Genomic DNA, 95,371 nt, shown 5'->3' with positions numbered 1-95,371 from the left:
CGTCGTCCCAGTCATGGTGCGAATCCTATCAGAAAAAAGCAGTTTATCTATAATAGTCAAACCGATACTTATACTTGCCCAAACGGGCAATCATTAATATATAAAACTACCAGCAGAGAAGGTTATTGTCATTATCACTGTCCGTTATTGTCACAGTGTACACAGAGTAAAAATAAGTAGAAAGTCATCACACGCCATATCTGGGAAGCAGATAAAGAGAAAGCCAATGAGATTCGTTTAAGTCAGTGGGGTAAAAAAGTCTATGCTCGGAGAAAAGAGACCGTAGAGCGCAGTTTTGCTGATGCTAAACAACACCACGGACATCGCTATGCAAGATTTAGGGGAAGAGCACAGGTTCAAATGCAGTGTTTATTGGCCGCAACGGCTCAAAATATCAAGAAAATAGCGATAAAGCTATTTTTGTTATTTTTTTAGGCCATTTTTTAATTTATTTAATAAAATCCAAATTAAAAATCCTGTTTATGGTTTAAATAAAAAAATAAACCCCGAATTATATCGAGGTTTGTCATCAATCTGACCTCGCTAAATAGCGAGGTTTTAATATTACGATAGAACTAATATTAATTAGTCTTTGTTACCACTTCTAAATGCACGCTTTCGGTCATTTTCAGTCAAATGACGTTTACGAAGACGGATAGATAACGGTGTTACTTCCACTAATTCATCATCGTCAATAAACTCTAAAGCTTGTTCCAATGACATTTTAATTGGTGGTGAAAGTGTAGTTGCTTCGTCGGTACCTGATGCTCGCATATTAGTTAATTTTTTACCCGTTAAGCAGTTAACAGTTAAATCGTTCGAACGAGTATGTATACCAATGATTTGCCCTTCATATACTTCAGCACCATGACCTAGGAATAACTTACCACGGTCTTGTAAACCATATAACGCATAAGCCAATGCTTTACCTGTACCGTTAGAAATCATTACGCCATTATTACGCTGACCAATTTCGCCTGGGCGAACATCATCATAATGACTAAATGTAGAATAAAGTAAACCTGTACCTGAAGTCATAGTCATAAATTCAGTTCTGAAACCGATAAGTCCACGGCTTGGAATTACATAATCTAAACGTACGCGACCTTTACCATCTGGTAACATGTTTGTTAGATCACCTTTACGTAAACCAAGGGCTTCCATTACTGAACCTTGATGCTGTTCTTCAATATCAAGCGTAACTTGTTCAAATGGTTCTTGTTTTTTACCGTCAATTTCTCTAAAAATAACCTTAGGGCGAGAAACACCTAACTCATAACCTTCACGGCGCATATTTTCAATTAGTACTGATAAATGCAATTCACCACGACCCGATACTCTAAAAGCATCTGGATCTGGAGTTTCTTCAACGCGCAACGCAACATTATGTACAAGCTCTTTATTTAAACGCTCAAGAATTTGTCGAGATGTTACATATTTACCTTCTTTACCAGCAAATGGTGAGCTATTAACATTAAAGAACATAGTTACTGTTGGTTCATCAACAGTTAATGCCGGCAGAGCTTCAACGCAACTGTTATCACAAATCGTGTCAGAGATACCGAGTTCACCAAGACCAGTTAATGCAATAATATCACCAGCTTCGGCAACTTCAGCTTCATAACGTTGCAGCCCTAAATGACCTAGCACTTGCCCTACTTTACCTGTACGTTTGTTACCTTCACTATCAACTATAGTCACTTGTTGATTTGGTTTAACACGACCACGTTTAATACGACCAATACCAATAACGCCAACATAATTATTATAATCAAGTTGAGAAATTTGCATTTGGAATGGACCATCTAAATCCACTTTTGGTGGTTCAACATGTTTAACAATCGCTTCAAATAGTGGCGTCATATCTTCAGCCATATTTTCATGATCTAAGCCCGCAATACCCATTAATGCAGAAGCATAAACAATAGGGAAATCTAGCTGTTCATCAGTTGCCCCTAAATTAACGAATAGATCAAATACTTGGTCAACTACCCAATCAGGGCGAGCACCTGGGCGGTCAACTTTATTGATAACCACAATCGGTTTTAAACCATAAGCAAATGCTTTTTGCGTTACAAAACGTGTTTGAGGCATTGGTCCATCCATTGCATCAACGAGCAATAATACAGAATCAACCATAGACATAACACGTTCAACTTCACCACCAAAATCAGCATGTCCTGGGGTATCAACGATATTAATTCGGTAACCATTCCAATCAATAGCGGTATTTTTAGCTAAAATGGTAATACCACGCTCTTTTTCGAGAGCATTAGAGTCCATGATGCGTTCGTTATCGTCACCCCGTAGATTATCTAGCGTACCTGACTGTTTTAATAACTTATCAACCAATGTTGTTTTACCATGGTCAACGTGAGCAATAATGGCAATATTTCTTAAATTTTCAATCACAATTAAAATTCCAATTAGGAGACAGATTCTATAGGCGCAGTATTGTACACCTTTTTAGCCGAAATGTTGATCTATATCACAAAGTTTCTTTAAAAGAAGTTGAACACTTGATATCTTTAGAAAAATATCAAGTTATTTGTAAAAAAGTTTCCGGTAACTATACGTTTAAGTATAAAACTGTTCAGCAAATTCATCTACCTTTGCCCAATCTGTATATTCAATAACCGGTTTTGTTACATCAGTGTCACCTTTCCCTAACCACATAATAAAGCGGATCATATTGCGATCAAACCAATTATATTGAGGATAATAAAGCGCGCCAGCAAAAACAGCAATAAAAGCTGGTTTCCATGCTATTTTAGCTAAAAACTTTTTGGTATATAAATTTGTTTCTGGTGTATTTTTATTGGGTTTCCTCGCAACCATATTTACCCCAAAAAATCCAGACTTCATACTATTTAACTGCTGATAATTCTTATCGATAAATACTTTCATCACTTTGCTATAAAATCCATAACGAATCGAACTTCCCAATAAGGCTGCTTGGTATTGCGTCAAATCGATTTTAGTATCAGGTAACAGTTCAATAACATCACAATCACATCGACCATTAAGTCGTGTTTTTATACGTTGCATAATCTTAAATGTCTGTTTTTCATGTGTGGTATAGAGTAATAAAACTTTTATAGCGGAATTCATAACTTGCTGCCTCTTTTGTTAAACTCTTGGGTAAATATCAATTTTACTTTTTTTATGATAAAAATTAAAAGATTGGGGATGATTTCATTAAAAATTTTGATTATAGTGTTACACTAATTCAATCAAATCGGAACCAATTATGGCAATTTCACCACCAAAGCTAAGTGCAATTATTTTGGCGGCAGGAAAAGGCACACGGATGCATTCCAACCTACCTAAAGTTTTACATAAAATTGGCGCCAAGCCGATGTTACAACATGTGATTGATACAGTTCAACAACTTAATACAAATCGCATCAATATTGTTTATGGACATGGCAAACAACAGCTTAAAGATGCGCTTAAAGAGCAACATGTGCAACTGGTATATCAAGCTGAACAACTAGGTACTGGTCATGCTGTGCAACAAGCTATCCCTTACATTCAAGATGACGAAGATATCTTAATTTTATATGGCGACACGCCCCTTATATCGGTTCAAACACTACAAACTTTAATTGCCAGTAAACCCCAGCAAGGCATCGCTTTATTAACTGTTATTCTTGAAGATCCAACAGGTTATGGTCGAATAGAACGCAAAAATGGCAAAGTTGTTGCTATTATTGAACAAAAAGATGCTACACCAGAACAACAAAAAATCAATGAAATTAACACTGGCATAATGTTAGTTAACGGAAAATTATTGAAAAGTTGGTTACTACGTTTAACCAATAATAATGCGCAAAAAGAGTTCTACTTAACCGATATTATTGCTTTTGCTTACCAAGATGGTTATAAAATCTTAACCTCGCACCCAGTTCAACAATTTGAAGTTGAAGGTGTTAATAATCGCCTACAATTGGCAATGTTAGAAAGACAATATCAACATCTGCAAGCTCAAAATTTATTACTAGCTGGTGTAACACTGCTTGATCCAAATCGCTTTGACTTACGAGGCACACTATCGCATGGTAAAGATGTTACGATTGATTGTAATGTAATTATTGAAGGAAATGTCAAACTAGGCAATAACGTATTTATTGGTGCAGGCTGTGTCTTAAGAAATTGCTCAATTGATGACAATTCAACAATCAGTCCGTATAGCATTATTGAAGATTCAACTATCGCTAAACAGTGCACTATCGGACCTTTCGCCCGTCTACGACCTGGTTCACAGCTTGATGAACAAGCCCATGTTGGCAACTTTGTTGAATTAAAAAAAGCACATCTAGGCCAAGCAAGCAAAGCCGGACACTTAAGCTATCTTGGCGATAGCGAAATTGGTAGTAACGTCAACATAGGTGCAGGCACCATCACTTGTAATTATGACGGTGCAAATAAATTTAAAACTATTATTGAAGATGATGTGTTTGTCGGTTCTGATACGCAATTAATTGCACCTGTAAAAGTGGGTAAAGGGGCAACTATTGCAGCAGGGACAACGGTTACCAATAATGTGAATGAGAACGAATTGGTCGTAAGCCGAGTAAAACAAAAACAACTTGCTGGTTGGAAACGACCAACAAAGCTAACTAACGAGGAATAAGATATGTGTGGAATTGTAGGTGCTATCGCCAAACGTGATGTTGCTGAAATATTATTAGAAGGTTTAAAACGATTAGAATATCGTGGTTATGACTCAGCAGGACTGGCAATTATTTCACCACAAGGTGAATTACAACGCGTTCGTCGTGTTGGCAAAGTACAAGCACTTAAAGATGCCATTGAACAGCATCCACTAGAAGGATCTACAGGAATTGCTCATACTCGCTGGGCAACTCATGGTGAACCAGCTGAACACAATGCTCATCCACATGTATCTGGTTTTATTGCCGTTGTGCATAATGGAATTATCGAAAATTTTGAACCACTACGTGAAAAGCTGATCGCCAAAGGTTATCAATTTCGTTCAGAAACGGATACTGAAGTTATTGCCCACTTAATTCATAACATTATATCAACAGAAGATTGTTCCTTATTTGACGCTGTACAAAAAGCTATTCCACAACTACGAGGGGCTTACGGTACAGTCATTATAGACACTCGCAATCCAGATATACTGGTTGCGGCACGTTCAGGCAGTCCTTTAGTTATAGGTTGTGGCGTAGGAGAGAACTTTATCGCATCCGATCAATTAGCACTATTACCCGTCACTCGCCAATTCATCTATTTGGAAGAAGGTGATATCGCACTTATCACTCACCGAAAAGTAACAATCTTAGACAAAAATCATCAAAAAGTAGCAAGACCATGTTTAGAATCTGATGCAAAGTATGATGCGGGTAGTAAAGCAGGCTACAGCCATTACATGCAAAAAGAGATCTACGAACAACCTAATGCAATAAAAAATACGCTTGAAGGTCGCATGGTACATGGTAAAGTTGATTTGTCCGAACTTGGTGATGAAGCCAAAGCCATCCTTAAACAGGTTGAGCATGTTCAAATTGTTGCCTGTGGTACTGCTTATAATGCAGGTATGGTTGCACGTTATTGGTTTGAAGCTTTAGCAGGAATTCCTTGTGATGTCGAGATTGCATCAGAATTCCGTTATCGAAATCCAGCTCGTCGCAAAAATAGCTTATTTATCACCCTTTCACAATCTGGTGAAACGGCTGACACACTCGCTGCATTGCGATTAGCCAAAGAAAATAATTACCTAAGCACCCTTGCTATCTGTAATGTGGCTGCCTCAACACTAGTGCGCGAAGCAGATTTAGTTCTATTAACCAAGGCGGGGGTTGAAATCGGTGTTGCGTCAACTAAAGCCTTTACCACACAATTAACGGTTTTATTGCTACTAGTTGCTAAATTAGGACGCATAAATAATATGGCTGAAAGTACTGAGCAAGCTATTGTGCATGCACTACAAGTCCTACCAAACCGCATTGAACAGGTGCTCACAGCAGAACCTCAAATAAAAAAACTAGCTAGTCATTTTGTGGATAAACATCATGCGCTATTCTTAGGTCGAGGTGATGAGTATCCAATCGCTATGGAAGCTTCGCTAAAGCTCAAAGAAATATCTTATATTCACGCTGAAGCCTATGCTGCTGGTGAACTCAAACATGGTCCACTTGCATTAATTGATGCTGATATGCCAGTGATTGTTATGGCACCAACCAACGAAATGCTAGAAAAATTAAAATCTAATATAGAAGAAGTTCGAGCGCGTGGCGGTCAACTGTATGTTTTTGCCCAAGAAGATTCGGAATTTGTTAGTGATGACACCATGCACATTATAAACCTACCCCATATTGAAGAACTTACTGCACCAATATATTACACAGTACCTACACAACTACTTGCGTATCATGTTGCTTTGATCAAAGGAACCGATGTCGATCAGCCTCGTAATTTAGCAAAATCAGTAACGGTAGAATAGATACGCAAACAACTTACTATTTTTATTTAACTGTGTTGTTATACTTATAGTGTGTAAATATTTTATTTGAATTATAACTATTTAAGGAGAGATTCATGGGAATAGAATATAGTATCATTGCAATGGATGACAGTGTTACACAAGATATTGTTTTAAATGCGTTCAGCCCGTATTGTACTAAAAAAGATGACGAAGAATATTTATTAGATTATGGTGATGAAGTTTATGAAGATATGATTATATGCAATCATTGTACCTTATATCTATCCTTCAAAGAGAGCAGCAAGGAAATAATAGAGTCGATTGAAATTATTAAACCTTCTGATCATCCAGCGTTAGAAAAAGCCATCTTTTTACTTATTCATGAACATCCAATGTTTATTGCAGGTCCAGATTTTCCATTGATGACAGCAAATAAAAAATGTATGGATTTATTAAAAGTAGAAGATATTGAAACCTATGAAGATACCGAATTAGTTTCGTCATTTGATGAATTCTCTAAACCTTTTAACTGGTTACGAATAGATATAAATGACCTAAAAGCCGTCTGATTTTTATAAATTAAAGTAGTGGTATGACCATTTGTTTTTTGAACTCGTTAGTAAAGCTACGTTTTGCTCTTCGTGATGAATCGACTGCCATTGTTGTTACCTTCTCTTATTTTTTAGTTTATCATAACAATGACCTTATAAAACTGGTACTACTTAGTGTAGCCGATCCAGCTGCCGATATGCTCAATGATAAAGTCCTTCCTTTCTTTGACAGCGAACAAGTGCCACTTTTACGCATTCTTACCGACCGAGGTACGGAATATAATGGCCATAAGGAGAGCCATGCTTATGAGCTTTATCTTAATCTAGAAGATATTGAACACACCAAGACCAAAGCCTACATCCCACAAACAAACGGTATTTGTGAGCGATTCCATAAGACGATGAAAACAGAATGTTATGATATTTTATTTCGGCGTAAGATTTACACGCAATTGAGTGAAATACAAAACGATATTGAGCAATGGCTTGAATTTTACAATCGAGAAAGAGCGCATTCAGGAAAATATTGTTATGGGAAGACACCATGGCAAACATGGAATGATGCAAAGGGGTTGGTTAAGGAAACGCAATTGGAGAATTTATTTTGCTCATCGGGCACGCATTTTGTTAAAATGAAAGCCGATGAGTAATATGTGTCTGTCAGATTAAGTTTGAGCTACTACATATTAAAGTAATAGGACAATTCGAAAATTTAAATTAGCAGGATAATGTGAAATGAAAAAAATTTTTTTAACTTTTATTGTATTTTTTATTTTTTCTGTAGGAAATGTACATTCAAATGAATCACCGGATATTTGGGATTATTATAAAGTTTCCAAAAATTCTGTTTTTGGTAATGAATTAGATTATGACAGACAATTTTTAACAGAAAATTATTCGCGAATTAAACTAATATTAATTGATGGAGATCTTATAGTTGATAAAATTTGTCTTATCCACTATGAAACATCAGCAAGTCTTACTACACCTTTATCTTATTGGAAAACTCCAGAAAAAGTAGAAAAATATAAAAAAATTTTCTCAGAAGAAGGGATCCTTTTAGGAGATCAATTTGCGGCAATAAACTTTCCTAATAATCATGACGATAATTTATGCTTGAAAGCGGGTTTAACTGATTTAATAGAGATCGATAATTATTTTGTTTTTCTAACTAAGTCAGATCACTTAATAATATTTTCGAAGCAATTGAAAAAAAATAATGAATCGCCCATAACTTATTGAGGATTTAATTATAAGATACCAAATCGGGAATTTAGTTGGTTTGGTCATCCCATGTTGACAAATAAAAAAATTGTAGAGGATATGAATAAGAAGTGTGATTTTCCCGATGATGGATCTTATTATAATTCTTACTTTGCCAATGAGTGTGATTTAAACGAATTAGGTCAATACTTTGGTAAAGTTAGTGACACTTTATTTAACAAAAAGAAAGAGATATATCAAAGAGGAGAATATTGATACAATTTAACTAAAAAGCAGCATGGAGAGTTTGATTTCGAAATATTTTTGAATATTGATAAAAATTTTAAGAATGTTTGGTTATTAAATAATGTTGGTAGTGACGAAACACAACGTATTGAAAAATGGAGACATTATAAAATTGATGATAGTGGGCACTTCAAGTTATTGGAATCGATTTCATGTAAAAATCGTGATAGACAAGGAGTCGTAAAATGTCACAATAATTAAGAATTGTAGTGGATCAAACTTAATCTGACAGACACATATTACTCATCGGCTTTTATTTTAACAAAATGCGTGTCTGATGAGCAAAATAAATTCTCCAATTGCTTTTCCTTAACCAACCTCTTTGCATCATTCCATGTTTGCCATGGTGTCTTCCCATAAAAATATTTTCCTGAATGCGCTCTTTCTCGATTGTAAAATTCAAGCCATTGCTCAATATCGTTTTGTATTTCACTCAATTGCGTGTAAATCTTACGCCGAAATAAAATATCATAACATTCTGTTTTCATCGTCTTATGGAATCGCTCACAAATACCGTTTGTTTGTGGGCTGTAGGCTTTGGTCTTGGTGTGTTCAATATCTTCTAGATTAAGATAAAGCTCATAAGCATGGCTCTCCTTATGGACATTATATTCCGTACCTCGGTCTGTAAGAATGCGTAACAGCGGCACTTGTTCGCTGTCAAAGAAAGGAAGGACTTTATCATTGAGCATATCGGCAGCAATCAGACTGTTTTTCTCGGTATAGACTTTAGCAAAAGCGAGTCTGGAATAGGTATCAATAAATGTTTGTTGGTATATTTTCCCTATGCCTTTAATATGCCCTACGTAATAGGTATCTTGTGCACATAAATAACCCGACGGAGTTGATTGGTAACTTTATGCTGTCCATAAGCTAGATATTCATAGGCCATATTGACAACGGCTTGTTCTATATGTGGCTCTACCCGATTTTTTTCGATAGGCTTTTTACGACTGATTTCTTGAAGTGCAAACTCACCCCCTTGCTCATACAGTTTTTTAAAGCGATAATAACTATCTCGACTGTATCCCATGACTTTGCAAGCTTATTGAACGTTACCGAGTTGCTTAGCTAATTCTAAAAGTCCTAATTTAGGTTTAATGATTTTGGCGGTTTGATTCATTTCTGACTCACCTTATTACGTTATGAAATAACTTAAATGTCAGGTTAAGTAAAGACTATTAACTATTAAACCACCTTTAAATTAAAAATTTGATGATACTAATCTTTTATAATCAAAGTTAATATCGATCAATCAAATGTTGATTAATTTACCAATTCGATCGATACTACTAGTAGTATAATTCTTACTGTTATCACGAATTATATTTAGGTTTAACAATAGAAAAGGGAAAATTTTTAATGAATAAAATTTATGGAGTTATAAAAAATCAGCAAGGAGAATGTCTAGCTGTATCTGAACTAGCTAAAGGTAAAGGGAAAAAAGCAAAATCTTTACTAATTAAAACAGCTGTAGCAGGAGCTATATCAACATTTATTGCAGGTGGTGCTTTAGCGGCAATAATACCGATAGAATCAAATGAAACAATAAAAGGTGACGGCTCTGGAACCATTCAAGGCGGGGTTAGCACTGATGAATATTTTGTAGGTATGGATGGTACAGGAAGCTTGACTATTAGTGATCAAGGTTCACTTACAACAAAGAGAATCATGGTAGGAAAAAATGAAGGTAGTTCAGGTCAGTTAATACTTGATAATGGGCATCTTACCAGTGCTGTGGGTAGTATTTATTTAGGGGGGGGGGGTGATGCTGATATTTTAATCACAAACGGCGGCACTTTTACAAATACAGGATGGGCTTCAACGAGTATTGCGTATGATAGTAGCTCTAATGCAAAAGTAACTGTATCTGGTAACGGTAGTGTATTAAGTCAACGTCATGATATAAGTATAGCTAATGATGGTAATGCTGTAGTTAATATACTTGATGGAGGTGTCGTTAATTCTTCTAGAGGTACATTTATAGGTAATGAAGATGGAAATGCAATTATAAATATTGATGGCCAAGGCTCGGCTTTCAATTCTACAGGTCTGAGGCTTGGAACTCAAAATACAAATAAGAAAGGTTATGGTGAAATCAATATTACTAACGGCGGAAGTCTGAATGTTGAAGATGGAGACGCTTATAAAGAATTAATTGTTAGACATGGTAAAATTTTAGTTGATGGTGAAGGTTCACAATTAAATGCCACGAAAAAAGTAAAAGTGTTTAATCACACCAAAACTGATTTAACAAGTGAGATAACTGTCTCTAATAATGCAACCATGAAAGTCAAAGCCGATGCAAATGGTGATAATGAAGGTATACTTATCGGAAAAAATGGTGCAGTAAATATCGGTGGAGCTATTGGTAAAGAAGCGGAAAAAGCCGGTACGATTGATACTCCTATCATCAATTTAGAGGATGACGGTCAGTTAAATTTCAATCATACTGATGGCGATTACCAAGTATCATGGGATATAAGCGGTGAGGGTCAAGTTAACGTTGTTTCAGGTGATAACTTTGTTAATGGTAAACATACTTATAAAGGCAAAACCAATATAACCGGTGGTTCTTGGAATGCAAATGGTGAAAATGTCTTTAGCCCTGATTCTGATTATAATATTGGTAAAGATGGTTCACTAAATTTAAATGATTATAATCAAACAGTGGGCAATGTAGTTAATGGTGGTACTATTGATTTAGGTAAAAACTCGGCAGATACAGTATTAACCGTTGATGGTGATTACCATGGTGATAATGGCAAACTAAATATTTATACTGATCTTGAAAAAGAAACATCAGACAAAATGGTGGTAAAAGGTAATGCAAGTGGTAAAACAGATATCAATATTGTAGAAATCAATAGTAAAAATATCGATAAAGGTGAAATTACCGATTTTATTGATGTTAATGGAAATGACGAAGCTGAATGGAACGTTATTGAAAAACCAGATAGCGCCTTTGATTACATAGTTGGTAAGGATGAGAATGGCCATTTAGTAATAAAATACACCAATGCATTTTCAAATGTCCGTAAATCACCAGTGGCAGGTTCTGTATTTGCCAATCAGATGGCGGCATTAAATATGTTCCGTCACAGTGCACATGATAGAGATACATCAATTTATGTACCAGAATCGAATGTTTGGATGAGTTACAAATATAATCGCACACAAAGTGATTTATTTGGAGGCAAACAATCTGTAAACATTCGAACCTCAGTACTAGAAATGGGTGTTGATTTATTATCAGAACAACAATACAAAGTTGGTGTTTATGGTGGTTATGGTCATAGTTCAACTGACACCAACCAAAAACACAGTGTACGTAAAGGGGATGGAAGCGTTACAGGCTACAACTTAGGAATTTATGGTAACTGGAATGAGCAAGAAAATGGTGCAGGTTTATATGTTGACACATGGGCTCAATACAGTTGGTTTAAAAACAAAACCTCAACGCATTTATCGGCATTAAGACACTTCTCAAACGATTATAATGGTAAGGCAATTACCGTATCATCTGAAGCCGGTTATGGTTTAGTTCTTCACGAAGGTGTAGATAAAAATTGGTTACTTGAGCCACATGCACAGTTAGGCTATACTTGGTCAGACAGCCATAACTTTAAGTTAGGTAAACAAGGTGTGGTAAGTAATATTAATGGTGATGGTATGCAAATGCGCCTTGGTGCAAGATTTTATGGTCAAAGTACTAAAGAAGGTTATGGTGTATTACCATTTATAGAAGCTAACTGGTTGTATGATTCTTCTTCACCGGAAGTAAAAATCAACGGTAAACATGTTGAATCAGACGTAAATAAAAACTATATGGAATTAAAAGTGGGTGTGAACGGTAATTTAACTAAATCACTCAGTAGTTATGCTCAATTAAATAACCGATTTGGTAGCAATAACTATCATCAACTTGGTGCACAAATTGGTTTGAACTACTCATTCTAATAATTCTAAAAAATTCAATAAAAGAAAAAGCAGTACTTAATTGGTGCTGCTTTTTTTATATCTATATTAAATAATTTATCTAATCCAAATAATAGTTAATATTATTTATGATCTTATCATGACTAATAAAGACAGTACCATTTTTGTCAAAAAGTTTCAGGAAAGCACCATATTTAAGTAAAAAATCATGGTTAATGCTGACAAATAAAGATTTTCTAATTTACTGTTTGTTTTTAAGTAAAAACATAATAGTCTTTATTTTATCTGACATTTAAGTTATTTTATAACGTAAAAAGGAGAGTCAGAAATGAATCAAACAGCAAAATCATTAAAACTAAATCTTGATACGCTCAAGCCAGTAAATGGCTAGATTAAAAATGCTAATAAATATTTACATTGACCCTATATAAAACATTATCAGCTAAAAAACTAGATTTGACTCTATGCTCAAAATTATTCATGCATTAGGGGTGGATCTTCAAATTACAGCAACACGAAAAGCTTGAAGAACACAATAAACACTTGAATGTTTAAATAGTCAAGTGTCTAAGATGCAGTTTTTAGCGCATAGAATTTAAGCTCACTGAAATAGTTGGGCTTTTTGCTTTCATATGTGAGTAATTTTATGGAATTTAAAGACCCATTAACTAAATTTTAGTGTATACTTCGCATACATCTCATTTTAATTATTCATATATTTGCTATGCATACTCAACCTAGAATTGCCATTGTAATGGGTTCCAAAAGCGATTGGACTACTATGCAACACGCAGCTGATATTCTTGATGCGTTAACAATTCCTTATCATGTTGAAATCGTTTCTGCTCATCGTACCCCCGATAAATTATTTCGTTTTGCTGAAAATGCTTCTCAGCAAGGATTTAATGTGATTATTGCAGGTGCTGGAGGTGCCGCTCATTTACCTGGCATGTTAGCCGCTAAAACGCTTGTTCCTGTGTTGGGTGTTCCGGTGCAAAGTGCCGCATTAAGTGGTGTTGATAGTCTTTATTCTATTGTTCAAATGCCTAAGGGTATTCCTGTTGGCACTTTAGCTATAGGTAAAGCTGGTGCGGCTAATGCAGCATTACTTGCTGCGCAAATTCTTGCTTTACACGATCAAGATATTTATCAACGTTTATCAATATGGCGATTAACTCAAACTGATGAAGTGTTGAATCACCCAGATCCAAGAGTGGATGCATAATATGAAAACTCAATCTGTTTGTGTATTAGGTAATGGTCAACTAGGGCGAATGCTTAAACAAGCAGGAGAACCGCTAGGTATTAAAGTCTATCCTGTTGGGTTAGATGCTGATCCTGTTACTATTCCATATCAACAGTCAGTAATAACTGCCGAAATTGAACGATGGTCAGATACTACGTTTACACAGATTTTAGCTAAACATCCGCATTTTGTTAATCGAGATGTCTTTCCGATTATTGCCGACCGTTTAACGCAAAAACAGCTACTTGACGAACTTGGTTTACCGACAGCGAAATGGTTTTCGCTTGATCACCCTCAAGATTGGTCAAGGTTATTTACTGAACTTGGCGATCGATTAATTGTTAAACGTCGAACTGGTGGTTATGATGGGCGAGGTCAATGGCGTATAGCTATTAATGACCTAATTACGGTGCCAGACGATATTTATCAGAATGCAATTGTTGAGCAAGCTATCTTATTTGAAAAAGAGATGTCATTAGTGGGAGCACGTAATGCAAAAGGTGAAACGGTATTTTACCCACTTACCAACAATTTGCACCAAGATGGCATTTTAAAAATGAGTGTTGCGCTACCAAACCAATCTCCTTTATTGCAAACACAAGCCGAAAAAATGCTAGCCTCTATTATGCACAAATTAAATTATATTGGTGTAATGGCGATGGAATGCTTTATTGTGGGGGATAAATTACTAATTAACGAACTGGCTCCGCGAGTACATAATAGCGGTCACTGGACACAAAATGGTGCTTCTATAAGTCAATTTGAGCTACATCTTCGTGCAATACTTGGTTTGCCACTTCCTAAGCCCGATGTATTTGCACCATCGGTTATGGTTAACCTGATTGGAACAGAATTAAATCTTAGTTGGTTATCTATTGATTTGGTGCATCTACATTGGTATCAAAAAGAAGTAAGAATAGGGCGTAAAGTTGGGCATTTAAACTTGACTCATAACCAACCTAGTAAATTATTAAAAGCGTTAGAGGATCTAAAACCGCTATTACCTAGCAATTATCAAAATAGCATTGAGTGGGCGCAAACAAAAATTACAACAATTTAGCAATTTAAACCAATTAAGAGCGATAAAATTAGAGATAGAACTATGATCAACTTTAACCAAAAAATCAATTATCAACGCTATGCTAGCAAACAGCGTGAAGCACTATCTGATGAGTATTCAATAGTGCGTTGTTTTGAAAGTGATCGTGGGCGTATTATAAATTCAGCTGCTATTCGTCGTCTTCAACAAAAAACGCAAGTCTTTCCATTAGAACGTAACTCAGTGGTCAGAACACGGCTTACTCATTCTATGGAAGTTCAACAAGTAGGTCGTTACATTGTTAAAGAAATTATCAACCGCCTTGGTAAAATAGGAAAATTAAAAAAATACGGGCTTGATAATTGCGTAATGGCGATTGAAAGTCTTGTTGAAATGGCTTGCTTAATGCACGATATAGGCAATCCACCGTTTGGTCATTTTGGTGAAGCAGCTATTAATCAATGGTTTAATTTACGATTAGGGCTTGAAAACGACACCATTTATCCTGCGTTAAAAATACACATTAATGATGATGATGAAATTAAAAAACTTAAAACTAAAATCCGTCAAGATTTAGCAAATTTTGAAGGTAATGCTCAAGCAATTCGTTTAGTTCATTCCATATTACGCCTTAATTTAACTTATTCACAAATTGCCTCAATTCTTAAATATTCTAAACCTGCTTATTGGTCTAAACTGATACCACCTGAATTTTCTTATTTAATGAAAAAACCAGGTTATTATTTATCAGAAGAGCCATTTGTAAAAGCGTTATCTAAACAACTTGATATCAAACAGTTTCATCGTTACCCGTTAACCTATATTATGGAGGCCGCTGATGATATCTCATATTGTATTGCTGATCTTGAAGATGCCGTTGAGAAGAAGATTTTAACTGTAAAACAGCTTTACACCTATCTAGCCGATGCATGGGGACCTTTTAAAAAAGGTGATTTGTTTGATCTTGTTGTCAACCGCCCTTACGAAAATTTAAAACAGAATGAATTTAATGCTATTGGTATTGACCAATTTTTTATGTATTTACGAGTCAACGCTATTAGCAAACTGGTGCCACATGCCGCTGAACGTTTTATTGAAAATATAGAAGCAATTTATCATGGTTCGTTTAACCATGCCTTACTTGAAGATCATAGTACAGAATATAAATTGCTTAATATTTTTAAAACAGTTGGCTTTGAACATGTGTTTAATCATGAATCGGTCGAAAATATTGAACTGCAAGGATATCGAATTATTAGTGGATTGCTTGATATTTATAGTCCGTTGCTTGCTATGCCGACAGATGATTTTTTAAAATTAGTTGATAACGAATATCACAAGCACTATCCCATTGAAACACGCTTATATCATAAATTATCTTCAAAACATTGTGCAGCTTATAAGCAAGCAATTAGTAAATTAAATTCAAACGAAGCGAATTTTGCTTGTATGGAATTTTACTATCGATGTCGCTTATTACAAGATTATATTAGTGGTATGACAGACCATTTTGCTTACGATGAATATCGTAAGTTAATGGTAACGTTCTAATCCTTACTATGTATTAAGTTATCATAATTACTCGGCACCAATAATACACACACGGCACCATATGAGTGCATAGTGCAATAAAAATATATCAAAGTATATTTTTGCTTGTTTATGCATTTAATAGCTTAAGCTAAGTCACTAAGCACTAGGCCTAAGCTATTAAACCTGCGTTTTATAACGGCTACCTTTTCTATTTGTTAGTAATTCTACTTAAATTACTCAATTTTATTCAATTCCTCAATTTTGGCACGCTCTTTGCATAATTGATTTTGTATCTCATATTTATTAGGAGTAATTAATGAAATTAGTCACTGTAGTTATAAAACCTTTCAAATTAGAAGAAGTTCGAGAAGCATTATCTAATATAGGCATCACAGGATTAACTGTTACTGAAGTCAAAGGTTTTGGTCGACAAAAAGGTCATGCTGAGTTATATCGAGGTGCTGAATATAATGTTAATTTTTTGCCTAAAGTTAAAATAGATTTAGCTATTAGTGATGAGCAGATTGATGAAGTCATTAACATCATAACCAAAGCTGCATACACAGGTAAAATTGGTGATGGCAAAATTTTTGTTACTTCACTTGAGCATGTCGTGCGTATACGCACAGGTGAAACTGACGAATCGGCGTTATAAATTATTGTTAAGGATATCATTATGTTGAAAAAAATCATTTTTTCTTTAATTATTTTATTCTCAAGTTCCGTTTTTGCAGATGAAAGCGCCATCGTTGATAAAGCTGATAACGGATTTATGATGATCTGTACCGCCTTAGTTCTTTTTATGTCTGTTCCTGGAATTGCTTTATTTTATGGTGGATTATTACGTTCTAAAAACGTGTTATCGATGTTATCTCAAGTGCTTGTTATCTTTTCGCTTATTGCTGTATTGTGGATTACTTATGGTTATTCACTCTCTTTTGGTGAAGGGAATTGGTTTTATGGCAATTTTAACCATTTTTTATTAACGGGTATTGGTATTACAGATGTTTCGGGATCAATTTATGAATTTATTTGGGTCGCATTTCAAGGATCATTTGCTTGCATTACCTGTTGTTTAATTCCAGGCGCTTTTGCTGAACGAATTCGATTTTCAGCTGTATTAATCTTTATGGTGTTATGGTTTACATTTTCATATATTCCTATGGCTCACATGGTATGGGGTGGCGGTATCTTAGCTGATGAAGGTGCGCTTGACTTTGCTGGCGGTACGGTTGTGCATATTAACGCTGCGATTGCAGGAATAATAGGTGCATATTTAATTAAAAACCGTATTGGTTATAACCGCGAACCTCTCAAACCATTTAACTTACCTTATGTTTATCTTGGTGCGGCAATCCTTTATATTGGTTGGTTTGGTTTTAATGCAGGCTCATCAACTCATGCTGACGAAATTGCAGGTTTAGCTTTTATTAACACAGTTGCTGCAACAGCCGCTGCAGTTCTGGCATGGACCTTAACCGAATGGCTTTTACGAGGCAAGCCATCATGCCTTGGTTCAGTATCTGGAGTGATAGCAGGATTAGTTGGCGTAACACCCGCAGCGGGCCTTGTTGGTGTTGGTGGTGCTATGTTAATTGGTCTTATTTGTGGTTTTGCTGGGGTATGGGGAGTATCAACACTTAAGAGAATTCTAAAAGTTGATGATACCTGTGATGTATTTGGAGTACATGGCGTATGTGGTATTGTCGGCTGTATATTAACAGGTATCTTCGCGTCAGAATCTTTTGGTGGAGTTGGTTATGCAGAAGGTATCACAATGATAAGCCAAGTTGGAATTCAAGTAATGAGTGTCATTACTTGCGTAATTTGGACAGCTGTAGTGGCCTTTATTGCTTATAAAATTGCAGATATCTGTGTTGGATTAAGGGTGTCTGAAGAGCATGAACGAGAAGGGCTAGACATCAATAGTCATGGTGAAAGCGCTTTTAATAGTTAACTATAATGTTTGGTAAAAATAATTTACAGGGACTAATCCCTGTAAATTATGGCTTTTATTAATTATTGTTCTTCCATTAATTATTGTTAAAAATGCCTTTTTAATCATCCCAAAGCATAATGGCATTATCTTCAGTTAAGATTAAAGGGGGAGCAAACAGGTGCTCTTTTACTCTAGTTGGTAAAACTTGCATATCATTAAAATTAAATTGTAATTCAGGATAAACATTAGCAATTTCTTTTATCCGACTATTTAATAATTCCTTTACTTTGTTTGACTCTTTAGCAATGGCGATATCATCTTTTAGCATGCCAATTTGTTTTTTATGATGCTCTGATTCAAATATTTCACTAAAAATAAAAGAAAATCCTTTTTTATTGGCTTTGTTAATATCGTGATATTCCCTGTATTCTGAATGATGTAATTTAAGCTCTTTAACGCGTAAGGCAATAATCTCATCGATATGATCTGTATAATAATTTAATGTAGGATCTAAATAAGCCAGTGTTCTGTGTTCAGGTATTGCATCATTGCTATGTACTAAAGTAAATAACGGTTTTTTATATGTCTTCATTCTGCAATTTCCTTTTTAATTAGAATAAAAAGATAATAAAATCCTAAATAATGAAAAATAAATATCACTTTTTATATAAAATGTTTTAAGTTAACATAATGTTTAAATATAAAAATAAACAATAACTTAAATGTTTAATGATTTATCTATTAGATATTTAAAGTAATGAATTTAAATTTCAAAGTACGAAAACTTAAAAAATAAAACATTAAAAGAACAGCTACTATCGCTACGATCAGGAAAAACGGTTTAGGTTTTAATATAAATAATATTATTTATACACAAACCTGCTTTAAAAGTTAACTACGGAATATTATTAATACTGTTTTACAATAACTACTTCTATAAGACATATTTAATTTTAAAAAGTTCAATAATATTGCTAAATTTAACCTTTTATTAAAAATTTTTTCTTAAAATTTTACAGATAAATATGTAATAAAGAAAGTGAACAAATCTACCATAATAATGTTTAATATATTTGACAATTAAAGCTATTAAATTAAAAAGCCGGGCTTTTTTCCGGCTTAATAATTTAAAATCAATCAATTTTTTTGATATGCTTTAAGTTGGGTAAAGCAATAGCCAATAAAATAATACCTACCCCAATCCATTGATTAAAACGGACTGACTCTTGCAAATAAAAATAGGAACAAGTGACCGCAACAGGCAGTTCAGCAGCAGATAAAATCGCACTTAATGAAATACCAATTCTTGGAATTCCTACTGAAAATAAAAAAGGTGGTAATACAGTTCCAAGTAGCGCTAATAAAAAACCTAATTGATATAACTTATCGCTAATATTAAGTTTGAAAAAAAATAAAGGTGGAAAAATTAAAAACGTAATAATACATGCCCCAGTAATCATTAACGCACTTTTTTCAAGTTTAGATAACTCATTACCAATATTGCTGCTAGTGCTAATAAAAAGTGAATACATTAATGCTGCTAAAAAACCAAAAAAGCAACCAGTCAAATTTAAGCTAATATCTTGATTAAAAATACCTGCTGCTAAACTACTACCTACAATAATGACAATAATCGCTATTAGTTGAATTATACTTGGCTTGTTTTTAAAAATAACAAAATCGATAATCACGCTGATCCATAAATATTGCATTAATAAAATAATGGCAATTGAGGCAGGAACTAGTTGCACACATTGGTAATAACAGATACCAACCAATCCAGGAAAAATACCAACAGCACAAACTTTCCATTTTTTGGCGGATTGCTTTTTTATTGTGGTTGAAGTCACCATTGATGTGTCAACTGATGTTGATGATTTTCGATTGTGTATTTTTTTTACAATAAAGTAAATGCTCCATAACATTAACATCCCTAAAAAACATTGTACACCGGTAACTTCACCAAGCGAATAGCCTGCCTTATAGGCTGTTTTCACAATAGAAGAGAGCACACCAAAGCTACATGCCCCTAAAAAAACCAGAAAACCGCCTAAAAATTTATATTGCATATTTAAATCTCATCAAACCAAAAACATTGTCCAAAATTATGGAAATAAAAAACAATAAAAGCCCTTAGGGGGGAACCCCCATTATGGCTTTTTATAAATTAAATTTAAATACTTATACATCAGATCGATCTTTAGTATGTTCATAATTAAATGAACAATAAAAAACGATACCAAGTACAAGCGCATAAGATGCAAAAATTAGCCAAATTGTTTGCCAATCTTTAATGCCATTATGTGTACACATGTCAACGATAAAACCGCTTAAAATCGAGCCAAAATAAGCACCAATACCATTTACCATTGTCATAAATAGTCCTTGGGCACTAGCTCGAATATTTGAGCTAACTTCTTTTTCAATAAAAATAGAGCCAGAAATATTAAAAAAGTCAAACGCACAGCCATAGACGATCATTGAAAGCATTAACAATACAAAGCCAAAAGGAGTTGGATCGCCAAACGCAAATAAACCAAATCTAAGCGTCCAAGCAATTATGCTTATCATTATGACTTTTTTGATGCCAAATTTTTTGAGAAAAAATGGGATAGTCAAAATAAATGCGACTTCAGCTATTTGTGAAAATGACAATAAAATAGCTGGGTACTGAACAACTAGGCTTTCTTTAAATTCAGGTATTTTATCAAAGTCATGTAAAAATGCCCCACCAAAGGTGTTGGTGATTTGTAATATCGCCCCAAGTAACATTGCAAAAAGGAAAAATACCGCCATTACGGGGTTTTTGAATAACACAAAAGCATCTAACCCTAAATGAGAAACCCAAGACTGTTTTTTACTTTTTGATACAGTAATATTAGGCAATGTTGTGCTATAAATTACAAGTACAACCGATGCAGCACTAGCAATATAGAGTTGAGTATTGCTCAATTCGAATTTACATAAACTAACAGTCCACATTGCAATGATAAAACCGACAGTGCCAAATACGCGTATTTGAGGAAATAGAGTGACGGTATCTAAATTATCTTTGTCTAAACAGTGATAACTAATTGAGTTTGATAATGCAATAGTTGGCATAAATGCTAACGCATTGACTAACATAACCCAGAATAAAATAGCTGAATTATTAATTGATGCAGCATAAAAAAGTGCAATGGCACAAACTGAGTGACAAAACATATAAAGATATTTAGCTTGCAAAAATTTATCAGCAATGATACCAATAATAAATGGTGTAATTAAAGAGGCTAAACCTTTAGTACTGAAAATCATAGATACTTCAACACCAGAAAAGTGTAATGTATTAAATAGATAAGCTCCAAATGTGGTTAGCCAACTTCCCCAAATAAAATATTGGAGAAACATCATTAATTCTAATCTATTTTTTATGCCCATTATTTGTTCCTAAAATAAAATGAACTTTTTATAGAACCACAAATAAAAAGTATTGGTTAAAAACGCTCAATCGTTTTAGTAATAAGTTGTAAAAAAGTTGATTTAACTCGTTCGGCTGTTTCAATCACTTCTTCGTGTCCTAGAGGTTGATCTAAAATTCCACAAGCCATATTAGTTAGACATGAAATTCCGATAGTTTTAATACCAGAGTGATGTGCGATAATTGCTTCAGGCACGGTTGACATACCAACAGCATCAGCACCTAAAACGCGGATCATTCTAATTTCAGCAGGAGTTTCATATGTAGGGCCAGTCCACCACGCATAGACACCTTGTTGTAAAGTTACATTTAGTTCTTTTGCTACATCTACAACAATTGAGCGTAATTGTTTATTGTAAACTTCACTTACGTCTAAAAAACGGACTCCCAATTCTGGATTATTTGGTCCCATTAATGGATTGTTGGCGGTTAAATTGATGTGATCGGTGATAAGCATTAAATCACCTGGTTTGAATCCAGTATTTACTGCACCACAAGCATTGGTAATAATCAGTTTTTCAACGCCAAGCATTTTCATGACACGCACAGGAAAGGTAACTTGATCTAAAGTAAATCCTTCGTAGTAGTGAAAACGTCCTTTCATCGCAACAATGGTTTTATTGCTACTTTTTCCTATTACTAATTCATTAGCATGACCAACAGCCGCTGATTTGGCAAAATGAGGGATATTGTCGTAACTGATATGCACAGCATCTTCAAGAGTGTCGGCAAAAGGACCTAAACCTGAACCCAAAATAATCCCAATTGTTGGTTTTTTGTCTGTTTGTTGTTGAATACAGTTAACGGCTTGTTGAATGTCTGATATTTGATGCATGATAGTACCCTTTTAAAAATTAGATGCTAAGATGAAACTAGATAATAAAAAATAATAACCAGTTACTTAATTTTATTGAGCAATGGTTTATAAAATAATTAAAAAACAAAGCAATTGCTGTTTTTCGCATATATTATGATGATATTTGTCCAATAATGAAAGGTGTGAATTGCGATATCTTAGAGTGAACTAAATAAAAATTTGTTTTTTATTTATTATTCAATTGGTTATCTTTAAAATTAATTTGTTTAGCAAAATTATTCAAAACTAGAATAGTGATTAAACTAAACGATCATCACCAGAATAAATAACGCCGTTACCTCCTCTAAAGAATCCAACCAAAGTTAAATTACACTGTTTAGCCAAATCAACCGCCATTGAAGTTGCGGCCGAAACAGCTAATAAAAATTCCACGCCACAATTAGCTGTTTTTTGCACCATCTCGTAGCTAGCGCGGCTTGATACTAACACTACACCATGTTGATAATTGGGATGATTAGATAATTGTATGGCTCTAAACCCAAGTAATTTATCTAAAGCTACATGTCGACCGATATCTTCAAATCCAGCGATAAATTTTCCTTGTAAATCGAGCCATACCGCTGCGTGAGTGCATCCAGTTTTATTACCAACATGTTGAACTTGCGATAAATCATTTAGGCTATTGCTAAAATCAGCTAAATTAATTTGGTTCATTAGTGGCAAAGCAGGAATGGTTTGGCAGACTTGGTCTATCTGCTCACTACCACAAATACCGCAGCCTGTGCGTCCAGTTAAATTACGACGCTTTTCTTTTAGCTCACTAAAACGCCGTGATGAAAGTTCAATTTGTACTTCTATTCCTTTTGGATTTTCAATAATATCAATACCATAAATATCAGTAACTGACTGAATAATATTTTCAGTTAACGAAAACCCAACTGCAAAATAATGCAAATCTTTTGGTGTTGCCATCATCACAACATGCGAAATCCCGTTATAAATTAAAGCAACAGGCTTTTCAATAGCTAGTTTATCAAACTGAGGAACTTTAAATTCGCCGTTTTTAAATTTCCGTACTAGGATTGATTCAATGCCAACTGTCATGATTTGTCTCTTATTAATTGGAGTATTTTTATTAGGACTACGATAAACATAATCTTAAACGTTAATAAAACTAAAAAAATGTTAACGCCTTGTAATGTTCTATCAATAAGTACCGTGCTGAGTCCTAAACGATTAGTATTATGGTAAAATAGCACGCTATAATCAATTAATAATTTACACACATAAACTTATGTCGCTACACGAAATCACAATAGCAATTATGCAATTTATTGAGCATCATCAAGTTTGGGCATTACCAATTATATTTCTATTGGCATTTGGCGAATCTTTGGCTGTTATTTCACTTTTAGTTCCGGCAACGGCGATTTTATTCGGTGTGGGAGCTTTGATAGGTAGCGGAGCGATATCATTTGTACCAGTGCTAATTACTGCTTCAGTGGGGGCTATTTTGGGGGATTTAGTCTCTTACTGGTTGGGTAAACACTATCACCAACAAGTTATTGCATCATGGCCACTTAATAAACACCCTAAATTAGTTTACCGTGCTGAGCAGTTTTTTCAGCGTTATGGAACGTTTGGCGTATTTATTGGGCGATTTTTTGGGCCATTACGAGCAATAGTGCCATTAATTGCAGGCACAATGCATATGCCTGCTACCAAATTTAATGTGGTCAATATTGCTTCGGCACCTGTTTGGGCATTTGTATTGCTTGCTCCTGGTGCTTTTGGCGTGCCATGGTTAGAAACACTTTTGGGTTAAATGGTTCCAACTGTATAGCCACGACGCCCACTCTTACGACCTAAAGCTTCTAAATTGGTTTGCAATGGTGGGAATGGTAGTGTTAAATGATTCTTGCGATAAGCTTCAAGTATCAGCTTATGTATAGCGCTTCGTAGCAACATTCGGTGTCCCATTTCAGCAGCAAAAACACGTAACTCAAATAATTGAATTCCTTCTTGAATATCCACTAAAAATACTTGCGGTTCAGGATCATTAAGCACATATTCGCATTCATCTGATGCTTGTTGTAAAAGCTTGATAACTAGATCACTATCAGCATCAATAGTTGCAGGAATGGTTAATACAATTCGCGTGATAGAATCAGATAACGACCAATTCACCAATTGTTCAGTAATAAAAGCTTTATTGGGCATTACAATTTCTTTACGATCCCAATCAACAATGGTAATAGCTCGAGTATTAATTTTGGTGATGTTGCCAGTTAAATCACGAATTGTCACGGTATCACCAATGCGCACTGGTCTTTCAAATAAAATTATTAAACCAGAAATAAAATTTGCAAAAATTTCTTGTAAGCCAAATCCTAATCCCACACCTAGTGCAGCAATTAGCCATTGAATTTTTGACCAATCGATACCAATAAATGAAAATGCAATCATACAACCAATCATCAAAATAATGTATTTTGAAACCGTTGAAATTGCATAACCTGTTCCAGGGGCTAAATCTAAATGTTGTAAAATGCCTAGTTCTAATAAAGCAGGTAGATTTTTAACCAACTGGACGGTAATTGTCATCACTAAAATAGCAATACATACCGCACCAAGAGTAATATATTGCTCAATTTCAGTACCATTGACAATGACACTGGTTCCCCACAGTTTAATATTATTCATAAATGCAAAAGCTGAATGCAACTCGGACCAGAGTAAAATCATACTGATGAGTGCAATCATCATAATTATTGATCTGACTAAATGTAAAGATTGAGCGCTGATAGCATCTAAATCAATAACAGGTTCATCGACATTTTCATTGAGTGAATTAGAATCGTCTTCATGCGATTTAGCACGTTGCATACGCTCTAGACGGCGTTGTTTTGTGCGTTCAAATTCAATACGACGTTTTTGGATCCACATCCAACGGCGAATCATAAAATAAACGACTAACAGGGCAAACCAAATGATAACTGATGCCTCAAGGCGTCCTAATAATACTTGGGCTGTTGATAAATAACCTAAACAAGCAGCAATAATGGCTAGCCATGGCGCACTTAATAAAATAAACCACAAGATGTGACTTAATAAATTATCACCCGATCCTTTTTTATCGATATAAAGCGGAACGCCAGCACGATGGATCGAATTAGTCATAAATACAAGTGCAAAGCAAAGAAAAATAAACGCAGTACGACCAATGGTCGCTGCAAATTGACGATTATTATATTCGTCAAAACTCATCACAATCATTGCCAAAGGAATTACAAGCCAAATTGAAAGACGATAATATTTCATTGCTGATCGCACACTACCTTCTGACCAACCAAAATGGGTAATAAAAAGCCCATTAGATGATGCAAAATGAGCTGAAATAATAAATACCCATAAAATTGGCGCGGCTGCATTCACACCATAACCTAAAGCAAATGCGACAGGATAATCGGAATTAATCTGTAAAGCATAACCAAACACAGCCCACAAAATTGGTATAGGTAATGCCATAATTAATGAAAATATAATTACTTTTAAAGTTAAAGAATAACTATCTTGCGTTACTTTACCCACACGGCTAGCTGATTTAATTAAAAAGGTATTATATTTAGTGCGCATCTTAAAATGTGCAAAAACAAACATTAACGATAAAATGATTAAAAACAGCGGTTTGGGTGCGCTTAATACTTCAATGCTAGCATTATAAAGCTGTGAAAGAGTATCGATCGAAAAAATCACATAAACAACATCTTTAGTTAAATCGATCGGATAACTCAATGATATAGGATTTACATTTGCTACCCAAAAAAAGTATCTATGAGCCGCATCGTTTACTTCGTCAATTGCATTGGTTAATTGTTTATTGGCAATTTTTAGTTTGGTCAATTCTAAAATAGTGGTATCTGTTCCTGAAATAAGCGTTTTAAGCAATTCAGTTTGTTCACGCAACAAGCGACGATATTGCGTTGCATCTTTAACACTATTAAGTGGGCTTGTTAATGTTGGGTAATCATCTAAAGAAGTTAAAATATTACTATAATTAAGTTGCTGAGCTTTTGCTTCGGCAATTTCGGCATCAAGTGCTTGTGATTTTGGTTTTTCGGGTAAGCGCAATAATTGCTGACGTAGGGTTTCGCCCAATGAGGTCGAAAAGCTCAACCACTCGCCTTGCTCAGAAAGCGTTGCCAATGTATTTTGTACATGAGAAATCTGAGTGGTGATATTGTTTTGTTCATTAACAATATTAGTTAAATGATTCTTTTGCAGCTCCATATTTTGGCGAAGCTCATCATTTTTATCACTTAACTGATGAACAACTTGCGAAAGATCATCTTCATTATTAATGATTGGTGCAGACTCTTCGGCAAAAGCTAATGAAGAAAACAACACAGCGACAAAACAAAAAACACCACGCATCCACATAACGTTATATCCTATCTGCTAATTTTTGACCTACGCGAGCAATATTACCCACTTTAAGGTGGCGATCAAACACAATTGCATTTGATGCAAATAAAGTAATTACGGTTGAACCCAATTTAAAGCAGCCCATATCTTGCCCTTTAGTTAATTTTATTTCGTTGCCATAAGTCCAGCGTTTCATAATACCTTCTCGTGGTGGGGTGATGATACCTTCCCATGGCACTTCAATACTTCCCACAATGGTTGCGCCCACTAAAATTTGAGCCATTGGGCCAAATTCAGTTTCAAATAAACAAATTACACGCTCATTACGAGCAAAGATATTCGGTATGCTTTCGGTTGTGGCTTTATTGACTGAAAATAACGAGCCGGGAACATAAATCATCTCGCGCAAAACACCATCACAAGGCATATGAAAACGGTGATAGTTTTTAGGTGACAAATAAGTGGTTACATAAGAGCCATTTTTAAAAAACTTAATCATCTCAGGATGACAAGCAAGCAATGATTCTAAAGAATAAAAATGTCCTTTAGCTTGTAACAGCTGCGTATATTGAATAGTACCAAACTGACTGATGATTCCATCGGCAGGCATTACAACAACATTATCGGCAACATCAACAGGGCGCGCATCCTCATTTAATTCGCGAGCAAAAAAATCATTAAATGTTTTAAATTTGTTAACATCGCTAATTTTTGCTTCGCTTAAATCCACTTTATACACTTTACAAAAAAGCATAATCATCCATGTTGTAACTTTACCTAACTGTTTTTTTGCCAGCCAACCAAAAATAACGGTTAATGCCTGTTTAGGTAGAAGATACTGAATAATTGCTTTTAATTGATTTAACATATATCACTCTCAAAATTATGGTATAAACGTTGCATTATACCAAGTTTTATATACAAAGTGTAAAATCAACACAAATCTATCATTGGTGCGTTTAATTACATATGCTTTTAAAATTCTGCTAATTTTACTCAATAACGACAATCGCTTAAGCCATGCTTACCCTAGCCGTTGGTGACAATTACAATTTCTTTAAAGTTATAATATTTGTATCATGGCGAACCTTACTTTTTTTAAGCCACTTCGTTTAAAAAATCATTGATATTTAAATAAACACTAAACAACTTAATTTTTACAAAATAAAAATCCCAAAATTTTATCTTGTTGTAAAGTGTTATTTATGATATTTTTTTATTTGCTTTAATTGATTTATATCAAAAAAATAAGGTGCTTATATGGAATTTTTACTTATTATTTTGCTACTTTGTGTGTCATTACTTATGCGATATAATAGAGAAGTTTTGCTTCTCATTAAAATTTTAAGACACAAACCTTTTTCTCAAAATTTGAAAAAAGACGAACAACTGACAATTGAACAGCAAAATGCATTATCAGCCGGACTCATTATTGCTGAACAACATATGTTTTGTTGGGATAGCTTAGAAAGCGATGCTAGAAACTCCGGTAAAAGAGAACAGAAGTATCGCTTGCGCACCGCTTGGGGTGTTTTTTCTTCACAAAGTGCTACTGAATGTTTATCCTCTTTTGGAGAACTTCACAAACTTATTGATGTGGCAATTGACATTTACCTTAAGGTTCCTAAAGAGCAGTGGCAAAGTTGTATTAATGAGCAAGTTCCAGAAGATTACCGTGAGATTATTATGAGCTATTGCGCAAGCTTAGATCAAGCATCTTCAATATTAATTGAAAACAAAGTAGCCGAAAACCAAGACGAATTGCATCAAATCTTACTTCGCGGCTCTATCGCATGGGATTTAGGTCGTCTTGTTTATATAGCCAGAGCAAGTTATGTGGCGGGCTATATCGATAAAGATCAAGCATGGCAATCGATTAACTCAGTTTTACCAACAGTAAAACAATATTTTGCCAACTGGAAAGAGTTCGGTCAAAGTTATATGGTAGGTCGTGCAGTGAGTCAGCCTGATGATGCCAATTATGGGTTATTTGATATTTACACACAATGTACCACTTCTGAAGAAAGTCCGTGGCTGAAATACCCGTTAAATAATTAATTTAATGCTTGTGACAGTGTCAACTGTTACAAGCATTTAAATACAAACATCTAATCATTTTTAATATTACACCATATTAAAAGCTAATTAAATTTACGCTTTTGTGATGATATGATTTTAAAATTCTTTTTATACAATGTAGTCAATATTTTATTGTTTTTGTTGTTGTTTTTATATGTTTTCCAACAAAAAATGACAAACAAAAAACTATAAATTGATTATTTTAAATGCTATAATTTTAGCGCTTACTTAGTAAGGAGTTGCTCATTAATTGAGCTGGCAATTATAAATATAACTAAAAAATTGATTGACAGGCGGATGTTATGCTATACCAAGATAAGAGCCAATACTGGCAGCTCTATATTCTGAATTTTCATCATTTTCATCATAGCCACAAACAGAGATAATCCTCATTTTTATCATTGAACTTAGCAAAATCGGCATTAGCTGTTGTGCAATTGTTATTATTGTCGTATTCCTTCACTGCACAGGCATTATCGGCACAAACATCAAAGGTTATTGAGGGGACTGCGCCGTATTTTACGTTCGATAATGGTCTAAATAAAGTGACAACAACAAATGACCTGTTGGGTATTACGTTATCAGACGGTACCAAAATCACGCCACAAACCAATAATTCAGCGATAACCCCAATCGTGTTACCTAAAACTGGTGAAACACTAGCCGATCCATGGATTCCTTATGTTGATAAGAAAAAAATCGTAACACGAGTAACGTTAACAGGCCCTAAAGCAAGTAGCGTTTAAATACAAACAAGCAATCCTAGTTTGCTAAGCGTGCCATCTTTACGCAAGGTATTCGAATTAGAGGGTAAAGATAGTCTAGGTAGTGTGGTAGTCAGGTATGGTTTCGAGTTGAAGCAGTGGCTTGTTCACCGTGGAAATAAAAAAGATACAGATCTTAATCAATCAACATGGTGTAGTAGTTTGGGGTATCATGTGCCATTGGTAAGTGATTTAACTAACTCAAATTGCACTTCAGTAGATAGTCTTTGTCAAGGTGCTACGCCATTGTCGTCTGTTAATTATTACCAGCGTCAAATAGGTTCAGTTTTTTTTACGGAGTGGGGTAGAATGAATTATTACACCAATGCCGGATTCGTTAGCAACTACTATTTAGCTACTGATGCAACAGGTAGTAAACAGTTTATGATTTCTTCAAACACCGGTAAAACATATAGCAGTAGAGTTTATAGTCAAAAATATGCTCTTTGTATTGTACCTTAATTTTAGTGTTGAATCTTAATTCCTAGGTTGCGGTAGCTTATACGACTTTAATGGAATGGTAATGTAACGGCGTGACAGCCAAATATTCTCTTTTCTGTAAAACAAAACCAATTCGCCTTGTACTATAAGACTGATAGCTATGATTAAATAGCGTCACGATTTTATCGGCATAAAGCGCTAATGATTTTTGTTTGATACGCTAGTTATTATGCAGTTTATCTAAATAAACATTTTTCCTAAACAAATAAAGGCAGCGCTATTTTTGTCAAAAAGTTTCAGGAGTGTACTACGTTTATGTATAAACGCGTTAAAAATCAACATAATACAAAAAGCTAAATATTCTCTAATTTGCAGTTTAGTTTGATTTTTAAGTAAAAGTAAACCTTTGGTATCAACCTGTCGTATTTTGCTTAGATAGGTTTTGTTATCACCTTGCCTTGCTTTAAGCTTATTATTTTAATGACTAGGTTAATTATGTATTTTTCCGCTTATGCCAATTCATTAAAAAATAATAAATGATTAATAATAAACAGTGGTATTAAGATAGTGACAGACCATTTCATATAACCAAAAAAGCCTGGCATGTTGATTTTGTGTTGCGTTGCAATACTTTTAACCATAAAGTTAGGAGCGTTACCAATATAACTTAATGCTCCCATAAACACTGATCCCATTGATATGGCGAGTAATGTTTTTGTCATTGTTGTCATTAATATATTGGCATCACCTGAAGCTAAATTAAAAAATACCAAATAAGTCGGTGCATTATCTAAAAATCCTGATAATAATCCCGATAACCAAAAATATCGGCCATTAATGGGATTACCTTGTTCAGAAGTCACAAAAGATACCAAAGGTGCTAAGGCACCATTGCTACCTGCTCGTAATATCGCGATAACTGGGACTATCGTAATGAAAATACCAATAAATAGCTTAGCAACTTCGATTATGGCATCCCAATTAAATTCGTTACCTGCTCGCACTTGTTTTGGGGTGATTACTATTGATATCAGGCTGATTAGCATAAACATTCCATCGCGAACTAAATTTTGTAACGCAATATTTACCCCTAAAAAGCTAAAACTCACCGATGATTGCCAAATACCCGACAGCAACACACCTATGACAATGGCGATCAATAAAATAATATTAAACTTGCCATAAACCTTAACTGGGTGTGGTTTTGACATTAGAATGTTGGCCTGTATTTTTCCATATTGTTGGCGGAAATAATAGTTATCAATCACATAATAAATGGCTAATAACAATATAGCGTTTAGTAATACGGGTAATAGCATATGCCTTACTGTCCAAGTAAAATTAACTCCTTTTAAAAAGCCAATAAAGAGCGGTGGATCGCCTAATGGTGTTAATCCGCCACCTATGTTAGCCACTAAAAAAATGAAAAAGATAATAGTGTGCGTGGCGTGTTGGCGTTGGCGATTGGCCCTAATTAAAGGACGAATCATCAACATTGCTGCACCCGTTGTACCCATAATTGAGGCCAGTAAGGTGCCTATAGCTAATAAACCAACGTTTAATTTAGGTGTACTAATAACTTCACTTTTAATCAAAATTCCACCCGAAACGGTAAAAAGCGCCAGCAATAATAAAATAAAAGGAATATATTCAACAATAATGGCATGTACGGTTAAGTCGATAGTCGGTTGTAGACCAAAGAAGTAAAACGTAAAAAATAAAAACAGTAAGGTCCAAATAGCAATGATTTTTCCGTAGTGATAATGCCAAAGTCGCGATAAAAAAAGCGGCATTAATGCAATGGATAATAAAATTCCGATGAATGGAATTGAAAAATAAAGCGATAAATCATGGCCATTTAAACCAGTAGCAAAAGTCCCAGATGAAAAGAGAGATAAGGTAATAAAAGTAAAAAATGTTTTCATATCAGATTAAAGACTTTATGGTGATAATATTTTTATATAAGGAACAATTATAGCAAAGAGTTTAAAAAATTACTTTAAAATCAATTAATAAAGAAGAGTAAAATTAATTGTTTATCTGAAATATTTTACAAAATCAATGGTGAGTGTGATGATGACTAAAAATACCGGCCAATTCAACACAATATTGCTATAGCATAGGCAATGGTTTTTTCGCATATTACAGATAAAAGCGTTATAATAGCGTGCTATTTGATTATAGAGAGTTTTTCATGCCGACACCGTCATCCATAAAAAAAAGTCCCAATTACATTGCCGAAACAAACATCAAGACGGTTATGATTTTGCAAAGCTTATCAATATACTACCCGAGCTATCTCACTATGTAAATCGAAATCCCTATGGCAATTTATCGATCGATTTTGCTGATCCGATGGTGGTTAAAATGTTAAACAAAGCTTTGTTGTTTAGCTATTATCAGATGAGTTATTGGGATATTCCAGACGGTTATTTATGCCCGCCTATTCCTGGTCGAGCGGATTATATTCACTATTTAGCTGACTTATTAGCACAAGACAATCAAAACCATGTCCCAACAGGTAGACAAATTCATGTATTGGATATCGGCGTTGGGGCTAATGTGATTTACCCTATTATTGGTTGTGCCGAATATGGTTGGTCATTTGTAGGGAGTGATATTAATCCAGTTGCGATCAAAGTTGCTTTGCTTATTACACAAGCCAATACGTTATTAAAAAACACGTTGCAGTGTCGATTACAAAAAGACAGTGGATCGATTTTTAAACACATCATTAAACCTAATGAATTTTATACTTTAACGGTGTGCAATCCTCCTTTTCATGCTTCAGCAGAAGATGCGTTGGTAAGTACGCAAACCAAATTGAATAAGTTAGGTAAGCTAACAAATTCCACTCAAAAAACTGTGCTTAATTTTGGTGGACAACATGCCGAGCTTTGGTGTGAAGGTGGTGAAAGTGCTTTTATTAGTAATATGATTAATGAAAGTACTCAATATAAAACTCAATGCCTGTGGTTTACTTCATTAGTTTCAAAAAAAGAGACTTTATCTATTATTAACAAAAAATTAAAACAAGTTGCTGTTGTTGAAAGCCGTATTATTCCCATGGCGCAAGGGCAAAAAGTGAGTAGGTTTGTAGCGTGGACTTTTTTTAATCAAACTGAACGCCAACAACTTTTATCAAAAAGTCATAGAAAAACAAAACGTTAAACATTATAAATAAATTACCTTTATAGACCTTTTTGTTGTAAAAGGTCGTTTAAGTGTGTTTTGTTCATCTGCAATAAAAATTCCGATAGCTTATTGTTTCGCTTTTGGTTAAGATGGTGATTATTTAATCGCCGCTATTAACCCATCTCAATTTTCAATAAGCATAGGAAATACCAATATGAAAAGTAATCAAACAGCTAAGCTCATTGAGCAGCTACAAGGTATTGTTGGACATAAATATACTCTAACCAATCCAGCACGCACATTACCTTATCGTCAAGGTATTCGCTTTGGCGAAGGTGATGCATTGGCCGTTGTTTTGCCGGGAACGTTAGTTGAACAGTGGCAGGTGTTAAAGGCGTGTGTTGAAGCGGATGTGATTGTTATCACACAATCCGCAAATACTGGATTAACTGGTGGTTCAACGCCTGATGGTAATGGCTATGATCGTCCTGTTGTTATTGTTAGTACTCGTCGCTTAGATAGTATTAAAGTGATAGAAAATGGTGAACAAGTTGTCTGCTTGCCAGGTAGCACACTTTTTCGTCTAGAAAAGGAATTAAAAAAATATCATCGAGGTCCGCATTCGGTTATAGGTTCATCTTGCATTGGCGCTTCTGTGATGGGGGGTGTATGTAATAATTCGGGTGGAGCACTGATTCAGCGTGGACCTGCGTATACTCAAATGGCGGTGTTTGCTCAATTAGATGCGCAAGGGCAATTGCGTTTAGTTAATCATTTAGGTATAGAATTGGGTGATGAACCAGAAACAATTTTACAGAATCTTCAAAATCATACTTATACTGATAAGGATATTAAACATGATGCTGGTTTAGGCCATGATCACCATTATTGTGAGCATGTTCGTGAAGTAGATGCCGATACTCCTGCTAGATTTAATGCTGATCCTGCTCGTCATTATGAAGCATCAGGTAGTGCTGGTAGATTAATGGTATTTGCTGTGCGCCTTGATACATTTCCGTTAGAGAAAAAATCAGCCGTATTTTATATTGGTACAAATGATATTAATGAATTAAATGGTATTCGTCGCCACATTTTAAGCCAATTTAAAACCTTGCCTGTGTCGGGCGAATATATACATCGCGTGGCTTTTGATATTGCTGCAGTTTATGGGAAACCGACCTTTTTAGCCATTAAAAAGTTAGGTACAGATATGATGCCACGCATGTTTGTGTTTAAGAACTTTGTTGATCGTGTTACCGCTAAAATTCCATTTTTTCCAAAGAATTTTTCGGATCGGTTTTCTATCTTTGCTTGCAAATTTTTGCCAAATCATTTACCAAAATCAATGCGTGATTATCGTGATCGTTATGAACATCACCTTATTTTAAAAATGGCAGATGATGGGATTGCAGAAGCTGAGTCTTTTTTAAAAGACTATTTTCAAAATAAAAATGGTAATTATTTTTTATGTAACGAAAAAGAAGCCGAAGCCGCAATGTTACACCGTTTTGCGGCTGCGGGGGCTGCAACGGCATATCGCAATGTACATAGTAAAACAGTGGAAAACATTGTTGCATTAGATATTGCATTACGACGCAATGATACCGATTGGTTTGAGACGCTACCAGATAATATTGATCAGAAATTTATTTATAAAATGTATTATGGGCATTTTTTCTGTTATGTATTTCATCAAGATTATATAGCTAAAAAAGGGGTGGATTGCGATAAAGTTAAAGAAGAGATTTTAGCATTGCTTGATCAGCGTGGTGCGCAATATCCAGCCGAGCACAATGTGGGGCATTTGTATCATGCCAATGAGGATTTGAAAAAATTCTATCAAGAGCTTGATCCTACAAACAGCCTTAATCCGGGCATCGGTAAAACATCTAAGAAGAAAAATTGGGCTTAATTTTTTTAAATTCTAGATACTTAAAACCAACCGCTCGAAATCACATCTAGCGGTTTTTTCAGCATAACATCATAATAGAACAATTAGTAGCTATTTGATCACACCAACTTTTTTAATTGATATAAAATTTCTAATGCTTGTTTTGGTGTTAAAGCATCAGGATCAATCTGTTTTAACGCTTCTTCAACTTCCGAAGGTTCAGGTTCGTTGATAAAAGAAAGTTGAGATTGAGCAACGCCACTGTTAGCCGTTTGTTTTGAAATAATCTCGAGCTCTTTCAATTTTTGTTTAGCTCGCTTTAATACTGTCTTAGGCACACCGGCAAGTCCAGCAACAGCAATACCAAAACTTTTACTCGCTGCGCCTTCAGATACTTCGTGGATAAAAGCAACGGTATTATCGTGTTCAATGGCATCAAAGTGGATATTATAAACACCTTGCATATGTTCGGGTAATTGGGTTAATTCAAAGTAATGAGTGGCAAAAAGCGTCATTGATTTGATTTCATTTGCTAAATTTTCAGCACAAGCCCAAGCTAATGAAAGCCCATCATATGTTGAAGTTCCTCGACCAATTTCATCCATTAATACTAAACTTTGTTGAGTTGCATTGTGCATAATGTTAGCCGTTTCGGTCATTTCGACCATAAAAGTGGAGCGTCCAGATGCCAAATCATCAGAAGCACCAATACGTGTAAAAATGCGATCAACAGGTCCAATGACTGCTTTTGATGCAGGGACAAAGCTACCAATATAAGATAGTAAAACAATTAAAGCAGTTTGACGCATATAAGTACTTTTACCGCCCATGTTTGGACCTGTAATAATTAACATACGTCTGCTTGGTAATAATGAGAGCGAGTTTGCAATAAACGGGGTTTGTAGCACTTGTTCAATCACCACATGTCGACCATCTTTAATTTCTATTCCTGAGTCGGTTGATAGTGTTGGTTTTTGATAGTTAAGTGTTAATGATCGTTCCGCTAGGTTGGTAAGCACATCAAGTTCGGCAATGGCCTCAGCACTGATTTGCATAGTGGCTAGATCTGGAATTAATAGATCAAATAGCTGTTCGTAAAGTTGCTTTTCGAGTGCTAATGCTCGTCCTTTGGATGTTAGCACTTTATCTTCGTACTCTTTAAGTTCGGGGATGATATATCGCTCAACATTTTTCAGTGTTTGACGACGAGTATAATGAATTGGTGCCAAATGGCTTTGCCCACGGCTGATTTGGATATAGTAGCCATGCACAGCATTAAATCCAACTTTTAATGTGTCAATGCCAAGTGTTTCACGTTCTCGGATTTCTAACTGTTCTAAATAATTGGTTGCACCATCGGCTAAACTTCGTAGTTCGTCTAGTTCTGCATTATATCCATTAGCAATAACCCCACCATCACGAATAATTACTGGCGGTGTTTCAACAATAGCCTGATTTAATATTTCGGCTATACGGTCAAATTGATTTATTTTTTTACGCAAATTAATTAACGCAGGTGAAGTAAGACCACTTAATAGTGTTTGTAATTGTGGTAATAAATTATAAGCATCACGTAAACGAGCAAAATCACGAGGTCGAGCCGTATGTAATGCAAGTCTTGCTAAAATACGTTCCAAATCACCAATTTGTTTTAATAATGGATTAACTTCATCAATATAATTTTGTAATTCGCCAATAGCTTGTTGTCGATTTTGTAATATAGTCAAATTACGAATTGGTGAATGCAACCAACGTTTAAGCATACGGCTACCCATTGGTGTTTGAGTTTTATCAAGTATTTCAGCTACAGTATTTTGAGTTCCACCAGATAGGTTTTCGGTGATTTCTAGATTACGACGTGTTGCGGCATCTAACACGACAAAATCATAAGCCGACTGTTTGACAATTGAACGTATATGAGGTAGAGCTGTTCGCTGGGTATCTTTAACATATTGTAACAAACAGCCAGCTGCACAAAGTGCATAATGACAGTCTTCCACACCAAATCCAATTAAATCATTAGTGTCAAATTGTAGATTAAGCTGTTGTTTTGCTGTTTCAAGATCAAAGTCCCATTGCGGGCGACGGCGCAATCCAGAGTTATTTTCAATTAATGGCATGGATTGAAATTCTTCTGGATATAGTAATTCGACAGGACTTGTTCGTTGTAATTCGGCTTGCATTTTCTCGAAATTGTCACATTCAAAAATATAAAATCGTCCTGAACTGATATCGAGTGTGGCATAGCCGTAATAATTTTTATATTGCCAAATTGATGCCAGTAAATTGTCTTTGCGATCTTCTAATAATAGCTCATCACTTACTGTACCAGGAGTTACAATACGGACAATTTTTCGTTCTACTGGTCCTTTACTAGTAGCTGGATCGCCAATCTGTTCACAAATAGCAACTGATTCACCTAGTGAGATTAACTTTGCTAAATAACTTTCAACCGCATGATAGGGTACGCCAGCCATTGGAATGGGCTCTCCATTTGACGAACCACGCTTTGTGAGCGAAATATCTAAAAGTTGCGAGGCACGCTTGGCATCATCATAAAACATCTCATAAAAATCACCCATACGATAAAATAATAAAATATCAGGGTTTTCAGCTTTAAGTTTTAAATACTGTTGCATCATTGGGGTGTGGTTGGCTAAATTGTCTTTATTAGTCATGGTGGTTTTTCTTTTTTTTATCTCTCAACGTAATAAGTAAATTCATTAGTCTAACAAAGAACCATTAAAATGCATAAATTTGCACTGGTTCTTATTTTTAGTTTAATCATAAATTATGATAAATGTAAGTTGTATAATGTAATCATCTATATAATAATTTTATTATAACTGATTATTGGTTTATTACAGAGGTTATTTGGGCTTAATATAAAATGGATACGCTTGCATTTAATTAAAGAATTGAACTCATTACGAGCACATTATTCTAAATTATATACTTTTTATGTGTTTTTTATATTCAACATATTAAAATCTATTATAATCGTATCGGTTGTTATTGGGCTAATGGTTGGGTATTGCTACAACAATGTGAACAACAATATTACCAAAACAGTAAAATGATAGATATAGGCACTGTCTAGTATTTTGGTCAGGAACAATCAGCTAAAAGAAAAATACGCCAATAAATCATTTTATACCAATGTGCCTTATAATTATGAGTTAATAAGTTTTATTTTTAAGGGAGTCAAGCATGTTTGAAAATCCTCGATGGGTACGAGATTTGTTACGTTTTTTACCACTTAAAAGTCAATTTGTCTTATCCGGTAATATCCGAGATTTACAAGCTTGCGAGATAGTCCCTTCTGTTATTATACCACAATCTTTTGAATTAACCGTTTACCGTTGCTTAAAACAAGTCGGTTATGAGCATGTTGTGATATGGGATCCCTTGTCGGGCTTTCGATGTTTACAAACAGCCGACTTTCCTGCCAATAATACCGAGCAATTATTACAAAAGTTAGGTTTAACACCAGAAAATGGCAAAGCCGCAGGTGGTGTTGATTTATTGAGTTCTGTATTAGAACGGTTTGTTAATTTTGTTGGAGATCCCATTGCTTTATTGGTGGATTTTGCTTCTCAATTAAGTGTGCGCACCGATAATTTAACGCCAGCTGAACATCAATTATTTACACGAGCATTGATTTTGTCTCATCAGGCAAAAGTACGTCCTGCAGGGGAAAATCGCCAACCTTTTTTTAATACAGTGCTATGGGTCGTGGAAAAGGAGGGGGATTTACCTGATTGGTTCTTGGTGAATAATCCTAAAGTAAGATCTATTTCTGTCGCTAAACCAGATCATATTGCTCGCCGAGCTTTGGCAGGTGCATTAATTAAGGGAATTGCTCATGCCCAACAATTACCAGATGAGATTTTAACTCAAGCCGAAAAAACATTCGTAAATAGTACAGAAGGTATGCTGTTATTGGATATGAACGCAATTGCTACATTGGCACGAGTAGAAAATATAGGTGTTAACGTAATTGCTGATGCTGTACGACGTTATAAGGTGGGGGTGACAGAGGATCCTTGGCAAAAAATAGATAGAGAAAAAATACAGCAGGCAGAAAACTTTATTTCGCAGCGCGTAAAAGGGCAAATGCATGCTGTGACGCATATGTTAGATATTGTTAAGCGTGCAATTACGGGAATCGGTGTTAACCGTAAGGGGAATCGACCTCGAGGAGTAGTGTTTTTAGCTGGGCCTACAGGGGTTGGTAAAACAGAGTTAGCAAAAACTATCACCAGTCTATTATTTAATGATGAGAGTGCATATATCCGATTCGACATGTCTGAGTTTAGCTCAGAGCATTCAGATCAACGTTTAATTGGTGCACCTCCTGGTTATGTGGGGTATGACGTAGGCGGCGAGCTGACTAATGCAATTCGAGAAAAACCTTTTAGTGTTGTGTTATTTGATGAAATTGAGAAAGCGCATCCCCGTATTTTGGATAAATTTTTGCAGATTTTAGATGATGGTGAGTTGACTTCAGGAAGAGGAGATAGAGTTTATTTTTCTGAAGCGCTGATTATTTTTACATCTAACTTAGGCATTTATAAAATGACAGAAACCGGAAAACGAGAGGTGAATGTTAGTGCCGATGATTCTTTTGATGTGGTACAACTAAGAGTAAAAAATGAGATAGATCATTATTTCAAGTTAGTACTAAATCGTCCTGAAATTTTGAACAGGATCGGGGAAAATATTGTGGTATTTGATTTTATCCGCCCAGAAATTGCTGAACAGATTTTTCAACAAATGGTGGCTAATATTTTAAATGATTTTAAGCAAACAGGACTGACATTAACCTTTAGCCCTAATGCCATGCATAGCCTAAAAATGTTAGCTTTAACTGATCTTTCTAATGGTGGGCGAGGTATTCGTAATCAATTAGAAGCACATCTTTTAAATCCACTGGAACGTGAGTTGTTTGCTTTAAATCCTCAAGCTGGGCAGCATGTAACTATTACCTCAGTGCAAGCTAATGCAATAACATTGGAGTTGTAGAATGGTAAAATTAGGTTTATCTCGTATCCATTTTCCGGTGACGACACTAGGACCAGGTAATAGAATAGGTATATGGTTTCAAGGATGTCGTTTAAGGTGTAAAGGTTGTATTTCAGCTGACACATGGGGCACTGCCAAAGAGTTTGTTGATGTTGATGAATTAGTCGATAAACTAACACCTTGGTTAGCACAAGCTGATGGCATTACTATTTCAGGTGGCGAGCCTTTTGATCAAGTGAATTCCTTATCTACCTTACTACAACAGCTTAAACAAAAAACGGCCATTGATATTTTAGTGTATACCGGTTATTCATTAGAGCAAATAACCGAACATTTAATTACGATTAAACCTTATATAGATGCATTGATAACCGATCCCTTTCAATACCAAACAGCGCAAACGTTACAACTTAGAGGTAGTGATAATCAACGGCTACACTTTTTCACACCTTTAGGAGAAAAACGGTTTAGATCTTATCAAACCACCGTGAACGAACAAGAAAAAGCACTGGATGTAATGTTTGATGAAGATGGAACGGTTTGGTTGGCAGGCATTCCTAAAAGAAATGACATGCAGCTATTACAAGATATGTTAGCACAACAAGGCCACCGTATAGTATTAACAATCGATAAACCCCGAGATTAAGGAAAACAATTATGGCAATGATGCGTTTTTGTCCTCATTGTGAAACAGAAAGATCACTTTATGAGATTTTTTGCGAAGGAACTATTGAGACAGGAGTTTGCGGTTGGGATTTGTCGAACGAACCGATTCGTGAATCAGGTTGGCGACCGTTGTCTATTGTTACAGCCGAGGAGTTAACCGAGCAAATAAGCTCATTGCCACATTGTGTTAATGGTCACCCGATGGATGAGGGGGATTTGATGTGCATGGTGTGCGGTGGGGATTTAGCCGAGTTAGATGTTATAGAACAAGAGGTAATATCTGCGGCAACTCAAACCTTAGAATCTGCATCACAAGCAGTGGAAACAACAATTGATAACTGGCGAATATTAAATACATTAAGTACCACAGATGGGACTAGAGAGCGCTATTTAGCCGAGAGAATTGAAGATAAAAAAAGAGCCGTCTTAACACTTTATCATGCCGGTGCCGAGCCTGACGTGGCGATTTATGATGTATTAAAACAACTACCTAAAGAGCACGTTCCTGAAATTATTACCGCAGGTCGTTGGAATGCTCAAGCTTATGTGGTGGCGGAAGAACTAACAGGAGGAAGCTTATCAGATCTTGGTATTGTTATGACCGATCTTGTTAGCATTAAGCATGTTATGGCAGAGTTAGGTCAAGCTTTACAGGCGTTTACCGAGGTAGGATTAAGACACTGTGATTTAAGACCTGAAACATTGTTAGTAAGAACTAAAGATCCTTTAGATTTGGTGATTACAGGCTTTGGATCTGCTCGTTTATCAGAATTTGATTTAGAGGTTATATCGCCTTTAAAAACAACTCGCTATATGGCACCTGAAGTTATTGCAGGTGGCGTTAGCGTTGCATCGGATTGGTGGAGTCTGGGGATTATTCTATTAGAGCAATTAACCCAAGGGCAATGCTTTGCTGGTGTGAATGATCAAGCTTTTTTAATACAAATATTAACCAATGGAGTAACAATTCCTGATAACTTACCAACACAATTACAACAATTATTAAAGGGGTTATTGGCTAAAAACCACCATGAACGTTGGCAATGGCCACAAGTGCAGGCATGGCTACAAGATCAAATGGTTGCCGTGCCAGAAGCCTTATCAAGCCCTCAACACGAATTAGGTTCAACAATTCAGCTAGGAGAGCGACATTATTCTGATATTAAATTATTTGCCTTAGCTGCAGCTGATCCGCTTTATTGGCAAGAAGCATGTGATCATCTTGTAAGAGGTTTAGTCACAACATGGTTAGAAAAGGCTGAGTTTGATGAGCAAATACTGGCTAAAGTAAGAGAAGTTTTACGTCAACTTGATTTAAGCGACGACTTAAAGTTGATGTTAGTACTTAAGATATTAAATCCTGATATGCCATTGGTACTCAAAGGCGATATTATTACACCAAGTTGGCTATTACAGCATCCATTACAAGGATGTCTATTTATTGAGGGATTTATCCCCCATGTTTTACAAGATTTGGAGATTTGGCTGTGGCGTTTGCAAGAAAGAGCAAATACAGTTAGAAGACGAGCCGATAATTTGCAAATTCGCTTGGATGAAGAAACGCTAAAGATTCATCTGCTTTCTACATCGCGCGCTCAATTAACTGCATTATGGGAGGAGCGATTAGCTATTTTTCCTGATGCCAATAATGTTGGAATTTTATCATTAATTGAGCGACGAGCAATCAGTGAAGAAGATTTGATTGTATTGCTAAGCGCTCAGATCGGGCAATTCAAATCGATAGATAATGTAACGCAAGAAGTTTTAAAATTAAGTGATCAGCATTCAGTCGTAACGGTGGATGAGCAAGAATTAAAAGAATTAATGCGCCAACCTAGATTAGCACTTTATCAAATGCTTAATGAGCGTATTGAAGGTTTTGCTTGTATAGGACATGAGCAGCTAGATGCTTGGACTGAGCAATACCGATTAGAAAAAAGAATGCCTTTTCACCAGTTGTTACTGTTATTAAGTGTGCCGGCAGAGCAATGGATAAAACCGCATAAACAGCAATATATTTCACAGATTATTGATTTCTTCCATAAAAAAGTTTCTGCCTCAGTATTGCAAGGACCTTTAGTTCGAATGCATTTAGGGCTGTACATGCCACGAATCGATATTTATTTACTAGGTACAGAGCGTAAGCCCGCAGAAGCATTATTAGATCATCTTGTTGCACGTAATAGCCGTCAAATAAGTATCGATCTGATGGCATTTCAGCAAGATCAATATTTAGAGCGTAGATTAAGTAATTTATATAGACAATCTTCTTTGTACAAAAGAGATACCGGCATTGATGATTTGTATATGGGGTTTCCTTTCTTAATTTATCAAGAACCCACAGCATATCGATTACCTCGTATTGCACCATTGCTGTTATGGCCGATAAAACTTCATTACGAGCTTGGTGCAAGAAATCATATTGCCTTTTCCTTCGATCATGATCGGGAAGAAATTAGAATTAATCCTGCTTTGGAAGGAATATTAGGTAAGAGCTTATATCAAACATGGAAAAATACATTAGATGAATTATTAACCCGTTCCGCTTTATCTACACAGGAAATTATCGATGCTCTTAGTATATTGGGGAACCCTTTATCAAGAAAAGTACAAGCCTTACCATTTAAGCAAGAGATAAAGCGAGGAAAGCTATACTTAAGTTGCTCAGCTGTGTTTTTTAATGTTAATTTTATGGGGCAATCGATAGGTGAAGAATTAAATAAACTGAAAAAAATATCTCCTATTGGCACTGCATTAGAAACCGCATTACGATTAAAATCTTACCAAACTTTAGCGGATATTCCTGAAAAAACACCCGAGCTAGAGCGCTATTTTACCGTTGCAAGCGATCCCTCTCAAGAAAATGCAGTACTTCAATCAAGACAATATCCTGGACTATTGATTGAAGGACCTCCAGGCACAGGAAAGAGCCAAACCATTGTCAATATGATAGCCGATGCGATTGGTCGTAATAAAACAATTTTGCTTGTCTGCCAGAAAAAAGCTGCGCTTGAAGTTGTTTATAAAAGACTTGTAGCTGAGGGGCTTAATAATCGCGCAATAATGATCAATGATGTGAATGCTGACCGCAATATAGTGATTATTAGTATCCGAGAGCAACTTGATAGACTATTTAAGTCACCAGTAGATACTCACTGGGAAGCTAAAAGAGAACAAATTGCAAACCAAATTACTCAGTTAGAACATCAACTCGATAGTTATCACCAAGCTTTGCATCATGTAGATGAACAGACAGGATTAACTTATAGAGAATTAATAGCTGAATTGATCAGTTTAAATAAGCAGCCGAGTACATTTGTAGCACCACAACTTAGAACCGTATTAAGTGCATTAAATAAAGTACAATTAGCCGAGCTAGAAGATGAATGTGCATTACTGATACGTTATTGGCTACCAGCGAATTACGAGCATACGGCATTAAGTGAGTTGCGTGCTTTTTCGCATGAGCCAGCAACCCTCAGTGATTTTAATCATTTCTTTACTGATTTTATGGAAGCGGAACATAATCGTACAGTTGTGTTAAACATTAACCAAGCACGATTTGATTTAAATGATCCTACCCCCTATCAACACTGGATAGAAACTGATGGACAGATGTTTTTAGCAATTTCTGACAGTGTAAGAATACAACTAAATAAATGGTCTTCGCTTTTTAAAGTCGACGCTGCTAAACAACAAAGTTCATCAGAAGGTTATACACTGATAACAGAGCTAAAGCTGCTTGAAGAACAATTGGCCGTTATTAGTGATGCTTCGTGGTGCGATTTATCGCCTAAGTTATGTTTGTTAGAACAGCAACAGCTCGATAAATTAACAAAGCAAGCTAGCCGCATGATGACACCAACTTCTTGGTATAGCTTTTTAAGTATTACGCGATATTCTGCAAAGAAAAATTTAACGCATTTCTTAATGCAACAAGGTGAAATATCTGATGGAACACGCTTCCCAATGCTTTTTCACGCATTGATTTTAGAGCAACAATATCGCCCTATTCGTAATAAATTACAGTGTATTTTTAAACAATTACAATTACCGATACCTGATAATACAATTGGCATTAAAATGGCTGGACTCATTAATGAAACGATAGTTACTTTAGAAGAAGTAATGCAACTATTTAACAAAATAATGATCGCCCCGAGAACCGAAGAGGTAGAAGCAGCGTTATTAAATAGCAAACCGGCCTTTGAACAACTTTTAGCTGATTATACTACAGCTTTTAATCGTTACTTTGCTCGAAAAGAAGCACTAGAAAAATTAGCTAGGATTGAACACTATTTAAGCCCTTCGCTTTATCAAAGCTGTAAAACAGCGATAGAAAACAATGTGTCAACGGAACCTAAACTATTAGACATCAAGCAAGCTTTACCTAGCTTGGCTGACTACCAATATTTTAGAAAAAGAGCCGAACAACTTTCAGCCACTTCCTTACAGTTGCTAGCTAAATTGCGTAGTTACCAAGAACCATTGAAACAAATAGCGGTAACTGATTTAGAAAAAGTATTTAGGCAATTGGTCAATGGAGAAGCTTATCAAGCATGGAAAGAAAGAATAGAGTTAGCCTATCCAATCTTATTAATTAATGATGAAGAAACACAAAAACGAATTAAATTATTAGCTGCAGCTGACCTTGAAATGCGAGCTTTGAACAGCGTATTACTTGAACAAAATATTCCTATTAAAGAATTAGGATCATTAAGACAGTGGGAAGATATTACAAGGCTAACAGGTGTTAGAGCTAGGCGTTTAAGAGAATTTATAGAACAAGGTGAAAAATTAGGCTTAATGAAACTTAGATCTATCTGGTTGATGAATCCTGATGTGGCAAGTCGTTTATTACCTTTAAAAGCAGGCTTATTTGATACGGTTATTTATGATGAAGCTTCTCAAATGCCGATACAATACGCTATCCCAACCCTTTACCGTGGTAAAGTATTGGTAGTAAGTGGTGATGAAAAGCAAATGCCTCCTAGTAATTTTTTTGCTAATCAAATAGAAATAGAAGAAGCTGATTTAAATCTGTCTTATGATGAATTAAGCGATGAAGAACAAGAAGAATTACAAACCGGTCAATGGAATTGTAGAGAAATTATGGATTGCCCTGATTTGTTGCAATTAGCACGTTCAGTATTACCAAGTACAAGCTTACAAATTCATTATCGTTCTGCTTATCGTGAATTAATTGCTTATTCTAATGCAGCTTTTTACAATAATCAGCTTAATGTACCAGTACGTCATCCAAAATCGACAATAAAACAAGTTCAACCTATAGAATTTTTACAGGTTAATGGAGTTTATCACAATCAAACAAACCTCACCGAGGCAGAACAAGTGGTGGAAAAGGTTGCAGAGATTTGGCAATTACCGAAAGAACAACGTCCTTCACTCGGTGTTGTTACATTTAATAAAAAGCAGGCTGATTTGATTGAAGACTTATTTAATAAAAAAGTCCGAGAAAATGAGATATTTCGAACCCTTTATCTCGAAGAGACTCAGCGTGTAGAGGCGGGTGAAAACATGTCTTTTTTTATTAAAAATGTAGAAAATGTACAAGGTGATGAGAGGGATATCATCATATTTTCTACGACATTTGGTCGAAACAAAGAGGGCGTGTTCCGTCGTAACTTTGGCGTGCTTGGACAATTGGGAGGAGAACGTCGACTCAATGTTGCCATCACACGGGCAAGAAAAAAAGTAATATTACTTTGCTCTATGCCAATTGAAGATATATCAGATATGTTAGCATCACAACATCAACCAATAAGCCCAAGAGATTACTTACAATGTTATCTGGCATATGCTAGAGCCTTGTCGGCTGGAGACTTCGTTACAGCACAAAGCCTTTTAAAAGGTATTATTGCCACTACTGAAACTCAAGCAACAAAATTAATCGAATCTCGACAAGATGCGCTTTTAAATGATGTAGAAATGTTTATACGATCACTAGGGGTGTCTTATACCAAAAATTCAGGAACAGGCGTTTTTGCTTTAGATTTCGCAATAGAAGATCCTAAAACACAACTTTATATAGTGGGCATTGAGTGCGATGCTCCAACACATCCTTTATTGGCTAATGCTAGGGCTAGAGATATTTGGCGTACGGCGGTGCTAAAAAGATCTATTCCTCATATCATTCGTATCACATCGCATGAATGGTATGAACAAAATGAACAAATTAAAGCCAAGCTTAGGCAATTAATAAATGAAACGCTTGCCACAGGAGAAACCCATGAGCGGTCCTAAAGTTGTACACATAGTGACACGAGAAGAAATAATAGCTACTTGCCAAGGAATATTAGCCCAACTTGATCAAGCCATTAACCAATGGCAGCATGCGATGCAAAACTTAGCAATTACCGATGATAAGTTTTTGCAAGGCATCATCAACACACGAGAAAAATTTAATAAATTATTGGCTGAAGATAAATTTTCAGATATTCAACGACTAGTACCTATAGAAATTAAACAGTTGCAAGCGGATATTATTGAACGTAAGCAAGTCATAATAATAACATTAGCGAAGCAACGTGAAGAAGCAAGACAAACCAAAGAAAATGCTCAACTGTTGATAAATGCAATAGCACAAAAAGGGCTGCACCTACCAAAAGCATTACACAATGAACTGACACAAATAATACAAGGAAACTACCAAGGCTCAGCAACAGCTGTACTTAACCAAGTCTTTGGTTATTTAGTACCTGAACAACAAACGAATGTGTTGACGGCAAAACAACAAGCAATCTTAAATAGCATGAATGTAGATAAATCAACACAAACTTATACAGATTGGCTAACTAAACATCAAACCTCACAAAGGGATCCGCGCTTTAACCGAATAGATCATTACTTAAGTGAACTCGCATTAGAAAATAAAAATGTCTATCAATCTTTTATGCAACGATTAAACATAGCAGAAACAGAAACAATAAAACAACAACAAAATTTATTACTAGATAGTATTTTATTAGATTTATCAAAAACCGTACAAGAAGCTAAAAAGCGTACCCAATTATTGGCTAAATTAGAACTCATCGTAGCGGAGTTGAAACAAAAATCAGTAGAACCTTTAAAGTTAGATATTCAACAATTGGATCAGTTAACTATAGATGAATTAACAACATTAGTTGAAAATTGCGAGCAGCAACTTATAAAAGTAACCAACACCATAACCGCAACTTACAGGCAGCAAACTTTACTTCAATGCTTATCTAAACTAGGTTACGAAGTAAGGAGTGACATGCAAACTCAATGGATTAAAGACGGGCGATTAGTCATTCGCAATCCTGCCACACCAGGATATGGTATTGAATTTACAGGACAAGCTGAAAACCAACGGATGCAAGTTAGAGCGGTCAGATTTACTCAACAAGAAGATCGACAACGAGATAAAGATATAGAAACACTATGGTGTAGCGATTTTGCTAAATTACAAGCATGGCTTGCTAAGCAAGGAGATTCATTAATACTAGAAAAATCACTCCCTATTGGACAGGTTGCTATAAAACAAGTTAACGAAGAACAAAATGGTACAATAATAAAAGAAAACGTAAAAAAATATTTTTAGTAAATAAAATATATTATCTGTAGGAATTCCTCACGTTGTTTACAGTAATTTAAGAAACACTGTAATAAATATCCTTGAAAAAAACAAAATTAACGCCTTACCACAGACAGGTGATAGGGCGCTGATATCATAAAGAAAAATTATTATCACCAATTTAGCTAAACACTTTATAGTCAGTGGCTAAAGCATTTATAACATACTAAAAAAGCCTGATAAAAGTTTTTATCCCTTAAGTTGTGAAAATGAATGTTATAAAACCATCAGTTAGGGTGTTAACCATCAAATTAAAATCTAAAAATCCATTGAAGATAAATTAAAAAGGCAAGCTAAAGGTGATAACAAAACCTATCTGAGCAAAATACGACAGGTTGATACCAAAGATTTACTTTTACTTAAAAATCAAACTAAACCGCAAATTAGAGAATATTTGCTTTTCTATATAGCATTGATTTTTAATTACTTTATACATAAACGTAGTACTCTCCTGAAACTTTTTGACAAAAATGACGCTGTTTTTGATGGTATTAACTATCACTACGATATTAATAATGAAAAAAATATAATAATTCAATTAAAATCAATATTTTGTTAAATTTATTAACTATTTTATTTCATTTGTTATAGCTAGCTTAGTTAATTTTAATTTGCTACACTAAATCCAGTAAAAAATTATACAACGTTCATGGCTTTGACATGACTATTTCCACTGTTCTCACCAAGCCCACTCAAAGCCAGCTTTAATGAATTTTAGTTCTTATTTTTAATTTTTTTGAAAATTTAGAAGGTGTTGCTACGTAGCAAAATTCAGTTTTAAAAGCAAAAGTCTTTAAAAAAGTCCCGATATCAAACTATATAATTTATTGAATTGATTAAGTATTTTAAACATTGATATAAGTACACATAGGAGCTTGTGAGTCTTAATCGATTTTTACTTAAATTATATTGGAAGTTTCGTAAAAATATAGACTAACTTAGGAGCAAATTATGCGTAAACAAATCTATAATCCACTTACAAAATATCATCATGAAAAATTTCCAAAACAAAAACAGGTTGCGCCAGCTTTACAGTGCGAAATGACCCCGATTCCTGATTGTGGCGAAAAGAGCTATCAAGGACATAACCGTTTAGAAGGGCGTAAAATACTTGTAACTGGTGGTGATTCAGGCATTGGGCGTGCAGCGGCAATTGCTTATGCAAAAGAGGGTGCTGATGTGGCTATCAATTATCTTCCTGTTGAACAAAAAGACGCAGAAGAAGTGGCTAAAGTTATTGAAGCTGCTGGGCGTAAAGTTGTGTTAATTCCCGGTGATTTAAGTGATGAGGCTTTTTGCAAAAAATTAGTTGATGAAGCTCATAATAAATTAGGAGGGTTAGATAATTTAACGTTAGTTGCCGGTAAGCAAACTGCGGTCGAAAACATTATGGATCTTACTACAGAGCAAATTAAAAAAACGTTTGAAGTGAATGTGTTTTCACTCTTTTGGGTGACTAAAGCGGCTTTAGGATATTTAAAACCCGGTTCGACTATTATTACAACGTCATCTGTTCAAGCTTATCAACCTAGTGGTAATTTATTAGATTACGCTTCAACTAAAACAGCTATTATTGCCTTTACTCGTGGCTTATCTAAACAGTTAGCTCCTAAAGGGATTCGGGTAAATTGCGTGGCACCAGGCCCTGTTTGGACACCATTACAAATTTGTGGCGGTCAACCAAGCGATGTGATTCCTGAATTTGGTAAACAAACTCCTTTGCAACGAGCAGGTCAACCCGTTGAGCTTGCAGGTGTTTATGTGCATTTAGCATCAGAAGAGTCAAGCTATACAACAGGTGAAACGTATGGCGTTACAGGTGGTATGCATATTAACTAATGGGTATTTGTCACTGTAAAAGTGCTTTTTATGCACTTTTACAGCTGATTTATAGGTAATCAATTTTTAAAATCAATGGACTATTGCGAATTCATATCACTATAGCCAATATAAATTAAAAAATAGAAGGGGAATAATATGAAACTTTTTAAAGTAATCTCTTTAGTAGTATTAGGTTTTTTTTTAGTTAATTGTGATAATTCAAAACAAAAAGCCGATGATATCAAGCAACAAGCTGAGCAAACAAGTTCAGAAATGAGTGATAAAGCCAATCAAGTAGGGGCTCAAATTAGCGAACAAGCGAATCAATTAAGCGATCAAATTGGCGATAAAGCAAGTCAATTAGGATCCCAAATTGGCGATCAAGTTAAGCAAGTAAGCTCAGCAGTTAGTGATAAAGTAAAAGATTTGTATGAACAAACCAAATCAGAAAAAGATGATATGCTTAATAAGGTTAAAGAAGGTAATTATAGTGTTGCCCAAAGTTTAATGATCAAGGCGATTAAAACAAAATTACCTGTATCTATTGATCCGAGCATAACTTTAGTTGATGTATCAACAGATAGTAATGCAATTGATTATAAATATGTCGTGAATAATATTACTAAAGACGCATTACTAGCTGAAACCAATCAAAAAAATTTACAAAACAAATTGGTTGCGTTTTATTGTGGTGATGATGCTAGTATGAAGACGCTAAGATTAGTATTCCCTAAAGGTGCTAATCATAATTATTATATCAATAATGATAAAGTTCTTTCAGTGGATGTAAAACCAACTGATTGTGATGATAATGATTAAATATATTTTGATTAACTTGAATAAAATAAATAGTTAATAATCATTAATGAAAAAGGGCTCTATTTGAGTCCTTTTTATTGGTATGAATCTACATTATTGTTGGGCTTTCTTCTAGTATATCTGACCAGTTAGCGATTAGTTTAGCTAATGTTTTGATGCCTTGTTCAATTTTTTCTTCTGGTACTGTGACAAAAGCAAGTCGCATGCAATTAGTTCGAATAGCATTAGCAAAAAAGGTTTCGCCCGGAACAAAAGCCACTTTATGTTGGATTGCTTCGCTAAGTAGTTCTGTGGCATTGATATTTTGGGGCAATTCAATCCAAATAAACATACCTCCTTCGGGGTTATTCCAAGTGACTGTGCTTGGCATGTATTTTTGTAATGCATTTAACATTGCTTGGCAACGTTGAGCATATAATTCACGAATAGTTGGTATATGTTTATCAAGAAAGCCATCTTTTATTACATGGTAAGCAATACGTTGAGTTAGGCTTGGAGTGTGTAGATCGGCTGCTTGTTTTAGTTGTACTAATTTGTTGATTAGTTTTTCATTGGTAACGATATATCCAAGGCGTAGTCCTGGGGCTAAAATTTTTGAGAAAGAGCCTAAATAAATAGTGTTTTCTGGCGCTAATGTATATAAGCTTGGTAAACGATGTCCTTGATAATCTAATTCTCCATAAGGATCGTCTTCGACTAATGCAAGGTTATTGCGGATTGCTTTTTCTGCTAATTGTTGGCGTCGAGCTAATGGTAAACGGCGTCCTGTAGGGTTTTGGAAGTTAGGAATTACATACATAAAATTGGCATCGGCTGCCGTTTTGTTGTCAAGTTTTTCAGGAATAATACCCTGTTCATCACTTTCTAGCGAAATATATTCAGGTTCATATTGAGTGAATGACTGTAATCCACCTAAATAGGTTGGGGTTTCAACTAGGATTTTGCTTCCTTTGTCTATCAATGCTTTACCAATAAGATCTAAAGCTTGTTGGGAACCAGTGACTATCAAAATTTGGTTAGGTTTTATGTTGGTGTTATCACGCTTAGATAAATATTCAGCTAACCATATGCGTAGTGGAGCATAACCTTCGGTTGGTCCATATTGTAAAGAGCCATTCATTTCGTCAGCAGTAATAATATGGTTAAAGGCATCTTTTATTTCTTGGACTGGAAAGGTATTTGGCGAAGGTAAGCCACCAGCAAATGAAATGACATCAGGCTGTTCGGTAATTTTTAAAATTTCACGAATAGCAGAGCTTTTCAATGCGATAGCTCGGTTAGATAGTTTCCACAACATAAATACACACCTTAATTTTGTTTATAATTAGTTTTATTAGTTAATTATTGTACCTTTACGAATATGCTAGGAATGATTTAGATATCAACAATATCGCAGTTACAATATTATTTTTTTCTTTACTATAATATGGCATATTTAATTTGTCATTAAAACCTATTAAATAATTTAGATGTATTTGAGTTGTTTAATATAATGAATTTGTATTGATATAAAAAAACAGGACAATGGTCCTGTTTTGATGTTTGAGTTATTTTATTCGAGCGTTTTGCCTTTGGTTTCAGGTATTAAAAAGACAAATGCAGCAGCTGATAATAAATAAGCAGCAGATAGTAAAGCTAATGCATAGCTAATTGAGTAGAATGTGGCCAAATAGGCAATAAGCACTTGTGATACGCCAGTGAGTCCTCGACCAACATTAAAAATGATATTTTCAGCACTTGAGCGTGCATCTGTTGGATAATGCTCAGCAAGTAACGCACCATATCCGCCCATCATGCCATTGACAAAAAAGCCAATCACCGAGCCAAATATGATGAGTATAACCATATCTGTTTGTTGAAAGTAGAACCAAATTGAAACGGCCGAGACAAATAAAAATAGAATGTAAGAAGGGCGACGACCAAATTTGTCGCATAACCAACCAAAAATTAAGATCCCTAATGACATGCCAATAGTGGTTGAAATGGTCCAAAACATGGTGTTTTTAAATGGTAATTTGAGTTCGGTTGCAATCATGCTTGGCATCCAAACCGTAAGTCCATAAAAGCCAAAGTTTTGTACCGCACAAGCAATGGTTAATCCTATTGTTGTTGCTATTGTTCGGGGGTCTTTAAATAATTTGCCAATGGCAATTTTATTTTTGTTTTGGTTTTTAAGGTTTTGCCAAATTTCAGGTTCTTTTAGACCTTTACGAGTCCATGCAACAAATAGTGCTGGCAATACGCCAACGGCAAAAACCCAACGCCAACCATAAGTTTCACCAACAAAATTGACTGTTAGTGCGGCTAAAATGATCCCGACTTGAAAGCCTAGTGCAACAATTGATGTTGCTCTTGATCGTTTGTTTTTAGGCCAACTTTCAGAAACCAGTGTCATGCCGATACCAAATTCACCACCAAGACCAAGTCCACTCAAAAAGCGAAATATTAAAAAGCACTCATAGTTGGGTGAAATAGCGCATAGTCCAGTGAAAAAGGAAAATATTAAAATCGTCCATGAAAAGACTCTAACTCGACCATATTTATCAGCAAGTACACCAAATAAAATGCCACCTAATACTGCGCCAAGTAGGGTCACTGATGTTAAGGTTCCTAAATCTGCTTTAGTTAGGTTAAAGCTTGTCGAAATCAGGCTAAAACAAACACCTAAAATCATCATATCCATGCCATCAAGTGCATAACCAACGGTGGAAGCAAAAAGTGTTTTCTTTTGGTATGGCGTTGTTTGTTCACTTTCGCTTTTAGTTTGCTGGGCTGTGTTTGCTTCAGTTTTCATGTATACCTCTAGTTTTTAAAATTAGATAGTTACTTAAAATTTGCATTTTATAATGTTTAATTTGTGATTAAACGGCGGGTAAATAAAAGCGGGGGAAAGTATATACTTAAAACTCATAAAAAGCCAAATTTAAAGCTTAAAAGGCTGTTTTACCGCCGATTTTATTATCGGCGAGATGTCATGTCATTCTTCTGCGAAATACCAGTAGCCTTTGTTGACAAGCTCAAGCATTATTTGAAGCGTGTTTTTATCTTGTAACTGCTTGTAATACAATGTTTCAGTTTCACAAAGTAGATCTATGACCTGCATTGGTAAGTTAATTTTTTCGCCATGAATGTAGCCAAAATCACCTATTTTAAGAATGCGAATGCTAAGTACTCGGCGTAGCTTTGAACCATTTTTTAGTAGTGATTCAAATTCATTATATTCGTATGGCGGTTCAACAGGCACAATATCTAATTCGTGCATTGGTTGTGTAATGTGTTTGCCAAACCAATCGTTAAATAATTGCGGTGTTTTGATTAATTCGATAATTTGATCCTGTAGTTTTGTTAGTTCATAAGGTTGAACACGGTGTGGATCGTTAGGTAGTTTTAAATTCGGGTCTTGATAATAAATACCGTTAGGTAAGTTATCGATAACATAATCGGCAAAGCTGCTAAGTAGTTCTTGCGATGTTTGTGTCATAAAACCAACAGAATAGCTGAGTGATTCGCCTATAGATATGCCATTATGAGGGCAACCTATTGGAATGTATAAAATGTCGCCTGCTGTTAGCTCTTCATCAATGATAGGTTGATATTCTTCAACATGTAATAATGCTTTGTGTGCATTAAATTGTTTATAATTTGGGTTGCGATCACCTACTTGCCAACGCCTGCTCCCCATGCCTTGAATAATAAATACATCATAATTATCAATATGAGGTCCAACTCCAGCCCCGTGCGTTGCATAAGAAATCATTAAATCATCAAATTGCCATTGTGGTATGCATTTGAATGGTTCAACTAATGTGGCTACTTGTTCGTGCCAGTGATCAACTGCTTGAACAAGTAAACTCCAATGATCTTCACCTAAGTTATCATATTCAGCAAATGGCCCATATTTTGCATCCCAAACGCCATTTTTATTGGAGACAATTCGGCTATCAATTTCTTCTTCCATTGCTAGCCCTGCCAGTTCATCTGGTGTAATGGGATCAATAAAGTTAGTAAATGCTTTGCGTAAGATCACTGGTTTTTTTTGCCAATAATTTGTTAAAAAATCATTCCAATCAATGGTTAATTTATAATTCATTTAATTTTCCTTGCAGATTGAATAATTGACAAAAGTTAGATGTGGTTTTTTGGGCTATTTCTTCTAATGAGATGCCTTTTAAAGCTGATAAATATTGTGCCACTTCACGAACATACGCAGGTTGATTTTCTTTCCCTCGATATGGTACGGGAGCAAGATAAGGCGAATCAGTTTCGACCAAGATACGATCAAGCGGTACATATTTGGCAACATCGCGCAGGGTCTCAGCATTTTTAAAGGTAATGATTCCTGAAAATGAGATATAAAAGCCGATGTCTAAGAGTTGTTTGGCTGTTTCGATATCTTCAGTAAAGCAGTGCAAAACGCCTGAATGAACATGTTCATCTTTTAAAATTGTTAAAGTGTCTTGTTTGGCATTACGGGTATGGACAATAATTGGTTTATTTAATTTGCGACCTAATCGAATATGCTCTTTAAAATTTTCTTGTTGCTGTTCTAAATTATCTTGTTGATAGTAGTAATCAAGACCTGTTTCACCTAGTGCTATAACGTTATCTTCTTGCGCTAAATTTTGAAAACGATCGGCATCGTATTTTTCCTCGTCTAAATTAAGAGGATGAATCCCACACGAAAAAGAGCATTGATCTGTATAAGGGGTAAGTTGATGTTTCATCGATTCATAGCCCGATAATGTTGTTGCTACACTTAAGCAATGTTTAACATCGTTGTTTGTTGCTTCTTGTAAAACATCTTTAATGGATTTAGTGCTAAAGTCTAAACTATCTAAATGACAGTGAGAGTCAATTAAAAACATAGAAATCTCTATTTATTTATTTGAGTGTTGTTCAAAATCACGAACAGGTTTTATGGTTGACCATGAACGGCAAGCAGGGCATAGCCAGTAGATTGAGTTGACCGTAAATCCACATTTTTGGCATCGATAATTGGGTACGGTTTTTATTTGCTCACCCACCATGTTTCTTAAAAGTAAAAGGCTTTCTTTGGCTTTGCCTTGTTCTGCATCAGCAACATGATAGTTCATTAATCGATAAAATCCTTTTAAGTTAGGATGTTTCAGTAACTCACGGTACATGTAATGTTGTGCTGCGTCTAAACCTTTCTGTTTTTCAATAAGATCGGCAAGCATTAATTCAGCTACGCTACCGCTATCTTGTTCGACACATAATTGTAAAAATTGTTGGAATTGTTGTTGATTATTTAGTTTTAAATAGCACTCTTTTAATAAAGGCAGTGCTTCGCCAATAAAAGCTTTATCTTGTTGTAATATTTGTTGAAATGATTCGATTGCTTGCTCTATTTTGTTTTGAGCCATAAGAACTCGACCCAACATGAGTGAAGTGCGAGCACACGTTGAATCTGCTGTTGCTGATTTTTGTAATAAATTATTTGCTTTATCCAGTTCATTATTAGTAATAGCTTGTGAGGCTAATTCACAATAAAATTGTGCAATATCGATTTTGTATTTTTCATTACCAAGTTTGACTAGTTTTGTTGCTGCGTTAATAGCATTTGTCCATTCACTGGTTGATTGATATATAATGATAAGTTGTTGCAAAGCATGCTGTTGAAAGTCTTCTTCATCGATTAATTGTAAAAACATCTCTTCGGCACGGTCATAAAGACCTGCAACCATATAGTCTCGGCCTAACTGCTGAATGGCTAATAGTTGTTGTTCAAAGGTCAATGATGCGCTTTCTAACAATGCTTGGTGAATACGTATTGCTCTGTCAACTTCGCCTCGAGAGCGAAATAAGTTACCTAATGTCAAGTGAGCTTCAAGTGTGCCATCATCTTCTTTTAATAAGTCTAAAAAAAGATCAACGGCTTTATCTTTTTGGTTAGATAAAAGAAAGTTTAAACCATCTACATATTCACGAGATAGCCGATTAGATTCATTTAAATATTTTTGTTTTGCATTTCTGTTACCCATATACCAACCATATCCTGCGGCAATAGGAAGTAACAGAAATAACAGCTCAAACATAATAACTTATCTTAATTGGTTTTAGTTAAGGTTGTTTGTTGATGATTTGCTACACCTTCATCGTATTTTTTTTGTAATTTGTTCAATTTACGTTTTGTTGATGAGTGTTGGAATTTAGCTTTTAAAAAGAAAATGCCCGTTAATACCCAACCAATAATAAAGCCTGAACCAAATAAAATGGCTAATAATACCGATAGGCGGATTTCAGTTTTTGCAACTAAATAATTAAATATTACAAGTTGATCATTTGCTGAACCTATCGCTATTGAGATAGCAAAAACGATAATTATCAATAAAATTGATATAACAAATTTCATAATGTTGACCTTTTTGTTTTAGTTAAATATTTTTATTATATCCATCTGTTATAAATGAAACTTCTTTCATTTTCATTTAATAGCTATTTGTCTACTATATGCCATTTTTTAGCATAAAAATAGCATATTAATGAAATTACCCAAGCAATTAATATGCTTGTTATTAGATCAATAGGTCGATGCATTCCTAGCAATAATCGACTAATTTCAATTAATATTGACCAAATAATGGTGCTTGTTATTATTATATAATGTTGTTTGAATTTTAGTAACATTAAAGCTAAAAATGCCCAAGTTACGGCAAATAAAGTATGACCAGAAGGAAAGGAATATCCAGTTTCATGTTGCCAATGTTTAGATAACCAACTTGGAATAGTTGTTGAATTATTTAATAATTGATAGATAAGTTCTTTTTTTTCTGAATCTGTTAGAGAATAAAACTGTTGGTCAGTAATATTAAATTCGTCTGCCATCCAAAGTACATAAGGTCTTGATTCTGTTGTTTGTGATTTTAAAAGGCTTTTAATTATTTGCCCACTTAATATTGCACTAACAAGTAGCAGCCATAATAAGATAATTTTTGTTTTGTTGGGTAATAACAAATAAAACAGTAAAAATAAAATTGCCGATGTTATTATTGCACAAGGAAAACTTGCCGTTTCGGTTACTAAGAATAAATATTTAGATGTATTATTTAATGATGTTGGCTGCCAATGCCAATTTATGGCTATAATAACTAAAGGCACAACTAAGAAAATAGCTAGTATAGCTATTGTTTTTTTTATTACTAACCCCATTTATAAGCTCAATTAAGTACATATTACTTAATATTTTAACATAGAATATAATTTTATTTTTATAAAATATTATCTATGTTTTATTTAAAACGGAGAAAATAATGCAATTAAAACGTGTTGCACAAGCAAAACTGCCAACGCCATGGGGATGTTTTACTATTGTTGGATTTGAAGAAATTGCAACAAAAAAAGATCATGTCGCATTAGTATTTGGTGATATACCTAGTGATACACCAGTGCTGACAAGAATTCATTCGGAATGTTTAACTGGTGATGCGCTTTTTAGTTTACGCTGTGATTGTGGCTTTCAGTTAGAAGCTGCTTTAAAACAAATTGCAAAAGAAGGTAGAGGGATTTTAATCTATCATCGTCAAGAAGGTCGTAATATTGGTTTATTGAATAAAATTAAAGCTTATGCATTACAAGATCAAGGATTAGATACAGTTGAAGCTAATGAACAATTAGGTTTTTCAGCCGATGAACGCGATTTTACTTTATGTGCTGATATGCTTAATTTATTAGGGGTGTCTCAAATCCGTTTATTAACCAATAATCCAGAAAAAATAAGAGTACTTGAAAACTCAGGTATCAAAATTACGCAACGAGAGCCACTGGAAGTGGGTGAAAATCCAAATAATGAACATTATTTAGAAACAAAAGCGAATAAAATGGGTCATTTGCTTCATTTACATCACTGCAATTGTAAGCATTAAGTGATTTAGCTAAATTATGAGCAATTGATTTATGATTTAAGTTATCAAAAATAGTGACCCATGTTGGAAAATCTCAAAATAAATCTATTTTGAGATTTTTTATCAGGCTTGATATATAGTGAAAAAGATTTTAACTTGTTTAAGTAATTATTTTTATGTAAAAATCAATCTTTATCACTATTGTTTATCACTACGTAGCACGCCACCATTGGCTATCTGATCTTTTGATATTTCGTGCATGATGATTTGTACCGCTTCGGCTTTGCAGTTAAGCGTTTCGACAATTGCATCTGTTACACGTTTTGCCATTTCTCTTTTTTGCTCTACAGTGCGACCTTCTAAAAAGTCTATGGTGACGTTTGGCATAGATACCTCCTAGTGATTAATTTGGGCTAGTTGTTCATCAGTCAATGCGATTTCATTGTTATAGCATACGCTAATACCTGATTTTATAATCTGCTCAGCAATGGCTTTGGCTTCTTCTAATGAATGCATTTTGTAGGTGCCACATTGATATTCGTTTAATTCTGGAATTTGATTTTGTGATTTGACATTTAATACATCATGCATTGATTTTAACCATGCATCCACTATTAATGTTTCGTTTGGTTTACCAATTAAGCTCATATAAAAACCTGTACGGCATCCCATAGGTGAAATATCAATTATTTCAACTTTGTCGCTGTTTAGATGATCGCGCATAAAGCCAGCAAATAAATGCTCTAATGTATGAATTCCTTTTTCGGGTAGATTAGCTTTGTTTGGAATAGTAAAGCGTAGATCAAACACAGTAATGTCGTCTCCTTTTGGTGTTGCCATAGTTTTTGCAATTCGCACAAAGGGTGCTTTCATTTTAGTATGATCAACTTTAAAACTATCGAGTAAAGGCATAATGTCCTCCTTATTTTTTTGATACTTGTTATTGTAATCAATCAACTAACAAGTACCAATAGATTTTATCTTTTTATTGAGCAAGTAAATTTAGCATTTCTTGTTCGTCAATAACTTTAATCCCCAATTCTTGGGCTTTATCAAGTTTAGAGCCGGCGGCTTCACCTGCAATGACTAGGTCGGTATTTTTTGATACACTTCCTGTTACTTTAGCACCTAATTGTTTTAATTTATTTTTGGCTTCATCTCGTGTTAAAACTGATAGAGTGCCAGTTAATACTACTTTTTTACCAAAAAAAGGTGAGTTAGTATCAACTGATTGTATTTGCGGATTAACATCTTGCCAGTGAATACCAATTTCATTGCTGGTTAGTTGTTCAATGATATGGCGATTATGAGGCTCTTGAAAAAAATCGATAATACTTTCTGCAATGACAGCACCGATATCTTTTACTGTTTGTAATTGCTCAAGTGAGGTGTTTTCAATTGCTGATAAGTTGCCTAATTGGTTAACTAGATTTTCGGCAGTAACTTCGCCGACATTTGGAATGCCAAGAGCAAATATAAATCGGCTTAATGTTGTATTTTTAGATGTCTCTAGTGCATTTAATAAATTATTGGCAGATTTTTCCCCAATTTTATCTAAGCTACATAGCATTGGTAGATTTAGTTTATATAAATCTACTGGTGTTTTGACATAGTCTTTATCAACCAGTTGTTCAATGATTTTATCACCCATACCTTCTACATTCATTGCTTTGCGTGAAACAAAATGTTTTAAAGCTTCTTTTCGTTGTGCAGGGCAAATTAGTCCACCTGCACAGCGTGATATAGCTTGACCTTCATCTCGAACGATTAGCGATCCACAAATAGGGCAGTGTGTTGGAAATACGATCTCTTTTGTATCTTTAGGTCTTTTATCCAATATTACGGCTACAATTTTGGGAATAACATCACCAGCTCGACGTATTGTAACGTAATCGCCTTCACGCACGCCTAGTCGGGCTATTTCATCACTGTTATGTAATGTGGCATTGCTAACAATAACCCCCGCAACTGAAACAGGTTCTAATCTTGCAACTGGTGTAATAGCACCTGTTCGCCCAACTTGAAAGTCTACTTTGTTTAATTGTGTAATTTGCTCTTGAGCAGGAAACTTAAATGCGGTAGCCCATCTTGGTGCTCTAGCTACAAAGCCAAGTTTGTTTTGTTGTTCAATGCTATTAACTTTTATAACTACTCCATCGATATCAAAGCCTAACGACATGCGTTGTTCGCCAATTTTTTTAAAGTAGTCTAAAGCAGCCTGTGCACCTTGATGTTTTTCCACCTTATCGCTAACAGGTAATCCCCAAGTTTTGAATTGCATTAAACGATCGTAATGAGTATTAGGTAATGTAGCACCTTCAACTATACCCACACCGTAACAAAAGAATGTTAATGGTCGTTTTGCTGTAATTTTAGGATCTAATTGTCTTAATGAACCAGCTGCTGCATTACGAGGGTTGGCAAAGATCTTTTCGTTATGCTTTTGGGCATCAGCGTTTAGTTTTTCGAAGCCTTTATGTGTCATAAATACTTCCCCTCGAACTTCTAATCTAGAAGGGATGTTATCGCCTCTTAGAACTAGTGGAATTGTTTTGATGGTTTTTACATTGGCTGTTATATCTTCCCCTGTTGTGCCATCACCTCGAGTTGCTGCTTGTACAAAGCGACCATTTTCGTAAAGTAAACTGACGGCAAGGCCATCAAGTTTTAGCTCACAGCAATATTCCACCTGCTCAGTGTCATTTAGGTGAAGACGATCTTTTACGCGTTTATTAAATGCAATAAAGCTTGCATTATCAAAAACATTATCAAGTGATAACATAGGTATTTCATGCTTGATTGATGCAAATTGTGCTAATGGAAAACCGCCAACACGCTGAGTTGGTGAGTCGGGTGTAATAAGAGCAGGATATTGTTGCTCTAATGTTTGCAGTTGTTTTATTAATTTGTCATATTCAGCATCGGGAATTTCTGGCGTATCAAGTACATAATAACAGTACTCATGATGCCTAATTTTGTTCTGTAATGAAGTCAATTGTTCTGTTACATCTTCAATTGATTCAGGTAAATCTGTTGAATTTTCGGTTTTATTCGATAGTGACATGATAATAGGCTCTTAAACTAAAACGTCGGTTTGGGAATATGATTAAAATTGCATTCATTCTAATACTAGTTAATGCATAACTAAATAAAATTATTTAAATAAATAGGTTATAATAATATGCAGTTATAACCACCAACTTAGTTGGTGGTGTTGTGAAAGAATCGCTGAAAATATGGTAATTAAATTTCGTTACAGGCTTTTTTTATGCGGTTTTTATAACTGTCTATTTTTTGTGGTGTTAGCATATGATGTTCATCGTCTAATACCACACCATTAACATCATCAGCAATGCGTTGTGCCGTTTGTAACATTAATTTGAAGTTTTGTTGATTATTGCCTTGTGTTGGTGCAACCATAAAAATAGATACGCCAGGTGTTGTAAACTCATGCATAGTTTCAGGATCTAAATATCCCGGTGTAACCATATTAGCTAAACTAAATAATGTTGGGCCATTACCAGCGGGATCCTCATGCCGGTGAAAAATTTGCATATCACCAAACTGAAAACCTGATTGCATAATGCTTGCAAGTAGCACATCACCTTGTAATAATTTTCCATTGAGGCCAGTGACATTTAAAACAATAATTTCAGTTGTATTTTGTTTGTCATCAATATTTAGTTCTTTAGGTTTGTCGTTAGGGAGGGTTTCACTATTACTATTAACTTGTTTATCTGTTATGGGTTGGGGTAAATCAAGTTGTTTTTTGTCTGTTTTTTCATCATCGAAAAGATCACGGTTAATGTCAATAACAGGTTCTTTTGTCGTTTCAGTATTAATATCTTGTTGGCTATCGTTATTAATAAATAAATCATCTTGTTGAGGTGTTTTTTCTTGCTCTTTTTGAGCCTCATTAATAATTATGCTATTTTCAATTTGTTCATTATTTTTTGAAGTTTTAGGTTTAAGTAAAATTACATCGTCTTCTTCTATATCATTCATAGAAAAATTTTGGTGTTGTTGAGTATTTTGCCCAAATTTCTCTTTTTTATTCGAACTAAAAAGCGAAGAACGTTCTTTTTTATTGATCCAAAATCCATGGATAAGCAATGCAACAATGACTAAGGATGCAACAACAATTAGAACAATACGTAAATTATCCATAATAACCATCTCTGTATTAAATTAAATATACACTCAAATTATCCAATCATATTTTAAAAAACGATTACGGAGTAGTGCAATGTAAATTTTTACTCTTTATTTTAACAATATGAATTAATCTTTATTTAAAGCAACCATACTTAATGTTTATAGTATAGCATTTTATTTATGATACTTTATAGCACAAAAAATCAATTAGTCTATATTACTTTATTTCTAGTAATAATCATAATTAACAACATTATTTTTTAACATTATATTTTAACTAGCCATTTTTTAGAACTCTGTGCTATTGACTTGTAAAGATACTTACAATCTATGCATATTTTTTGTAAAATCGCCGATTACTTTTAAATAAAAACTATTATTAAAAATAAATAATTATTAAGTTTATTGAGGTCATTTTTATATGAGATTTAACAAGCTATTATTAGCCTTGCCTGTAGCATGTGCCGGTCTGCTTTTATTAACAAGTTGCGATAATGGTAAATCACAAGATGGTAATCAATTACCAAAAGTAACTGTATTTGAAGTTCAACCATTAAACTATACATTAAAAATTAGTTTGCCAGGCAGAGTTGTTGCATCTCAAATTGCTGAAATTAGACCTCAGGTTAGTGGTATTGTTTTAAAACGTGAGTTTGATGAAAGTTCTAATGTTAAAGCAGGGCAATCGCTATACCAAATAGATCCTGCTATTTATCAAGCTAATTATGATAGTGCTGTTGCTAGTGTTGCTAGTGCCAAAGCAAATGCAAATATTGCACAGCTTACCTTAAAACGTTACGCTGGATTATTAAATACCAAATCAATTAGCCAACAAGATTATGATAAAGCAGCTGCCGATGTTAAACAGGCAGAAGCTGCTGTATTAGTTGCACAAGCCGCTGAGCATACAGCTAAAGTTAATTTAGACTATACGAAAGTGTATTCACCAATTGATGGATATATTGGTAAATCAAGTGTGACTGAAGGTGCATTAGTCTCTGCAGGTCAGCCAACACCGCTTGCGCTAGTCCAACAATTAGACCCTATTTATGTTGATATGACCGAAGCGGCTACTCGTTATAATAAATATCTTCAAGATGAAAATGTTATTTATGAACCAGCAAAAGGAAATAATGTAGAATTATTTTTTAACGATGGTTCAAAATATGCGCTACCTGGGAATATTAAATTTTCAGATATGACTGTAAATGAAACGACAGGTACAGTGACATTACGTTCTCAATTCGCTAACAATGAAGGCAAAATTTTACCAGGTATGTTTGTTAAACCTCAAGTGACATTAGGTTATATTAAAAATGCCATACTTGTGCCACAGCAAGGTATTACCAGTAATAGACAAGGCCAGTACACAGCAAAAATTTTGAAACCTGATAATACTATCGAGTATCGGCAAAATATTGAGGTTTACACGGGCATAGGTGGTTATTGGGTTGTGACAAAAGGTATTGATGTTGGTGAACAAGTCATCGTCACTGGCTTACTTAATTTGACGGCTGTTGAAACGGGAAAACCTATGAAGGGTCAAAAAGTTGGCGATCCAACAATGCTTACTCAAGGGCAGTTAGATAGTATCATCCAAAAAAGCATGAAATAAAACAGGGGTAGATTGAATTATGGCTAAGTTTTTTATTGATAGACCTGTTTTCGCTTGGGTAATTGCTATCATGATGATGCTGGGGGGGGCTTTATGTATAAAGCTACTGGCTGTTGAGCAGTATCCTGATATAGCCCCGCCTGCTGTAACTGTTAGTGCTGCTTACCCAGGAGCCGATGCGCAAACTATTGAAAATACTGTTACTCAATTGATTGAACAGAATTTAACTGGACTTGATAATTTAATATACATGAAATCAACCAGTAGTGCACAAGGTGTGGTTCAAACAACGTTAACCTTCTCACCAGGTACGAGTCCAGATTTTGCGCAAGTACAAGTATTAAATAAAGTAGAGAGTATAAAATCTCGTTTACCTGAAAGTGTACAAAAAAATGGTGTTTCAGTAGCTAAAAATAATACTAACTTTTTAAAGGTTGTAGGCTTTTATTCAACAAATCCTCAAAAAACACAAGCAGATATTGCTGACTTTGTTTATTCAACTGTGCAAGATCAGATTCGACGTGTACAAGGTGTTGGCGATACTCAATTATTTGGTTCTGAGTATGCAATGCGTATTTGGCTTGATCCAAATAAATTGACCTATTTTAATTTATCAATTGAAGAAATCATTGCAGCTATTCAAGCGCAAAATGCGCAAGTAACAGCAGGGCAATTAGGTGCCTTACCAACAACTGATGGACAAGAACTCAATGCGACAATTACTGCTCAATCACGTTTAAAAACACCCGAGCAATTCCAAAATATTTTAGTGCGTGTAAATACCGATGGTTCTAATCTTTTATTAAAAGATATAGCAACGGTTGAAATTGGTGCGTCTGATTATAACTTTATTTCTTATTATGATGGTAAAGCGTCAGCTGGTCTTGGAATATATTTAGCTACAGGAGCTAACCAATTAGATACGTCAGATAAGGTAGATAAAAAACTAGAAGAATTATCTAAAATCTTCCCAGAAGATATTAAATATGATTTTCCATACGATACAACTCCATTTGTTAAATTGTCGATTAGTAATGTAATTCATACGTTAATTGAAGCAATTATTTTGGTTGTTATTGTAATGTATGTGTTTTTACAAAATCTTCGTTCTACACTTATACCGACTATTACTGTACCTGTCGTACTATTAGGGACATTTGCAATTCTTTATATTTGTGGATTCACCATTAATACCTTATCTATGTTTGCAATGGTACTTGCCATTGGCTTGTTGGTGGATGATGCAATAGTTGTTATAGAGAACGTTGAACGTATTATGCATGATGAAGGTTTATCACCTTATGATGCAACCGTTAAGTCGATGGAGCAAATTACTTCGGCATTAATAGGTATTGCGGTTGTATTATCTGCTGTATTTGTGCCGATGGCATTTTATGGTGGTGCTGCAGGTGGAATTTACCGCCAGTTTTCAATTACCATTGTAACAGCAATGGGGTTATCAGTATTGATGGCTATTGTATTAACACCTGCTCTTTGTGTGCAGATTTTGAAAGCTCCATCTAAAAGTAAAATTAGAAAAATTTCATTGGGCGAAAAATTAGAATCAGTACCGCCATTTAGTTGGAGTTCAAAAGGAACTAAAGCTTTCTTTAAATGGTTTAATAGTTTTTATGATAAAAGTTTACGTTCTTATGAAAAGGGTGTTATTAAAGTTATTCGTAACCCAATCATTGCTTTTGTTTGTTATGCTTTAATATTGGTTGCAGTATTATTCGGATTTAATCGTTTACCTACAGGCTTTTTACCAAATGAAGATCAGGGGGTTCTTTTTGTTATTGTTGAATTGCCATCAGGTTCGACATTAGAACAAACAAAGTCAGTATTAAATAAAACAGCTGATTATTATACAAAGGAAAAAGCTGATTCTGTTAAAGAAATTTTTACCGTTTCCGGCTTTAGCCCTATTGGTCGTGGGCAAAATATGGGGATGGGTTTTATTCGATTAAACGATTGGGATAAGCGTAAACGAGCTGATCAAAAAATTAATTCGTTAGTTAAAAGTGGTAAGGAATTTGCTTCTACTATAACTGAAGGACGAGTCATTATTGCCAATTTGCCTGCAGTACCTGCATTAGGTATGACCGATGGTTTTTCTTATGTGCTGAAAGATACGGCTAGTTATGGTCATGATGCTTTGGTAGGTGCATTTTTCCAAATGTTGGGGCAAGCTTCTCATCACCCAAAACTGCAACAAGTTAGACCAGGAAGTATGCTAGATGTTCCACAGTACAAAATTAATGTTGATTTTGAAGCAGCACAAGCACTTGGCGTTTCGGTAAATTCAGTAAATACTGTATTGTCCACAGCTTTAGGTTCTGCTTATATTGACGATTTTGTTTATAATAGCCGAGTTAAAAAAGTATACTTACAATCTGATGCACCATATCGTATGCTACCAGATGATTTTAGCTATTGGCATGTTAAAAATAAAAATGGTGAGATGGTTCCATATGATGCATTTGCTACTACGACAAAAACTTATGGCTCTCCTTCACTGGTTCGTTATGATGGTGTGGCAGCAATGGAGATAAGCGGTTCAGCCGCTCCAGGTCTAAGCTCTGGACAAGCAATGGCCGTGATGGAAGAGTTGTCCCAAAATTTGCCAAAAGGATTTACTTTTGACTGGACAGGTATATCTTATCAAGAACGTCAAACAGGTTCACAAACAACAACTCTTTACATTATTTCGATTATTGTTGTATTTTTATCATTAGCAGCATTGTATGAAAGTTGGACAGTGCCAATTTCGATCTTATTTGTTATTCCTCTTGGGATTTTAGGTACAGTATTTGCAACTATGTTTAGAGGGCTTGATAACGATATTTACTTTATTGTAGGACTATTAACGACAATGGGATTATCTGCTAAAAATGCTATATTGATTGTAGAATTTGCCAAAGATGCTTTGGAAAAAGAGGGTAAATCATTGATTGATGCTACACTTGAAGCTTGTCGTCTGCGCCTACGCCCGATTTTAATGACTTCGTTTGCCTTTATTTTAGGGGTATTACCACTAGCATTAAATAGCGGTGCTGGTTCTGCTAGCCAAAATGCGGTAGGTACTGGTGTAATTGGTGGTATGTTAACGGCAACGTTTTTAACCATATTTTATGTGCCGCTATTCTTTTTGTTTATTACAAAACTATTTACTAAACATAAAAATAAAGTGGTATTGCTAGCAAACCGTTCAAAATAAAGTCTGAATAATTGGTTTTATATGCATGAGTTAGATTATATAGCTAATGCATTGAAGATTAAGATATTAATAGATAAAAATGCACCAACTTAGTGGTGCATTTTTGTTTATAGATATTTATTATTAAAATGATATGGTTATTTTACTTACGAGAGTGTATTCGCTGTTGGCAGCTGTGAGCATGAGTGATTGCTATAGCTAATGCGTCTGCTGCATCAGCTTGAGGACTAGCAGGTAATTTTAATAATAACTTTACCATATGTTGCACTTGTTTTTTATCAGCAGCGCCTGTTCCCACTACACATTGTTTTACTAAACGTGCCGCATATTCAAAAACAGGTAAATTACTATTTACTGCTGCGACAATTGCAGCTCCCCTTGCTTGGCCTAGTTTTAATGCTGAGTCAGCATTGCGAGCCATAAAAACTTGTTCAATGGCAAACATATCTGGTTGGAATTGTAAAATAATTTCACTGACACCGGCGTATACCCGCTTTAACCGAGTAGGCAAATCATCAACAGCTGTTCGAATACAACCACTGCCAAGATAGGTAAGTTGACGCCCCGCTTGATGGATTACACCATAACCCGTCAAACGAGAGCCTGGATCAATGCCAAGAATAATGGCCATTAGAGTGTTGCGGCAACCTCATCAGAGACTTCACCATTATGATAAACTTCTTGAACATCGTCACAATCTTCAAGCATATCAATTAAACGTAATAATTTTGGCGCTGATTCAATATCAAGATCAACTTTGGTTGCTGGAATCATAGAAACTTCTGCTGATTCAGCAATTAATCCTGCAGCATCAAGTGCATCTTTGACTTCACCAAATGATTCAGGTGTAGTAAATACATCAATTGCACCATCATCATAAGTCACAACGTCGTCAGCTCCTGCTTCAAGCGCTGCATCCATAACTTGGTCTTCATTAGTTCCTGTTGGATATGAAATAACGCCTTTTTTGGTGAATAGATATGAAACAGAACCATCAGTACCTAAGTTACCACCTGTTTTTGTAAACGCGTGGCGCACTTCTGATACGGTACGATTGCGATTGTCGCTTAGGCATTCTACCATCACAGCTGTACCAGCTGGCCCGTAACCTTCATAAATGATTGTTTCCATGTTGCTGTCATCTTCACCACCAACACCACGGGCAACAGCTCGATTCATTGTGTCTCGAGTCATATTATTCGATAATGCTTTATCCATTGCGGCTCTTAATCGTGGATTTGACGCTGGATCGCCCCCACCTAGTTTTGCTGCGGTTACTAATTCACGAATAATTTTGGTAAATATTTTACCCCGTTTAGCGTCTTGTGCAGCTTTGCGGTGTTTCGTATTGGCCCATTTACTATGACCTGCCATAAAATTCTCCAGATAATAATTTAAAAATCACTATATTCTAGCAAACATTTACTCAAAATTCATTACCAATATACTGATAAGTTTTTTAGGTTCTATAAAATTATTCTTTATCAATCAGGAATGATTTAATTTTTATTTATATATGGGAATTGTATAGTAATCAAACAAGCTATCATGGTTGCCCTACATAATATAAATTTTCAAAAACGGTATTTTTAGCTGAATCATTTCATATTGATCTAGATCACAAGTTTTATTTTTATATATTGCAACCAAGATTTATCCAGTAGAAGATAACTGTCGAAACGTTTCGATGTTAGTTTTTATTCAACTATCCAAGGATTATATTATGTATAAAGGTCAATTGTTTAATTCTGAAATTATTCAAGTCTTATCCAAAATGGGGCATACAGATCAAATTGCGATAGGTGATGTAGGTTTACCAATTGCTAGCGATATTCAACGTATCGATTTAGCGGTGACTTACGGTATACCATCATTTATTCAAGTTTTTCAAGCAGTATCGCAAGAAATGCAGATTGAAAAAGTGATATTAGCTGAAGAGATTATTAAAAAAAATTGTGAAATGCATAAGATAATACTAGAACAAATTAGGAACCTTGAAAAAACTCAAAATAAAAGTATTGAAATTATTTATGTCAGTCATGAAAAATTAAAACTTCAAACTCATTACTGTAAAGCTGTTATTCGAACCGGTGAATGTTCTCCATTTTCTAACATAATTTTACAGTCTGGTGTTATTTTTTAAACCTCTGTTATAAAGATAAATAATGAGTGATTTATGTACGATAATCTTTTACAGCTTATAAATATTCACAAATCTTTTCCTGGTGTAAAAGCTCTTTCAGGAGTTAATTTAACTGTACGTGCCGGCCAAGTAATGGCTTTAATTGGTGAAAATGGTGCAGGTAAATCAACTTTAATGAAAGTTTTAACAGGAATTTATCAAAAAGATGAAGGTGAAATTATTTATTTAGGAAATAAAGTTAACTTTTATGGACCTAAATCTTCACAAGAAGCAGGGATAGGTATTGTCCATCAAGAATTAAATTTAATTCCACAACTTAGTATTGCCGAAAATATATTTTTAGGGCGTGAATTCACCAATAAATTTGGTTGTATAGATTGGAAAAAAACGTATGCACAAGCTGATAAATTACTCGCCGAACTTCACCTAGATTATGATAGTCGTCGTTTAATTAGTGACTTATCTATTGGTGAGCCGCAAATGGTTGAAATAGCTAAAGTTCTTAGCTTTAATTCCAAAGTAATTATTATGGATGAACCTACCGATGCGCTTACGGATACTGAAACAGTTTCTCTTTTTAAAGTAATAAATAAACTTAAAAAACAAAAGGGTGGTGTGGTTTATATATCACATCGATTAAAAGAGATTTTTGAAATTTGTGACGAAGTGACAGTGTTGCGTGACGGGCAATTTGTTGGTGAAAAAAAATTGATCAATTAAATGAAGATACTTTAATTGAAATGATGGTTGGTCGGAAGCTTCAAGAACAATATCCAAGAATTAATGTACCGAGAGGTAACATTGCATTAGAAGTTAAAAATCTAAATGGAGTGGGGGTAAATGATATTAGTTTTAGTCTTCATGAAGGCGAAATACTTGGTATTTCTGGTTTAATGGGGTCTGGAAGAACTGAATTAATGAAAATGATTTATGGTGCTAACCCTGCAAAGTTAGGTGAAATTATTCTAAATGATAAATCAATTAAAATCGGTTCACCTCGTGAAGGTTTAACAAATGGTATTGTTTATATTTCTGAAGATCGTAAAAAAGATGGATTAATTTTAGGTATGTCAGTGAAAGAGAATATGTCACTTAATGCCCTAAATTATTTTATTAGCAAATTTAATAAACTGCGGTTAACTGAAGAACAAGATGTAGTTAATGACTTTATAGAATTATTTAATATTAAAACACCATCAATCAATCAAACAATCGGTTTCTTATCTGGTGGTAATCAACAAAAAGTTGCTATTGCCAAAGGTTTAATGACTCGTCCAAATATATTAATTTTAGATGAACCGACTCGAGGGGTAGACGTCGGGGCTAAAAAGGAGATTTATCAACTCGTTAATCAATTTAAACAACAAGGTTTGAGTGTCATTTTAGTTTCATCAGATATGCCAGAAATACTTGGTATGAGTGATCGTATTTTAGTTATCCATGAAGGAAGAGTAACAGGGCACTTTTTAAGTTGTGAGGCAACACAAGAAAAACTTATGGCAGCAGCCGTTGGAAAAATACAGGAGAACACTGATGTTGCAAAATAAAACATTTAAGAACATATTAATTGAACAAAAGTCCTTGATTACTTTACTGGTTTTAATTGCTATTGTTTCTTGTTTAAATGATAACTTTTTTACGTTAAATAATTTTTTCAATATATTACAGCAAACTTCAATTAATGCGGTTATTGCTGTTGGAATGACTCTAGTTATTTTAACTTCTGGAATTGATTTAAGTGTGGGATCAATATTTGCTTTAACTGGTGCAATTGCTGCTTCTATAATTGGGGTAGATATTTCACCTTTTATTGCTATTTTTGTTTCTCTAGCTTTAGGTTGGTTATTGGGCGCCTTTTCAGGGATTATTATAGCCAAAGGAAAACTTCAAGCTTTTATTGCTACCTTAGTTATGATGCTTATCCTACGAGGAATAACACAGGTCTATACTAAAGGTAGTCCTATTTCTACTGGTAGTAATGATAATTCTGAATTATTTGAATGGGTTGCATTTGGTCGAGTGTTAGGAATTCCTGTGCCAATATTAATCATGATTATTGTTTTTATTTGTAATAGTCTTTACTTAATCTGACGTTTAAGTTATTTTATAACACAAAAGGAGAGTCAGAAATGAATCAAACTGCCAAAATTATTAAACCTAAATTAGGACTTTTAGAATTAGCTAAACAACTCGGTAACGTTCAACAAGCTTGCAAAGTCATGGGATACAGTTGAGATAGCTATTATCACTTTAAAAAACTGTATGGGCAAGGTGGTGAGCTTGCGCTTCAAGAAATCAGTCGTAAAAAGCCTATCGAAAAAAATCGGGTAGAGCCACATATAGAACAAGCCGTTGTCAATATGGCTTATGAATATCCAGCTTATGGGCAACATCGAGTTGCCAATCAACTCCGCCAAGAAGGCATCATGGTGTCAGGGAGTGGTGTACGCTCTATTTGGCTACGTCATGATTTAGAAAGTTTTAAAAAACGCTTAATAGCCCTAGAAACCAAAGTGGCACAAGAAGGATGTGTGCTCACGGAAAATCAATTACAGGCCCTTGAAAAAGCCAAAGCATCAAAAGAAGCGCATGGTAAAATTGAGACACATCATCCGGGTTATTTATGTGCACAAGATACCTATTATGTAGGACACATTAAAGGCATAGGGAAAATATACCAACAAACATTTATTGATACCTATTCCAGACTCGCTTTTGCTAAAGTCTATACCGAGAAAAACAGTCTGATTGCTGCCGATATGCTCAATGATAAAGTGCTTCCTTTCTTTGACAACGAACAAGTGCCACTTTTACGCATTCTTACCGACCGAGGGACGGAATATAATGGCCATAAGGAGAGCCATGCTTATGAACTTTATCTTAATCTAGAAGATATTGAACACACCAAGACCAAAGCCTACAGCCCACAAACAAACGGTATTTGTGAGCGATTTCATAAGACGATGAAAACAGAATGTTATGATATTTTATTTCGACGTAAGATTTACACGCAATTGAGTGAAATACAAAACGATATTGAGCAATGGCTTGAATTTTACAATCGAGAAAGAGCGCATTCAGGAAAATATTGTTATGGGAAGACACCATGGCAAACATGGAATGATGCAAAGGGGTTGGTTAAGGAAAAGCAATTGGAGAATTTATTTTGCTCATCGGACACGCATTTTGTTAAAATGAAAGCCGATGAGTAATACGTGCCTGTCAGATTAAGTTTAAGCTACTATATTTTATTTTTGCATGGTACTTATTAAAATATACTCGCTTGGGTCGTTATATCTATGCACTTGGTGGGAATGAAGCGGCAACTCGTCTTTCAGGTATTAATGTTGATAAGGTAAAAATTATAGTTTATGCCATTAGTGGCTTGCTTTGTGCTCTTGCAAGTACTATTGAAGTAGCACGGTTATCTTCAGCTCAACCAACAGCCGGTACAGGTTATGAAATGGATGCAATAGCTGCTGTTGTACTTGGTGGCACTAGTATGTCGGGAGGGAGAGGAAAGATTATCGGAACACTAGTAGGTGCTTTAATCTTAGGCTTTTTAAATAATGGATTAAATATGTTGGGAGTGGATGCCTATTACCAAATGATAGTAAAAGGCGTTGTTATCTTATTAGCAGTTTTAGTCGATAAAAAAACTAATAAATAGTTGCTTTAAACACGATGTTTTACCTTAGGAGAAAGTTATGAAATTCGGAAAAATTTTTACAGCCATTGTTGCAATTACATTAAATTTTTCTTTGGCCTTTCAAGCTTCAGCGAAAGAAAATATAGCTTTAGTTGTTTCAACCCTTAATAATCCTTTTTTCGTTAATTTAAAAGAAGGTGCAGTAAATAAAGCTAAGGAGCTTGATTATGAATTAGTGATATTAGACTCACAAAATAATCCCGCAAAAGAACTTGCAAATGTTGAAGATACAATTGTTAAAGGGACTAAAGTAATTCTTATCAATCCTACTGATTCTGAGGCTGTTGGTAATGCAGTACTTGCTGCAAATAAAGCTGGCATTCCTGTTATAACACTTGATCGTGCATCAGTTAAAGGAGATGTTATTAGCCATATCGCCTCGGATAATGTTTCCGGCGGTAGAATGGCCGGTGATTTTATTTTTCAAAAATTAGGCGCTAGTGCAAAGGTGATTCAATTACAAGGTATTGTTGGTACTTCAGCTTCTCGCGAACGTGGTGAAGGTTTTACCAATTCAATGAAAGATAACCAATTTACTATTTTAACTGCACAACCAGCTGATTTTGATAGAGCTAAAGGTATGAATGTTATGCAAAATTTATTGACTGCTTATCCTTTAGTGCAAGCAGTATTTGCAGAAAATGATGAAATGGCATTAGGAGCTATGCGTGCAATTCAAACAGCCGGAAGAAATGATATTTTAGTGGTTGGCTTTGATGGTACTGGTGATGGCATTAAATCTGTTGAACGTGGTAAGATGGCTGCAACTGTAGCTCAACAACCAGAAAAAATAGGATCAATAGGTATTGAAATTGCAGATAAAGTTATAAAAGGTGAAAAAGTTGATGCAAAAATTCCTGTGGAATTAAAACTTATTACTAAATAAACTTTTTTAGGACGCATTCTAGCGTCCTATTACTATGTGAATATGGAGTAGTTATATGAATTCAAGTAAATTGATCGTGATAGGTAGCGTAAATATTGATCATATCTTAAATGTAAATGAATTTCCTAAACCAGGAGAAACATTAAAAGGTTCAAACTATAAAATTTCATATGGAGGTAAAGGAGCTAATCAAGCTGTTGCCGCTGGACGTTTAGGTGCTAATGTTCAGTTTATTGCAGCGGTGGGGGATGATGATTTTGGTAAAAAATTTAAGCAACAATTAGAAAATGATCATATAGATACTCATTCTGTTGCTGTAATTGAAAGTAAAAATACAGGTGTTGCATTGATTTTAGTAAATAAACAAGGAGAAAATCAAATTGCTATCCATTCAGGAGCAAACTCAGCAGTCACACCTGAATATTTGGTGCAATTTGAAGATGATATAATAAAAGCGAATGCAATTTTAATGCAACTAGAAATACCATTACAGACTGTAGAGCATGTTGCAAAATTAGCTAAACAAAATGATACCCAAGTAATTTTAAATCCAGCACCTGCACAAAAATTATCAGATGATTTACTTAAACACATTGATATTATTACACCAAACGAGACAGAAGCAGAGTATCTAACAGGGATAAAAATTGCCACAGAACAAGATGCACAAAAAGCATCATTATTTCTACATAATAAAGGTATTAAAACCGTTATTATTACCCTTGGTAGTAAAGGGGCTTGGGTTAGTCATTGTGGTGATGGTGAAATTGTTTCTGGATTTCATGTTAAAGCAGTTGATACTATTGGAGCTGGTGATACATTTAATGGAATGTTAGTAACAGTTCTGTTAGAAGGGAAATCACTCAATCAAGCTGTTAGGTCTGCTCATGCCGCTGCGGCACTATCGGTGACTAGAGCGGGAGCACAGACATCAGTGCCAACACGCAATGAAGTCGAAGATTTTATTAATTTACAAGATTTATAGAAGAGCAATAAAAAATTGGTTACAATAAAAGATGTCGCAAAATCTGCGAATGTATCAATTTCAACTGTTTCCCATGTTATCAATAAAGATCGTTATGTTAGTCCTGCTATATGTGAAAAAGTTGAGCTCGTTATCAAACAGTTAAATTATGCTCCTTCAGCTATTGCTCGCAGTTTGAAAAGCAATAAAACTTATACCATTGGGATGTTGGTTACAGCAAGCAATAATCCTTTTTTCTCAGAAGTTGTGCAAGGTGTTGAGCGTAGTTGTTATGAACTTGGTTATAATTTGATTTTATGTAGTACCGAAGGTGATCATCAGCGCATGCTTGATAATATTGAACATTTACTGCAAAAGCGTGTTGATGGTTTGTTGGTTATGTGCACTGAAACTTATTCTATTCCAAAACAGATATTTGCTCGATATCCTAAGCTTCCTATAGTAATGATGGATTGGGCACCATTTGATGGTATGTGTGATATTATTAAAGATAATTCGTTTTATGGCGCAATGATTGCTACACAATATTTGACTGAGAAAAACTACAAACAAATAGCTTGCATCACAGGTCCTTTAAATAATACCCAAGCGCAAACTCGCCTGCAAGGATACCGCAAGGCTATGCAAAATGCTAGTTTAGAAATTTTAAAGGAATATGAAGTCCAAGGTGATTTTCAATTTGCTTCAGGTATTATTGCTATGCAAAATTTATTAAAACTATCTATTCCTCCACAGGCTGTATTTTGTTCTAATGATGCTATGGCTATTGGTGCTTATCAAGCCCTTTATAAAAATGGTCTTGAAGCAGGAAAAGATATTGCAATTATTGGTTATGATGATATTGAAATTGCACAATATATGACACCACCTTTAACTACTATCCATCAACCAAAAGAAGAACTAGGACAATTGGCTGTTGAGACATTATTAAATCGATTCCATAATCCTACTGATTCACTTCATACATTAACTTTAACACCAACTTTAATTAAACGTATGTCTGCTTAGTAAGTATTATAAAAGTAGAGCATTGAATAACTTTTGTAATTGAGATCTAAAATAGAAAAAAAGCACCTTATATCAAGGTGCCTTTTTATATTATAAAATATTAAGTAATAAACGATTAGCTCATTCCATATTGTTTTAATTTTTTGCGAAGTGTACCGCGGTTGATACCAAGCATATTTGCTGCTCGAGTTTGATTGCCACGTGTATATTGCATAACCATATCAAGGAATGGATGTTCAACTTCAGCTAACACTAATTCATAAAGATCTGTCGGATCTTCACCATTTAATTGTGATAAATAGTTTTTTAAAGCTTGCTTCACTGAATCACGCAATGGCTTTTGTGTTATTTGGTCTTGAGAATTTACAGTTGTAAATTTAAGTGCTGCAGCTGTAACGCGTTGTTCTGACATAGTATTCTTAACTCTTAAGGTTGTTTCTAATTTGACTAAAAAATGCTTTTAGAGTGTTTACTTGCTCACTTGTATTGCTAAGTACACTAAATAAGCGCCTGAATTGATCGCTGTCAGCATAATTCTTGGTGTACCAATTTACATGCTTTCTGGCAATCCTTAATCCTTTGTATTCTCCATAGAATTGATAAAGATCATCAAGATGTGATAGTACAACTTGTTCTACTTCATCAATACTTTTGTTTTTCTGTAACTGTCCATGTGTTAAATAGAATGCAATTTCTTCAAATATCCAAGGTCGCCCTTGTGCCGCTCGCCCGATCATTATAGCATCAGCCTGCGTATATTGAAAAACATCTTTTGCCTGTTCAGGTGTACAAATATCTCCATTAGCAATTACAGGAATTGTAACATTTTCTTTAACTGCTCTAATAGAGTCATATTCAGCGACACCGTTGAATAAGCAAGCACGTGTTCTTCCGTGAATAGTAATTGCCTTTATACCACAATCCTGTGCAATTTGTGCGATTTCTATGCAATTTCTATTTTCTTTATTCCATCCAGTCCGCGTTTTTAATGTTACCGGAACATCAACTGCACCGACAACTTTCTGCAAAATTTTTTTAATAAGTTCCGGATACTGCATTAAAGCAGAACCAGCCAATTTTTTATTGACCTTTTTAGCCGGGCATCCCATATTAATGTCAATCAACTGAGCACCGTGTTTGACATTAAATTCAGCAGCTTTTGCCATTTCGTCGGGATCAGAACCGACAATTTGTACTGCACGAATACCAACATCATCACTAGCTATCATTCGCAGAGCTGATTTATCGGTATGCCAAACATCAGAATTTGCTAAAAACATTTCTGAAACAGTCATACCAGCACCAAATCGATGACATAGATTACGAAATGGTTTATCACTTATTCCTGCCATTGGTGCAGCAATTAAATTATTCTTTAATTTTAGTTCACCAATGCTAAGTAAATTAAAGGCGGCTATATTACGCATTTTTTTTCAAACTTAAAAGGGGGTAGCGTTAATTTTTTTTATTTTTTTTTACCAGTAATACGACACCACTCATCAAGTTCAACCACTGGATCTAATTTAAAATTGGGTTGGTAAGCCATACAAACACTTGATGATTGGGTAGTTAAAATACCAGATAGACCTAGTTTACCTTCAGGTTTTACTAATTTATTTATATGTGGTTCAAGTTCTTTTAACGGTCCAGCTAAAATATTGGCAACAACTATATCTGCTAGTAAATTTTCAGGGATCTCTTTTGATAAATAAAGATCTAGCTTTTCGCTGACATCATTACGTTGTGCATTATCACGGCTAGCTTGAATGGCTTGAGGATCGATATCAATGCCGATTACACGCTTTGCGCCTAATTTTAGCGCTGCAATTGCCAAAATTCCAGATCCACAACCATAATCGATAACTAATTTATCTTTAAGATCTAAACTATCAAGCCAAGTTAAGCATAATGCCGTGGTTGGGTGAGTACCTGTACCGAATGCTAATCCAGGATCTAATATAACGTTAACAGCATTAGCATCGGGCACGTCACGCCAACTAGGACAAATCCAAAGTCGCTCACCAAATTTCATAGGATGAAAGTTGTCCATCCATTCACGTTCCCAGTCTTTATCTTCTAATTGTTCAATTTTATAAGAATATTGTTCAAGATTTAGCATTGCTCTTAATTCATCGATATCTGTTTGAGCATCATAAAGCCCAATCACATCGGTATTACCCCAAAGTTTAGTTTCGCCAGGTAATGGTTCAAAAACAGGTGTGTCAAAGGTATCTTGAAAAGTGACTGATACAGCACCAGACTCCTCTAATTGTTCGCTAATTTGTTCAGCAAGATCGTTGGTTGTATTAATTTTGAGTTGAATCCAAGGCATAATTTTTTCCTGTGTTACCAAACATATTGGCAATCATAAACACTACCAATCCAATAATTAAGGATGGGATAATCGGGTTAAAAGCATAAAGCTTTATATTGTAAACAGATAAAAGAATATAGCTTATTGCCCCGGCAAACATAGAACATAAAGCACCAGTCGAATTTGCTTTTTTCCAATAAAGTCCAAGTACCAATGGCCATAAAAATACGGCTTCAAGCCCACCAAATGCAAGTAAATTTAACCAAATAATCATATCTGGTGGGTTCCAAGCCGCTAGGATGAGTAATCCACCAAAACTAAAAGTTATGATAACAGATGTGCGAGTTAATGTTTTATCGCTATAGCTTTTTGCATGATTCATACTTAAAAATAGATCTTTAATAATAACTGATGAAATTTGTAGCAATTGGGCGTTGATTGTTGACATAATTGCAGCAAGTGGAGCAGCCAAAAAGATACCGGCCACTAATGGTGGCATAATGTTAATTATTAAAGTTGGAACAATTTGATCGGGAACAGTTAAATCACTAATAATAGCTCGTCCAAGAGCGCCAGATAAGTGCATAGTTAGCATAATGATTGTGACAACAATCGTACCAATTATAATTCCTTTATGTACAGCTTTACTGTCTTTGTACGCCATACAGCGAACCGCTGTATGAGGTAAACCAACCACAGCAAAACAGACTAAAACCCAAAATGATGCCATAAACGGAAAGTCCATAAAATTGTTAGGACCTTGTGGTGTTAGTAATGCAGGATCGATTTCATTCAAACGGTGAATAATCGCTGTTATACCACCACCAGCATAAATAATTGCTGTTAATAGCAATATAGCGCCAATTATCATTACTAAACCTTGAAAAGCATCATTAAGTATACTTGCTCTAAATCCTCCAAAAGCAGTATATATAACGGTACCAACACCAAAAATTAATAATCCGATATCGTAAGAAATACCAACTGATGATTCCAATAATCGTGCACCACCAACAAACTGTACCGTCATAGCACCAATAAAAGCCACAACTAATGAGATGCTTGCAAACCAAACTATGGCTTTACTTTTATAGTGAGCATAAAGCATATCACTTAACGTTATAGCATTATATTTACGAGCCAAAATGGCAAATTTTTTGCCTAGAATACCAAGCGAGAGTAATACAGTTGGGACTTGGATCATCGATAATAGCACCCAACCAAGACCAAATTTATAAGCAGCACCGGGACCACCAATAAATGAGCTAGCACTAATATAAGTTGCGGCTAGTGTCATGGCGAGTAAAAATCCTCCCATGGTTCTATTGCCGATAAAATAATCAGTGAATTGATTTACTTTTTTACGTTTTACATAAGCATAAATTGATAATGCAAACACAAAAATAAGATAGATGACAAGCGGTATAATAATATCTAAATGCATGTTAAATCACTTAGTTTGTTCTAATGAGAAATTTTTAAATTGAAATTTTACAACTACCCAACAAAGCAATATAAAACCGATAGGCACCATAATGCAAGATAGTTCAAACCACAATGGAAGACCTAAAAATCCTATTTTGTCGTTAATACAGTATGCACAAACGATCCATCCAAGAAGATAAATAAAAGTTAGCAATAGCGAAAGTTTAGCCTCTTTATTTGCTTGTTTATATCGAGCATCCATATTGATTTATTCAGAATTGAGGGTGATTTAGATTAAAAGAAAGCATTGAACTTAGCAAGTTTATTGCAATTTATGCAATATTATATTTTAAATATATCAATTTTAGCAATATTAAAAGTATTATATAGTGTTTTATTGTTGATTGTGAATACTTAAACTCTTGGAGAGAAAAATGTCAAACTATTTTAATACATTGAATTTGCGTGAAAAATTAGAACAATTAGGTCAATGTCGTTTTATGGCTCGTGATGAATTTGCATCAGAAGCTAATTTTTTGAAAGGTAAAAAAATTGTAATTGTTGGTTGTGGAGCACAAGGTCTTAACCAAGGTCTTAATATGCGAGATTCAGGTTTAGATATATCTTATGCATTACGTAAAGAAGCTATTGCTGAAAAACGTGCATCATGGAAGAAAGCAACTGAAAATGGTTTTAAAGTAGGAAGTTATGAAGAATTAATTCCAACAGCAGATCTTGTTATCAACTTGACTCCCGACAAACAACATTCTGCCGTTGTTCAAGCTATACAACCCTTGATGAAAAAAGGCTCTGCGCTTGGTTATTCTCACGGATTTAATATTGTTGAAGTAGGAGAAAAGATTCGCTCTGATATTACAGTAGTGATGGTAGCACCTAAATGCCCTGGTACTGAAGTTCGTGAAGAATATAAACGAGGTTTTGGTGTGCCCACACTAATTGCAGTTCATCCAGAAAACGATCCAAAAGGTGAAGGGCTAGCAATCGCTAAAGCATGGGCTGCGGCAACAGGCGGACATCGTGCAGGTGTTTTACAATCGTCATTTGTTGCCGAAGTTAAGTCAGATTTAATGGGCGAACAAACAATCCTTTGTGGTATGTTACAAACAGGATCATTACTTTGTTTTGATAAGCTAGTGGCAGATGGTGTTGATCCTGCTTATGCATGTAAATTACTCCAATTTGGTTGGGAAACGATCACTGAAGCGCTAAAACAAGGCGGAATTACTTTGATGATGGATCGCTTATCAAATCCAGCTAAATTGAGAGCAAATGCTTTAGCAAAAGAATTAAAAGTGATCATGACGGATCTTTACCGTAAACATATGGACGACATTATATCAGGCGAGTTTTCATCAACTATGATGAAAGACTGGGCAAATGATGATGTAAACCTTCTTAAATGGCGTAAAGAAACGGGTGAAACCGCTTTTGAAAAAGCTGCTGACTATCAAGGTAAAATTGATGAACAAGCTTATTTTGATCAAGGTGTTGTTATGGTTGCAATGGTTAAAGCCGGTGTTGAACTTGCCTTCGAAACTATGCTTGAATCTGGTATTTTAGCTGAATCAGCTTATTATGAATCATTACATGAGTTACCACTTATTGCTAATACTATTGCGCGTAAACGTTTGTATGAAATGAATGTTGTTATTTCTGACACAGCTGAGTATGGCAACTATCTATTTGCTAATGCCGCTGTACCACTATTAAAAGAAAAATTCATGCCAATGTTACAAGCTGGCGATCTAGGTAAAGCAATCCCTGAAGGTAGTGTTGATAATGCACAATTACGCGATGTGAATGAAGAAATCCGTAATCATCCAATTGAAACAATCGGTCGTAAATTACGTAGTTATATGACTGATATGAAACGCATCAATGTTGCAAGCTAAATAGCTATTTATAATTATAAAAAAGGTGCTGAAAAGTACCTTTTTTTGTATCTAAAAATTGAATTTATTGTAAAAAACTTTCAGGTAAGTATATGTTTCAGTATAAAACAATTAGATCTAAAAGGATCTATCTGGATCAAATTTAGATCCAATTTATATTTTTTTGATCATTTCAATTTATAATTAAATTTTTAAAAATTATATAATTAAATTATTTTTATTTTCACTTTTTATTTATTTTTTATGTAATTTATGTTATCTTTTTGACCAATTTTAAATCAAATGATAAGGGTAACATACTAATGAAAATGACTTTTCGACCAACTGATTGTTGGCGATGGTATTTTGATAGCGAATACGATAGTTTAATGCTTGAAGTTTCATCTGAAATGTTATTTCGTTCTTGTTATCCAAGTAAAATGTTAGTTCCTGATGTTTTTGGTGAGTTTCCATTTTCTGTTAGTGACGCAACGTCTTATTATCAATTTTATAATAGTTGTCAGTTACTTAATTTGACAGATTCACAAAAGATTGAACTAGCTATTAACGCTATTGTTGCAGCTAATTTTTTAAAGCCTCAAATGCCTAAAAGTTGGTATTTTTCACAACAACCAATGTTATACAAGCCCAAAATAGCTGATATTGTTGAGGTAATTTTACAAGAAGATGGACAAAAGGTTTGTTTGATGGTCGTTGAAGTGGGGGAAAATGCATCTCTTTGTATTATTGCACAACCTACTTTTGTAGCAATGAACAAGACGTTCAGTTTTTCTGAAGCTATTAAAATCATGAATGACAGATTAAAACCTATTGAGCGCAATGCAGTACAACATCTAGAATATCAGGAATTAGAAGCCATTTCATAAAATTAAAACCACTAAATCAAACATCTTTTTAGTTGTTATATTACTTTTTTAACGTTATTACGATATCGCTTTTTGGCACACAACTGCAGGCTAAAATTTGATTATTTCTTTTTATTGCTGATTGCGTTAGTGGATTGACTTTGCCTTTTTTCAACACAACTAAGCAACGACCACATATACCAGTACGGCAAGAATAAGGTAATGTTATTTTATTTTGTTCCAATTGTTCTAAAATGGTTTGTTTATTATTACCTTTAATGGTTTTATCTTCGAAAATAATTGAATAGCACTGTTCTTTACTTTTTGCTTCAGGTGGGAAAGCTTTAATGTAGTTTTTGGCCGGTTGCCGTGCCAATACTTCTATTTTATCATCAACTGAAATTTTTCCATGGTTTCGGGCAATCATATTTACGCCAAAATCAATTTGTCCTTGTTCATCAGTTCTAAAATATCCTAATGTTTTAAGCGGTTCATTATTGCTTAATGGTTTTCCTGTATTAACATTAATCGTGGTTAACATACAACGAGTACAAGATTTAACAATATCAAAGATTACCTCACCAATTTTAATTGTTTTCCAACCATCTTCAGCAAAAGGCAGTGCGCCTTGAATAATAATATTTGCACGAAACTGTCTAATATCGAGTTTTTCTGGGCATTGATGTTGTAAATAATCAAATGAAGCTTTGTTTAATAATAAATAAGGATAGCCATCAGCAAAACTGACGGGCACTTCTTGATAGCGTTTTGTGCGTCGTGATAATTGATAGCCAAGCCAACGTAATTGCACATCTTTTTGTAAAAACTGGCTTATGAATTGATTAACCTTAATTGGTGCTATATATGAAGTAAAGTGATTTCCAAAGATTTTGGTTGGCTCAGCATTATCCGAAAAATCGCTTAGGTTTATTGCAATACTTTCTCCTGATGGAAGCTTGATATGGATATTATTTTTTATAATAGTTGTTTCAATTTTTAAAAGTTCAGGATATTGCCTTGCAGTAATGAACGTACCATCAGGTTCAGTAATCATCAAAATGCGATCATTCTCAAAGCCACCGTCAACGGCGTTGGCTTTTGTTAATGATATACCTTGCGTCGATTTGACAGGATATATATAGATCTGGTTAATAGAAATCATGATATATTAAGTTAACTACAAATGTGTTGGTATGATTATATAAATATTAATTAATAAGTTATGGATAATAAGGTAACTCTACTTGATTTATAAAAATATGTTATTTAATTATAATTTTAAAGTGTAGGATTTACTAGCGTTGTTTACAGTAATTTAAGAAACGACAGTAATGAACATACATAAAAAATCAAAACTAACGCCTTATCACAAGCAAGCGATAGGGCGCTTATATCATAAAAATACTGTCACCAATTTGACCAAACACTTTATGGTTATTCACTAGAATATTTATAATATGCTAAAAAAACTAGATGAAAGCTGTTTGTGCCTTTAACCAGTAAGAGCGAACGTTATAAAACCATCAGCTAGGGTATTAAACGTTTGTTTAAAATCGAAAAACCCATTGAAAATAAATTAAGACGGCAAGCTAAAGGTGATAATAAAACTTATCCAAGCGAAATACGACAGGCTGATACCTAAAGTTTGCTGTTACTTAAAAATCAAACAAAACAGCAAACTAGAGAATACTCATATTTTTTATATATTTGATTTTTAATGGTTTTATACATAAACGTAGTACACTCCTGAAACTTTTTAACAAAAATTCTACTTACTTGATTTATTTAGATAAACTGTATAATAACCGGTATATCAAGCAAAAATCACCTGCCATAAACCAATAAAAGCCGAAACGCTTTATTAATTTTTATCATACCGTTAAACCGCATAAAGCGATTTCAGGAAAAACGCCTTATGATTTTTAGCGGATTATTTTAATCATGAAGTGTAAACAACTTGGTGTTTTTTACATCGTTCTCTATCTTTAATTAATAATACTCGACAGCTCTATTTCGTAATCTTCAGGTGTGTAAATTTGTATGTGGTATTTAATTGTTATCATGATAATTAAAGTGTTAATTTTACCCTAGTTTTACCCCGATTTTACCCCACATCTGAACTTAAGGTAATCACTTTAAAGGCTTGTAAGATAAGGCTTTAGAATGGTACGCCCGGGTGGACTCGAACCACTGACCCCCACCATGTCAAGGTGATGCTCTAACCAACTGAGCTACGGGCGTATATTTGAAACACGTAAATATTAACGGGCAAATCGCTTTGTATCAAGTAAAAAAATAAAAAAAAGCTGTTTTTTTAATCTGTCGAACAAAGTTGGTTGTATTATGAACATAATTTTTTCGAAGAATTTTTTTATTATCGGAATGAATTATAAATTTAGATTAATTCATAGTGGTTTGTTTAAATTAATTTAGCTATACTCGCACATTCCGTTGGTTGCTCATATTTAGGTTTGTATGTCGATAAAAGATCAAATAGAAGATGTTTTGCAAAATGTTTTTGGTTACAAGTCATTTAGAAACCAGCAAAGGGAAATTATTGAATCTATTATCGATGGGCGTGACACTTTAGTGATTATTCCAACAGGGGGCGGTAAATCTTTATGTTATCAAATCCCTGCAGTTTTATTGCCTGGCACTGCCATTGTTATTTCACCTTTAATTTCTTTGATGAAAGATCAGGTCGATCAATTATTAGCTAATGGTATTGATGCTGCATATCTTAATGCTACTCAATCAGCGACAGAACAACAAGAAGTCATCGAAAAATATTTAAATAAATCAATAAAATTACTATATGTTTCGCCTGAACGATTGGGGGTATATGCTTTTTCTACATTAATTCATGAGCAACCACCTTCATTAATTGCTATTGATGAGGCGCATTGTATCTCTCAATGGGGGCATGATTTTAGGCCAGATTATCGGCAATTAGGCCAACTTTCTACTCGTTTACCTAATGTGCCGATTGTTGCATTGACAGCTACTGCCGATAAGTTAACGCAAACTGATATTATAACTCAACTTGATTTGGTTGATCCGTTGGTGGTGGTAAGAAGTTTTGATCGACCTAATATTCGTTATACTGTTGCTGAGAAATTTAATCAGATTGAGCAAGTTGTTTCATTTATTGAAACACAAAAAGGCAACTCAGGTATTATTTATTGTTCAAGTCGTTCTCGGGTCGAAGATATAACTACTAAGCTTGCTGCTCGTGGTTTTTCTGTTATGGCTTATCATGCAGGTTTGTCTAACGAAGAACGCCAACAAGCACAAGATGCTTTTTTAAAAGATGATGTGCAAATTATTGTTGCAACCGTTGCATTTGGTATGGGAATTAACAAACCTAATGTGCGCTTTGTTGTACATGCGGATTGTCCACGAACGATTGAAGCTTATTATCAAGAAACAGGCCGAGCAGGACGTGATGGTATGCCAGCCGAGGCAATACTACTGTTTAATAGTAAAGATCTTGATTGGTATCAGAAAAAAACTATCGAAAAAAAAGATGGTAAACATAAAAATATAGAGTTACAAAAAATTAATGCAATGGAGGCATTTGGGAAAAGCCTTACTTGTCGGCGGATTGTTTTGCTTAATTATTTTGGTGAAGAACGAACTGAACCTTGTAATAACTGCGATATTTGTTTGTATCCCCCCGAACTTTATGATGGTCTAATTGATGCGCAGAAGGTTTTATCTTGTGTTTATCGTGTTAAACAGTGTTATGGAGCGCAATATATAGTTGATGTTTTAAGGGGGTCTGGGCGTATTCACATTAAAGAAATGGGGCATAATAAATTGTCGGTTTATGGTATCGGTAAGCAACACTCATCAAGCTATTGGCTTAGTGTTATTAGGCAGTTAGTATATTTAGGTTATTTAAGTCAAAATATATCAACCTATACAACGCTTCAACTAACACAAAAAGCTCGCTTAATACTTAGGGGCGAAATTTCATTATCATTGGCTAAACCTCGTTTAGAACTTGTGAAAAAAAGCCGCATAAATCGATATGCAAGATCCATTAATTTAACAACGATTTTATCTTACGAAGAGCGAATTTTATTTAATAATCTTAGGCGATTACGTAAAGATATTGCTGATGTTGAAGATGTGCCACCATATGTTATTTTTAGTGATGCGACATTACTAGAAATGGTTCAAACTAAACCAGAAAGTAAAAAGCAGTTAATTAACATTACGGGCGTAGGTAAAATTAAGTTAGAAAAATATGGTAATTTGTTTTTAGATGAGATAAATGAATTTATGGTAAAAATTTTGTAACATTTTTGTACAAATTACATATAATAACCATTCTTAGAAAGTTTTGATTATTTTGAAAATTATAATCAACTAGGGGCTGTTGATCTTTGCTGTACATAAATTACTCAACAATACATTGGCAGCCACATTAACATAAATGCCAGTGATACCATACTGGCATAATTCCTTTCTAACTTATCGTATCTAGTTGATATTGAACGGTATTGCTTGATTCTAGCAAAGGCATTCTCGACTAAATGACGATAGCGATAAAGGCACCTATCCATACTGCTTTTATCTATATCCTTACCATAATTACGTTTAGCAATCACCGTTCGTCCGCCTTTTTGACGAACAAAGCACCGAAAAGTCTCGCTGTCATAATCTTTATCGGCTATCACTGTATTGACTTCATCGATCTTTTCAACTAGGTTTTCTGCATAAGTGATATCATGTCGTTGTCCTTCAGAAAGCTCAAAACAAATAGGCAAACCACCACTATCAACCGCAAGATGAATTTTAGTTGAATTACCACCACAGCTCTGACCTATTTGCTCACAATGCTCCGTTGCAGCGCCTGTACTATGTTGATGAGCCCTGATAATCGAGCCATCTAGGAACACCCATTCAAAATCCGCTAGTTGTGATAAATGTTTGAAAATATCAACTAATATGCCTTTTTTAGACCACAAATTAAATCGTCTATAGACAGTGCTCCATTCACCAAACTCTTCTGGCAAATCTCGCCAAGGAATACCGGTTCTCATTCGGAAAAGGATCCCTTCAAACGTCATCCGATGCGCGGATTTATTATAAACTCGGCCGGTATTTTTCATTATTTGTAGTAGCTTTTCCCACCGTTTATCTGTTAGCATTGTTCTTGGCATGATGAATCGAGTTATGGTTGTTTTTGGCAGAATTATTATAACTCACATCATGCAGTATAAAAAATAATCATGAAAGATCAACACGCCCTAATAAAAATTAATTAAAAAATCCAACCATTAATTTGACTTGATTAGTGGTTGGTTTTTGTTTTTTTAGTTATAATTAGGCATTTATAAAAAATGTATAATCATTATGATGATTGGTTTTATTGGTGCTGGTAAAGTAGGGTGCACTTTAGCTAAGTATTTTTCTTTGTGTGGTATGCAGGTCGTTGGGTTTTATAGTCGATCTTACGAGCAAGCTCAAGTTGCAAGTAAATTTACTCAGAGTAAGGCATATTCAACGTTAAACGAGCTAGTGAGAGATTGTAATTGCCTGTTTTTGACAGTGCCAGATCATCAAATAGCCCTTGTTTGGCAATCACTTTGCCAGTTACCTATTAGTAATAAATGGATTGGTCATTGTAGCGGATTATTAACATCAAACGTATTTATATCTCGCCAAGTAGTTCATCCTTTAGCATTTTCTTTGCATCCTTTATATGCAATATATGATCGATTTGATTGTTATCATGCTATGTCAAAAGTGTTTTTTACGCTTGAGGCAAATAAACAAGCTATTTCCCAATTACAACGATTTTTAAAACCATTGAAAAACCCTATAGCAATACTATCGGCTGATAAAAAGCCTCTTTATCATGCGGCTTGTGTAATGCTTAGCAATCAGGTTATCGCATTAGCTCAAATAGGAAGTGACTTGTTTACAAAATGTGCGCTTGATACTGAATTTAGTCAGCAAGCTTGGCATAGATTATTTTTAGATAATGCAAAAAACCTTTGCAAAGAGGGGACAATTGCCGCTTTAACTGGTCCGATTGAGCGTGCTGATGTTGAAACAATAAAAGAGCATTTAGCTGTCATACCAACGGATATTAAACCGTTGTATAAGCAATTATCCTCAATTTTAGTTAATCTTAGTCGTAAAAAACATCCAAATAAGGACTATCGACAATTAGAATTGGAGCTGTTACCTTGAAAAACACTATCCTTACACTACAACAACGTAAAAAAAATAAACAAAAAATTACTATGTTAACAGCATATGATTACACAACTGCCAAATTGATGGACGAAAGTGGTGTAGATTGTTTGTTAGTTGGTGATTCTTTAGGCATGGTGATGCTAGGCTATGATAGTACTGTATCGGTAACTATGGAAGATATGATTCACCATTCTAAAGCCGTTGCAAGAGCAGCTAAAACGGCTTTTGTAGTCACAGATTTACCTTTTATGTCTTATCACACTTCGGTATATGATGCTGTTTTTAATGCTGGACGTTTAGTTAAAGAAGGACAAGCGCAAGCCATTAAACTTGAAGGGGGGCAAGCGTTTTGTGAGCATATTAAAATGATCACACAAGCATCTATTCCTGTTATTGCGCACATTGGATTAATGCCTCAATCAGTGCTTGCTTTAGGTGGTTATAAAGTTCAAGGTAAAGAATATCAGCATGCTAAAAATATTATTCTTGATGCATTAGCTGTTGAGCAAGCGGGGGCGGTTGCAATATTACTTGAATGTGTTCCTGCTGATTTAGCTAAATATATTTCTGAATTAGTTAGTATTCCAACTATTGGTATTGGTGCAGGGGCTGGTTGTGATGGGCAGGTGCTTGTTTATCAAGATATGTTGTCTATGTATGATGGTGTTTCATCAAAATTTGTTAAATCTTTTGCACCAATTGGTGATCAAATGAAAAAAGCATTTTCTGAGTATTGTGAAGAAGTGAAGGAACAGCAATTTCCTGCTTCAGAGCATGAGTTTGCAATTGATAACGAAATAATGGTAAAACTTAAATCTGAGTTTTCAATAGGGCATAAAAGGTAACTAAAATGAAGGTTGTAACAACTATTGAACAAGTGCGTCAGCAAGTTAAAGCTTGGCGTCAAGCTGGTTGCAGTGTTGGACTTGTGCCAACAATGGGTTATTTGCATGAAGGCCACCAAAGTTTAATGGCAGCTGCTAAAAAAGATAATCAAAAAGTTATTGTTACTATTTTTGTTAATCCGATACAGTTCGGCCCTTCAGAGGATCTTGCTAGCTATCCTCGAGATCTTGAGCGAGATAAAATCGCCTGCGAGCAGATGGGAGTCGATCTTATTTTTTGCCCATCAGCGAATGAAATGTATGATGCTAACTTCAATAGCTATGTTGATGTTAATGATTTAACCGATGCGCTTTGTGGCAAAAGAAGACCCGGTCATTTCAAAGGTGTGTGCACGGTAGTAACTAAATTATTTAATATCACACAACCTGATCGTGCTTATTTTGGTCAAAAAGATGCTCAACAACTTGCGGTGATTAAACGTATGGTTGATGATTTAAACTTTAATATTGATATTATAGGTTGCCCAATTGTGCGTGAAGCGGACGGTTTAGCCAAAAGCTCTCGTAATAGCTATTTATCAGACGTTGAACGTGCAGCTGCGGTTTGTTTATATCAGGCTATTGAATGTGCTAAAGACCAAATTAAGCAAGGCGAAAAATCAGTGGCTACAATAACCCAAGCTATGCATAACGTAATAGCAAAACAATCGCTAGCTAAAATTGACTATATTGAGTTTGTTGATTTAACTATCTTAAAAGCAGTAGACTCTCTTGAGCAAGACAGCTTATGTGCATTAGCCGTGTATATAGGTAAAACTCGATTGATTGATAACTTTATTTATCAACATAGTGGTAGATAAAAGTTATTTTTTACTACTGAGACTATTAAAATAATTATTGTTTTAGCCATATAATTTGGCTTTTTTAATTCACCGTTTTAACTTTAAAACGGTGAATTTTGAACTCATCACTATCAATATTTACATAAGATCGTCAAAGATAAATTAAATCCACTTAGATTATCGTTCTGCTAATTTATTGTTTTTCTATTTTACTGTAGAATAAACGCTATTTTCTATTATGCCCTAGATCAGGATTGATGCTTTAATTATGAAAAACACAACTTATAATCCACATGAAATTGAACAACCCATTTATCAACATTGGGAAGAGAGCGGATACTTTAAGCCTAATGGTGACAAATCACAGCCAAGTTATTGTATTGCTATTCCACCGCCAAATGTAACGGGTAGTTTACATATGGGGCATGCTTTCCAACAAACAATTATGGATGCCTTAATTCGTTATCACCGTATGCAAGGGCATAATACCCTTTGGCAATCAGGAACCGATCATGCTGGTATTGCAACGCAAATGGTAGTAGAGCGTAAAATTGCTGCTGAAGAAAACAAAACTCGCCATGATTATGGTCGTGATGCTTTTATTGACAAAATTTGGCAATGGAAAGCTGAATCAGGCGGTAGCATTACAAAACAGATGCGTCGTTTAGGCGATTCGGTCGATTGGGATCGTGAACGATTCACTATGGACGACGGTTTATCAAACGCCGTAAAAGAAGTCTTTGTTCGACTATATCAAGAAAACCTTATCTATCGCGGCAAACGCTTAGTTAATTGGGATCCTAAATTACGCACAGCGATTTCAGATCTTGAGGTCGAAAACCGAGAAGTTAAAGGCTCAATGTGGCATTTGCGTTATCCATTAGCAGATGGTGTGAAAACAGCCGATGGTAAAGATTATTTAGTTGTTGCAACCACTCGCCCAGAAACCTTATTTGGTGATACAGGAGTTGCGGTTAATCCTGAAGATCCTCGCTATAAAGATTTGATTGGCCAATATGTGATATTACCGTTTGTTAATCGTCGTATTCCTATTGTTGGTGATGAACATGCTGATATGACAAAAGGGACAGGGTGCGTAAAAATTACGCCAGCTCATGATTTTAATGACTATGAAGTAGGGCGACGTCACCAATTATCCATGATCAATATCTTAACCTTTGATGGTGATATTCGTCAGCAAGCTGAAGTGTTTGATACTAATGGTGAACCAAGCGATGCATATGAACCTACTATTCCTGCTCAATTCCACAATCTAGAGCGTTTTGCTGCCCGTAAAGCGGTTGTGGCAGAATGTGAATCACTAGGTATTTTAGAAAAAATTGAACCTCATGATTTAACTGTTCCTTATGGTGATCGTGGTGGCGTTGTTATTGAACCTATGCTAACTGATCAATGGTATGTGCGTGCAAAAGTACTTGCCGAGCCTGCGATCGATGCTGTAAAAAATGGCGATATCCAATTTGTACCAAAACAGTATGAAAACATGTATTTTTCTTGGATGAATGATATCCAAGATTGGTGTATTTCGCGTCAATTATGGTGGGGACACCGTATTCCTGCTTGGTATGATAAGCAAGGTAATGTTTATGTTGGCCGAGATGAAGCCGAGGTTCGTCGTGAAAATAACCTTGCTGATGATATTGAACTGAAACAAGACGACGACGTGCTTGATACTTGGTTCTCATCAGCGCTTTGGACGTTTTCAACGTTAGGTTGGCCAAATAATACTGATGATTTAGCCACATTCCACCCAACGAATGTGCTTGTAACTGGTTTTGATATCATTTTCTTCTGGGTTGCCAGAATGATCATGATGACCATGCACTTTATTAAAGATGAGCAAGGTAAACCACAAGTTCCTTTTAAAACCGTGTATGTTACAGGCTTAATTCGTGATGAAGAAGGGCAAAAAATGTCAAAATCTAAAGGAAATGTAATTGATCCTTTAGATATGATTGATGGCATCTCACTGCCTGCATTATTAGAAAAACGCACGGGTAATATGATGCAACCTCAATTAGCTGAAAAAATTGCTAAACGAACTCAAAAGCAATTTCCTAATGGCATTGAGGCTCATGGTACTGATGCGTTGCGCTTTACATTGGCTGCATTAGCCTCGACAGGGCGAGATATCAATTGGGATCTAAAACGATTAGAAGGTTATCGAAACTTCTGTAACAAACTTTGGAATGCTAGCCGTTATGTGTTAATGAATACAGAAGGACACGATTGCGGATTTAATGGCGGAGATTTAGATTATTCTCTTGCTGATAAATGGGTTTTAGCAGAATTTAACCAAACTGTTAAATCTTATCGTGAAGCATTTGATACCTACCGATTTGATTTAGCTGCAAATATTTTATATGAATTTACTTGGAACCAATTTTGTGACTGGTATTTAGAACTAACCAAATCGATTTTAGCCAATGGCGAACAATCACAGCAACGTGCAGCTCGTCATACATTAGTGACAGTATTAGAGGCTCTATTACGCTTAGCTCATCCAATTATTCCATTTATTACGGAAGAAATTTGGCAAAATGTAAAAGGATTAATGCACATAACTGCTGACACTATTATGTTACAGCCAATGCCTGCTTTTGATAAAAAACATGTAAATGACGAAGCGGTAGCAGATATTAATTGGATAAAAGATGTGGTAATTGCAGTGCGAAATATTCGTGCAGAAATGAATATTGCACCAAGTAAGCCATTACAATTACTAATTAGAAAGGCCTCACCAACGGTACATAGAATTATTAGTGATAATATCAACTTTATTGAATCACTAGCAAGATTATCCGAAATTGTTTTACTTGATGAAGGTGAAGCAGGGCCATTATCTGTCACTAAACTGGTGGATGGTGCTGAATTGCTTATTCCAATGGCTGGATTAATTAATAAAGAAAACGAACTTGCGCGTTTAGAAAAAGAAATTGAGCGAATTAATGGCGAAATTTCCCGTATTGAAAACAAACTATCTAACGTAAGCTTTGTTGATAAAGCACCAGCCGCTGTGGTCGCTAAAGAAAAGGAAAAACAACAAGGTTATATTGACGATAAAGCCAAACTGCAAGAGCAGTATACCGCAATAAAAAGCCTTTAAGTTTATTAAATTAAAAACCTCTCAAATGAGAGGTTTTATAAATATAGTGATGTTAAATCTAATGTTTTTAGGTTTATGTTAAGATTATTAACAAATAAAATGAGAACAACAATTTGCATTATTGATTAGATTTATATAGAATAACGCAGTAATCTTTCAGTGGGTTGTTAGCTCAGTCGGTAGAGCAGTTGACTCTTAATCAATTGGTCGCGGGTTCGATCCCCTCACAACCCACCACTTAAAACTATGATTTTAAATAGTTTTTAAGAATTTCTTGCAATCTTATTTAACGTGTCAATTGTGCTTTGTGCCGTAAATGTGACATTGTTTCCGAACTCCAACATATATAGTAGCTCAAACTTAATCCGACAGACACATGTTACTCATCAGCCTTTATTTTAACAAAATGCGTGTCCGATGAGCAAAATAAACTCTCCAATTGCTTTCCTTTAACCAACCCCTTTGCATCATTCCATGCCATGGTGTCTTCCCGTAACAATATTCTCCAGAGTGTGCTCTTTCTCGATTGTAAAACTCAAGCCATTGCTCAATATGGTTTTGTATATCACTCAATTTGGAATGGCAACACATTTTCAAACAAAAAAATTAAGGGGTAAGTGTTTTTTAAATTCAACGGGAGGCAAGTAGCCTAACGAAGAATGTAATCGTTTATGATTATACCAATAAGCATAAGCCGAAAAAGCGCGTTGTAACTCAGCCGTTGAGTTAAAACGTTGGCCTTTTTACAAATTCCGTTTTAATTGTTTTAAATGTCGCTTCCGCTACCGCATTATCATAAGGACATCCTTTCTTGCTTAATGAATGCGTGATATTAAATGTCTTAAAACAATCCGCTAATAACCGATTATCAAACTCTTTACCGCGGTCTGAATGAAATAAATCTAATTTCGATAATGGCAGTTTAATTTGGCTTAATGCCGACATAACAAGCTCTGCTGTTTTATGTTGGCCAACATGGTAACCGACAATCTGCCTATCGGATAAGTTCACTAAAACACATAAATAGTTCCAACGTTGCTTAACTTGAATATAGGTTAAATCCGCAACAACAATTTGTTTTTTATCACCTACATCA

67 protein-coding genes, 2 tRNA genes and 10 pseudogenes are annotated in these 95,371 nt (G+C 34.9%); 44 read left to right on the top strand and 35 right to left on the bottom strand.

The genetic code is table 11. From position 1 onward, the window contains the following. Positions 1–435, top strand: a pseudogene (locus tag A9G35_RS12995) (transposase); the annotation flags it as partial. Between the two features lie 150 nt (positions 436–585). Here the strand turns inward: A9G35_RS12995 and typA are convergent. After that, on the bottom strand, positions 586–2,412 hold the full coding sequence (typA, locus tag A9G35_RS10780) for a ribosome-dependent GTPase TypA (protein ID WP_065567901.1): 1,827 nt from the start codon (positions 2,410–2,412) through the stop codon (positions 586–588). Positions 2,413–2,577: 165 nt separating this feature from the next. Further along, a complete protein-coding gene (gene hemG, locus A9G35_RS10775) occupies positions 2,578–3,111 on the bottom strand; it encodes a menaquinone-dependent protoporphyrinogen IX dehydrogenase (RefSeq protein ID WP_081298007.1) in 534 nt (177 codons plus the stop codon). A gap of 139 nt (positions 3,112–3,250) precedes the next feature. On the opposite strand from hemG, the gene glmU reads away from it, so the two are divergent. From glmU to A9G35_RS10745, 6 genes and pseudogenes are all read left to right on the top strand, one after another. After that, positions 3,251–4,636 carry a bifunctional UDP-N-acetylglucosamine diphosphorylase/glucosamine-1-phosphate N-acetyltransferase GlmU gene (glmU, locus tag A9G35_RS13295; protein ID WP_141671456.1) on the top strand — a complete coding sequence of 462 codons (1,386 nt, stop codon included), beginning with the start codon at positions 3,251–3,253 and terminating at the stop codon, positions 4,634–4,636. Positions 4,637–4,639: 3 nt separating this feature from the next. After that, a complete protein-coding gene (glmS, locus tag A9G35_RS13290) occupies positions 4,640–6,472 on the top strand; it encodes a glutamine--fructose-6-phosphate transaminase (isomerizing) (protein WP_065636862.1) in 1,833 nt (610 codons plus the stop codon). A 95-nt stretch (positions 6,473–6,567) separates the two neighbouring features. After that, complete coding sequence (locus A9G35_RS10760) at positions 6,568–7,023, top strand: hypothetical protein (RefSeq protein ID WP_065636861.1); 456 nt, start codon at positions 6,568–6,570, stop codon at positions 7,021–7,023. 170 nt (positions 7,024–7,193) lie between these two features. Continuing rightward, a pseudogene (locus A9G35_RS10755) lies at positions 7,194–7,655 on the top strand (integrase core domain-containing protein); the annotation flags it as partial. 85 nt (positions 7,656–7,740) lie between these two features. After that, entirely contained in the window at positions 7,741–8,247 is a 507-nt protein-coding gene (locus tag A9G35_RS10750; protein WP_065636859.1) for a hypothetical protein, read from the top strand. A gap of 51 nt (positions 8,248–8,298) precedes the next feature. Continuing rightward, positions 8,299–8,484 (top strand): hypothetical protein, encoded by a 186-nt coding sequence (locus tag A9G35_RS10745; protein ID WP_065636858.1) that lies wholly within the window; start codon positions 8,299–8,301, stop codon positions 8,482–8,484. Between the two features lie 269 nt (positions 8,485–8,753). On the opposite strand, the pseudogene A9G35_RS10735 reads toward A9G35_RS10745, so the two are convergent. Then, positions 8,754–9,637, bottom strand: a pseudogene (locus A9G35_RS10735) (integrase core domain-containing protein). Between the two features lie 239 nt (positions 9,638–9,876). On the opposite strand from A9G35_RS10735, the gene A9G35_RS10730 reads away from it, so the two are divergent. From A9G35_RS10730 to amtB, 6 genes are all read left to right on the top strand, one after another. Further along, positions 9,877–12,474: an autotransporter family protein gene (locus A9G35_RS10730; RefSeq protein ID WP_065636856.1), complete on the top strand. Its 2,598-nt coding sequence runs from the start codon at positions 9,877–9,879 to the stop codon at positions 12,472–12,474. A 703-nt stretch (positions 12,475–13,177) separates the two neighbouring features. Continuing rightward, positions 13,178–13,678: a 5-(carboxyamino)imidazole ribonucleotide mutase gene (gene purE, locus A9G35_RS10725; RefSeq protein WP_065636855.1), complete on the top strand. Its 501-nt coding sequence runs from the start codon at positions 13,178–13,180 to the stop codon at positions 13,676–13,678. Between the two features lies 1 nt (position 13,679). Beyond that, the gene (purK, locus tag A9G35_RS10720; protein WP_065636854.1) at positions 13,680–14,759 is read left to right on the top strand and encodes a 5-(carboxyamino)imidazole ribonucleotide synthase; all 1,080 of its coding nucleotides are present in this window, start codon (positions 13,680–13,682) and stop codon (positions 14,757–14,759) included. Positions 14,760–14,801: 42 nt separating this feature from the next. Then, positions 14,802–16,289 (top strand): dGTPase, encoded by a 1,488-nt coding sequence (gene dgt / locus A9G35_RS10715; RefSeq protein WP_065636853.1) that lies wholly within the window; start codon positions 14,802–14,804, stop codon positions 16,287–16,289. Positions 16,290–16,587: 298 nt separating this feature from the next. Continuing rightward, a complete protein-coding gene (glnK, locus tag A9G35_RS10710) occupies positions 16,588–16,926 on the top strand; it encodes a P-II family nitrogen regulator (protein WP_065636852.1) in 339 nt (112 codons plus the stop codon). A 21-nt stretch (positions 16,927–16,947) separates the two neighbouring features. Then, on the top strand, positions 16,948–18,228 hold the full coding sequence (gene amtB / locus A9G35_RS10705) for an ammonium transporter AmtB (protein ID WP_065636851.1): 1,281 nt from the start codon (positions 16,948–16,950) through the stop codon (positions 18,226–18,228). A gap of 100 nt (positions 18,229–18,328) precedes the next feature. Here the strand turns inward: amtB and A9G35_RS10700 are convergent, their stop codons facing one another. From A9G35_RS10700 to fdhD, 5 genes are all read right to left on the bottom strand, one after another. Continuing rightward, positions 18,329–18,802, bottom strand: a complete 474-nt coding sequence (locus A9G35_RS10700) for a hypothetical protein (RefSeq protein WP_065636850.1) — start codon at positions 18,800–18,802, stop codon at positions 18,329–18,331. Between the two features lie 541 nt (positions 18,803–19,343). Then, positions 19,344–20,279, bottom strand: coding sequence for an EamA family transporter (locus A9G35_RS10695; protein WP_065636849.1), 936 nt, complete (start codon positions 20,277–20,279; stop codon positions 19,344–19,346). Positions 20,280–20,391: 112 nt separating this feature from the next. Continuing rightward, the gene (locus A9G35_RS10690; RefSeq protein WP_065636848.1) at positions 20,392–21,630 is read right to left on the bottom strand and encodes a nucleoside permease; all 1,239 of its coding nucleotides are present in this window, start codon (positions 21,628–21,630) and stop codon (positions 20,392–20,394) included. Positions 21,631–21,686: 56 nt separating this feature from the next. Further along, positions 21,687–22,505: a purine-nucleoside phosphorylase gene (locus A9G35_RS10685; protein ID WP_065636847.1), complete on the bottom strand. Its 819-nt coding sequence runs from the start codon at positions 22,503–22,505 to the stop codon at positions 21,687–21,689. 279 nt (positions 22,506–22,784) lie between these two features. After that, complete coding sequence (gene fdhD, locus A9G35_RS10680; RefSeq protein ID WP_065636846.1) at positions 22,785–23,591, bottom strand: formate dehydrogenase accessory sulfurtransferase FdhD; 807 nt, start codon at positions 23,589–23,591, stop codon at positions 22,785–22,787. A 190-nt stretch (positions 23,592–23,781) separates the two neighbouring features. On the opposite strand from fdhD, the gene A9G35_RS10675 reads away from it, so the two are divergent. Next, positions 23,782–24,312, top strand: coding sequence for a DedA family protein (locus tag A9G35_RS10675; RefSeq protein ID WP_065636845.1), 531 nt, complete (start codon positions 23,782–23,784; stop codon positions 24,310–24,312). Here A9G35_RS10675 and mscM read toward each other — a convergent pair. Beyond that, positions 24,309–26,843, bottom strand: a pseudogene (mscM, locus tag A9G35_RS10670) (miniconductance mechanosensitive channel MscM); the annotation flags it as partial. The gene A9G35_RS10675 and the pseudogene mscM sit on opposite strands and share 4 nt — an antisense overlap. Positions 26,844–26,934: 91 nt before the next feature. Continuing rightward, a pseudogene (gene asd / locus A9G35_RS10665) lies at positions 26,935–27,780 on the bottom strand (archaetidylserine decarboxylase); the annotation flags it as partial. A gap of 392 nt (positions 27,781–28,172) precedes the next feature. On the opposite strand from asd, the gene A9G35_RS10660 reads away from it, so the two are divergent. From A9G35_RS10660 to A9G35_RS10650, 3 genes are all read left to right on the top strand, one after another. Then, on the top strand, positions 28,173–28,970 hold the full coding sequence (locus tag A9G35_RS10660) for a DUF1266 domain-containing protein (RefSeq protein WP_065636842.1): 798 nt from the start codon (positions 28,173–28,175) through the stop codon (positions 28,968–28,970). Between the two features lie 422 nt (positions 28,971–29,392). After that, positions 29,393–29,737, top strand: a complete 345-nt coding sequence (locus tag A9G35_RS10655) for a hypothetical protein (protein ID WP_065636841.1) — start codon at positions 29,393–29,395, stop codon at positions 29,735–29,737. A 30-nt stretch (positions 29,738–29,767) separates the two neighbouring features. Next, complete coding sequence (locus A9G35_RS10650; protein ID WP_141673861.1) at positions 29,768–30,217, top strand: hypothetical protein; 450 nt, start codon at positions 29,768–29,770, stop codon at positions 30,215–30,217. Between the two features lie 488 nt (positions 30,218–30,705). On the opposite strand, the gene A9G35_RS10645 is transcribed toward A9G35_RS10650, so the two are convergent. Beyond that, entirely contained in the window at positions 30,706–32,121 is a 1,416-nt protein-coding gene (locus A9G35_RS10645; protein ID WP_065636839.1) for a sodium:proton antiporter, read from the bottom strand. 283 nt (positions 32,122–32,404) lie between these two features. Between A9G35_RS10645 and rlmF the strand changes: the two genes are divergently transcribed. After that, positions 32,405–33,367 carry a 23S rRNA (adenine(1618)-N(6))-methyltransferase RlmF gene (gene rlmF, locus A9G35_RS10640; protein ID WP_065636838.1) on the top strand — a complete coding sequence of 321 codons (963 nt, stop codon included), beginning with the start codon at positions 32,405–32,407 and terminating at the stop codon, positions 33,365–33,367. 178 nt (positions 33,368–33,545) lie between these two features. Continuing rightward, a complete protein-coding gene (gene dld, locus A9G35_RS10635; protein ID WP_065636837.1) occupies positions 33,546–35,243 on the top strand; it encodes a D-lactate dehydrogenase in 1,698 nt (565 codons plus the stop codon). 98 nt (positions 35,244–35,341) lie between these two features. Here the strand turns inward: dld and mutS are convergent, their stop codons facing one another. Next, on the bottom strand, positions 35,342–37,900 hold the full coding sequence (gene mutS, locus A9G35_RS10630; RefSeq protein WP_065636836.1) for a DNA mismatch repair protein MutS: 2,559 nt from the start codon (positions 37,898–37,900) through the stop codon (positions 35,342–35,344). Between the two features lie 532 nt (positions 37,901–38,432). Between mutS and A9G35_RS10625 the strand changes: the two genes are divergently transcribed. From A9G35_RS10625 to A9G35_RS10600, 6 genes are all read left to right on the top strand, one after another. After that, positions 38,433–40,247, top strand: a complete 1,815-nt coding sequence (locus tag A9G35_RS10625; RefSeq protein WP_065636835.1) for an AAA family ATPase — start codon at positions 38,433–38,435, stop codon at positions 40,245–40,247. Between the two features lies 1 nt (position 40,248). Next, a complete protein-coding gene (locus A9G35_RS10620; RefSeq protein WP_065636834.1) occupies positions 40,249–40,893 on the top strand; it encodes a 4Fe-4S single cluster domain-containing protein in 645 nt (214 codons plus the stop codon). 11 nt (positions 40,894–40,904) lie between these two features. After that, a complete protein-coding gene (locus A9G35_RS10615) occupies positions 40,905–47,177 on the top strand; it encodes a protein kinase domain-containing protein (RefSeq protein WP_218057265.1) in 6,273 nt (2,090 codons plus the stop codon). After that, positions 47,164–48,498, top strand: coding sequence for a hypothetical protein (locus tag A9G35_RS10610; protein WP_065636833.1), 1,335 nt, complete (start codon positions 47,164–47,166; stop codon positions 48,496–48,498). The genes A9G35_RS10615 and A9G35_RS10610 overlap by 14 nt, the downstream gene beginning before the upstream one ends. Before the next feature lie 984 nt (positions 48,499–49,482). Then, the gene (locus tag A9G35_RS10605; protein ID WP_065636832.1) at positions 49,483–50,370 is read left to right on the top strand and encodes an SDR family oxidoreductase; all 888 of its coding nucleotides are present in this window, start codon (positions 49,483–49,485) and stop codon (positions 50,368–50,370) included. Positions 50,371–50,508: 138 nt separating this feature from the next. Next, positions 50,509–51,171 (top strand): YtxH domain-containing protein, encoded by a 663-nt coding sequence (locus A9G35_RS10600; RefSeq protein ID WP_065636831.1) that lies wholly within the window; start codon positions 50,509–50,511, stop codon positions 51,169–51,171. 88 nt (positions 51,172–51,259) lie between these two features. On the opposite strand, the gene A9G35_RS10595 is transcribed toward A9G35_RS10600, so the two are convergent. The 7 genes from A9G35_RS10595 to A9G35_RS10565 form a co-directional block, all read right to left on the bottom strand. Then, positions 51,260–52,468, bottom strand: coding sequence for an aminotransferase-like domain-containing protein (locus A9G35_RS10595; RefSeq protein ID WP_065636830.1), 1,209 nt, complete (start codon positions 52,466–52,468; stop codon positions 51,260–51,262). Positions 52,469–52,723: 255 nt separating this feature from the next. Further along, entirely contained in the window at positions 52,724–53,965 is a 1,242-nt protein-coding gene (locus A9G35_RS10590) for an MFS transporter (RefSeq protein WP_065636829.1), read from the bottom strand. A gap of 183 nt (positions 53,966–54,148) precedes the next feature. Beyond that, the gene (locus A9G35_RS10585) at positions 54,149–55,261 is read right to left on the bottom strand and encodes a ribosomal protein uL16 3-hydroxylase (RefSeq protein ID WP_065636828.1); all 1,113 of its coding nucleotides are present in this window, start codon (positions 55,259–55,261) and stop codon (positions 54,149–54,151) included. Continuing rightward, complete coding sequence (locus A9G35_RS10580) at positions 55,251–56,036, bottom strand: YchF/TatD family DNA exonuclease (RefSeq protein WP_065636827.1); 786 nt, start codon at positions 56,034–56,036, stop codon at positions 55,251–55,253. The genes A9G35_RS10585 and A9G35_RS10580 overlap by 11 nt, the downstream gene beginning before the upstream one ends. A gap of 12 nt (positions 56,037–56,048) precedes the next feature. Beyond that, positions 56,049–57,227, bottom strand: coding sequence for a lipopolysaccharide assembly protein LapB (gene lapB, locus A9G35_RS10575; protein ID WP_065636826.1), 1,179 nt, complete (start codon positions 57,225–57,227; stop codon positions 56,049–56,051). 11 nt (positions 57,228–57,238) lie between these two features. Further along, the gene (locus A9G35_RS10570) at positions 57,239–57,544 is read right to left on the bottom strand and encodes a LapA family protein (RefSeq protein WP_065636825.1); all 306 of its coding nucleotides are present in this window, start codon (positions 57,542–57,544) and stop codon (positions 57,239–57,241) included. A gap of 83 nt (positions 57,545–57,627) precedes the next feature. After that, a complete protein-coding gene (locus tag A9G35_RS10565; RefSeq protein ID WP_081300203.1) occupies positions 57,628–58,341 on the bottom strand; it encodes a phosphatase PAP2 family protein in 714 nt (237 codons plus the stop codon). Positions 58,342–58,442: 101 nt separating this feature from the next. Here A9G35_RS10565 and ribA point away from each other — a divergent pair, with 101 nt between their 5' ends. Beyond that, complete coding sequence (ribA, locus tag A9G35_RS10560; protein WP_065636824.1) at positions 58,443–59,054, top strand: GTP cyclohydrolase II; 612 nt, start codon at positions 58,443–58,445, stop codon at positions 59,052–59,054. 177 nt (positions 59,055–59,231) lie between these two features. On the opposite strand, the gene A9G35_RS10555 is transcribed toward ribA, so the two are convergent. The 4 genes from A9G35_RS10555 to zipA form a co-directional block, all read right to left on the bottom strand. Next, positions 59,232–59,420 carry a 2-hydroxymuconate tautomerase gene (locus A9G35_RS10555; RefSeq protein ID WP_065636823.1) on the bottom strand — a complete coding sequence of 63 codons (189 nt, stop codon included), beginning with the start codon at positions 59,418–59,420 and terminating at the stop codon, positions 59,232–59,234. A 9-nt stretch (positions 59,421–59,429) separates the two neighbouring features. Further along, the gene (gene luxS, locus A9G35_RS10550) at positions 59,430–59,945 is read right to left on the bottom strand and encodes an S-ribosylhomocysteine lyase (RefSeq protein WP_065636822.1); all 516 of its coding nucleotides are present in this window, start codon (positions 59,943–59,945) and stop codon (positions 59,430–59,432) included. A 73-nt stretch (positions 59,946–60,018) separates the two neighbouring features. Then, positions 60,019–62,049 (bottom strand): NAD-dependent DNA ligase LigA, encoded by a 2,031-nt coding sequence (gene ligA / locus A9G35_RS10545; protein WP_065636865.1) that lies wholly within the window; start codon positions 62,047–62,049, stop codon positions 60,019–60,021. A 227-nt stretch (positions 62,050–62,276) separates the two neighbouring features. Beyond that, positions 62,277–63,200 carry a cell division protein ZipA gene (gene zipA, locus A9G35_RS10540; RefSeq protein ID WP_176701421.1) on the bottom strand — a complete coding sequence of 308 codons (924 nt, stop codon included), beginning with the start codon at positions 63,198–63,200 and terminating at the stop codon, positions 62,277–62,279. A gap of 409 nt (positions 63,201–63,609) precedes the next feature. On the opposite strand from zipA, the gene A9G35_RS10535 reads away from it, so the two are divergent. Together A9G35_RS10535 and A9G35_RS10530 are read left to right on the top strand one after the other, a co-directional pair. Next, the gene (locus A9G35_RS10535; RefSeq protein WP_065636821.1) at positions 63,610–64,803 is read left to right on the top strand and encodes an efflux RND transporter periplasmic adaptor subunit; all 1,194 of its coding nucleotides are present in this window, start codon (positions 63,610–63,612) and stop codon (positions 64,801–64,803) included. A gap of 19 nt (positions 64,804–64,822) precedes the next feature. Continuing rightward, positions 64,823–68,020, top strand: a complete 3,198-nt coding sequence (locus tag A9G35_RS10530; RefSeq protein WP_065636820.1) for an efflux RND transporter permease subunit — start codon at positions 64,823–64,825, stop codon at positions 68,018–68,020. Positions 68,021–68,162: 142 nt separating this feature from the next. Here the strand turns inward: A9G35_RS10530 and ruvC are convergent, their stop codons facing one another. Together ruvC and A9G35_RS10520 are read right to left on the bottom strand one after the other, a co-directional pair. Beyond that, a complete protein-coding gene (gene ruvC, locus A9G35_RS10525) occupies positions 68,163–68,651 on the bottom strand; it encodes a crossover junction endodeoxyribonuclease RuvC (protein WP_065636819.1) in 489 nt (162 codons plus the stop codon). Then, positions 68,651–69,394 (bottom strand): YebC/PmpR family DNA-binding transcriptional regulator, encoded by a 744-nt coding sequence (locus A9G35_RS10520; protein WP_065636818.1) that lies wholly within the window; start codon positions 69,392–69,394, stop codon positions 68,651–68,653. The genes ruvC and A9G35_RS10520 overlap by 1 nt, the downstream gene beginning before the upstream one ends. A gap of 349 nt (positions 69,395–69,743) precedes the next feature. Between A9G35_RS10520 and rbsD the strand changes: the two genes are divergently transcribed. The 8 genes and pseudogenes from rbsD to rbsR all read left to right on the top strand — a co-directional run bounded on the left by rbsD (position 69,744) and on the right by rbsR (position 76,751). Beyond that, positions 69,744–70,163, top strand: a complete 420-nt coding sequence (gene rbsD / locus A9G35_RS10515; RefSeq protein WP_065560315.1) for a D-ribose pyranase — start codon at positions 69,744–69,746, stop codon at positions 70,161–70,163. Between the two features lie 33 nt (positions 70,164–70,196). Next, a pseudogene (rbsA, locus tag A9G35_RS14205) lies at positions 70,197–71,710 on the top strand (ribose ABC transporter ATP-binding protein RbsA). Continuing rightward, a pseudogene (locus A9G35_RS10505) lies at positions 71,697–72,230 on the top strand (ABC transporter permease subunit); the annotation flags it as partial. The pseudogenes rbsA and A9G35_RS10505, both read left to right, overlap by 14 nt. Before the next feature lie 62 nt (positions 72,231–72,292). Beyond that, positions 72,293–73,375, top strand: a pseudogene (locus A9G35_RS10500) (IS481 family transposase). A 29-nt stretch (positions 73,376–73,404) separates the two neighbouring features. Beyond that, positions 73,405–73,833: pseudogene (locus A9G35_RS10495) on the top strand (ABC transporter permease subunit); the annotation flags it as partial. Between the two features lie 37 nt (positions 73,834–73,870). Continuing rightward, complete coding sequence (rbsB, locus tag A9G35_RS10490; RefSeq protein ID WP_065636816.1) at positions 73,871–74,758, top strand: ribose ABC transporter substrate-binding protein RbsB; 888 nt, start codon at positions 73,871–73,873, stop codon at positions 74,756–74,758. Positions 74,759–74,813: 55 nt separating this feature from the next. After that, a complete protein-coding gene (rbsK, locus tag A9G35_RS10485; RefSeq protein WP_065560318.1) occupies positions 74,814–75,743 on the top strand; it encodes a ribokinase in 930 nt (309 codons plus the stop codon). A 24-nt stretch (positions 75,744–75,767) separates the two neighbouring features. Continuing rightward, positions 75,768–76,751 (top strand): ribose operon transcriptional repressor RbsR, encoded by a 984-nt coding sequence (rbsR, locus tag A9G35_RS10480; RefSeq protein WP_065560342.1) that lies wholly within the window; start codon positions 75,768–75,770, stop codon positions 76,749–76,751. Between the two features lie 115 nt (positions 76,752–76,866). Here rbsR and fis read toward each other — a convergent pair whose 3' ends face one another. Genes fis through A9G35_RS14200 form a run of 5 tightly spaced genes read right to left on the bottom strand, consistent with a single transcriptional unit; the run spans position 76,867 to position 80,752 of the window. Beyond that, on the bottom strand, positions 76,867–77,163 hold the full coding sequence (fis, locus tag A9G35_RS10475) for a DNA-binding transcriptional regulator Fis (protein WP_034883623.1): 297 nt from the start codon (positions 77,161–77,163) through the stop codon (positions 76,867–76,869). A 7-nt stretch (positions 77,164–77,170) separates the two neighbouring features. Beyond that, entirely contained in the window at positions 77,171–78,178 is a 1,008-nt protein-coding gene (gene dusB / locus A9G35_RS10470) for a tRNA dihydrouridine synthase DusB (RefSeq protein ID WP_065636815.1), read from the bottom strand. A 38-nt stretch (positions 78,179–78,216) separates the two neighbouring features. Further along, entirely contained in the window at positions 78,217–79,083 is an 867-nt protein-coding gene (prmA, locus tag A9G35_RS10465; RefSeq protein WP_065636814.1) for a 50S ribosomal protein L11 methyltransferase, read from the bottom strand. Next, positions 79,058–80,509 carry a sodium/pantothenate symporter gene (panF, locus tag A9G35_RS10460; RefSeq protein ID WP_065636813.1) on the bottom strand — a complete coding sequence of 484 codons (1,452 nt, stop codon included), beginning with the start codon at positions 80,507–80,509 and terminating at the stop codon, positions 79,058–79,060. The genes prmA and panF overlap by 26 nt, the downstream gene beginning before the upstream one ends. 6 nt (positions 80,510–80,515) lie before the next feature. After that, positions 80,516–80,752: a YhdT family protein gene (locus A9G35_RS14200; RefSeq protein WP_034911058.1), complete on the bottom strand. Its 237-nt coding sequence runs from the start codon at positions 80,750–80,752 to the stop codon at positions 80,516–80,518. 172 nt (positions 80,753–80,924) lie between these two features. Between A9G35_RS14200 and ilvC the strand changes: the two genes are divergently transcribed. Both ilvC and A9G35_RS10445 read left to right on the top strand, forming a co-directional pair. Then, complete coding sequence (ilvC, locus tag A9G35_RS10450) at positions 80,925–82,403, top strand: ketol-acid reductoisomerase (protein WP_065636812.1); 1,479 nt, start codon at positions 80,925–80,927, stop codon at positions 82,401–82,403. Between the two features lie 302 nt (positions 82,404–82,705). Beyond that, a complete protein-coding gene (locus tag A9G35_RS10445) occupies positions 82,706–83,269 on the top strand; it encodes a cell division protein ZapC (RefSeq protein ID WP_081300201.1) in 564 nt (187 codons plus the stop codon). Between the two features lie 40 nt (positions 83,270–83,309). On the opposite strand, the gene A9G35_RS10440 is transcribed toward A9G35_RS10445, so the two are convergent. Continuing rightward, positions 83,310–84,410 (bottom strand): YcbX family protein, encoded by a 1,101-nt coding sequence (locus tag A9G35_RS10440; RefSeq protein ID WP_065636811.1) that lies wholly within the window; start codon positions 84,408–84,410, stop codon positions 83,310–83,312. Positions 84,411–85,412: 1,002 nt separating this feature from the next. Further along, positions 85,413–85,489 (bottom strand) — tRNA-Val (locus A9G35_RS10435). Positions 85,490–85,723: 234 nt separating this feature from the next. Between A9G35_RS10435 and recQ the strand changes: the two genes are divergently transcribed. After that, a complete protein-coding gene (recQ, locus tag A9G35_RS10430) occupies positions 85,724–87,553 on the top strand; it encodes a DNA helicase RecQ (RefSeq protein ID WP_065636810.1) in 1,830 nt (609 codons plus the stop codon). A 104-nt stretch (positions 87,554–87,657) separates the two neighbouring features. Here the strand turns inward: recQ and A9G35_RS10425 are convergent, their stop codons facing one another. Beyond that, entirely contained in the window at positions 87,658–88,419 is a 762-nt protein-coding gene (locus A9G35_RS10425) for an IS5 family transposase (protein ID WP_065636809.1), read from the bottom strand. A 193-nt stretch (positions 88,420–88,612) separates the two neighbouring features. Between A9G35_RS10425 and A9G35_RS10420 the strand changes: the two genes are divergently transcribed. The 5 genes from A9G35_RS10420 to A9G35_RS10400 all read left to right on the top strand — a co-directional run bounded on the left by A9G35_RS10420 (position 88,613) and on the right by A9G35_RS10400 (position 94,512). Then, positions 88,613–89,455 (top strand): Rossmann-like and DUF2520 domain-containing protein, encoded by an 843-nt coding sequence (locus A9G35_RS10420; RefSeq protein ID WP_065636808.1) that lies wholly within the window; start codon positions 88,613–88,615, stop codon positions 89,453–89,455. Then, positions 89,452–90,306 (top strand): 3-methyl-2-oxobutanoate hydroxymethyltransferase, encoded by an 855-nt coding sequence (panB, locus tag A9G35_RS10415; protein WP_065636807.1) that lies wholly within the window; start codon positions 89,452–89,454, stop codon positions 90,304–90,306. The genes A9G35_RS10420 and panB overlap by 4 nt, the downstream gene beginning before the upstream one ends. Positions 90,307–90,311: 5 nt before the next feature. Beyond that, entirely contained in the window at positions 90,312–91,166 is an 855-nt protein-coding gene (panC, locus tag A9G35_RS10410) for a pantoate--beta-alanine ligase (RefSeq protein WP_065636806.1), read from the top strand. A gap of 250 nt (positions 91,167–91,416) precedes the next feature. After that, positions 91,417–94,275 (top strand): valine--tRNA ligase, encoded by a 2,859-nt coding sequence (locus tag A9G35_RS10405; RefSeq protein WP_065636805.1) that lies wholly within the window; start codon positions 91,417–91,419, stop codon positions 94,273–94,275. Positions 94,276–94,436: 161 nt separating this feature from the next. Beyond that, positions 94,437–94,512: transfer RNA gene (locus A9G35_RS10400), tRNA-Lys, on the top strand. Between the two features lie 356 nt (positions 94,513–94,868). Here the strand turns inward: A9G35_RS10400 and A9G35_RS14195 are convergent. Both A9G35_RS14195 and A9G35_RS10395 read right to left on the bottom strand, forming a co-directional pair. Beyond that, positions 94,869–94,964 (bottom strand): annotated as a pseudogene (locus A9G35_RS14195) (IS3 family transposase); the annotation flags it as partial. A gap of 37 nt (positions 94,965–95,001) precedes the next feature. Beyond that, positions 95,002–95,371 (bottom strand): DDE-type integrase/transposase/recombinase (locus A9G35_RS10395; RefSeq protein ID WP_141673860.1); only part of this gene is annotated, 370 nt, incomplete at its 5' end.

It is taken from the genome of Gilliamella sp. Choc5-1 (genome assembly GCF_001690595.1).
Lineage (GTDB): Bacteria > Pseudomonadota > Gammaproteobacteria > Enterobacterales > Orbaceae > Gilliamella > Gilliamella apicola_M.
The sequence above is the reverse complement of the archived record's forward strand: the minus strand, read 5'-3'. Positions and strand labels throughout refer to the sequence as shown.

What these genes read in the sequence shown, in the direction of transcription:
- ruvC (WP_065636819.1), bottom strand. Translation starts at nt 68,651, where the DNA reads ATGGCCATTATTCTTGGCATTGATCCAGGCTCTCGTTTGACGGGTTAT.
- lapB (WP_065636826.1), bottom strand. Translation starts at nt 57,227, where the DNA reads ATGTTTGAGCTGTTATTTCTGTTACTTCCTATTGCCGCAGGATATGGT.
- fdhD (WP_065636846.1), bottom strand. Translation starts at nt 23,591, where the DNA reads ATGACAGTTGGCATTGAATCAATCCTAGTACGGAAATTTAAAAACGGC.
- A9G35_RS10675 (WP_065636845.1), top strand. Translation starts at nt 23,782, where the DNA reads ATGTCGCTACACGAAATCACAATAGCAATTATGCAATTTATTGAGCAT.
- mutS (WP_065636836.1), bottom strand. Translation starts at nt 37,900, where the DNA reads ATGACTAATAAAGACAATTTAGCCAACCACACCCCAATGATGCAACAG.
- A9G35_RS10695 (WP_065636849.1), bottom strand. Translation starts at nt 20,279, where the DNA reads ATGCAATATAAATTTTTAGGCGGTTTTCTGGTTTTTTTAGGGGCATGT.
- A9G35_RS10690 (WP_065636848.1), bottom strand. Translation starts at nt 21,630, where the DNA reads ATGGGCATAAAAAATAGATTAGAATTAATGATGTTTCTCCAATATTTT.
- A9G35_RS10565 (WP_081300203.1), bottom strand. Translation starts at nt 58,341, where the DNA reads ATGGGGTTAGTAATAAAAAAAACAATAGCTATACTAGCTATTTTCTTA.
- A9G35_RS10595 (WP_065636830.1), bottom strand. Translation starts at nt 52,468, where the DNA reads ATGTTGTGGAAACTATCTAACCGAGCTATCGCATTGAAAAGCTCTGCT.
- A9G35_RS10610 (WP_065636833.1), top strand. Translation starts at nt 47,164, where the DNA reads ATGAGCGGTCCTAAAGTTGTACACATAGTGACACGAGAAGAAATAATA.
- ribA (WP_065636824.1), top strand. Translation starts at nt 58,443, where the DNA reads ATGCAATTAAAACGTGTTGCACAAGCAAAACTGCCAACGCCATGGGGA.
- A9G35_RS10605 (WP_065636832.1), top strand. Translation starts at nt 49,483, where the DNA reads ATGCGTAAACAAATCTATAATCCACTTACAAAATATCATCATGAAAAA.
- A9G35_RS10700 (WP_065636850.1), bottom strand. Translation starts at nt 18,802, where the DNA reads ATGAAGACATATAAAAAACCGTTATTTACTTTAGTACATAGCAATGAT.
- amtB (WP_065636851.1), top strand. Translation starts at nt 16,948, where the DNA reads ATGTTGAAAAAAATCATTTTTTCTTTAATTATTTTATTCTCAAGTTCC.
- A9G35_RS10440 (WP_065636811.1), bottom strand. Translation starts at nt 84,410, where the DNA reads ATGATTTCTATTAACCAGATCTATATATATCCTGTCAAATCGACGCAA.
- luxS (WP_065636822.1), bottom strand. Translation starts at nt 59,945, where the DNA reads ATGCCTTTACTCGATAGTTTTAAAGTTGATCATACTAAAATGAAAGCA.
- A9G35_RS10425 (WP_065636809.1), bottom strand. Translation starts at nt 88,419, where the DNA reads ATGCCAAGAACAATGCTAACAGATAAACGGTGGGAAAAGCTACTACAA.
- A9G35_RS10570 (WP_065636825.1), bottom strand. Translation starts at nt 57,544, where the DNA reads ATGAAATTTGTTATATCAATTTTATTGATAATTATCGTTTTTGCTATC.
- glnK (WP_065636852.1), top strand. Translation starts at nt 16,588, where the DNA reads ATGAAATTAGTCACTGTAGTTATAAAACCTTTCAAATTAGAAGAAGTT.
- fis (WP_034883623.1), bottom strand. Translation starts at nt 77,163, where the DNA reads ATGTCAGAACAACGCGTTACAGCTGCAGCACTTAAATTTACAACTGTA.
- A9G35_RS10530 (WP_065636820.1), top strand. Translation starts at nt 64,823, where the DNA reads ATGGCTAAGTTTTTTATTGATAGACCTGTTTTCGCTTGGGTAATTGCT.
- prmA (WP_065636814.1), bottom strand. Translation starts at nt 79,083, where the DNA reads ATGCCTTGGATTCAACTCAAAATTAATACAACCAACGATCTTGCTGAA.
- glmU (WP_141671456.1), top strand. Translation starts at nt 3,251, where the DNA reads ATGGCAATTTCACCACCAAAGCTAAGTGCAATTATTTTGGCGGCAGGA.
- A9G35_RS10555 (WP_065636823.1), bottom strand. Translation starts at nt 59,420, where the DNA reads ATGCCAAACGTCACCATAGACTTTTTAGAAGGTCGCACTGTAGAGCAA.
- A9G35_RS14200 (WP_034911058.1), bottom strand. Translation starts at nt 80,752, where the DNA reads ATGGATGCTCGATATAAACAAGCAAATAAAGAGGCTAAACTTTCGCTA.
- A9G35_RS10685 (WP_065636847.1), bottom strand. Translation starts at nt 22,505, where the DNA reads ATGCATCAAATATCAGACATTCAACAAGCCGTTAACTGTATTCAACAA.
- hemG (WP_081298007.1), bottom strand. Translation starts at nt 3,111, where the DNA reads ATGAATTCCGCTATAAAAGTTTTATTACTCTATACCACACATGAAAAA.
- rbsK (WP_065560318.1), top strand. Translation starts at nt 74,814, where the DNA reads ATGAATTCAAGTAAATTGATCGTGATAGGTAGCGTAAATATTGATCAT.
- A9G35_RS10750 (WP_065636859.1), top strand. Translation starts at nt 7,741, where the DNA reads ATGAAAAAAATTTTTTTAACTTTTATTGTATTTTTTATTTTTTCTGTA.
- A9G35_RS10600 (WP_065636831.1), top strand. Translation starts at nt 50,509, where the DNA reads ATGAAACTTTTTAAAGTAATCTCTTTAGTAGTATTAGGTTTTTTTTTA.
- panF (WP_065636813.1), bottom strand. Translation starts at nt 80,509, where the DNA reads ATGCATTTAGATATTATTATACCGCTTGTCATCTATCTTATTTTTGTG.
- ilvC (WP_065636812.1), top strand. Translation starts at nt 80,925, where the DNA reads ATGTCAAACTATTTTAATACATTGAATTTGCGTGAAAAATTAGAACAA.
- A9G35_RS10520 (WP_065636818.1), bottom strand. Translation starts at nt 69,394, where the DNA reads ATGGCAGGTCATAGTAAATGGGCCAATACGAAACACCGCAAAGCTGCA.
- A9G35_RS10420 (WP_065636808.1), top strand. Translation starts at nt 88,613, where the DNA reads ATGATGATTGGTTTTATTGGTGCTGGTAAAGTAGGGTGCACTTTAGCT.
- A9G35_RS10660 (WP_065636842.1), top strand. Translation starts at nt 28,173, where the DNA reads ATGGAATTTTTACTTATTATTTTGCTACTTTGTGTGTCATTACTTATG.
- A9G35_RS10590 (WP_065636829.1), bottom strand. Translation starts at nt 53,965, where the DNA reads ATGAAAACTGAAGCAAACACAGCCCAGCAAACTAAAAGCGAAAGTGAA.
- rbsB (WP_065636816.1), top strand. Translation starts at nt 73,871, where the DNA reads ATGAAATTCGGAAAAATTTTTACAGCCATTGTTGCAATTACATTAAAT.
- A9G35_RS10730 (WP_065636856.1), top strand. Translation starts at nt 9,877, where the DNA reads ATGAATAAAATTTATGGAGTTATAAAAAATCAGCAAGGAGAATGTCTA.
- panC (WP_065636806.1), top strand. Translation starts at nt 90,312, where the DNA reads ATGAAGGTTGTAACAACTATTGAACAAGTGCGTCAGCAAGTTAAAGCT.
- glmS (WP_065636862.1), top strand. Translation starts at nt 4,640, where the DNA reads ATGTGTGGAATTGTAGGTGCTATCGCCAAACGTGATGTTGCTGAAATA.
- purE (WP_065636855.1), top strand. Translation starts at nt 13,178, where the DNA reads ATGCATACTCAACCTAGAATTGCCATTGTAATGGGTTCCAAAAGCGAT.
- A9G35_RS10585 (WP_065636828.1), bottom strand. Translation starts at nt 55,261, where the DNA reads ATGAATTATAAATTAACCATTGATTGGAATGATTTTTTAACAAATTAT.
- dld (WP_065636837.1), top strand. Translation starts at nt 33,546, where the DNA reads ATGAAAAGTAATCAAACAGCTAAGCTCATTGAGCAGCTACAAGGTATT.
- recQ (WP_065636810.1), top strand. Translation starts at nt 85,724, where the DNA reads ATGTCGATAAAAGATCAAATAGAAGATGTTTTGCAAAATGTTTTTGGT.
- rbsD (WP_065560315.1), top strand. Translation starts at nt 69,744, where the DNA reads ATGTATAAAGGTCAATTGTTTAATTCTGAAATTATTCAAGTCTTATCC.
- A9G35_RS10580 (WP_065636827.1), bottom strand. Translation starts at nt 56,036, where the DNA reads ATGTTTTTAATTGACTCTCACTGTCATTTAGATAGTTTAGACTTTAGC.
- A9G35_RS10645 (WP_065636839.1), bottom strand. Translation starts at nt 32,121, where the DNA reads ATGAAAACATTTTTTACTTTTATTACCTTATCTCTCTTTTCATCTGGG.
- A9G35_RS10405 (WP_065636805.1), top strand. Translation starts at nt 91,417, where the DNA reads ATGAAAAACACAACTTATAATCCACATGAAATTGAACAACCCATTTAT.
- A9G35_RS10615 (WP_218057265.1), top strand. Translation starts at nt 40,905, where the DNA reads ATGGCAATGATGCGTTTTTGTCCTCATTGTGAAACAGAAAGATCACTT.
- A9G35_RS10620 (WP_065636834.1), top strand. Translation starts at nt 40,249, where the DNA reads ATGGTAAAATTAGGTTTATCTCGTATCCATTTTCCGGTGACGACACTA.
- dgt (WP_065636853.1), top strand. Translation starts at nt 14,802, where the DNA reads ATGATCAACTTTAACCAAAAAATCAATTATCAACGCTATGCTAGCAAA.
- purK (WP_065636854.1), top strand. Translation starts at nt 13,680, where the DNA reads ATGAAAACTCAATCTGTTTGTGTATTAGGTAATGGTCAACTAGGGCGA.
- A9G35_RS10535 (WP_065636821.1), top strand. Translation starts at nt 63,610, where the DNA reads ATGAGATTTAACAAGCTATTATTAGCCTTGCCTGTAGCATGTGCCGGT.
- dusB (WP_065636815.1), bottom strand. Translation starts at nt 78,178, where the DNA reads ATGCGTAATATAGCCGCCTTTAATTTACTTAGCATTGGTGAACTAAAA.
- A9G35_RS10745 (WP_065636858.1), top strand. Translation starts at nt 8,299, where the DNA reads ATGTTGACAAATAAAAAAATTGTAGAGGATATGAATAAGAAGTGTGAT.
- A9G35_RS10445 (WP_081300201.1), top strand. Translation starts at nt 82,706, where the DNA reads ATGAAAATGACTTTTCGACCAACTGATTGTTGGCGATGGTATTTTGAT.
- zipA (WP_176701421.1), bottom strand. Translation starts at nt 63,200, where the DNA reads ATGGATAATTTACGTATTGTTCTAATTGTTGTTGCATCCTTAGTCATT.
- A9G35_RS10760 (WP_065636861.1), top strand. Translation starts at nt 6,568, where the DNA reads ATGGGAATAGAATATAGTATCATTGCAATGGATGACAGTGTTACACAA.
- A9G35_RS10625 (WP_065636835.1), top strand. Translation starts at nt 38,433, where the DNA reads ATGTTTGAAAATCCTCGATGGGTACGAGATTTGTTACGTTTTTTACCA.